Source organism: Paenibacillus tyrphae, assembly GCF_024158745.1.
GTDB lineage: Bacteria > Bacillota > Bacilli > Paenibacillales > NBRC-103111 > Paenibacillus_G > Paenibacillus_G tyrfis_A.
In genome coordinates this window covers 1-115,343 of the sequence record NZ_JAMZAW010000018.1, presented here as the reverse complement: position 1 = coordinate 115,343, position 115,343 = coordinate 1, and the positions used below count along the sequence as shown (strand labels likewise).

Annotated in this window: 95 protein-coding genes; 75 read left to right on the top strand and 20 right to left on the bottom strand. The window is 52.2% G+C overall.

Annotated features, from left to right (window positions below):
* Positions 1-15: 15 nt before the first annotated feature.
* The 13 genes from NI000_RS24925 to NI000_RS24865 all read left to right on the top strand — a co-directional run bounded on the left by NI000_RS24925 (position 16) and on the right by NI000_RS24865 (position 18,376).
* A complete protein-coding gene (locus tag NI000_RS24925) occupies positions 16-909 on the top strand; it encodes a flagellar hook-basal body protein (RefSeq protein ID WP_253414088.1) in 894 nt (297 codons plus the stop codon).
* A 57-nt stretch (positions 910-966) separates the two neighbouring features.
* The gene (locus tag NI000_RS24920) at positions 967-1,842 is read left to right on the top strand and encodes a flagellar hook-basal body protein (protein WP_253414087.1); all 876 of its coding nucleotides are present in this window, start codon (positions 967-969) and stop codon (positions 1,840-1,842) included.
* Between the two features lie 28 nt (positions 1,843-1,870).
* The gene (locus NI000_RS24915; RefSeq protein ID WP_253414086.1) at positions 1,871-2,089 is read left to right on the top strand and encodes a DNA-directed RNA polymerase subunit beta; all 219 of its coding nucleotides are present in this window, start codon (positions 1,871-1,873) and stop codon (positions 2,087-2,089) included.
* 129 nt (positions 2,090-2,218) lie between these two features.
* Entirely contained in the window at positions 2,219-2,740 is a 522-nt protein-coding gene (locus NI000_RS24910) for a CDP-alcohol phosphatidyltransferase family protein (RefSeq protein WP_025847708.1), read from the top strand.
* A 167-nt stretch (positions 2,741-2,907) separates the two neighbouring features.
* Positions 2,908-3,330, top strand: a complete 423-nt coding sequence (fabZ, locus tag NI000_RS24905; RefSeq protein ID WP_253414085.1) for a 3-hydroxyacyl-ACP dehydratase FabZ — start codon at positions 2,908-2,910, stop codon at positions 3,328-3,330.
* Between the two features lie 56 nt (positions 3,331-3,386).
* Complete coding sequence (locus NI000_RS24900; protein ID WP_375541000.1) at positions 3,387-5,099, top strand: phospho-sugar mutase; 1,713 nt, start codon at positions 3,387-3,389, stop codon at positions 5,097-5,099.
* A 33-nt stretch (positions 5,100-5,132) separates the two neighbouring features.
* On the top strand, positions 5,133-7,178 hold the full coding sequence (locus NI000_RS24895) for a DUF5693 family protein (protein WP_253414083.1): 2,046 nt from the start codon (positions 5,133-5,135) through the stop codon (positions 7,176-7,178).
* The gene (gene csaB, locus NI000_RS24890; protein WP_253414081.1) at positions 7,154-8,278 is read left to right on the top strand and encodes a polysaccharide pyruvyl transferase CsaB; all 1,125 of its coding nucleotides are present in this window, start codon (positions 7,154-7,156) and stop codon (positions 8,276-8,278) included. Before NI000_RS24895 ends, csaB begins: the two co-directional genes overlap by 25 nt.
* 220 nt (positions 8,279-8,498) lie before the next feature.
* Positions 8,499-9,617, top strand: a complete 1,119-nt coding sequence (locus tag NI000_RS24885; RefSeq protein WP_253414080.1) for a glycosyltransferase family 4 protein — start codon at positions 8,499-8,501, stop codon at positions 9,615-9,617.
* Between the two features lie 264 nt (positions 9,618-9,881).
* A complete protein-coding gene (locus tag NI000_RS24880; protein WP_253414079.1) occupies positions 9,882-13,664 on the top strand; it encodes an S-layer homology domain-containing protein in 3,783 nt (1,260 codons plus the stop codon).
* A gap of 546 nt (positions 13,665-14,210) precedes the next feature.
* A complete protein-coding gene (locus NI000_RS24875) occupies positions 14,211-17,321 on the top strand; it encodes an S-layer homology domain-containing protein (RefSeq protein WP_253414078.1) in 3,111 nt (1,036 codons plus the stop codon).
* Between the two features lie 88 nt (positions 17,322-17,409).
* Positions 17,410-18,015 carry a hypothetical protein gene (locus NI000_RS24870; RefSeq protein ID WP_253414077.1) on the top strand — a complete coding sequence of 202 codons (606 nt, stop codon included), beginning with the start codon at positions 17,410-17,412 and terminating at the stop codon, positions 18,013-18,015.
* A gap of 88 nt (positions 18,016-18,103) precedes the next feature.
* Positions 18,104-18,376: an alpha/beta-type small acid-soluble spore protein gene (locus NI000_RS24865; RefSeq protein ID WP_253414076.1), complete on the top strand. Its 273-nt coding sequence runs from the start codon at positions 18,104-18,106 to the stop codon at positions 18,374-18,376.
* Positions 18,377-18,810: 434 nt separating this feature from the next.
* Here NI000_RS24865 and NI000_RS24860 read toward each other — a convergent pair whose 3' ends face one another.
* Positions 18,811-19,242, bottom strand: coding sequence for a hypothetical protein (locus NI000_RS24860; RefSeq protein WP_253414075.1), 432 nt, complete (start codon positions 19,240-19,242; stop codon positions 18,811-18,813).
* A gap of 269 nt (positions 19,243-19,511) precedes the next feature.
* On the opposite strand from NI000_RS24860, the gene metK reads away from it, so the two are divergent.
* The 21 genes from metK (at position 19,512) to NI000_RS24755 (ending at position 39,116) form a co-directional block, all read left to right on the top strand.
* Positions 19,512-20,717 carry a methionine adenosyltransferase gene (gene metK / locus NI000_RS24855; RefSeq protein ID WP_301292667.1) on the top strand — a complete coding sequence of 402 codons (1,206 nt, stop codon included), beginning with the start codon at positions 19,512-19,514 and terminating at the stop codon, positions 20,715-20,717.
* 158 nt (positions 20,718-20,875) lie between these two features.
* Positions 20,876-23,494: a stalk domain-containing protein gene (locus tag NI000_RS24850; protein WP_253414074.1), complete on the top strand. Its 2,619-nt coding sequence runs from the start codon at positions 20,876-20,878 to the stop codon at positions 23,492-23,494.
* Positions 23,495-23,582: 88 nt separating this feature from the next.
* Complete coding sequence (locus NI000_RS24845; protein ID WP_253414073.1) at positions 23,583-24,737, top strand: sensor histidine kinase; 1,155 nt, start codon at positions 23,583-23,585, stop codon at positions 24,735-24,737.
* A 5-nt stretch (positions 24,738-24,742) separates the two neighbouring features.
* A complete protein-coding gene (locus NI000_RS24840) occupies positions 24,743-25,468 on the top strand; it encodes a response regulator (protein ID WP_253414072.1) in 726 nt (241 codons plus the stop codon).
* A gap of 90 nt (positions 25,469-25,558) precedes the next feature.
* The gene (locus tag NI000_RS24835; RefSeq protein WP_253414071.1) at positions 25,559-25,957 is read left to right on the top strand and encodes a hypothetical protein; all 399 of its coding nucleotides are present in this window, start codon (positions 25,559-25,561) and stop codon (positions 25,955-25,957) included.
* A gap of 53 nt (positions 25,958-26,010) precedes the next feature.
* Complete coding sequence (locus NI000_RS24830; RefSeq protein ID WP_253414070.1) at positions 26,011-27,849, top strand: DEAD/DEAH box helicase; 1,839 nt, start codon at positions 26,011-26,013, stop codon at positions 27,847-27,849.
* Between the two features lie 17 nt (positions 27,850-27,866).
* Complete coding sequence (locus NI000_RS24825) at positions 27,867-28,646, top strand: ComF family protein (protein WP_253414069.1); 780 nt, start codon at positions 27,867-27,869, stop codon at positions 28,644-28,646.
* Between the two features lie 110 nt (positions 28,647-28,756).
* Positions 28,757-29,182: a flagellar protein gene (locus NI000_RS24820; protein WP_253414068.1), complete on the top strand. Its 426-nt coding sequence runs from the start codon at positions 28,757-28,759 to the stop codon at positions 29,180-29,182.
* 92 nt (positions 29,183-29,274) lie between these two features.
* Positions 29,275-29,538 carry a flagellar biosynthesis anti-sigma factor FlgM gene (gene flgM / locus NI000_RS24815; RefSeq protein ID WP_253414067.1) on the top strand — a complete coding sequence of 88 codons (264 nt, stop codon included), beginning with the start codon at positions 29,275-29,277 and terminating at the stop codon, positions 29,536-29,538.
* 19 nt (positions 29,539-29,557) lie between these two features.
* Entirely contained in the window at positions 29,558-30,058 is a 501-nt protein-coding gene (locus NI000_RS24810; RefSeq protein ID WP_253414066.1) for a flagellar protein FlgN, read from the top strand.
* A 28-nt stretch (positions 30,059-30,086) separates the two neighbouring features.
* Positions 30,087-31,700, top strand: coding sequence for a flagellar hook-associated protein FlgK (flgK, locus tag NI000_RS24805; RefSeq protein WP_253414065.1), 1,614 nt, complete (start codon positions 30,087-30,089; stop codon positions 31,698-31,700).
* A gap of 19 nt (positions 31,701-31,719) precedes the next feature.
* Positions 31,720-32,616: a flagellar hook-associated protein FlgL gene (gene flgL / locus NI000_RS24800; protein ID WP_253414063.1), complete on the top strand. Its 897-nt coding sequence runs from the start codon at positions 31,720-31,722 to the stop codon at positions 32,614-32,616.
* Between the two features lie 17 nt (positions 32,617-32,633).
* Positions 32,634-33,200, top strand: coding sequence for a DUF6470 family protein (locus NI000_RS24795; RefSeq protein ID WP_253414062.1), 567 nt, complete (start codon positions 32,634-32,636; stop codon positions 33,198-33,200).
* 57 nt (positions 33,201-33,257) lie between these two features.
* Positions 33,258-33,686: a flagellar assembly protein FliW gene (gene fliW, locus NI000_RS24790; protein WP_253414061.1), complete on the top strand. Its 429-nt coding sequence runs from the start codon at positions 33,258-33,260 to the stop codon at positions 33,684-33,686.
* Positions 33,687-33,715: 29 nt separating this feature from the next.
* Positions 33,716-33,913 carry a carbon storage regulator gene (locus NI000_RS24785; protein ID WP_309247927.1) on the top strand — a complete coding sequence of 66 codons (198 nt, stop codon included), beginning with the start codon at positions 33,716-33,718 and terminating at the stop codon, positions 33,911-33,913.
* A gap of 104 nt (positions 33,914-34,017) precedes the next feature.
* On the top strand, positions 34,018-34,833 hold the full coding sequence (locus NI000_RS24780) for a flagellin N-terminal helical domain-containing protein (protein ID WP_253414060.1): 816 nt from the start codon (positions 34,018-34,020) through the stop codon (positions 34,831-34,833).
* A 179-nt stretch (positions 34,834-35,012) separates the two neighbouring features.
* On the top strand, positions 35,013-36,062 hold the full coding sequence (locus tag NI000_RS24775; protein ID WP_253414059.1) for a glycosyltransferase: 1,050 nt from the start codon (positions 35,013-35,015) through the stop codon (positions 36,060-36,062).
* Between the two features lie 72 nt (positions 36,063-36,134).
* Positions 36,135-37,979, top strand: a complete 1,845-nt coding sequence (gene fliD, locus NI000_RS24770) for a flagellar filament capping protein FliD (RefSeq protein ID WP_253414058.1) — start codon at positions 36,135-36,137, stop codon at positions 37,977-37,979.
* 23 nt (positions 37,980-38,002) lie between these two features.
* A complete protein-coding gene (locus NI000_RS24765; RefSeq protein WP_253414057.1) occupies positions 38,003-38,365 on the top strand; it encodes a flagellar protein FlaG in 363 nt (120 codons plus the stop codon).
* A gap of 6 nt (positions 38,366-38,371) precedes the next feature.
* A complete protein-coding gene (fliS, locus tag NI000_RS24760; RefSeq protein ID WP_253414056.1) occupies positions 38,372-38,761 on the top strand; it encodes a flagellar export chaperone FliS in 390 nt (129 codons plus the stop codon).
* Position 38,762: 1 nt separating this feature from the next.
* On the top strand, positions 38,763-39,116 hold the full coding sequence (locus NI000_RS24755) for a hypothetical protein (RefSeq protein WP_253414055.1): 354 nt from the start codon (positions 38,763-38,765) through the stop codon (positions 39,114-39,116).
* Between the two features lie 128 nt (positions 39,117-39,244).
* Here the strand turns inward: NI000_RS24755 and NI000_RS24750 are convergent, their stop codons facing one another.
* Complete coding sequence (locus tag NI000_RS24750; RefSeq protein WP_253414054.1) at positions 39,245-41,182, bottom strand: TPR domain-containing glycosyltransferase; 1,938 nt, start codon at positions 41,180-41,182, stop codon at positions 39,245-39,247.
* 168 nt (positions 41,183-41,350) lie between these two features.
* On the opposite strand from NI000_RS24750, the gene NI000_RS24745 reads away from it, so the two are divergent.
* The 8 genes from NI000_RS24745 (at position 41,351) to NI000_RS24710 (ending at position 52,245) form a co-directional block, all read left to right on the top strand.
* On the top strand, positions 41,351-43,477 hold the full coding sequence (locus NI000_RS24745; protein ID WP_253414053.1) for a glycosyltransferase: 2,127 nt from the start codon (positions 41,351-41,353) through the stop codon (positions 43,475-43,477).
* A complete protein-coding gene (locus tag NI000_RS24740; protein ID WP_253414052.1) occupies positions 43,474-44,289 on the top strand; it encodes a glycosyltransferase family protein in 816 nt (271 codons plus the stop codon). The genes NI000_RS24745 and NI000_RS24740 overlap by 4 nt, the downstream gene beginning before the upstream one ends.
* A 98-nt stretch (positions 44,290-44,387) precedes the next feature.
* On the top strand, positions 44,388-45,875 hold the full coding sequence (locus tag NI000_RS24735; protein WP_253414051.1) for a glycosyltransferase: 1,488 nt from the start codon (positions 44,388-44,390) through the stop codon (positions 45,873-45,875).
* Between the two features lie 346 nt (positions 45,876-46,221).
* Entirely contained in the window at positions 46,222-46,419 is a 198-nt protein-coding gene (locus NI000_RS24730) for a cold shock domain-containing protein (RefSeq protein WP_010496818.1), read from the top strand.
* A 257-nt stretch (positions 46,420-46,676) separates the two neighbouring features.
* Positions 46,677-47,228: a ribosome hibernation-promoting factor, HPF/YfiA family gene (gene hpf, locus NI000_RS24725; RefSeq protein ID WP_054973334.1), complete on the top strand. Its 552-nt coding sequence runs from the start codon at positions 46,677-46,679 to the stop codon at positions 47,226-47,228.
* Between the two features lie 193 nt (positions 47,229-47,421).
* Positions 47,422-49,923 (top strand): preprotein translocase subunit SecA, encoded by a 2,502-nt coding sequence (gene secA, locus NI000_RS24720; protein ID WP_253414050.1) that lies wholly within the window; start codon positions 47,422-47,424, stop codon positions 49,921-49,923.
* 124 nt (positions 49,924-50,047) lie between these two features.
* Positions 50,048-51,176, top strand: a protein-coding gene (prfB, locus tag NI000_RS24715; protein ID WP_253414141.1) for a peptide chain release factor 2 whose coding sequence is annotated in 2 segments (ribosomal slippage) — positions 50,048-50,119 and positions 50,121-51,176 — 1,128 coding nt in all. Because the reading frame shifts where the segments join, the coding sequence is not laid out codon by codon here.
* Positions 51,177-51,357: 181 nt separating this feature from the next.
* Positions 51,358-52,245: a YitT family protein gene (locus tag NI000_RS24710; protein ID WP_253414140.1), complete on the top strand. Its 888-nt coding sequence runs from the start codon at positions 51,358-51,360 to the stop codon at positions 52,243-52,245.
* Positions 52,246-52,402: 157 nt separating this feature from the next.
* Here NI000_RS24710 and fdhD read toward each other — a convergent pair whose 3' ends face one another.
* The 3 genes from fdhD to NI000_RS24695 form a co-directional block, all read right to left on the bottom strand.
* Positions 52,403-53,206, bottom strand: coding sequence for a formate dehydrogenase accessory sulfurtransferase FdhD (gene fdhD / locus NI000_RS24705; RefSeq protein ID WP_253414139.1), 804 nt, complete (start codon positions 53,204-53,206; stop codon positions 52,403-52,405).
* A 5-nt stretch (positions 53,207-53,211) separates the two neighbouring features.
* Positions 53,212-55,563 carry an FdhF/YdeP family oxidoreductase gene (locus tag NI000_RS24700; RefSeq protein ID WP_253414049.1) on the bottom strand — a complete coding sequence of 784 codons (2,352 nt, stop codon included), beginning with the start codon at positions 55,561-55,563 and terminating at the stop codon, positions 53,212-53,214.
* A 195-nt stretch (positions 55,564-55,758) separates the two neighbouring features.
* Positions 55,759-56,118 carry a DUF2294 domain-containing protein gene (locus tag NI000_RS24695; RefSeq protein ID WP_253414048.1) on the bottom strand — a complete coding sequence of 120 codons (360 nt, stop codon included), beginning with the start codon at positions 56,116-56,118 and terminating at the stop codon, positions 55,759-55,761.
* Between the two features lie 406 nt (positions 56,119-56,524).
* On the opposite strand from NI000_RS24695, the gene argC reads away from it, so the two are divergent.
* The 7 genes from argC to argH all read left to right on the top strand — a co-directional run bounded on the left by argC (position 56,525) and on the right by argH (position 64,777).
* Positions 56,525-57,574 carry an N-acetyl-gamma-glutamyl-phosphate reductase gene (gene argC / locus NI000_RS24690; protein ID WP_253414047.1) on the top strand — a complete coding sequence of 350 codons (1,050 nt, stop codon included), beginning with the start codon at positions 56,525-56,527 and terminating at the stop codon, positions 57,572-57,574.
* Between the two features lie 25 nt (positions 57,575-57,599).
* Entirely contained in the window at positions 57,600-58,832 is a 1,233-nt protein-coding gene (argJ, locus tag NI000_RS24685) for a bifunctional glutamate N-acetyltransferase/amino-acid acetyltransferase ArgJ (protein WP_253414046.1), read from the top strand.
* 86 nt (positions 58,833-58,918) lie between these two features.
* Complete coding sequence (argB, locus tag NI000_RS24680) at positions 58,919-59,710, top strand: acetylglutamate kinase (protein WP_253414045.1); 792 nt, start codon at positions 58,919-58,921, stop codon at positions 59,708-59,710.
* 46 nt (positions 59,711-59,756) lie between these two features.
* Entirely contained in the window at positions 59,757-60,947 is a 1,191-nt protein-coding gene (locus tag NI000_RS24675; RefSeq protein ID WP_253414044.1) for an acetylornithine transaminase, read from the top strand.
* A gap of 37 nt (positions 60,948-60,984) precedes the next feature.
* A complete protein-coding gene (gene argF, locus NI000_RS24670) occupies positions 60,985-61,941 on the top strand; it encodes an ornithine carbamoyltransferase (RefSeq protein ID WP_054973343.1) in 957 nt (318 codons plus the stop codon).
* Positions 61,942-61,980: 39 nt separating this feature from the next.
* Positions 61,981-63,219 (top strand): argininosuccinate synthase, encoded by a 1,239-nt coding sequence (locus NI000_RS24665; protein ID WP_253414043.1) that lies wholly within the window; start codon positions 61,981-61,983, stop codon positions 63,217-63,219.
* A 142-nt stretch (positions 63,220-63,361) separates the two neighbouring features.
* The gene (argH, locus tag NI000_RS24660; protein WP_253414042.1) at positions 63,362-64,777 is read left to right on the top strand and encodes an argininosuccinate lyase; all 1,416 of its coding nucleotides are present in this window, start codon (positions 63,362-63,364) and stop codon (positions 64,775-64,777) included.
* A 93-nt stretch (positions 64,778-64,870) separates the two neighbouring features.
* Here argH and NI000_RS24655 read toward each other — a convergent pair whose 3' ends face one another.
* Entirely contained in the window at positions 64,871-66,367 is a 1,497-nt protein-coding gene (locus tag NI000_RS24655; RefSeq protein ID WP_253414041.1) for a VanW family protein, read from the bottom strand.
* A 322-nt stretch (positions 66,368-66,689) separates the two neighbouring features.
* Between NI000_RS24655 and ftsE the strand changes: the two genes are divergently transcribed.
* The 5 genes from ftsE to NI000_RS24630 all read left to right on the top strand — a co-directional run bounded on the left by ftsE (position 66,690) and on the right by NI000_RS24630 (position 72,706).
* Positions 66,690-67,376: a cell division ATP-binding protein FtsE gene (ftsE, locus tag NI000_RS24650; protein ID WP_010496838.1), complete on the top strand. Its 687-nt coding sequence runs from the start codon at positions 66,690-66,692 to the stop codon at positions 67,374-67,376.
* Entirely contained in the window at positions 67,366-68,280 is a 915-nt protein-coding gene (ftsX, locus tag NI000_RS24645; protein WP_253414040.1) for a permease-like cell division protein FtsX, read from the top strand. Before ftsE ends, ftsX begins: the two co-directional genes overlap by 11 nt.
* A 43-nt stretch (positions 68,281-68,323) precedes the next feature.
* Positions 68,324-69,550, top strand: coding sequence for a murein hydrolase activator EnvC family protein (locus NI000_RS24640; protein WP_253414039.1), 1,227 nt, complete (start codon positions 68,324-68,326; stop codon positions 69,548-69,550).
* 93 nt (positions 69,551-69,643) lie between these two features.
* Positions 69,644-71,095, top strand: a complete 1,452-nt coding sequence (locus NI000_RS24635) for a S41 family peptidase (RefSeq protein WP_253414038.1) — start codon at positions 69,644-69,646, stop codon at positions 71,093-71,095.
* A 318-nt stretch (positions 71,096-71,413) separates the two neighbouring features.
* On the top strand, positions 71,414-72,706 hold the full coding sequence (locus tag NI000_RS24630) for a PDZ domain-containing protein (protein WP_253414037.1): 1,293 nt from the start codon (positions 71,414-71,416) through the stop codon (positions 72,704-72,706).
* Between the two features lie 95 nt (positions 72,707-72,801).
* Here NI000_RS24630 and NI000_RS24625 read toward each other — a convergent pair whose 3' ends face one another.
* The gene (locus tag NI000_RS24625) at positions 72,802-73,596 is read right to left on the bottom strand and encodes a flagellar motor protein MotB (protein ID WP_253414036.1); all 795 of its coding nucleotides are present in this window, start codon (positions 73,594-73,596) and stop codon (positions 72,802-72,804) included.
* On the bottom strand, positions 73,580-74,371 hold the full coding sequence (locus NI000_RS24620; protein ID WP_253414035.1) for a flagellar motor protein: 792 nt from the start codon (positions 74,369-74,371) through the stop codon (positions 73,580-73,582). The genes NI000_RS24625 and NI000_RS24620 overlap by 17 nt, the downstream gene beginning before the upstream one ends.
* A 278-nt stretch (positions 74,372-74,649) precedes the next feature.
* Here NI000_RS24620 and uvrB point away from each other — a divergent pair, with 278 nt between their 5' ends.
* Positions 74,650-76,647 (top strand): excinuclease ABC subunit UvrB, encoded by a 1,998-nt coding sequence (gene uvrB, locus NI000_RS24615; RefSeq protein WP_253414138.1) that lies wholly within the window; start codon positions 74,650-74,652, stop codon positions 76,645-76,647.
* Between the two features lie 20 nt (positions 76,648-76,667).
* Positions 76,668-79,550: an excinuclease ABC subunit UvrA gene (uvrA, locus tag NI000_RS24610; RefSeq protein WP_253414034.1), complete on the top strand. Its 2,883-nt coding sequence runs from the start codon at positions 76,668-76,670 to the stop codon at positions 79,548-79,550.
* Between the two features lie 154 nt (positions 79,551-79,704).
* Here uvrA and NI000_RS24605 read toward each other — a convergent pair whose 3' ends face one another.
* Positions 79,705-81,315: a nitrite/sulfite reductase gene (locus NI000_RS24605; RefSeq protein WP_253414033.1), complete on the bottom strand. Its 1,611-nt coding sequence runs from the start codon at positions 81,313-81,315 to the stop codon at positions 79,705-79,707.
* Between the two features lie 336 nt (positions 81,316-81,651).
* On the opposite strand from NI000_RS24605, the gene NI000_RS24600 reads away from it, so the two are divergent.
* Complete coding sequence (locus tag NI000_RS24600) at positions 81,652-81,867, top strand: hypothetical protein (protein WP_253414032.1); 216 nt, start codon at positions 81,652-81,654, stop codon at positions 81,865-81,867.
* Positions 81,868-82,015: 148 nt separating this feature from the next.
* Here the strand turns inward: NI000_RS24600 and NI000_RS24595 are convergent, their stop codons facing one another.
* The 3 genes from NI000_RS24595 to NI000_RS24585 all read right to left on the bottom strand — a co-directional run bounded on the left by NI000_RS24595 (position 82,016) and on the right by NI000_RS24585 (position 83,674).
* Entirely contained in the window at positions 82,016-82,984 is a 969-nt protein-coding gene (locus NI000_RS24595) for a sugar phosphate isomerase/epimerase family protein (RefSeq protein WP_253414031.1), read from the bottom strand.
* Between the two features lie 143 nt (positions 82,985-83,127).
* Positions 83,128-83,436 (bottom strand): hypothetical protein, encoded by a 309-nt coding sequence (locus tag NI000_RS24590; protein WP_253414030.1) that lies wholly within the window; start codon positions 83,434-83,436, stop codon positions 83,128-83,130.
* A gap of 16 nt (positions 83,437-83,452) precedes the next feature.
* On the bottom strand, positions 83,453-83,674 hold the full coding sequence (locus NI000_RS24585; RefSeq protein WP_253414029.1) for a hypothetical protein: 222 nt from the start codon (positions 83,672-83,674) through the stop codon (positions 83,453-83,455).
* Positions 83,675-83,896: 222 nt separating this feature from the next.
* Here NI000_RS24585 and NI000_RS24580 point away from each other — a divergent pair, with 222 nt between their 5' ends.
* Positions 83,897-84,187 carry a hypothetical protein gene (locus NI000_RS24580; RefSeq protein WP_253414028.1) on the top strand — a complete coding sequence of 97 codons (291 nt, stop codon included), beginning with the start codon at positions 83,897-83,899 and terminating at the stop codon, positions 84,185-84,187.
* Positions 84,188-84,253: 66 nt separating this feature from the next.
* Here NI000_RS24580 and NI000_RS24575 read toward each other — a convergent pair whose 3' ends face one another.
* From NI000_RS24575 to NI000_RS24555, 5 genes are all read right to left on the bottom strand, one after another.
* Entirely contained in the window at positions 84,254-85,405 is a 1,152-nt protein-coding gene (locus NI000_RS24575) for an MBOAT family O-acyltransferase (RefSeq protein ID WP_253414027.1), read from the bottom strand.
* A 175-nt stretch (positions 85,406-85,580) separates the two neighbouring features.
* The gene (locus NI000_RS24570; protein ID WP_253414026.1) at positions 85,581-86,549 is read right to left on the bottom strand and encodes a hypothetical protein; all 969 of its coding nucleotides are present in this window, start codon (positions 86,547-86,549) and stop codon (positions 85,581-85,583) included.
* Positions 86,550-86,619: 70 nt separating this feature from the next.
* On the bottom strand, positions 86,620-87,816 hold the full coding sequence (locus tag NI000_RS24565; RefSeq protein WP_253414025.1) for a hypothetical protein: 1,197 nt from the start codon (positions 87,814-87,816) through the stop codon (positions 86,620-86,622).
* A 4-nt stretch (positions 87,817-87,820) separates the two neighbouring features.
* Positions 87,821-88,072 carry an acyl carrier protein gene (locus NI000_RS24560; RefSeq protein ID WP_025847831.1) on the bottom strand — a complete coding sequence of 84 codons (252 nt, stop codon included), beginning with the start codon at positions 88,070-88,072 and terminating at the stop codon, positions 87,821-87,823.
* 135 nt (positions 88,073-88,207) lie between these two features.
* Positions 88,208-91,459, bottom strand: coding sequence for an FG-GAP repeat domain-containing protein (locus NI000_RS24555; protein WP_253414024.1), 3,252 nt, complete (start codon positions 91,457-91,459; stop codon positions 88,208-88,210).
* Positions 91,460-91,725: 266 nt separating this feature from the next.
* On the opposite strand from NI000_RS24555, the gene NI000_RS24550 reads away from it, so the two are divergent.
* Both NI000_RS24550 and NI000_RS24545 read left to right on the top strand, forming a co-directional pair.
* The gene (locus NI000_RS24550) at positions 91,726-91,938 is read left to right on the top strand and encodes a hypothetical protein (protein WP_025847835.1); all 213 of its coding nucleotides are present in this window, start codon (positions 91,726-91,728) and stop codon (positions 91,936-91,938) included.
* A 64-nt stretch (positions 91,939-92,002) separates the two neighbouring features.
* Entirely contained in the window at positions 92,003-93,406 is a 1,404-nt protein-coding gene (locus tag NI000_RS24545) for an aminotransferase-like domain-containing protein (RefSeq protein WP_309247926.1), read from the top strand.
* Between the two features lie 33 nt (positions 93,407-93,439).
* On the opposite strand, the gene NI000_RS24540 is transcribed toward NI000_RS24545, so the two are convergent.
* The gene (locus tag NI000_RS24540) at positions 93,440-94,954 is read right to left on the bottom strand and encodes a sensor domain-containing diguanylate cyclase (protein ID WP_253414022.1); all 1,515 of its coding nucleotides are present in this window, start codon (positions 94,952-94,954) and stop codon (positions 93,440-93,442) included.
* Positions 94,955-95,150: 196 nt separating this feature from the next.
* Between NI000_RS24540 and NI000_RS24535 the strand changes: the two genes are divergently transcribed.
* From NI000_RS24535 to NI000_RS24505, 7 genes are all read left to right on the top strand, one after another.
* Complete coding sequence (locus tag NI000_RS24535) at positions 95,151-97,655, top strand: U32 family peptidase (RefSeq protein ID WP_253414021.1); 2,505 nt, start codon at positions 95,151-95,153, stop codon at positions 97,653-97,655.
* A 289-nt stretch (positions 97,656-97,944) separates the two neighbouring features.
* Positions 97,945-99,030 (top strand): ABC transporter ATP-binding protein, encoded by a 1,086-nt coding sequence (locus NI000_RS24530; RefSeq protein WP_253414020.1) that lies wholly within the window; start codon positions 97,945-97,947, stop codon positions 99,028-99,030.
* Positions 99,023-99,736 carry an ABC transporter permease subunit gene (locus NI000_RS24525; RefSeq protein ID WP_253414019.1) on the top strand — a complete coding sequence of 238 codons (714 nt, stop codon included), beginning with the start codon at positions 99,023-99,025 and terminating at the stop codon, positions 99,734-99,736. Before NI000_RS24530 ends, NI000_RS24525 begins: the two co-directional genes overlap by 8 nt.
* A 61-nt stretch (positions 99,737-99,797) precedes the next feature.
* A complete protein-coding gene (locus tag NI000_RS24520) occupies positions 99,798-101,189 on the top strand; it encodes a GldG family protein (protein ID WP_253414018.1) in 1,392 nt (463 codons plus the stop codon).
* The gene (locus tag NI000_RS24515) at positions 101,186-102,175 is read left to right on the top strand and encodes a DUF4340 domain-containing protein (RefSeq protein WP_253414017.1); all 990 of its coding nucleotides are present in this window, start codon (positions 101,186-101,188) and stop codon (positions 102,173-102,175) included. The genes NI000_RS24520 and NI000_RS24515 overlap by 4 nt, the downstream gene beginning before the upstream one ends.
* 135 nt (positions 102,176-102,310) lie before the next feature.
* Entirely contained in the window at positions 102,311-102,535 is a 225-nt protein-coding gene (locus NI000_RS24510) for a hypothetical protein (protein ID WP_253414016.1), read from the top strand.
* Between the two features lie 26 nt (positions 102,536-102,561).
* Positions 102,562-103,623 carry a spore coat protein gene (locus NI000_RS24505; RefSeq protein WP_253414015.1) on the top strand — a complete coding sequence of 354 codons (1,062 nt, stop codon included), beginning with the start codon at positions 102,562-102,564 and terminating at the stop codon, positions 103,621-103,623.
* A 91-nt stretch (positions 103,624-103,714) separates the two neighbouring features.
* Here the strand turns inward: NI000_RS24505 and NI000_RS24500 are convergent, their stop codons facing one another.
* Entirely contained in the window at positions 103,715-104,089 is a 375-nt protein-coding gene (locus NI000_RS24500; protein WP_253414137.1) for a VOC family protein, read from the bottom strand.
* Positions 104,090-104,274: 185 nt separating this feature from the next.
* Here NI000_RS24500 and NI000_RS24495 point away from each other — a divergent pair, with 185 nt between their 5' ends.
* The 8 genes from NI000_RS24495 (at position 104,275) to ligA (ending at position 114,987) form a co-directional block, all read left to right on the top strand.
* Positions 104,275-104,979, top strand: coding sequence for a response regulator transcription factor (locus NI000_RS24495; protein WP_253414014.1), 705 nt, complete (start codon positions 104,275-104,277; stop codon positions 104,977-104,979).
* On the top strand, positions 104,976-106,085 hold the full coding sequence (locus NI000_RS24490) for a sensor histidine kinase (protein WP_253414013.1): 1,110 nt from the start codon (positions 104,976-104,978) through the stop codon (positions 106,083-106,085). The genes NI000_RS24495 and NI000_RS24490 overlap by 4 nt, the downstream gene beginning before the upstream one ends.
* A 108-nt stretch (positions 106,086-106,193) precedes the next feature.
* On the top strand, positions 106,194-106,976 hold the full coding sequence (locus tag NI000_RS24485) for an ABC transporter ATP-binding protein (RefSeq protein WP_253414012.1): 783 nt from the start codon (positions 106,194-106,196) through the stop codon (positions 106,974-106,976).
* On the top strand, positions 106,951-108,879 hold the full coding sequence (locus NI000_RS24480; protein WP_253414011.1) for an ABC transporter permease: 1,929 nt from the start codon (positions 106,951-106,953) through the stop codon (positions 108,877-108,879). The genes NI000_RS24485 and NI000_RS24480 overlap by 26 nt, the downstream gene beginning before the upstream one ends.
* A 129-nt stretch (positions 108,880-109,008) precedes the next feature.
* Entirely contained in the window at positions 109,009-109,593 is a 585-nt protein-coding gene (locus NI000_RS24475; protein WP_253414010.1) for a hypothetical protein, read from the top strand.
* Between the two features lie 305 nt (positions 109,594-109,898).
* Entirely contained in the window at positions 109,899-110,582 is a 684-nt protein-coding gene (locus NI000_RS24470) for a heptaprenylglyceryl phosphate synthase (RefSeq protein WP_253414136.1), read from the top strand.
* A 16-nt stretch (positions 110,583-110,598) separates the two neighbouring features.
* Positions 110,599-112,914, top strand: a complete 2,316-nt coding sequence (gene pcrA, locus NI000_RS24465) for a DNA helicase PcrA (RefSeq protein WP_253414009.1) — start codon at positions 110,599-110,601, stop codon at positions 112,912-112,914.
* A gap of 54 nt (positions 112,915-112,968) precedes the next feature.
* Positions 112,969-114,987 (top strand): NAD-dependent DNA ligase LigA, encoded by a 2,019-nt coding sequence (gene ligA / locus NI000_RS24460; protein ID WP_253414008.1) that lies wholly within the window; start codon positions 112,969-112,971, stop codon positions 114,985-114,987.
* Here ligA and NI000_RS24455 read toward each other — a convergent pair.
* Positions 114,984-115,343 (bottom strand): hypothetical protein (locus NI000_RS24455; protein WP_253414007.1); only part of this gene is annotated, 360 nt, incomplete at its 5' end. The two genes, ligA and NI000_RS24455, sit on opposite strands and share 4 nt — an antisense overlap.

Genomic DNA, 115,343 nt, shown 5'->3' with positions numbered 1-115,343 from the left:
GAGGGTAACCATTCGATGTTAAGAGGCCTGTATACCGCCGCTTCCGGCATGATCGCACAGCAGCGCAAGCACGATATCGTTACCAATAATATTGCCAACCTCAACACCCCCGGCTTTAAAGGCGGCAACGGAATCAACCGGTCGTTCCCGGAAATTCTGATTTCCCGGGTACGCAGCGGCAAGAACGAACCGGGTTCGGTGCCTGTCGGCCGGATTAATACGGGGGTTATGGCAGAGGAGAACGTTTCTCTGCATGCGCAAGGCGATATTCAGGAAACGAAGAACCCTTTTGACTTCGCCTTGATTTCGGATATTCAGGTACCGGGCGCCCGCTTTGACAGCTCAGGCAAGTACGTGGATCAGAACGGACAACGGGTGATTCAGCCCCAAGCTTTCTTTACGATCTTGAATGCGGCCGGCGAACAGCGCTATTCCCTGAACGGCAAGTTTTCGCTGGATGCCAACGGACGGTTGATCGATTCCGAAGGCCATTCGGTGTTAGGGCGCGATGGACAACCTATCGTGTTGATGGATGCGGGTACGCCGGTCACGAATTTCCGTATGACCCGGGCGGGACAGTTCACCAATGCAGAAGGCCAACCGATATTGGGGGCGAACGGACAACCGTTGTCGCTGCTTATTACCCGGGTGGAAGATCCGAACCAGTTGGTCCGCGAGGGCAACGGACTGTACCGCTTAAATGCTCAGGATCAAGGCGCGTTCCGACCGATTGACGCTCAAGATCAGGTTGAAGTGCGGCAAGGCTATGTCGAGCGCTCCAACGTTGATTCCAGCCAGTCCATGGTCGATATGATGTCGGCTTTACGGGCTTATGAAGCTAACCAAAAGATGATTCAGTATTACGATAAAAGCATGGAGAAAGCAGCCAACGAAATCGGCCGCGTCTAATCCGCCATTATATATAGCTCGTCCAGCTGAGAAACACCCCTTACAGGAGGAGTTCACGTGAATCATTCGATGATCAATTCATCCGTTTCGATGCATGCGCTTCAGCAAAAGCTCGATATGCTTGCGAATAATATGGCCAACGTTAACAATACGGGCTATAAGCGCCGGGAAGCTTCGTTTCAAGACGTGTTGACCAATGTGAAGCAGCAGCCCCGCGGTTTTCAAAAAGAAGGCCGGCTTACGCCGCTTGGATACAACCAAGGGTGGGGGGCCAAGCTTGCGGCATCTCAATTGAATATGAGTCAAGGCTCGCTGAAACCAACGAGCAACCCGCTTGACGTGGCGATTGAAGGGACGGGACTGTTTGAAATATCCACCGCTTCCGTGGATGCAGCGGGCAATCCGGTTAGAGAAACCCGTTGGACGCGAGACGGTTCCTTCGAGCTTTCGCCTTCGGGCGATCCGCAAAACCCTGACGGCTTGATTTTGACTACGAAGGATGGTCATTACGTGATGGGGGCCGACAACAATCCGCTTCGCGTGCCGAATAACCACCAGATACAAATTCAAGCGGATGGAACGATTCTGGCCCATAATGAAGCGGATCCTAATGCGGAGGCGGTTCCGGTCGGGCAAATCAAAATGGTGCGCGTAGTTCGTCCTCAGCTTTTGCAGCAGCTCGGCGATAATGTGTTCGGATTGCCTTCTGATATTACCGCACAGCAGCGGGACGACATCTTGGAGCCTGTAACGGCGGGGAACAACACGGTTGACCCGATTACGGTGCGCCAGGGCTTTTTGGAACAGTCGAACGTCAGTCTTGCAGACGAAATGACCGAGCTCATCACGGTTCAGCGGGCGTTTCAGTTGAATTCCCGCGCAGTATCTTCGTCCGATCAAATGATGAACTTGGCCAACAACTTGCGTGGCTAACGGCATTACGCAAAGCGAGGTAGGGAACTTGAGCGATAACCGAAAGAAGGCGCCTGCGGAACCGAAAAGATGGAAAAAAGCGGTTTTTACGTTCCTGAAGTGGACGTGGATTCCGTTCACTGGCATAGTGGCGCTTTTAGTAGGGCTTGCGGTCGGGTACGTTTATATAGGAAAACAAGATTTTCAAGAGGTTTTCAATTTAAATACGTGGCGTCATGTGTTTGATTTGATCTTTGCCGATACGTAATGGTAAACTCCCGGGTAAGGGAGTTTTATTTTTTTCCTCATAAAGGTATAATGTATGGATGGGAAGCGTTATAGAGAGAGAATCGAGCTGCGCCGATAACCTAAGCGGCTCAGAGGGGGACGCTATTTCGTGTGGAACTTGCCCAATGTACTGACCGTATGCCGCTTTGTTCTGATTCCCGTCTACCTCGTGGTATTTGGAGCAGGATATATCAAAAGCGCCTTTTTCGTCCTGCTTATCGCAGGGCTTACCGACGTACTGGACGGCTACATCGCACGGAAACGAAATTTGGTCACCGAGCTTGGCAGCATGTTGGACCCGCTCGCGGACAAGCTGATGATGATCACCGTCATCTTGTCGCTGGTTTTCTCCCAGATGATTTCGTGGCAAGCTGCAGGAGCCATGTTTTTACGGGACGCGGGCATGATCGTGGGATCAGCGATTTTTCACTTTCGGGGCAAAAAGACCGTTCCGGCGAATGCGATGGGTAAATTGACGACCGTCTTGTATTATGTTGCCATTCTGCTGATCGTTTTCGAGCTTCCATACGCTCATGCGTATTTATGGTTTGTCATCGCCGTATCGTTCGTCACCTCTATTATTTATATTCTCCAGTTTAAGCTGCTGAACAAACGCGGCTTGCATTCATAAGGGGACCCTTTTCGAAATAAAAAGAGCTCATGCCCGGATTCACCTTACCGGCAAATCCGCACATAAGCTCCCTTATATCAACCTTCACTGCTGCAGCCCATGAAGGGACATTTGTATTGTAAGTTGAACCAGACGTTTTTATACTCACCCAGAAAGGAGCATCTGCTATGTTAGATGCCGCGCAAATTCAGAAGATTATTCCGCACCGTTACCCGTTTTTGTTGGTAGACCGTATATTGGAAACAGAGGTTGGTGTGAGAGCCGTCGGTATTAAAAACGTTACGATCAACGAACCGTTTTTCCAGGGACATTTTCCGGAGTATCCTGTTATGCCGGGGGTCTTAATTATTGAAGCTCTTGCGCAGGTTGGCGGCGTAGCTTTATTGCAAGTGGAAGGCAACCAGGGGAAAATTGGAATGCTTACAGGGGTGGACAATTTCCGATTCCGGGGCCAAGTGAAGCCGGGGGATACGTTGACGTTGGAAGTCGCGATTACCCGGATGAAAGGCATTATTGGCAAGGGGCAAGCGACAGCTAAAGTCGAGGGTAAGGTTGTAGCCGAAGGCGAAATCATGTTCGCTCTTCAATAGTCAAGATACAGATCATACTTAACATAATAGAAAAAATTCCGGGTAGAGGAGATGGAATGATGAATACGGGGAAGCATGTGCAGGAGCAATACGAGCTTTGGTTGAAGGATCCGGCAATTGACGAGAGCACCAAAGAGGAGCTTCGACAAATTGCAGGAGATGCCAAAGAAATCGAAGATCGCTTTTACCGCGATCTGGAATTTGGAACCGGGGGCCTGCGCGGCGTCATTGGGGCCGGTACGAACCGGATCAATGCGTATACGGTAGCCCGTGCCACCCAAGGGCTCGCGCAGTTCATGCTTTCTTCCGGCAAAGCATCGCTTTCCGCGGTGATCGCCTACGACTCCCGGAACCAGTCGCCCGAATTTGCGCTTGAAGCGGCTAAGGTGCTGGCAGGCAACGGAATCAAAGCGTATGTGTTCGAATCGCTTCGTCCGACGCCGGAGCTTTCATTTGCCGTCCGGTATTTGAAGGCCGACGCCGGCATCGTTATTACGGCAAGCCACAATCCGCCCGAATATAATGGATACAAAGTATACGGAAACGATGGCGGACAGCTTGTTCCGGAGCAAGCCGAGCAAGTCATTGCTGAGATCCGTAAGGTACAGTCGTTTGCCGACGTGAAAAGAAAATCGCGCGCCGATGCCGAAAGCGCTGGTTTACTGCAATGGATCGGCGAGGCGGTGGATGCCGAGTATATTCGTGCCGTCACGGCCATCAGCCGCAACGCGGAGCTGGTGAAGCAGACGAGCGATAACTTCCGCATTGTGTTCACACCGCTGCATGGAGCAGGCAATTTATCCGTGCGTGCGGCATTGGCCGGCATCGGCTTCGATCAAGTGCAGGTGGTTGCCGAGCAGGAACAGCCGGACGCCAACTTCTCCACAGTCAAGTCGCCGAATCCGGAGGAACGGGAAGCGTTCGCTTTGGCCATTAACGAAGCCCAAAAAACGGACGCGGACATCATTATCGGAACGGACCCGGATTGCGACCGGATGGGCGCGGTCGTGAAGGATGCGAACGGAGAATACTTCGTGCTGACGGGCAATCAGTCCGGCGCGATTATGGTCCATTATCTGCTCAGCAGCCGCAAAGAGCGTGGGGAGCTTCCGGCTAACGGAGTCGTGATCAAAACGATCGTCACCAGTGAGATGGGAGCGGTCATTGCCGAGCATTATGGGGCTAAAGTATTGAACACGCTGACGGGCTTCAAATATATCGGCGAAAAAATGACACAGTTCGAGCGGACCGGAGAAGCCGAATTTTTGTTCGGCTACGAAGAAAGCTACGGTTATCTCGCCGGCAACTATGCGCGCGACAAGGATGCGGTAATCGCGTCGATGCTGATCTGCGAAGCCGCAGCTTATTACAAAAGCCAAGGCAAAACCTTGTACGATGTTCTGCAGGAGCTATATGCGCGTCACGGCTACTTCTTGGAAAAGCTCGAATCGCGCACGCTTAAAGGCAAGGATGGCGTCGAGAAGATTCAAAGCATCATGAGCGATTGGCGCAGCGCCCCGCCGGAAGTGCTTAACGGATTGCGGGTCGTTAAGGTGGAGGACTTCTCTCAAGGATTGTACGGACTTCCGTCGGAAAACGTCCTTAAATATACGCTTGAAGACGATTCTTGGTTCTGCCTCCGCCCATCGGGCACGGAGCCGAAGATCAAAGTATACTTTGCCGTTCGAGGCACCTCCGCGCAGGCCGCTTCCGAAGCGATCGAACAACTGGTACAGACTGTTATGTCCCGCGTGGACAATCACAACTAACTTTGGGAGTGGGCAGTGTTGAAGGGAACGTACATGAAATGGAACCAACGGGCGCTTAAATGGTTATGGTGGTTGGTTATCCTTGGGATGCTGGCTGCCATCCCCGTAGCGTTCGAGCGGAATGAGACGGAGCAGAAAACGGGACGAAAGGTAGAGTTCGTCTTCGATTACCGCAATTTGCTGGAAATATCCGATTTGCAAACGGACCCCCGCAAATTCGTATTGGAGCAGTTGGACGAGATGAAGCAGCATGGCATTCAATCCATGGCTGTCTATGAAGCGACTCTCAACGAGCTGAAGCTGAGCCGTCGCATTGAGCTGTTTACATCGCATGAAGCGTCCGCTTTGACTCAGACGCCCATTTCGCCGAATGAAAACTTTACGTATCTGTTGTTTGCGGAGAAAGAATCCGAGCAGCAGCTTCAGCCGATGATTCAAAAGGCGTTTGCCGAGTTGAATGTAAACACGAGAGCATGGAGCTACAAAAATCAGCCGGGCCTGATCATCGAGATGGCGATGGAAGATGCGTTGTTGAAAACGATGGACCCGGATCCGATCACTTTGCAGCTGCTTAAGGAAAAAGGGTACACGATTGTCATCCGGCTATCCAACCGCCGGGCTTTCGATGAGGCCCGCATGGATGAGCTGCTTGGAAGACTGCAGGCTCTCGGGGTGAAACGAATGATTATCGATGGCGAGACCGTGCCCGGTTTCGTTAGCGATAAAGATTTGCATAATATCGATTTGATGGCCGAGCTTATGAAAAAGCATCAGATCGGCTTGGCCTCGACCGAAGCCTTGTACCAAAAAACGCCGCCGCGCGGCTTCAACAGCATCGCGAAGAAGATCGATTACAACGTGGCCCGTCTTCACCCTCTAACGGAATCCGACTCCCAGAAGCTCACGGAGAATATTACTCCGGAAGAGCTGAAGGGCCGCATTCAAGATTATGCGGACCGGTTTTTGCTGGCGGTGAAGGACCGCAACATCCGGATGATCTTCCTGCATGCCAAAGCGGTAAAGAGTACGGACAAAGGGAAAATCGTTCATCCGCTCGATTCGATTTATTTGACGTTAAAGGGACCGGACGGGGCCATACCTCAGATTCATAAGGTAGGTTATCAGACCGGGCCGGCTACGGCGTTTGTGCCGGTGCATTCAGGCTGGCAGCCGGTCGCCAAGGCACTGTTATCGATTGGAGCCGTCGCCTTAATTGCGCTGACGATCTCTTACTTCGTCCCAGAGCTTGCGTTAGCTGTCTTTTTGCTCGGATTGGTGGGCTCTGCAGGGATGTATGTGTGGAACAACAGTTTATTTTCACAAGCGCTGGCGCTTGGCGCAGGAACCTGCGCGCCGACTCTTGCTATCATGGTTGCGATCCGGGCGGCACGGAATAAGCTAGACCGCAGGGACGGTAACAAGTGGTTGTTCACAATCGTACTGCTTCTGCGGACAACCCTTCTTTCCCTAATCGGCGCTCTATTTATCGTAGGGCTGCTGAATCAAATCACGTATTCTTTGGTACTGGAACAATTCCGAGGCGTCGGCATCCTGCATGCGGCTCCGATCGCACTAACGGTTCTGTACTGGCTGGTGTTCAGCGATGGGACTTCTTACCGGGATAAAGTGCGGCGAATTCAAGGCTTCCTTCACGCGAATATCCGTGTTTTATGGGTCATTGTCGCTGTAGTCGTTGCGGCAGCCGGCTATTACTACATTTCGCGTACCGGCAACGAGGGGCAGGCATCATCGTTCGAACGATATTTCCGATCTTTCCTGGAAAATACGCTCGGCGTACGGCCGCGCACGAAGGAGTTTATGATCTCCCATCCTTTGTTCCTGCTGGGAGCCTACTTGTGCTATAAGTACCGGAGCGCGCTTCTGCTGGTTCTGATCGGCGTGATTGGACAAGCTTCGGTCGTAGATACGTTCGCGCATCTGCATACACCGCTCGTCATTTCGTCGATTCGCGTCGTATATGGTTTGGCTTTCGGCCTATTGATCGGAGCCGTTTTGATTGTGGTCTGGGAAATTATTGCAAGGAGTTGGCAGCGTTGGGTACCCCGGTTAAGCGAATAGTATTGTCCGGTTACTACGGATTCCACAACAGTGGCGACGAGGCCGTGCTGCAATCGATTCTGCTGGCTTTGAAGGAACAAGGAGAACGACAGGGCGTAACATTCGTCCCTGTCGTTCTGTCCATAAACCCGGAGGAGACGGCTCGAACCTACGGCGTCGAAGCCGCTCACCGGATGCGCCCTGCGGAGGTATGGCGGACGCTGCGCGGAGCCGACGGGCTTATAAGCGGTGGAGGCAGTCTGCTGCAGGATGAAACGGGAACGAAAACGATCCCGTACTACATTGCCATTATCCGGCTTGCTCAATGGCTTCGAAAGCCCGTATTTATTTATTCTCAAGGCATCGGTCCGGTGCATCGGCCGTTTTTCTACGGATGGATTCGTTCGGCTTTCAATCGGTGCGCGTTTATTTCTGTTAGAGACGACGAATCGAAAGCATTGTTGGGGCGAATGGGGGTTCCTGCGGACCGGGTTGAAGTGGTACCGGATCCGGTGATGGGGCTATCGCTTCGCGAACAACGCTCTCCAAAAGGCGACACGCCTAAGAAGCCTGTTATTGGGGTATCCGTCCGATTCTGGAACGAAGACCGCTCGGAGCTCCAGGCTGTTGCCGATGCGCTTAGGCTTGTATTGGAACAATCGGACGCGCACATTCGTTTCCTGCCGTTTCATTTGCCATCCGACGAGCAAGCTTCCTTGTATGTGATGGAACATATGGGGGAACTCTACAAAGAGCGGATGAGCATAACCCCTCCGATCACCCATCCGCAGGATATGCTGGCGGAGGTTGCTTCCTGCCAGGTGTTGGTCGGAATGCGTCTTCACTCCTTGATTTATGCGGCCGGTCAATTCGTCCCTATGGTCGGTGTGTCATACGATCCGAAGATCGATCAATTTTTGAATCGTCTCGGAATCAAAACTGCTTGCAGTACCCAGAAGCCCGATGCGAACGCGCTGGCCGAAGAAACCTTGCAGCTGTGGAACGGTGTGGAAGCATGGAAACAGGAGAAACAGCAGGCCATTGAGCGGCTGATAGTCGAAGCCGGGCGCCCGGCGGAACGAATCGCTTCTTATTTTACCAGTCCACATAAAGAAAATTAATAAAGCTGCGCTATGCAATAAAAGTGTGCTTGTTTTGCCGTAATTCGCAGTGAGAGTGAATCGTAGAGAGGAAAATGTGCGGAAACCTGATAATACCTATGAAAACAACCTGAAAACCGCCCAAATTGCCTAAATTCATGATGGTATTTCAGAAGCCGTCAAGGTATAATTTGAAGTGTTTGGGGTTTTGTCATAGAAAAAAGGGGCTGTGAAAACACACATGAACTTGTTATACGGTATCGGCTTTGTTGCTGCTTTACTGATCGCATTGCTGATGACACCGCTGGTAAAACGCTTTGCTTTTTGGGTAGGTGCCGTGGATGCGCCGAATCATCGCAAAGTACATAGCCGGATCATGCCGCGACTCGGCGGATTAGCTATTTTTATTGCATTCATCGCAGCTTATTTCGTTGTTTCTCCTGCTATAAATACATTAAAAACGGACGTTGTTTTCGGTCTGCTGGTCGGTGGGGCGATTGTCGTATTGATAGGCGCGCTGGACGATCGGTTCGACCTGTCACCCAAAATCAAATTGCTCGGTCAAATTTTGGCTGCTAGCGTAGTAGTCTATTCCGGGGCTGTGATCGATCTGGTCAACCTGCCCTTTGGCGACGGGGCCGTTTCTTTAACGTGGCTTGCCGTTCCACTGACGATCTTCTGGATCGTCGGAGTGACCAACGCGATTAACCTGATCGACGGATTGGACGGTTTGTCCGCCGGTGTATCGGGGATTGCAACGACGACGATTCTGGTGTTGGCCCTGATGATGGGGAACGTTACCGTCGCATTACTGTGTGTCGTACTGCTCGGTTCTATCGGCGGATTTCTGTTTTACAATTTTCATCCGGCCAAAATTTTTATGGGCGACTCGGGAGCTCTGTTCCTCGGCTTTTGTCTGGCTACGTTGTCCGTGCTTGGATTTAAGCAGGCGACTGTTGTATCCTTGCTGGTACCTATCATGATTTTAGGGGTTCCGTTGTCTGATACGTTCTTCGCCATTATGCGCCGGTGGGTCAATAACTTGCCGATCTCGGCCGCGGATAAAAGTCACCTGCATCACTGCTTGCTTCAACTTGGGTTCAGCCACCGGACAACGGTGCTCATTATTTACGGTATTGCCGTGTTTTTCGGTTCTTCCGCCGTGCTGCTTTCCTTCATGTCGGAGCAGGATGCGCTATGGGGTGCCGTGATTTTGATTGCCATTCTGCTCTTTGTGCTGGTACTTGGCGCGGAAGCGATCGGCATCATCAGCAAAACCAAAAAACCGGTGCTTCATTTTTTAAACAAAATCCGTGTTAAAACGATGCAGCTTAGCACCCGTTCACGGATGTCCAAATGATGATTTAGCATCAAATGCAACATATTTAATACAACAACAAACACTGATAATCCCAGACCTTGATCGGTTTGGGATTTTTTGTTGCGCTTCTTGCAAATTTCCCTAAAAAAACGATGACTTTCGGCCGATATGTAAAGTACAACTATTTTTTTGGCGAATGATGTCAAATCTTTGCCGGTTTTAGGCGGGGGAGGTTGTTTTTTAACCGGATTGCTTTGAATCGTTAATTTGCCTACATTTTCATTACATAAGGAGGTACTTCTCTTGAAACGACTTACCAATCGTGCCGTCAGCTTTGCGGTCATCGTTGCCCTGCTGGTGTCGATGATCGTACCGTTTTCCGCGATGGCCGCCGGCGGTTCGCTGATGAAAGTCAAAGGATACAGTACGGCAGCGGCAACCCCGACTCCGGTCACCAGCGAGACGGTCAATATTTCCGTCGAAATCGATAATATCGACGATGCTCAGATCTCTTCTATTTATTATGAGATTGAGAACGTGACAACCAGCCCAGGAAGCCCGGTGGCAAACAAATCGAACAAGGGTATGAAGACGGGCCCGTATGAAGTGACTTTCAACAGCGTCAAGCTGTCCGCAGGTACGAACAAAATTACGTTTACGATGGGAGACGTCTCCAAGATTTCTTCCCAGCCTGCCTACCTGACGTTTACGCCGACAACGAACATTACGGACCTGAAGTTTAACGACGTGCCGATCGATGATGGCAAGATGTATCCGAAGGATCCGACACAAACGGCGTATGTGATTACCGGTAAATCGCCGAACGCGACGACGGTTCAAGGTTACTTGCTCGGCCAAGCCAATCCGATCACGGCGTTCCGCAGCAATAATGGCGACTTTACGTTCATTCCGAACCGGAACACGGATTTCAACATGCAAGCCGGGGACAACATTTTTAAAATTGTCGCCAGCAACAACACGAATACGTACAACACGACTAAAAAGTTCATTTTCAACAATGGCAAGCCGTTTTTGTTTGACGGCGCTTTGGATACTGGTTCTGGAAAACAGAAACTGGTGAACGATCCGTTTCCGCAATTGAATCAAACGACGGCTACTCTGACGGGTAAAATGAAGGTTGATCTGGCCCCGGGCTCTTCTACGGTTACGCAGTATGTGTATGCAGATATCACCGTAGTAGGCGGGAGCCCGGCAACCCAACGGGTATACTTCTCGGGAACCACACCGGCGCCGCTGACGGAAATCCCAGCAGAGTCGACCTCGACTTATAAAGTATTTGACTTGGGTTCTGTTCCGTTGACTCTTCCGACGAATCGGAATCAGACCCTCATCGTGACGTTCTATACGGGCAGCGGCTTGGTAGGCCAAGCGCCGCAGCAGACGTTTACGTTCAATTATTTTGATCCGGCTGCACCTTATGTAACGAAAGTAACCAAGGATCTTGGCACGGACCCGGTAACGAATCAACCAGTAGAAGTCGCCCTAAATCAAAATGGCGATAACGAAATCAGTGAGCTCCCATCTACGTTCTATATTTATACGACCGGTGTAGCTCCGGCGGGTAGCGTTAAGGCTCATATCGGTGGGGATGCTACTGGGATTGCTGCCAATTATGTTGGACCTGATGGCACCCAACAAAAATGGAAAGTGCAAGTTAACGGCATTCGTGATGGAAGAGCCGTGATGTCCGTAATACCGAGCGGTGTGACTAACGGAAAGCTGGACTTCCCGTTAGTTATCACGAGTACGCCGTATATCATTCCGGTTAACTTCTATAACAATATGGTCATCAAAAACGCCGCATTGGAGACGCCTTATTGTACTCCAGGTACAGGCGGTACTCCTTGCTTGCAGGCGAAAATCATGAACTTGCCTGAAGTGGAGTATGCCAATGTCGAGGTGTCCGTTAACGGTTATACGACCAAGCTGGTTGCAGGAGATTTCCGCGATACCAATGCCAAATCGACTTTTATGTTGGATGTGAGCAAAGCCGACACCCGTTGGCTGCCTAACGACAACAAAGATTTGCTCAACGAAGGGCGTAACACGGTAAAAATCAACCTGCGCTTGAACGGTGCTGTTGTAACGACAGTACAGTATGAGATCTTTAAGTTTACGCTTCCGACTCCTGCATTTGTAGGAGATATCTTGCCGAGCCCGCTGGAGAAATTCACAAAGGCGCAAACGCCGGATAAATATGCGACGAATGCAAACAGCGTATCTTTCGTAGGCAACTTCGTGAATGCAGACAGCATCAAAATGACCGTCCGCAAAAAAGACGCTCTGGGCAACCCGGTTGTTACTTTCGATGCCCGGGATAGCGCGACTGGATGGAATTATCCTGCTGCTCCGGCCAATGGCCAGCAAAACTATCTGAATAGCGTCGGGACAGGAGCCATTAATACGGCAAGCATTCCTCTTCCTTTTACAGGGGATGTCGTCTTCGAATTTATGATTTCCAACAAAACGGGAATCACCGAAACACGGAGCATCACGATTTCCCGGGAACCGGTGCCTTACCGTATTATCGAGCCGATTCTTGTGAAGAGCGGCAAAGATGAAGTCGCTACGATCAACGGAAACTTCGTGGACATCAAATTGGAAGCTGAGAACGCAGATAGCGTGAGCTTCGGTAAAGACGCCAATGTGCTCAGCAAGATTGACCCGTCCGACAACAAGCCTTACTTCTACTACCGTTACGAGAACCTGAAGGCAGGCCGTAACACGATTAGCTTTACCGTTAACCGCGGCAAAGAAAGCTCTAAAGCCAGCTTTGTGGTGAATAACGTGAATACGGCGGTAGAAGGCGCACAAATGCTGATGCCGCTTCAAAACAAATATAAGCTGTTCGAGGGAGAGCTGGAGCTCAGTTTCCCGGCTAACACGAAGCTTATGCGTAACGAACCGACTGCGACGAATCAGTACTTGACGGGAGACCGCAAGCTGTTGTTCGGACTTGCCAATGTGAAGGATGGCCGTGTCAACAAAGCCTATAATACAGATTACAGCGCATCGTTCTTCCTGCAAGAGCCTACGGGCAAATTCCGTCCGGTCAGCAAGCTGTTCTGGATCAACGGCGGTGCTGTTGGCCAAGACGATTATTTGGACAAGGACAAGTTGAAAGAAGCTCTCACAGGCTCCGGACGCGATCCGTACAACATTGACGTAAACAATGCGAACGTAAGATTTTATCAGAAGAATAACGAGAATGACCTGAAAAATTCGTTTGTACCGACCAAACGCGGCGAACTGACGCTGAAGTATGACGATTCGATCAGACAGGATTCCTGGAAGTATGTCACCGTGTATCAAATGGATATCTATGAAGATTATCGGGGCATGACGACCTTGGCTTGGAAAAACATCGGCGGCGAAGTCGATCCGAAGAAAAACACGATCACGGTTCCGATCGATCATTTCGGTTATTTCCAAGTCATGTACATGTACGACAGCTTTAACGATATTACGAGCCACGAGTGGGGCCGTGATACCCTCGATACGCTCTATTCCAAAGGGTTTATGCTCAATAAACTACAGTCGCTGTTTGTACCGAACGAATCGATTACGCGCGGCGAGTTTGCTACGCTGCTCGTAAAAGCTTTCGATCTTCCGCTTCAGTACTCCGGCAACCTGACGTTCAGCGACGTGCAGAAGTTTGCAAGCACCAATCCGCTGTACGATTATAAGTACATTGAGACAGCGGCACGGGTCGGCATCGCACGCGGTAATGCCGGAGGCCGGTTCAAGCCGGACGAGGCCATTACGCGCCAGGATGCGGCCGTCATGATTGCGAGAGCGGCAGAGCTGAAAGTGAATTCGGACAGCAATAAGTCTCTTGCTACGCTTCAAAAGCAATTTACCGATGCGAAAGATATCGACATCTATGCTTTGCCGGCGGTTGAAGCCGTGTCCAAGGCCGGATTCATCGAAGGCATCGAGAACGTTCTTCTTTCCGGTCAAAAGAAGAAGACGTATCGTTTCGATCCGCTTCAAAACTTCACGCGTGTTCAAGCTGCTGCCGTCATGGAGCGCATCCTGAAGCAGCAAAAGAAATTCCCGAAGTAAGATGACTGACAAACCGTCAACCGTAGGTTGGCGGTTTGTTCTCTAATTTTAGGTGGTTTCCGCTCAATATTGGAAAATTATTAATGATGACGTAGGTGAATAGATCGTTGTATACTACCTTTTGTGGGCGCTCGATACAATACATAATTGATAGACGCTCTTGATGTGCTTGTTTCAAAGTTGTCTCAAAAAAAACCAAAAAAAGTTTTTTCAAAGAGCGCAACTTTTCGAAACAACATGCGTTTAATACATTGAAACAAACAGAAAGCAAGACAAAGAGCTGTGAACTTGGATAAATTTCACAAAATATACTCTTTACCTTGCTGGCATGTCAGTGTATAATGTTAGGTGGCATGCGATTCTATCCTTAATCTTCCTATTGTTTACTAGTTTCTGCAATTTATACATTGCAGACATCTTCAATAAAAACTCATTTTGCTCAACTCTGGGAAGGGGGTGAATCGGCTAATGAGGGAATCGAGCTATAATTTTTCTACACAGAACTCTCAACAACCGAAAGATATTCGAGGAGGAGAAAAAAAGGTTATGAAGAAAAGTTTATCTGCAATCCTGTCCCTGGCTATGGCATTCTCCATGTTTTCTTCCGTAGCGCTGGGTGCAGACGCTAAGAAATCTTCCGCTGATTTCACAGATCTGAAAGATCTGGATGCAGCTACGAAAGCAAAGTTTGACGAAATGATCGGCGCTGGCATTTTCGACGGCGTTAAAGAAGGTACATTTGGTCTGAAAGACAAAATGAACCGTGCGCAATTCGCGAAAGTAGCAGCTTTGGTCTTCAACTTGAAAGTTGACACTTCCCTGAAAACTTCCAGCTTCTCCGATGTGAAATCCGACGATCCGGCTAACGGATACGCTCTGCCTTACATTGAAGCTGTTAAAGCAGCTGGTATCACGGACGGTTACGCTCCTGGCCAATTCAACCCGGCTGGCGACGTAACGAAAGAGCAACTCGCTACTTTCTTGATCCGCGGTCTGGGCAAAGACTCCGAAGGTAAAAACAAAACCGGCGTGAGCGACAAAACTGTTTCCGACTGGGCTAAAAGTTATGTTGCACTGGCACTCGAACTGAAATTGCTGGGTAACGGCACTGACGGTACATTCGGCGGCACTTCGGCAGCAACTCGCGACCTGTTGGTAACGAGCTCCTACGAAGCTAAGAAACAATACGTTGACAACAACAAACCGGCTAAAGCTTCCATCAAAGAAGCTAAAGCAGCTGACTACAACAAAGTCCAAGTTACTATGGACAGAGATGTAGATACAGCAAAAGCTACTGTATCCTTGAAAAAAGGTACAGCTGACGTTGCAACTGACCTCAAATGGTCCGAAGACAAAAAGGTTGCTACGCTGACGCTGAAAGACGGCTCCAAAATTACGGAAGGCACGTACAGCGTAACGCTTGGCGGTTTGGATGCTTCCACAGTTGACAAAACTACGGCTGAATTCAAAGCTGAGAACGAAAGACTTGAAAAAATCGAGTTCGTAACAGCTAACGATACTGTTGCAAAATCGAAAAAAGTTCGCGTTCAATTCAAACCAACCAACCAATATGGTCAAAACGTTTCGTTCCCTGCCGGTAACTTCACAGTTAATGCGACAGTACCGAACAACTCCGCATCTTTGACTAAAGATGTTGACACTGGCAAGTTCTATGTTGTTATGAATACGGATGACAGCGGCTTGATCTCCAACAATAGCCAAATTTCCGTTAACATTTGGGACAACGACACCAAAAAGTCTGCTGTTAAAGTATTCAAAGTAGGTGACTTCCCTTACCTGGCCAAAGTGGAATTGGGTGACGTAAAATACCCGACTGGTAAAAGCGCACTCCAAAGCTCTGGCGACAAAGCTGTTGTTAAATTGACTCAATACGATCAATACGGCGGCGAACTCACAATTGATTCCGGTACAGCAAACAACAAAATTGCTGACCCAAGCGCCTATATTACTCCAAAAGGAAATGTTCCTTATGAGTCTAAACTGAAACATGAGTTCCTTGATGAAACCGGCGACGGTGTCAAAGACCTCGTTGTTAAACTTGACGGTAAAGTAACGAGCACCGGAATCTTCACGGTATCCGTGTTCGGTGGCGGTTCTACTGCAACTGCTGACATTAAACTCAGCGCAAGCAAAATTGCAGCAAAAGTAGAACTGGGTGAATTTAGCGGTTCTCTTGCAGTAGGTGATAAAGACAAGTACATCGAATTGATCGCATACGATGCTGAAGGCAATAAGTTGTCTGCTGATGATGTTGTAGATAACGTGAAAGACAAACGCTTCAACATTTCCGTATCGGGACCGGTTAACCTCGGTAAATCTGACAACGTACCTGCTTCTATGCTTGATGCAGATGGTAAAGTTGTTATCACCGGCGACCAAAAAGGTAAAATTCACATCAGTGAAGTAACAGCAAAAGGTAGCGGTCAAATTTACGTGAACGTATTTACAAACGGCGTAAACAGCCAAGCTAGCAAAAGCTTCAGCACAGTTGATGCCCGTTATCCGTCCACGATCAAAACGCTCACAGACGCTGCTACTAAGGCAGTTGCTGGCGGTGAAACGAAGCCTAAATTCCAACTCATTGATAACTACAATGAACTTATTAAGGAATTTGATAAACCTATCAACGAAAACAACAGCAATGGCACTGTAACTTATGATGTTTATGCTACAGTAGTTGCTGGTGACACTAACTTTAAAGTGAGCGTTGATGGCTTTGGACAATTGCCTACAAATGGTGGTGCAAGCCTTACTGTTAAGCAATTCTCCGATAAAGAGGTCAAAATTGAAACTGCAAATGTAGCAACAGGAAAAGAAGTTGAGGTTAAATTCGCTCTGCGTAAGAAGAAAACCGATGGAACTATCATCGACAGCAGCGTAGCTTCTGTTACGAAGAAAGTTCAAGTTGTTGACGGTTCTAGCGAGAACCTCAAATACAACCTGAAAGATCTGGGCAGCATCTTCAATACGTTGGATGACGGTATGTACAAAGACGCTCCATACACGGATCTTCAAGGTAACCCTGTGAAGAGTAAGCTTGCTAAAGAACTCGTTGTTGAAGCTACAGACAGCGCTGGAAATAAAGTTGCATTCCCGAAACAAATTAAGAGCGTTACTTCCGAGGTATATGAATACGTTCGTTACGGCGTAGACGGCGGTAAAGCTTACGTTATCGGTAAGAAAACAGGTACTTCCAATGTAACTGTACGCTTTAAAGATGGTAAAGGTAACGACAACACAGTAACTGGCCAAGTTACTGTTAAGAACGAGCCTAACAAAGTTGAGAGCATCGAAGCTGGAAAATCGAGCAAAACGTTCTCCAGATCGGGTGCAAATACAAGCGCCGATAAGCTCTCCGACGCTTTGGTAAATGGCAACTATAAAGTTTACAAGTTGATGGGCGACCTCACTGTTAAGAACCAATATCAAAACGAGTTCAAAAACGAACACATTGCAGATTACAATGGTAAGTTGCTGCAACTTGACTACATCGTTTCTGATGTTGCCATGAACAATAACGGCACTGTGAGCTTGGATGGTGAGAACGTAACTATCAACGGTACTGGTTCCTTCACGTTGAAAGTAACTGCACCTAACGGCAAATCTGCCACAACTACAATTGTTATCACTGACTAATCCTAACGGATAAAAAAAGAAGACCCCTACGGGTCTTCTTTTTTTATCAAGACCCAACCACTTACATATATCCAAAGCAGGTGAACTCATGAAATCAAAAATTACTCTTGTCACTGTTATTCTCATTCTTCTTTTCACAACTATCGTCTACGCAGATTCTAACAATACCTCTACTCTACCAGGTTCTGTAGACGATCCCATCATTACCAAAAGCTACTTCGAGCAAAACATTGCCAAGCAAGTTGCAGACGAATTTGCTAAGCAAAGCGTAAACGAAGAAAAAATCAAACAAATCATCAAGGCTGAGCTGGCCAAGCAAGGAGCTGGAAGTGGTACTTATCCTTCCACAGGCTCCGGAACTAACGGTAACGCACAGCAACCGGCTGTCCCCAATACTGGCCTCACTGTCGTGAAGCTCCAGCAAGGACAAACGCTTTACGGCGGGGCGGGCACGGAATTCATTGTCCGAACCGGTAAAGTCATAGCGGTGAGCTCTGACGAGAACGGAATTCCCGACGTTACCTCTGGTAAAGATATTACTGCGGGAGCAACGGTCGAACTGAACCATTTGCTGATTGTTCCACGGGAGGGTCGGGGCGTTAAACCTGACGCCAAGAACAAGCAGGAAATTTTCGTTATGGTTCGCGGTAACTACTTGATTATTAATGCGGATGGAACGAAAGCTGCATCATAATTTTACCCATATCACCAATCATTCATACGTTTGGGGTTCGCCTCAGGGGGGATAATAGCACTACATCCTACTTGAGGAGGTATCCTTTATGGCAAGAAATAATAATAAGAAAGTTGTACCGGAAAGTAAAAAAGCATTGGATGTTTTAAAATACGAAATTGCCGCAGAGCTAGGGCTTCCGGTTGGCAAGCAGCTAGCGAACGCTAATGTTGAATTTGCCACCGAGCTTGGTTCAATCCCTTCCGGTTCTGTAAAAGAAGATTACTGGGGGCATATTGCTTCCCGGGATGCCGGTGCCGTAGGCGGGACGATTACGGCAAGATTAATCAAAAAAGCTGAAGAAATGATGTTGAGCTTGTAAAAAAAGAAAACAATTATCAAAAGATGGACTGTTTTTTACCGCAATGAACCCCGAGCTTTTAGGATTGATAGCAATGTGGGAGCACCATGGTGATAGTTGGCGTGCAAAACATGATGAGGTAGATGTTTATCATAAGTTGCAGGATGACCCACCATTTATGATAAAGACGGAAATGTAATAGAACAAGAGTAATAAAAGCTAAGTCGAGTTCGCAGATAAGAAAAAATTTGGTGGCTATACTTGTAATAAATTTATATCTACATCAAAAATCGCGAGTTTGAAGGCAGTATAACCTCAAACTCGCGATTTTTTGTATTAAAGTTAGGGGAATCTATCTCCTAGAACATTCAATTTAAGGCTCTAGCAGGGGATCAAATGCAAATAAGCATTTAGTTTTTAATTCTGCCGAGCTTGTTTTTACATGATCAAATAACTCAAGCTCCTTCAGCATTATAAAACTGGACCTCAAGACGGAGATCAGCAGGACTTGGATAATTTGTTAGATTAGTTACTACAAGTTTATACACTCCTACTCCACCATTTGTGTAGATCATACCACGAACAGTTGAATTTCCGGCACGATAATACTCTTCAACTAACCTCCAATCCCCATCTTGATAATGGAAAATTTGATATTTTGCATTAACGAAACTGCTACTACTTTGTTTAATTTCGTATTCTATTGGGAAATTTCCCACAGGATATAACGGGTTAAAACTTTGGTAATCACCTGGTCTCACATTGTAAGTAGATGATAAACTATTTACTTCCTTTTTGGTAGAAGACACTTTCAGAGATTCCGCCGAGACAGGTGCAACAGAGACGAGAACAGTTAATGCGGCGAGTAGAGCAACAAATTTTTTCATGATAACCTCCTTGTTTCTATTAATTTGAATTACATTGAAATAATATCATATGATACCTTATATTGTAAATTGGTTTATTTTTTTCAATTATCAACAGGAATGTTAATTTTACGCGATCTCATCATAATTTATTGACAGCCTTCTGCAAATCCAGTAACATACAATAAGAAGGTAGCAGCTAAAGAAACCTTTTCCACCCGGAAAAGGTTGATTTTTTGTATGTGGACTTAAGCCTTTATCCATAATAAAAGCAGTAGGAGGTTGTTTTCATGTCCAATCCTGTGGGCCGCCGTTTGTTTACCTCGGAGTCTGTAACTGAGGGGCATCCGGATAAAATTTGTGACCAAATTTCCGACTCCGTACTTGACGCATTTTTGGCAAATGACCCGAATGCTCGTGTAGCTTGCGAAGTTTCCGTAGCTACCGGTTTGGTTCTTGTCATCGGTGAAATTACAAGCCAATCGGAATATGTTGATATTCAATCCATTGCACGTCAAACCATCAAAGATATCGGCTACACTCGCGCGAAATACGGTTTTGACTCTCAAACTTGCGCAGTGCTTGTTTCCTTGAACGAGCAGTCGCCTGATATCGCCCAAGGCGTTAACAAAGCGCTTGAAGCCCGTGAAGGCCAAATGACGGACGATCAAATCGAAGCGATCGGTGCCGGTGACCAAGGCATGATGTTTGGCTTTGCGGTTAATGAGACGCCTGAACTGATGCCGCTGCCAATTTCGCTGTCCCACCAACTGGCACGCCGCTTATCGGAAGTTCGTAAGAACGGTACGCTTGCTTATCTCCGTCCGGATGGCAAAACGCAAGTGACCGTAGAGTACGAAGGAGCTAAACCGGTTCGCGTCGATACGATCGTTGTTTCTACCCAGCATGCTGAAGAAGTATCGTTGGAGCAGATCCAAGCGGACATTAAAGAACACGTTATCAAGCCGATCGTTCCGGCAGCCTTGATCGACGACAATACCAAATACTTTATCAATCCGACAGGCCGTTTCGTTATCGGCGGACCGCAAGGTGATGCTGGTTTGACCGGCCGTAAAATCATCGTCGATACGTACGGCGGATACGCCCGTCATGGCGGAGGTGCGTTCTCCGGTAAAGATCCGACGAAAGTCGACCGTTCCGGCGCTTACGCAGCTCGTTACGTTGCCAAAAACATCGTAGCTGCAGGTCTTGCCGACAAATGTGAAGTCCAACTTGCTTATGCGATTGGCGTAGCGAAGCCGGTTTCGATTTCTGTCGATACGTTCGGCACAGGCAAAGTAAGCGAAGAGAAGCTGGTCGAAATCGTTCGTAAAAACTTTGACCTGCGTCCAGCCGGTATTATCAAAATGCTCGACCTGCGTCGTCCGATCTACAAGCAAACGGCAGCTTACGGTCATTTTGGCCGTACCGACATCGATTTGCCTTGGGAGCGTACGGATAAAGCGGAGCAGCTGAAAGCTGACGCCCAAGCTTAATATTTTTTCCAGATCTGTCTAAGCAAGACGGTCCGTTCTTTTCGCGGATCGTCTTTTTGCATTTTTGTCGATTTTTATCACCTGTGATTATCGTAACTTTTTGGATAGTCATTGAGTCTATATAAAAGGAGAGTGGAAAACGAGAGGAGAACAGAAACGTGATTGTGCAGAAGAAATGGCGAAAGTTGTCGGGTGCCGTTTTGGCAGTGTCGCTGCTGCTGTCCACATGGTCGGTACCGTTTAGCGCAGAAGCGGCGGATTCGGCTCCGACAGTGGTAAGCCAAGAAATTTTGACGACCGGTGCCGTGTTGAAAAAATATGTATGGCAGTTTACTCGAAGCAAAAAAGACGTCAAAGTCAATGCGAATGTCGTGGAAGTGGATTTGACGAACCCATATGTCAAGCTGGATGTCATGTCAGGGACCGAGAACCAGTTTACGCGCAAGCAAAGCGTGCTGGGCATGGCCAAGGAAACGAAAGCTGTCGCAGGGGTAAACGGCGACTTCTATAACACCCAGGCGGAAGGTGTTCCGATGGGTCCGGAGATTGCCAACGGGCAGTTAATGGCAACGCCGCCGTATTTGCCTGGCTTCTACTCGTTTGCGCTGGACAAGGACAACAAGCCTATTGTGGACCTATTTACGTTTAAAGGCTCCATTATTGCGAAAGACGGGCAAAGCTACGCGCTTGGCGGGATTAACAAAACATACTACTGGTTCGAGCCCGGCGGTGAGCACAGTCATATTGACGGTTTGTTCATGTATACGAACGCTTGGGGGCAAGTGGACCGTTCCAATGACGGCGTGACCGTTCCAACGGAAATTTTGGTACAGAACGGTATCGTTAAAGAAATTGCAGATAACGGCGTTATTAAAATGATTGCGCCGAAAGACGGGTATATTTTGCGCGCATCGGGCAAAGCTGCCGATTTTATCCGAGCACATGTAAAAGTGGGCGATCCGCTGAAGGCAGACTACCAAATCCTGCCGCAGGACCCGAACAAGAAGTATGATGCCAGTACGTTCAAAATGATGATCGGCGGTCATACGATTTTGGTGGATGAAGGCAAGCCATCGGAATTTTCGCGCCCGGTGGACGATCTTTGCTGCACGCGTTCGCGGACGGCGCTGGGCTATTCCAAGGACCAGAAGACAGCCTACATCATTACGGCGGACTACAGCGGCGAAAGCAAAGGCTTATCGATGAAAGAGCTGCAACAGTTCATGATTCAAGTTGGCGTATGGAAAGGGCTTAACCTTGACGGAGGCGGTTCGACGCAGATGGTAGCCCGGCCGCTTGGTGAAATGACGCCTGTGCTTGTGAATAAAACCGAAACCGGAATTCAGCGGAAAGTCGTGAACGGGGTAGGGGTATTCTCGACCGCGCCTCAGGGCGAAGTGAAGGAACTGTTTATTCAGGCGCCAAGCGTGCTGTTTGTTGGCGAGCAGGCTCCGCTTCGTTTTAAAGCCTACGACGTCTTTTACAACCCGGTGGTCGACACCGATAAAATTACGGCACAATGGAGCGTAGCCGGCAATAAGGGTACGTTCAAAGATAACGTATTTACTCCGAACCAACCGGGGATAAGCAAGGTAACGGCGGTATCTGGGCAGGGCACCTCGACGGCGGATGTCGAAGTCGTGGGCCGGAATCAGCTGACCAGCATGAAAATTACGTCTGATAATCTTGCGCTGTCCGAAGGCGAAACGTACAAGCTGCCGGTCGTTGCGACAACGTCGTCTGGCAAGACGAGAGAAATTCCGCCGGAGCTCATTCAGTGGGAAGTGCTTGGCATCCAAGGCGAAGTTACGAATGGTATGCTGAAGGTTACAAGCCTGGCAGGAAGCACGGGCGCGCAGCTGATCGCACGATATGACGGCTTCAGCACGACGACGACGATTCCTGTCGGAATTGATAAGGTATGGTATGATCTGGACAAAGAGTCCGTGATGACGCTCTCGGATAAGAAGCCGCAGGAAGTGGTTTCTTCCGTCTACACCGTTCCTGACGAGAAAGGCAACAAATATTTGGAGCTTAACTACGACTTCACGCAAGGAAAAGGCACCAAATGGGCTTATGCGACGATGGATACCCGCATTCTCATTGAGGGCGAGCCACAATATATGAAAATGAGAGTCAACGGCGACGAGAGCCTGAACTGGCTGCGTGCGGAGCTGCTTGACAATGCCGGTAAAATTCATTATGTTGATTTCGCAAGAAATATTAACTGGAAAGGTTGGAAGCAAATTACTGCCGATCTGACGGATTTGAAGCTGAGCTATCCGATTCGCGTCAAGAGCGTCTATGTTGTAAATGAGGAAATCGGACAGGACGAACGGGCAGCCAAAGGGAAAATCGGCATCGACGATATTACGTTTACGTACCGCGGCGCGGTGCAGCAGCCATCGAATAATTCCGTCCAGCTGACAGTCAACAAAAAGGCTGTGACCGTTAACGGCAAAGCGATGACACTGGAACAAGCTCCGGTCATCACAGAGGGGAATACACTCATTCCGATCCGTTTTGTGACTGATGCTCTAGGCGGAAAGGTGAGCTGGGACCCGAACGAGCGTAAAGTGACGGTCCTTCGCGGCGGTAAAATGATTGATCTGTGGATCGATAACAAAGACCTGATTGTGAACGGGCAGCGGATTACGGCCGAAGTTCCGCCGGTCATTATGAAAGATTTGACGATGGTGCCTCTGCGCATTTTGTCTGAGAACCTGGGTTGGAAAGTGACTTGGGATGGAAAAACCCAGCAAATCACCCTGCAATAATTAGTACTATAAGCTCTCACAATCTTCCGAAAATATGGTACTATATTGCTAGTACGTCCGAGAAAAATGGCGAAGGAGCTTTGTCCGGATGCAAGTCGACGTTTTTGACCGCGTCATCAGAAATGCCATTGATGTCATGGAAAACAGCAAGTACCAAATTTTTGAGATCTGTGAGAGCGTCCGGGCTGAGCGCGAAGCGCTGAACAAGGAATTGCAGTCGGTGATTGAAGAAACGAGCCGCACGATCGATACGGTGGACCGATTCGAGGTGGAGTATCGACGCTCCCGTGTTCGTTTGACCGAAGTGAGCCGCGATTTCAAGCGCTTCAATGAGGAAGATATTCGGGCGGCTTACGAGGCGGCCACCCAACTGCAAGCCCAATTGGCCATTCACCGGGAAAAAGAACTACATTTGAAAGCAAGACGGGACGACCTGCAGAAACGGTTGAAAAATGTCGACAAACAGCTGGAACGGGCAGAGTCTTTAGTCTCTCAATTCAATGTAGTGCTTGAGTACTTATCCGGGGATCTCAATCAAGTGACACGTCTTCTGGAATCGGCCAAAAACCGGCAGCTGCTGGGTCTTAAGATCATTTTGGCACAGGAAGAGGAACGAAAGAGAATTGCCCGGGAAATTCACGACGGCCTTGCGCAAAATATGGCAAACATGGTCCTTCGCACCGAAATTACCGAGCGCATGTTGGCCAAGCAGGCCTATAATGCCGTAAAAGATGAACTGAATGATTTGAAAACGGGTGTCCGGGGCGGGATTGAAGAGGTTCGCAAGATCATTTTCAATCTTCGTCCCATGGCGCTTGACGACCTCGGATTAGTCCCCACCTTGCGTAAGTTTGTGCAGGATTACGAGGAGAGAACGAAGATTCGCACCAAAATCGAGCTGGTCGGAAAAGAAGTCCGCCTGCCATCCGGTATGGAAGTAGCGGTGTACCGCTTGGTACAGGAAGCGTTCTCTAACGTCCTCAAGCACGCGGAAGCCTCCCATGTCTCACTGGAGCTTACGTTCCAGCAGCAGATGATGAAAATAACCGTATCCGATAATGGCGTTGGTTTTATCACCGACAATATCGACAAGAAGATTGCACGCGGCAGTCATTACGGCTTAATGGGCATGCGTGAGCGCGTAGAGCTGCTCGAGGGGCGAATGGACATCGAATCGGCGCCAGGGGCGGGAACAAAACTATCCATGGTCATCCCGATCAAGTCAGAATCCAAGGAGGAGTAATCAATATGGACATTATGGGCAGCGCCAAACGCCCGATTAAGCTGGTTTTAGCAGATGATCACCAGCTGTTTCGCGAGGGGGTCAAACGAATTTTAAATATGGAGAGCGACTTGGAAGTCGTCGGCGAATGCGGCGATGGCATTCAGGTACTGGAGCTCTGTAATACCTTGAACCCAGACATCGTCTTGATGGACATTAACATGCCTATAGAGAACGGTGTCGTAGCGACGGAGAAATTAAAGGATATTTTTCCGGACATTAAAGTGATTATTCTTTCGATTCATGACGATGAGAGCTACGTCTTCGAGACGCTCCGCAAAGGCGCTTCCGGTTACCTGTTGAAAGACATGGAAGCGGAATCTTTGATCAACGCGATTCGTTCGGTCGTGGCCGGACATGCCTATATTCATCCGAAAGTGACCGGGAAGCTCATCAACCAGCTTCGGCGTATGACGTATTTGGACGAGCAGGGTGTAGCCGGTTCCGGCACGACGTCGAAAGAAGCAGGCGTGAAGTACGTGCATATGGACAATAGCCCGCTGACCCGTCGGGAAGCGGAAGTGCTTCGCTTGATGGCCGAAGGCAAAAGCAACAAGATGATCGGCGAGTTTCTGTATATCAGCGAGAAAACGGTTAAAAATCATGTCAGCAGCATTTTGCAGAAAATGGAAGTCGACGACCGGACACAGGCGGTTATTATCGCGATTAAAAATGGCTGGGTGACGCTGTAAGCGGGTTTGCAATAGCAGTCCTTTCTTCAAGCTTGGCAGGAACCATCTCCCTTCTATCGGCATATACTGCTCTTAAGGGAGGGAGCCGCTATGATGTTAGGCTTGGCTTGGATTATCGGTTGCTACGCCGCAGGGGTCGCCATCATCCATTGGCTCCATTGGCAGTGGAGGCGATACGGAAAGCCCAGAACGACGCATTACGTGCTGCAAACCTACAATAATCAGCTTCAGGTAGAGTGGTATCTTCGCTCGCTGTATTTTTTTTCATGGATGAAGGGCAAGGCGATATCAGTGACGCTGGCGGATGAAGGTTCGACGGACGACACGTTGGACATTGCCCGAAGGTTAAGTCTGGAGCATCAGTTGAGCATCTGTACAATTGCGGAACGGAACTTGGAGGAATGGGTCCTGAAGCATGCAGATGAACAGGTGGTTGTGGTCCGGCTTAACCAAAACGAAGGTTTAGAAACCGCTTTCAAGTACATGTAAGCATAAAAATAATTCGAACCAGGTGATTCATGAAAGCTTTCGTATATGCCGCAATGACAGCAGGAGGTTGTTCCTGGCACGTTTCCTTGGATATGCGGGCCGACCGGGATTACTGGACGGATCAAGCCGGAGGCCGCTTCAAGCTGCGTGTGCTGGAACCCGCCTTATCGTTCGGACAAGCCTGTGAAATCAAGCGCAAGCTGAAAGCATCTTCGTCCTCGTCAGACATGCTGCAAAGCTTGCGAACAGCAGCACGTGAGATTGGCCTTCATCCGGAGGCCGTAGCAGATTGGAAGCTTTGGGAATGGACCGGGACGGCGGAGGGACTATCCGATGAAGCCAGACACTTCGCGAATAGGACAATGGATGCCATATGCCTATCCTTGAAAGGCCGATACCTGCTTATGGAAGAGTTTATGAGCTTGATGCAGCATGAAGGAAATCAAGCCGTGGCCGAATCGCCGGCATACTTTCTACAGCTCGCTTGGATTCAGGGCAGAGTTGAACTGGAAGCCGGGGTGGAATTAGATCGAAGCGAAGGCAGGCGGTGGTCTTTGCTGCCCCAGGCATTGAAAGGAAAGTGCAAGCGCTGCGGAAGCCAAGGAGTGTTTGGAGGACAGGCAGGCATCGAGGCATCGCCGGTTCGTTGGACGCATTGTGCGGATTGCGGCGGCCCGTGCGCTTACTGTGAAGCTTGTTTGACCATGGGAAGATCGCGGTACTGTACTCCGATTGTTCGGGTGAACGGTGGTCCCGATATGAACACTGTGCCACCGGCGGATGAAGACATGGAAGTTTACTTGCAATCGTGGGGACTTAGCGACGTCCAGGCGGAAGCGTCGGGTTCGGCGTTGCAATTTTTGAAAGCAAATAAGTCCCTTTCAAGGGAAAAAGCACAGGACCCTCATGCGCCGCGTTTTCTTATTTGGGCTGTAACGGGAGCCGGGAAGACGGAAATGATTTTTCCGATGGTTCAATATACGTTAGCCAAGGGAGGCCGGGTCGCCATTGCTACTCCGCGTCGCGATGTTGTCTTGGAACTGAAGCCAAGACTGGAGAAAGCTTTTCCGCATACGAAGGTTGTCACGTTATATGGCGGTAGCGAGCAACGGTGGGAGCAGGGTGAGTTAACCTTAGCGACGACGCATCAGCTGATGAGGTTTCGGCAAGCGTTTGATCTGGTCATTGTAGACGAAATCGACGCATATCCGTACCATAATAATCCGATGCTGCTCTATGCCGCCGAGCAGGTATGCGTTTCGGGCGGAGCGTACATTTTGTTGTCGGCGACGCCGCCGGAGGAGCTGCAGCGGGCTGTAAAGCGCAACCGGCTGCCGCATGCCCGAGTAGCGGCGAGGTACCATCGCCACCCGCTGCCCGAGCCATCGCTTCTCGCGTGCCCGCCTTTGCGGCAAATGCTGGCCCAGAACGGTCTGAACGGCAAGCTTAAGGGGCACTTGGCTTCCTCATTGGAGAGAGGAGCGCAAGTCTTCGTCTTCGTCCCGAAAATCGCCATGGTCGAGCCGTTCGTCGCTTTGCTTCGACAATCGTTTCCTTCCGTCAATGTTCAAGGTACTTCTTCCAAAGACGCCGACCGCTCGCAAAAGGTCACCGATTTTCGCACAACCTCGATTCGGATGCTGGTCACCACGACCATCTTGGAGCGGGGAGTGACGATTCCAAAGTCGGATGTATTCATTCTAGATGCCGATTCCCCGGTGTTCGATTCGGCGGCGCTTGTTCAAATGGCGGGACGGGTGGGAAGATCCGCTCAAGATCCCCGGGGACGCGTGTATTTTGCGGCCAAAGAAAAAACACGCTCTCAAGCGCATGCCAGACGACAGATTGCCGAAATGAACGTTATCGCGCGGAAGAAAGGATATATCGACTGAGAAAAGGGGTACGAACGATGAGTTGGACCGAACAGGCCGGAAGATGGATGCGCCGGCTTCTGAGCGGGGCAGAATCACTGTTGGCCTCCAGGATGGAGCCTTGCGTCGCCTGCGGCGCGGCGAACGACGGTACCCGCAAGCTGCCGGTTTGCAGGCGCTGCTGGGAAGCCATCCCGTGGATCCATGAAGTTCGCTGTGCCAAGTGCGGACGTTACGAAGCTTGTCCCGACTGCCCCCGGCGAACCGATACATACTACGACCAGAACCGCAGCGCTGTTCGTTATGACGAACGAATGAAGGAATGGCTCGGACAGTATAAATACCGGGGTCAAGAGTCGCTGCGCAGCGTACTCGGCCCGATGCTGCTGCACGCCTATCATCTGCATCGGCAAGGACCGTCCGACGGCGTGGACTTCGGGAAGCCTGCCTCCGAGTTCATCTCTTACGTGCCCCTGAGTGAGCAGCGATATGCGGAACGCGGTTTCAACCAGGCTGAGCAGTTGGCCTCCGAGCTGGGAAGGCTAACGGGCTTGCCTGTTTTTCCGCTGCTGCTGCGAACGAGACATACGGACAAACAAAGCTTCAAAGGAAGAATGGAACGTTTGGACGATCTCCAAGGCGTGTTTGCTCTGGAACCGGGAGCTGCTTCCCAAGTAGCGGCAGCATGCAGACAAGGGCGGGTACGGGTTTATTTGATCGACGACGTGTATACGACCGGAAGCACGCTAAACGAATGCTCAAGAGCAATAAAGACGATCCTTCCTCTGGAGGTGTGCGGCATTAGCTGGGCCAGATAAAACTGTTTGCGGCAAACGTCCAATTTCCGACAAAAAATGAAGTGCAAACTTCGATAATTTCAGCTATATTAGGAGTAATAGGCCTTGCTCTTGAGAGGAGTAGAATTAATATGAGTCTGAATGTAGCAAACTGCGACCGCTGCGGAAAAATATACATGAAAAACAATTACGGTTTATGTCCGAACTGCCTTCGGGAAATGGAGAAGCAGTACGAGACGTGCTTAAAATATTTGCGCGAGAACCGCGCTTGCTCGATACAAGAATTAAGCGATGCGACCGAAGTGCCGGTCAAACAAATCGTAAAGTTTATCCGTGAAGGACGTATTTCGATTAAAAATAATCCGAATATGACTTACGAATGCGACGTTTGCGGAGCGCAGATTCGCGAGCATAACATGTGCGATGCCTGTCGGTCGCGGTTGACGAAGGAAGCGCGAAACATGGCCGAAGACGAACAGCGCAAAAAGCAGCAGACCGAGCAAGAGAAGCATGCCTCGTTTCTTATTAAAGACCGCTTGCAGGATCGAACAAAATAACGAATACATCTAAACTTTTAAAATCCGCCCACCGATAAAAGTAATAACGCTGAATCGGTGGGTTTATTATGTAGTTAATCGAGGTGAGTTTGATGAAAATTAATGGAACGAACCAGGTAGGTGCCGTGAATCAATATAAGAAGAATCAGGAAGCGCAGCAGGCATTTGCCGCAGGGAAGAAGCAAAAGCAAAAAGACCAGGTTGAGATATCCAGCGAAGCCAAAGAACTTCTAGGAACCGAGGCAGCAGGAGCTAGCCGCGAGAAACTGGAAGAGCTCAAGCAATCTGTAAGATCCGGGACGTACGCAGTCGATGCGCGCAAGCTGGCCGAAAAGATTTTCCCGTTTTTGAAATAATTTTTGAAGGTGGAGAGCCATGTCTTTTGAAGCCGTGTTGCAGACCATGTCCGAACTGAACGATGTACATCTCACCTTATTGGAGCTAGCGGAGCAGAAAAAGCATGCGCTTATCCACAATCAAGTGGAGCAGTTGACGCAAATCGTAACGAAAGAAAACAAGCTGCTCAAGCGAATCGGGGAACTGGACCAGCAGCGGGTGGATGCGATCGGTAATTTCTTAGTCGAAAAAGGATACAAACCGAATCCGCGGGTGACGGTCAGCGACTTGACCAAGATTATTTTTAACGCCGAGGAGAAGCGAATCTTGGTCGATTCCCAGAAGCAGTTGCTGGCTACCATCCGCAAGCTGCGGGAGCACAATGAGTTAAATCAACAGATGATCGAGCAGTCGCTCGCGTTTATTAATTATTCGATAGATATCATGTCCGGCTCTGACGGAGATGAGCTGATCTATTCTAATCCTAATCAGACTACTCCAGGATCGAATCGAAGAGGATTATTTGACGCCAAGGCATAATCTGATGCTGCGAAGGAGATGAGAGTCCATGCGTTCCACCTTTACCGGTATTGAAATATCTAAACGAGCTTTATTCACGCAGCAAGCTGCTCTTACCACGACAGGACATAACATATCGAATGCAAATACAGCGGGCTATTCCCGCCAAGTAGTTAATATGGTCGCTTCCAGACCCCTCGAATATCCGGGGATGATGCGTAGCAACGTTCCGGGGCAGATGGGACAAGGTGTAGAGTTTACATCGATTACGCGAATCCGTGAGAAGTTCTTGGACGATCAGTTTCGCAATGAAAATAAGCAGCTAGGAAACTATTCTATTCAGAATGATACGCTAGATAAGCTTCAGGCAATTGTTAACGAGCCGACGGATACGGGGATACGTTCCGTATTGGACAAGTTTTGGAAGTCGTGGACCGATCTTGCCAAGGACCCGGAGAACGTATCGGGACGAAAGCTTGTCCGGGAGAATGCAAATGCGCTGGCAGATGCTTTTAACGCGACCAGCAAGCAGTTGAGCGATTTAAGTAATGATTTGACTAGTAATATTGATGTCAAAGCAAATCAAATCAATTCATTGACAACCACCATTTCGTCTTTGAATAACGAAATCTTCCGAATTGAAGGACTTGGAGATAATGCTAACGATTTGCGGGACCAGCGCGACTTATTGACGGATCAATTGTCCAAAATCGTAAATATCTCTGTTGTTGAAACTCCGCAAGGATATACCATTAACATGGGGAATACCAACTTGGTTACAGGCCAAACCACAACCGCTGTTACCGCGGCTACGCTTGCGACTGCTATGAACAGTGGAGATTTAAACAGCGGTGAGGTCTATGGCATGATCGTCTCCAGAGATCGCTACGTTGCCGATTATCAGCAACAGTTGGATACGCTTGCGAATTCCATCGCTAACGGCCAAGTTCAAATCACAATTCCAGCCGGCTCTGTGATTCCTGACGGTTCCGTATTGATGGTCCCCACCAATACCCCGACCGGCCCGACTCTTACACCGGTAACTTATTCTGGTCCCGTAGCTAGCCGTACATTGGCTTCCGATTTGACGGTTGTGGTCCAAGGGATTAACGGGTTACACAAGCTGGGTTATACTTTTGCCACACCTGCTGCTAAGGGAGTAGATTTCTTTACGGCTAAGACGGGAACTACGGTTACGGCAGCTACTTTCCAACTCAATCCGGTCATTGCTAACGATCCAAATTATATTGCCACTTCCATGCGAACGACGGGGACAGCCCCGAACGAGACGGCAGTCAAAGGCAACAATACGTTAGCCCTCTTGATTTCACAGCTGAAAGATTCAAAGTTTACTTTTAACAATGGAGGAACCACAAATGGCGCGCCATCGATTATGAATGGCACCCTCGATGATTACTTCCGCTCCATTGTCGGTCAACTGGGCGTTCAAGCGCAAACCACTTCCCGCCAAACGGATAATCAAAAGGCGATGGTTGATCAAATTGAGGATAGACGGCAGTCCGTGAGCGGGGTCTCGCTTGATGAGGAAATGTCCAACATGATCAAATTCCAACATGCGTATGGCGCAGCCTCCCGATTTATGACGACCTTTGATCAGGTTCTCGATAAATTGATTAACAGCACCGGAGTAGTCGGTAGATAATAAGTAGGAGGTCAAGTCTATGCCATTGCGTGTTACACAAAGCATGATGCATTCTCAGGTTCTTGGGAATATTACGAATAATTTAAGAGGAATGAGTAAGAATCAAGATATTTTGTCCACCGGCAGAAAAATTAATCAACCCTCTGATGATCCGGTAGGCATTACTTACGCATTGCGTTACCGCAGCGAATTGTCGATGAATGAGCAATATCAGAAAAATGTGGATATGGCTAAATCTTTTTTAGATCATACGGATACCGTAATGGGCCAAATCGGAGAGTTACTGCAAAGAGCGAAGGAGCTGACAACCCGGGGGGTGAACGGTACCAATCCGCAATCTGCGTTGGATGCTATCGCTCAAGAGATTGGGCAGATCTATGAACATGCGATTACGCTTGGAAACGATAAAATGAACGGGAAGTATATTTTTAACGGACAATTTACTGACAAACAACCGTACACCTTGGCAAATGCGGCGACAGACCAAACCGATACGAAACTTATTAATTTTCAATTCGGAGCAGGGATCACGCTTCCTATTAATGTCACTGGGGAACAGGCGTTCGGATCTCCTTCAGATGGGGATAATATGTTCGCTGTCTTGAAAGGAATCCAAAATGCATTTGCTTCAGGGAACACGGCGCAAGCCGGGGTATTGATGGATAAGCTGGATACACGCCTTACCAAGTTTTTGGATATGAGAGCAGAGGTTGGGGCGAGGGTGAATCGTGTTGATTTAGTTGAAAATCGCTTGGAAGATTTAACCCAAAACTTGACTTCGTTGGACAGCAAGGTAGAGGATGCGGACATTGCAAAGACAATTACCGATTTGAAACAGTATGAAAATATTTACCAGGCGTCTCTTTCCGTTGGTGCCAAAATTGTCCAACCAAGCTTGTTGGATTATTTGAGATAAGATAGGAGTGATGTTCTATGAACTTGCTCCGCCTATCTATTCAGCAAACCTTGGGCCAGATTGGTATGCAAACTCAGAATGCTTCTACTGATATGAGATCTCCCAGAGGGCAATTATCCATTGAACAGCATCCGGCACAAATAGATTTTCATTCTGAGTCAGGCGAATTGCGAATCGATTCGTCGGCAGCTTGGGCTGCTTTAGGATCTGGTCCACATATGGAGTGGATGAATTCGATTTATAGCCAAGCTCCCGGTATTGCGTTGCAGGGAATAGCTAGAATTGTTGAAAACGGCAATCGCATGGCTCAAATTCATAATCCGCGCAACGCCTTTGCGGAACTTGCTCAGAATGCTTTTTCAAATGAGAGTTCCGTACAATACGTCGGTCCGGCTTCGAATATGAATGTAAAAATTCAATATGAAGCAAAACCGGCTGTAACCAATATCGAAGCTCGTAAAGCGGACATTCAGTATACCCCGATGAAACCCGAGATTCGCTACAATCCGGGACGGGTCAATATCTATATGAGACAAATGAATTCGATCGATATACAAGTAACGACCTATGATTGGTATAAATAATTATTCTAAGGCTATAGCTAATGCTATAGCCTTCAATACTTGAAAGGGGCCCACATTATGCTCGAACATTTGAATGGGAAAATAATTAACTTTCATGGGAGTATCCTCGCTTTTGAAGGGTTAAATGAATTTGTTTTTAATTATATTGAAGGAAGCGACTTGGGATACTTAAGCAGTGTTCAGGACGAAAAAATTGGTTTCGTTATCGCTGTTCCATTTGAATATTTTAAAGAATATACGTTTGAATTGAACGAAGATGACGTGGCTAGGTTGGAGTTGCATTCTGAACAGGATGTTCTCATCTTATCTATTGTTACCCTTAGGGAACCTTTCCAGGAATCCACAATGAATTTGCTTGCTCCGCTTGTTATCAATGTTCGAAATCTCAAAGGGTACCAAATCATTCTGCCTCCTAGCTATGAATATGAAATAAAAACTCCACTTTACCCAAAAGAGAGACAAGAAAGTGGTGAGAAAAAATGCTAGTTCTATCCCGAAAAAAGGGACAGTCCATCATGATTAACGGAAATATTGAAATTTACGTTGTTTCCATTGAGGGTGAACAGATCAAATTAGGAATTAAGGCGCCGAGTGATATTAAAGTTTACAGAAAGGAACTACTAGAAGCGATTGAAGCGAGTAATAAGGAAGCCATTTCAGTGAAGTTTGATATCAACGAAATAAAAAAAATAGTAAAAAACTTAGAAAAATAAAAAAAGCTCTAAACATCTATAACTAAACAGCCGATATAGAAAATGTAGGAGCAAAGCCCTACTCCACAAGGAAGTGGAACAAACATTCAGGGAGGAAATTACCAATGATTATCAACCACAATCTTAATGCAATGAACGCACACCGCAACATGACTATGAACAACATCTCGCAAGGTAAATCCAGCGAGAAGCTTTCTTCCGGTTACCGCATTAACCGTGCAGCTGACGATGCAGCAGGCTTGTCGATCTCCGAAAAAATGCGTACGCAAATCCGCGGCTTGAACCAAGCAGGAGCAAACGCTCAAGACGGCGTTTCTCTCGTACAAACAGCAGAGGGCGCAATGAACGAAGTTTCCGACATGCTGACTCGTATGAAAGAACTCGCAGTAAAAGCAAGCAACGGAACGTACAATACTTCCGACTTGAAAGCAATGGATGAAGAGTTCAAAGCTCTGAGCAATGCGATCGACGACATTGCGAACAAAACGACGTTCAACGGTATCACCATGTTGAACCAATCTACTCCTTCGGCTATCAGCATTCAAATTGGTAATAACCTCGGAGATTCTGTTGCGATCACGTCCCAGAACATCACTAAAGCGGGTCTGGGCATTGATACGGCAGACGTTACAACAAGTGTTAATGCAGGTGCCGCTCTGAAAAAAATCGACGATGCAATCGGCAAAGTCAACACTTCACGTTCTGAATTCGGTGCCGTACAAAACCGTCTGGAGCATGTATATAACAACTTGTCGACAACATCCGAGAACCTGCAAGCTGCCGAATCCCGTATCCGTGACACCGATATGGCAAAAGAAATGATGAACTATACGAAGCTGAACATCCTGCAACAAGCATCCAACTCGATGCTGGCTCAAGCAAACCAAGCTCCTCAAGGCGTTCTCCAACTGCTTCGTTAATCCTTAATCAGGAAAAAAGCACCTATTCCAGTTCGTTTATTACGAATCGGAGTAGGTGTTTTTTTACCATACGTTTTTTTAACCCTTCAATATAATTGAGCGACATTATAACAATATCCCGCCAGCATACCGATAATAAGTATAAATAGCTTTCAGAAGACTTGCGGCAGGAGGAATTTATGAACATCAGCGTCTGCCTTATTGTAAAAGATGAGGAGCTTAACATAGAAAGGGTGCTAAAAAGCATCCCGTCGCCGTTCGAAGTTATTATTTACGATACAGGATCAAGAGATCGTACGGTAGAAATCGCAGAAAAATATGATGCGGTTATAAAACAAGGGGAATGGAACGATGATTTTGCCCAGGCCAGAAACCAATCCGTTTCTTGGGCAACAGGCGAGTATATTCTTATCTTAGACGCGGATGAAGAGCTTCCACCTGATGCTGAGGCGAAGCTGAGTCAATTTATCACAGAACATCCTGGGCAAGCGGGGACCGTAGTTCTAGAAAATATTATGGAAACTGATTCGGCCCGGCATAGGATGATTCGTTTTTTTCCTAACAGACCTTCGTTTCGCTTCAAAGGGATCGTTCATGAACAGTTGTACGAGAACGATCAACCGGCAAGTTTTAAAGATACCGGGCTTTTAGTTAAACACTATGGATATACAAAAAAAGAATATCATGAAAAAGATAAGTTTAACCGGTATCTAAAGCTTTATCAAAAAGCGCTGGATGAACGGCAGGACGAAGGGTATATGCTGTACCAGATAGGGAAGCTTTACAATTCCGTCGAGCAATATAAGGAAGCGGAGCATTATTTGAGGAGAAGCTTAACTTATAAGGAAGAAAATAAGCTTTACTATCCTCCAATGCTCGTATTGCTGGGTTATACGCTCAAGGAGCTGGGCCGTAGCAAGGAAGCTGCTGACCTTCTTACGAAATATGGAGACATCTATAAGGACTTTCCCGATCTATTTTTTCTGCTGGGTCTGCTTGCTATGGATACGGGAGAAATTCACATGATAGAACCAAGTTTTAAAGAAGCTTTAAGAATTGGCGAAACCACCAAATATACTTCGGTGCTGGGGACAGGGTCTTTTAAAGCAGCATACAATCTGGGGGTCTACTACGAAATTCTTGGCTTTAAAGATAAGGCTAAGGAATACTATATGCTTGCAGCTTCGTGGGGTTACGATCCTGCTCTCATACGTTTGAAAAATATATAAATTTCCGTCTAAATAAATCGCAGAAATTTTTCGATAAATATAATAAGGAATATGATCAGAGGAGAGTGGAACATGCCAGTACGTATTGGTGGAATGGCGTCGGGATTAGATATCGATAAATTGGTAAGCGACTTAATGAAAGCGGAAAGAATGCCTTTAGAAAAAATCAAAAAAACAAAAACAAAAACAAACTGGAGCATGGATCTGTACCGTGAGGTTAACTCAAAGCTTGCTGGACTACGCTCGACGGTGGGCGATTTGAGGTTCGCAGGCGACTGGAAGCAATCTGCCGCGACATCTTCGAATGAAAGTTATATTTCCGTAACGACAAGCAGTACAGCAAATCCAGCGACTCATGTCATAACAGTCAGCCAATTGGCAACAGGGGCTACTAAATCAAGTACGGGTGCGATGACAAAACAACCACCTGCCCCGGTTACAGCAAATACAGCTCCTACGACTACCACAATCGATGCTACGAATAATCAGTTCGATGTAACGTTAAATGGGGTAAGAAAAACAATAACTTTAGATCAAAAAAATTATGCATCAACTACCGATTTAGCTCAGCAGATCCAAACCAAATTAAATGATGCATTTGGATACAACAAAATTACAGTCAGCGATTCAGGGGGCAAAATCTCTTTCAACCCCGTATCGGCTGTGGTAGACGGCAGTACGTCTTATCAGCCGCAGCTCGTGTTGGAAGCTACTTCTCCAACGAATAGCGGGTACTCCAATCTGGGCTTTTCAGGAAGCAGGGTTGCGTTCAAAGTAGACGCTAATTCGAAGTTAAGTGATATTGCCTCAAAGTTCGATACACCACTAAATGTATCGGGCGCTAGTTACAGCTTTACCATAAACGGGCAGCAAATTACTTACAATGGTGATGACAGCATTTCCACAATAATGGGCAAAGTTAATGCTTCTGCTGCCGGGGTATATATGTCCTATGACGAGACTACCGACAAGGTATCTTTTCTTACTAAGGATACTGGCGGGACGGCGCAAGTTAATATTTCCGGAGATACTGGCGGGCTGTTAGCTTCTCTTAAATTGGATTCGCAAGTCGTAACCGGTCAAGATGCAAAAGTTACAATCGATGGAAATACAACTTATAGGAGCAGCAATTCCTTTACAATCGATGGGGTTACCTATAATCTAAAACAACCGACGGGCGCAACGCCTGTTACGGTATCTGTTAGTAATGATATAAACGGAATTGTCGATAAGATTAAGAACTTTGTTTCCAAGTATAACGAAACGATCGAGTTTATGAACAAAAGAACGTCCGAAAACAGGTATCGTGGCTACGATCCATTAACCGATGACCAGAAGAAAGATATGAAAGAGGCAGACATCAAGGCCTGGGAAGACAAAGCAAAAAGCGGGTTATTGAAAAGTGATCCTACTGTTGAAAGAGCGTTAAGTAGATTAAGGGAATTAACGGGGATTACATCGGTAAGTGGGATCCAAGAAGCCTATAACTCCTTCGCCAAAATCGGAATTACTACGATGCCTTATGACGCCAAAAATACCCAAAATTCCGGTAAACTCGTTATAGATGAAAAAATGCTAAAAGAAGCATTGTCCAAAGATCCCGATAATGTGATCGCTATGTTTACAAACACCCCTGCATCAAGTACCGATGAAAAGGGTAAGGGGATCATGCGTAGAGTTTATGACCAATTGTCTTCGAGTATTGATGATTTGGTTAAAAGAGCGGGTACCGTTGGCGGCATCACAAACGATATTAACACGGATCTTGGGTCCGTTATGAAGAAAATGGAAGAACAAATAAGCCGTTTTGATGTGAAACTAAAGAAAAAAGAAGACTTCTACTATGCAAAGTTCTCGGCAATGGAGAAAGCAATCCAAAAAAGTAATACAACATTGGGATACTTGTCTCGTTTATAATGGCAAGGAGGTAGATAGAGTATATGGATATAAAAAACATACCTTCTCTAGGATTGCCCAATAGTACTACAACTTCTTATGATAATCAACCGTCGGAACAACTAGGGAATTTGATTTCTTCCATTGAATTACTAACGAAAAAGCCATTTCAACTATCCATTTCGGAAGAAGCTTTAGTTAAAGCGATTGAAAAAGCAAATAAAGCGATGGAAGGCTTTCAGACACGCTTGGAGTTTAGTATTCATGAAAAGAGTAAGCAAATTATCGTTAAAGTGTATAACAAAGAAACGAATGAAGTGATTAGGGAAGTTCCTTCTGAAAAGATCGTAGATTTAATTACAAATTTGCAGGAAATAAACGGAGTTATTATTGATGAAAAGAGGTAAGACAAAATGAACCAGCAAGCGCAACAGCTTTATTTAAGAACTCAAGTCAGTACAGCCGCTCCTGGTGAATTAACTCTCCTATTGTATAACGGATGCATTAAATTTATGAAGCAAGCTCAGGAAGCTCTGGTAACAAAAAATTATAACGAAAAAAATGTCAACATCAAAAAAGCCCAAGACATTATTGACGAATTAATGATTACTCTTAATATGGACTACGAAATATCGAAGAACCTCAAAATGCTGTATGTCTTTATTAAAGAACAGCTTTTTGAAGCGAACTTCAAGTTAAACATGGAATGTTTGGAAACAAGCATATCCTTGGTTACGGAGTTAAGGGATACATGGGTTGAGGCGCTAAAAATTCTTAAAAATAAAGCTACCGTGGTCGGTTAACATGAATAGGGACGCAATGGAAGACTTATTTCTGCAACTCATCCGGATCTCCAACGAAATTTTGGCACTCGAGTTAGACACTTTTGAAGACTTGGCTCAATTGGAATATTTGCAAAACCAGCAGACAGAGCTTATGGAGCAAATTGAGCAGGTAGATCATTCATCATCTGTTGTCAAACCATATATAGGGGAACTTAAAAGCTTGGAGTCCCAGATTCAAGAGAAGCTTTACTTAAACCGACATGATTCAGAAAACCAGATTAAGAAAATGCAAAATGCAGTAAAGCTTCGCGGCAGGTATCAATCGAATCAGGCGATTCAAGCGGAAGGCTATTTTGTAGATAATCAAAATTAAGCTCGATAGATACGTATAATGATAGGCGCCCGGTTCCGTTTTCAGGACCCGGGCTTTTTGTTTTTCATTGAACCGAAAAGACTATCAACCGTTTGACAGCCTTTTTAAGGGGAATTTAACCGAACGTGCTACATGCTTTTAATAAAGGGCAAGCCTTTGTATTGCGGAAACGCATTAAATAATAGTTCTTTATAACGTGCTCTTTTTTCGCCATCGGCATGCAGACAGTAAGTGGTATATAGGGTTACTTTTGTGGGGAGAAGCTCTATTGCTTTCTCAATAAATTCAAGTCCCTCTTGGATATCGCCTTGAGCTATATAAAGTATTCCAAGGTGTTCATATCCCTGTGCTTCCAACTCATTATTAGCTAAAACCATAGAGTAGTAATCTAAAGCCAGCTCAATTTGATTTTGTTTAAAGAAGTAATCGCCCATAAGGTTAGCTAGTTTATTGAAATGAGCCGGGAAAAGATTAATTAACCAATCGTATACGTCGTATTGGCCAACCTTAAAGATTTCCGACAAAAGTATAGCCATGGAATCGTAAGGAAAATCAACAGATTCGTCAAGAGTGGTATCCACAATAATTTTTTTGAGTAAAGGTTCTACAGGCTTCAATAAATTGTTGGAGATTGTAAAACGGTCCATATAGTCCGTTGTTTTCCACACGCAGGAAGCGGTATAAACTGCCCTGGCGGCTAATTCATTATTACAATCTTCCTCTGATAGTTGACTAAAATGTTTATTAAACCAGGCCTGATTGTTTTGTATAATACCGTACAGCATCATATATACAGGTGACAACTCGATATTAAATTTTTGGTATAGTGAATAGTAGTATTGAGATAATTCGTAATGTCCAACGGTTATGGCAATTTGCAATAACATTCTAAGTTGTATAGGGTCCGTATGGGAAAATAGCCGTTCTAAAAACTTAACGATTTCGGAAACAGGCTCCGTAAGAGTCAACAAATGTACAAGCTTATATAAATGTTTTATATCCTTCGGATTACTTTGAACTAATTTCGTGAAATAATATACGGTTTTGGAAATATCTTTATATCGCTCAAAATATATATCAGCCAATTTGGAATAAGGAAGCGTTGTCCCGTTATTCGGGCTCAGGATCCAATATTGTCGGCCGTTAGATGATTCTGCAATCTCTATGCTTTGGCTTAACTCGGAAACGGCTTCTTTATAGAAGCCCAACTTATCCAATAGAAGACCTTTAAAACAATGCAAGTCCGAATAGCCGGGCCACAGCTTCACGGATTCCTCAATTAAAGCATATGCCTCTTTATATCGGTCCAGCTCAGTATAGGCCGTAATCATCCGTTCGACGCAATGAGGGTACCAATCTTGTCTTTTTTCAGCTTTTTTGTACACCTTTTCGTAGTAGTAAATCGCTTTTTTATAATCCCGCATGATCATGTATTCGTTAGCTAAAGTAAACGTTTCGTATGTATCCAACGTCTTCTTCTTCAACAGGTCGTTAAATATAGACATATTCCGGGTAGATTTGTTTTTTTCCAGCTTTGTTTCTTCCAGATAACCCGTATGATAAATAATCAAAGGATATTCGAGAAAACGCAGTTCGCCGTGTTTCCAGTAAAGCTGTTCATGAATCGGACTTCTGAATTCGATATCGGGATGATTGGGGAACAATCGGGCGCCGCTCGAATTCAGAACTTTCCCGCTATTTATCGTTCCAGTAAAGTTATAGATGGGAAGAATAAAGGCAGTTGATTCCGATTCAGGAAGGTTGTCTAACTCATGTCGGATTTTTTTTATGTCGACATCTTGCAGGTACTCATCTGCATCCAGGTTTAATATCCATCTGGAGGTGGCATGGCGAATGCTAAAGTTTTTGGCTGCTGCGAAATCGTTGATCCATTCAAAGAAATAAACATGAGAAGTAAATTCGCGTGCAATTTCAACGGTTCTGTCTGTAGATCCGGTATCCACGACAACAATCTCATCTACCAAGCCCTGGACACTTTCTAAACATCTTTTTAGGACTTTTTCTTCATTTTTTACAATCATACAAAGAGATAATAGTTTTGTCATAGTAGAACTCCTGTAATATAGTCTTAAGTCAAACACAGTCAATAATTATATAAACTATTTATCGTCAGAATCTCATAAATTGTAAAGGAATTCAGTATCACTTTTTATCTAAAATTGTCGATATATATAGTATAACAGATTCCACGTGACGAAAGCGGAGGAAATAACGTGAAGACCAGCATTGTTATTGCGACTTACAATAAACTGGAATATACACAATTATGTATTGAAAGTATTCGGCAATTTACGTCCCATCATGATTATGAAATTATTGTGGTCGATAATCATTCAACTGACGAAACGGTGCCATGGTTGCGTAGCCAATCTGACATTAAAGCCATTTTCAACAACGAGAATTTGGGCTTTCCAAAAGCGTGCAATCAGGGGATCGAAGTTTCTAGTGGTGATAACATTTTATTATTAAATAACGATACGATCGTAACAAGCAACTGGCTAACCAATTTATTGACCTGTCTTTATAGCAGAGAAGAAGTCGGTGCCGTGGGATCAGTTACCAATAGTTGTTCCTACGGGCAAAGTATTCAAGTCCCGTATAATTCGATTGAGGAAATGCATACATTTGCCACACAGTATAATCAAAGCTCCAATCCAGCACTGTGGGAAGATCGGCTGAAACTCGTAGGTTATTGTATGTTAATAAAGAAAAATGTGCTGGATAAGGTAGGTCTGCTAGACGAAAGATTTACGCCGGGGAATTTTGAAGATGACGATCTTTCCCTACGCATAAAGTTGGCAGGATATAGGTTGGTTTTGTGTCGGGACACTTTTATCCATCATTTTGGAAGTGTTTCTTTCAGAAACAACGTAGATTCCTATAATAAATTACTTTTCACCAACCAAGAAAAGTTTGTTAAAAAGTGGGGATTTAGTCCGGAAGATACGATAATTCGTCCTGGGCTTGTTAAACAGATTGATGCTGTGTCTACCGATCCTATTCGTGTACTTGAAATAGGAAGCGGTTGTGGCGGTACCCTTCTTTATATAAAAAATCAATTTCCTTATGCTGAAATCTATGGCGTTGAGACCAATCCTTCTGCTATAAAAGTGGCTACCGAGGTAACCAGGCATATTTATTCGTCTCTCGAGGAAATTTCTGACCAATACTCCGAAGATTTTTTTGAAATCATTATTGTTGGTAATTTGGGGCAGTTCAATGAAAACAACATAAATAATACCAAAAGATTACAAAAATTATTAACTGAAGATGGGCAACTAATTACAATTGCTCCCAACTTGCTTCACTATCGGATAATAAAGAAAATGCTTGAAGGGACGGTTAATTCTTCAGAACTTCAAAATTGGAAACTGTCGGATATTGAAGAAGCTTTCAATGCAGCAGACTACTCGGACTTAGAGATTGTTGGCCTCGTAGAAGAAATTTCTTCAAGTGATCAAGCCTTTATCCGTAGTCTGGCTGAAACAGCAAGACTCAGTACTACAAAGCCATATGAAATACAAAGTTACATGATCAAGGCATATAAAAAAAGCAGTAAAGTACATAATGTTAAGGAGCTTATTAATAATCTTTTGATCCAAAATAACGTGCTCGCTAGTTTGAAGAATCTTGCAAAAATTGACATAGAAGTTGTTTTGAACATCATTGACGAGGCAGGCTACGAACAGAAAATCGATTTGCTTAACTTTATTGCAGTTCAATTTATGGAGCATCAGAAAATAGAGCTGGCGTTGCCTTATTTAAACAGGGCTTTTGAACTTGATATAAACTATGATCCAACTTTATTGAATTTAGGATTGGCAATGTATACACAAGGCCATGATCAGTTGGCGTTGGATTGGCTAAGTTTAATTTCTAATAAAGATAGTAAGGTCGAACAATGGATCAGACAAATCGAAACGGATCTCTACACGAAAAATTACGAAAAGCATAAATTAAAATTTTTGCTTCGAAGATTAGAAAATGATGTTGATGGGGAGACCAGTTTGGTAGAGTTACTTCAAATGCTGGGTAATGGAGAACTCACAATCGAACAGATTTATCAAGTCGTTGATAATGATATGATTGAAAAATCTCAACTATTCACCCAATTGGCAGTTTCTTGTTTTGAAAATAATATGCTAGAGTTAGTCTTTCCCTTCTTTGAGAAGGCGTTAGAATTCGATATGGATAATCAAGATGCATTGTATTTGTTATCACGTATCTTATATGAACTTGGTGAATTTGAAAGCGCCAAAATACATCTTCACCGTGTACACGTTAAAAATAGTGATGTAGAGGATCTTATGCGAAAGTTAAGTGAGGTAAACGTGGTATGAATGCAAATAAGGTTTGTTTTATTACCTGTTACAATGATGAGGTGCTTTACCACGAGTGTTTGAAATATATTCATTCTTTAAATGTTCCCGAAGGGATTGAAGTTGAAACCCTGGGGGTTTTCGAAGCAGAGAGTATGGCTGCTGGATATAACAAAGCAATGCAAAGCTCGGATGCCAAGTATAAAGTGTATTTACATCAAGATACATTTATTATAAACAAGAATTTCATATTTGACGTCACAGAACTATTCTTACGTAACCCTATTATAGGCATAATGGGAGTAGTAGGAGCAGAATACCTGCCGCTCAATGGTATTTGGTGGGAAGCTAGAAGCAAGTATGGGGTAGTGCATGAGAGTTCTACAGGAGTTCTAAAGAAGCTCGAATTTAATAATCAAATCAAAGATTATAGGTCGGTAGCAGTTGTAGATGGGTTAATCCTAATAACACAGTATGACTTGCCTTGGAGAGAAGACTTGTTTGAGGGTTGGCATTGTTATGACTTGTCTCAATGCTTGGAATTTATCAAAAATGGTTACGAGGTAGCAGTACCTAGACAAGATAAATGCTGGTGTATTCATGATTGTGGTATTGTTAATGTCAGCAATGGTTTTAAGGAGAGTATAAATATAGTTTCGCAGAGCTACGGAGACATAATTACTGATCGATATAAACTTTTTTTAGACCAAAGCATAAATCGTTTAGCGGATGAATTACAACGAAGGAAGAATGCAGATGAAATAAATCATGAATATGAAAAAATTCTATTATATAAAGAACTGCTGCAAGTGGAGTTCGAGATATACGCTTAGTAATATGCTTTGATTTTTTCTAAACTCAAAGAAAATAATGTTATTTATCAAAAAACAGAATCGATTGTTAGGTCAAGATCAAGGCTTATTGAATATATATGGACGAGAGAGTGATCTTCTTGCAACTTCTTCTAAACCAGCAAAGATTTGAAAGGGTTTCAGCACAATTTTTTCATCATTTTAATAAAAAGAATTATGAAGATGCATTAAGATGGGCAGAAATCGCAGGTTCATGCGCTTGGTTCACACATCCTGGGTTTTATATGCATCAAGAAATTGAAGAAGGACTTCATAATATAGGGTACAATCTGGATTCAGTTGATGTTAATTTCTCATGGTGTTTGCCTAGAAATATAGGGCAAGGACGAAAATGGTTGCACGTATTAACCGCCGCTTATACAACAGGAGGGCATACCCGATTAGCGGAAAGATGGATGACATCATCCTCTGATGATGATATTCACTCATTTATTTTACTGGACCAAGATGCTGAAATACCAAATTGGCTTATTGCCGCTTCCCAAAAAACCGGAGGATCATACATTGTTCTTCCTTCTGAAATGGGATTTATGGAAAAGGCCAAAGTTTTAAGAAATATATCAAGAGACTGGGCTGATATTATAGTTCTGCATATACATCCTAATAACGCGCTTTGTTCTGTTGCTTTTAGTGAAAATGAAGGGCCGCCGGTAATGTTTGTAAATCATGCTTCATTATGCTTCTGGTATGGGGTGGGGGTATCTGATGTTGTATTAGATATGGGATTACAAGATCAAAAACTAACCATATCACAGCGGCGAAGTAAAAATAATAAGTTATTGCCACTCCCTTTAAATATTCCCGATTTAAAGCAACCTTTAAGATTTTACAAGGAAAAATTAGGTTTAGACCCCGGCTCTGTAGTCATGCTTACTTCTGCACCAGGATATAAATACCGGCCATATGAACACCTCAATTTTCAAAATACTATGATCGACATTTTGAATCGTTCCCAAAATAAAAATGTTATCCTCGTTGTGCTTGGCGTTGATTCACATGATATAAATTGGAGAGAAGCAATCGAAAAGACTGGTGGAAGGATAAAAGTGATGGGGTTGCAAAAAGATGTTTTTCCATATTACGGAGCAGCGGATTTTTATTTAGAAAGTTTTCCATTCGGCTCGTTTACAGCGTCGCTTGAAGCTGCGGCCATGGGTAAGCCAATTGTTTCGGCTCCTATGCCTATTTCTCCATATTTGGTATTGGGGCCCATTGATGGAAAGGCTGAAAATGCCGAAAGTATGGAAAATTATATAGCTTTAGTGGAGGCTTATATTCATGATGTGAAGTTCAGAATTGATTCCGCTGAATTACAGCGGAAATCGGTAACAGCAACACATTTAGGTACAGCATGGAGAGAGAAAATAAAAAATATAGTAGAAGACATGCCTAAGAATCATCGAGTAGGTTTTTTAATAGAAAAACAAAATGACAACAACCAAGATGTGAATAAACTGAATCATGTTTTATCATGTCTCCAACCAATACAAGGTAACTTTAATTTATTATCTGGTACGTTAAATAAGTGGTTAAATAGACACTTATAAAAAACTATCGAATTAGTTTAACAATAACTGCAATTGAATCCGGCATTAATATATGGATCAAGTCTCAAACTGTCGTGGAGTCGAATGTTATTTTATATCGGTGTGTGTACCACACCCCTGTGGACAATGTGCATAACTCTGTTGATAACTTTGCGAAAAATGTCGATAAACCGCGACACAACAGGCTTTTGGGCTGTGAGTATTTTATTAACGTCATGTTAATACTCGAATTTTCGAAATATTTCAGCAACACGGCCAAGTTCGATTGACAGCGAGGAGCGGGGGATGATATATTCGAATTGTGAGCGATGCTTGCAGTTATTTGATAATGAAGGGAATGTTTTACATGCAAGGTAAAGTTAAATGGTTTAACGCAGAAAAAGGTTACGGTTTTATCGAGCGTGAAGACGGTGGCGACGTATTCGTACACTTCTCCGCAATCCAAACCGATGGCTTCAAAACTTTGGAAGAAGGCCAATCCGTTGAGTTCGATATCGTAGAGGGCGCACGCGGTCCTCAAGCGGCTAACGTCGTCAAGTTGTAATCATCCGGCCGGTTTCGGCCGCTCGTAATAGATGGTTATTGTTTGAACAAAATTAGCGCGAACTTGATCACACCCTTGGGGATCCAAGGGTGTTTTTCGTGCGTCCGGACCGTGACAGAAAAAGACCCGAGGAGAGCGCTTACACGGCTGCCATAAATTGTCCAAATATTTTGTAAATTTTCCTCGAATTTTATGAAGGATTTTTGAAGGCGGGGGGTGAATATAGTATAATGTAAGTATGAAAGGAGGAGTCGCACATGAAATTCAACATTCGCGGTGAAAACATCGAGGTAACGGAAGCGTTGAAAGACCATGTCGAGAAAAAATTAGGCAGACTGGAACGCTACTTTGAAGCTCCCCCTACATCTGAAGTTAATGTCACCCTGAGCGTTGTGAAAGGCATGCAAACCGTTGAGGTGACGATTCCGCTTACGGGCCTTATGCTGCGGGCGGAGGAGAAGCACGCCGATATGTACGCAGCCGCCGATCTGGTTGTGGACAAGTTGGAACGCCAAATCCGCAAGGCTAAAACAAAAGCCAATCGCAAAATTCGCCTGGATGGCGGCATTAAAGATCTGTTCCGGATGGAACTGCCGGACGCTTCCTATTCCCTGGACGATGAAGAGGATTACGAATTGGTGCGGACGAAGCGTTTTACGCTGAAGCCGATGGATGTGGAAGAGGCGATTTTGCAAATGAACATGGTAGGCCATAATTTCTTCGTGTTCTCCAATTCCGATACTGCGCAAGTCAACGTGGTCTACAAACGCAATGATGGAAAGTACGGCCTCATCGAGCCGGCCAGATAAACCGTCCGATTACTTAAGAAAAGAACCGAGCTTGTTCGAGCGTTTCAGCGGTGCGTCTAGCGATGCCTGCGGCGTTCGGGCAGGCTCTTTTTTAGTAGATTCGGGAAATCGGGGTCGGTTTGTTGCGGCGAAAGGCGCAAACTGTTACAATTTAGGATAGGCTACTGTTTTATAAAGGAAGGGGATTAGCAAAATGCTAGGACTCGTTAAAAAAATATTTGGCGATTCGAATGAGCGTGAACTAAAGCGCATGTGGAAAGCCGTGGAATACATTAATTCTCTCGAACCATCCATTGAGCCGCTTTCCGATGAACAATTGCGTGGCAAAACTGTTGAATTCCGCGAGCGTCTGGAGAAAGGCGAGGATCTGGACGATCTGCTGCCGGAAGCATTCGCTGTTGTACGCGAAGCGTCCAAGCGCGTTTTGGGCAAGCGTCACTATGACGTGCAGTTGATTGGCGGCATGACGCTACACGAAGGCAAAATCGCAGAGATGCGTACAGGGGAAGGGAAGACGCTGGTCGGTACGCTCCCGGTGTATTTGAATGCCCTCCTCGGCAAGGGCGTGCACGTCGTTACGGTCAACGATTACTTGGCCCAACGGGACAGCGGCGAGATGGGCAAGATCTACGAATTCCTCGGGATGACCGTCGGGGTCAACCTGCCGAACCTGTCGCACGATGCGAAGCAGCAGGCCTATGCTTGCGACATCACCTACGGAACGAACAACGAGTTCGGTTTCGACTATTTGCGCGACAACATGGTCGTGTACAAAGAACAAATGGTACAGCGTCCGCTTTATTATTCGGTCATTGACGAAGTGGACTCGATCTTGGTCGACGAAGCCCGTACGCCGTTGATTATTTCCGGACAGGCTGCCAAATCGACGGATCTGTATTATATTGCAGATCAGGTCGTTAGCCGGTTGGAAGAGGAAGACTTCACGGTTGACGAGAAGCTCCGGTCCGTTGCTTTGACCGAACCGGGAGTGGCGAAGGTGGAACGTGCCTTCGGTATCGAAAACCTGTTCGATCACGACCACGTACAGATCAATCACCATGTTCAGCAAGCGTTGAAGGCTCACATCATCATGCGCCGCGATGTTGACTATGTCGTACATGAGGGCGAGATCGTAATCGTAGACGAATTTACCGGCCGTTTGATGACGGGCCGCCGTTACAGCGAAGGGCTCCATCAGGCGATTGAAGCCAAGGAGAAGCTGCAGGTGCAGAACGAGTCGATGACGCTCGCGACGATCACGCTGCAGAACTACTTCCGGATGTACCGCAAGCTGTCCGGGATGACCGGTACGGCGAAGACGGAAGAAGAAGAATTGAAGAAGATTTACAACCTGGACGTTATTGTCGTTCCGACAAACAGACCGATGATCCGGAAAGACATACCGGATGTTGTGTACAAGTCGGTGGCCAGCAAATTCCGTGCGGTCGTAAACGAGATCGTGGAGCGGCATAAGAATAACCAACCGGTGCTCGTCGGTACCGTATCGATTGAGAACTCCGAGCGGCTATCCGAGATGCTGAAGAAGAAAGGCATTCCGCATAAAGTCTTGAACGCGAAGTACCATGCGGAGGAAGCAGAAATCGTCGCACGCGCGGGTCAACCGGGCAGCGTGACGATAGCGACCAACATGGCGGGACGCGGTACGGACATTATGCTTGGGGACGGAGTAGCTGAAGTCGGCGGGCTGCATATTATAGGTACGGAGCGGCACGAAAGCCGCCGGATCGACAACCAGCTCCGCGGTCGTGCAGGCCGTCAGGGCGACCCGGGGTCGTCTCAGTTTTACTTGTCGCTGGAAGATGAACTCATGCGCCGTTTCGGAGCGGAGAACATCATGGGCATGATGGACCGCCTTGGGTTCGAGGAAGATCAACCGATCGAGAGCAAGCTGATCTCCAGAGCGATCGAATCGGCTCAGAAGCGGGTCGAGGGCAACAATTTCGACGTGCGGAAAATCGTCCTCCAATACGACGATGTCATGAACCAGCAGCGGGAAATTATCTACAAGCAGCGCCGCGAAGTGATCGAGTCCGAGAACATTCGCGACATCGTGCTTGGCATGATGATGCCGGTGATCGATCGGGTTGTCGAAGCGCATTGTCCACCAGATCTCGTTCCGGAAGAATGGGATTTGCAGGCGATCGTCGACTACGCGAACGGCACGTTCCTGCATGAAGGCCAACTGAGCAAAGACGAGCTGTGGGGCAAAGAAAAAGAAGAGATCGTCGAATATATGAAAGATCTCTTGATGCGTCTCTACGAAGAGCGCGAGCAGCAGATCGGTCCGGAATTCATGCGCGAGTTCGAGAAGGTTGTCGTACTTCGAGCCGTCGATAGCAAATGGATGGACCACATCGATGCGATGGATCAGCTGCGTCAAGGGATTCATCTCCGGGCGTACGGCGGTACGGACCCGCTGCGCGAATACCAGTTTGAAGGCTTCGAGATGTTCAATGAGATGATTCAAAGCATCCAGGAAGAAGTTTCGACCTACATCATGAAAGCTCATGTGGAGACGAACCTAGTGCGCGAAGCGGTGGTCGATGAGCACGAGATGGCCACGAACGGTGAACCGGCGCCGAAGAAGCCTGCAGTAAGCGAAGACCGGATCGGACGAAATGATCTGTGTCCTTGCGGCAGCGGGAAGAAATACAAACAGTGCCACGGCGTGTAGCTTAAATTAAATGTCTGGCGAGTCAATGGTGCGGTAAATGTATAGGAAGCGGGAGGTCGGGGCGTCGCTCCGGTCTCCCTTTTCGGTAACAGGGTACAAAATTAACGGATAGAGGTGCTGAATGATGTTAGAAGCGGATGTAAAGCGGGATTTGCAAGAAACGGCCAAGCGATTGGCTGAGCTCAGGGGGTCTCTTTGACTTAGATCTGAAGCTTGAGCAGATCGCGGATTATGAAGAGAAGATGTCGGCGCCGGATTTTTGGGACGATAACGAACGGGCGCAGAAGCTGATTGGAGAAGCGAACGGGGTCAAAAGCGTAGTCGACGAGTTCCAGGCGTTAGCGTCGGAATACGACGATCTCGAGGTTATGGCTCAGCTCATACAGGAGGAGCAGGACGATAGCATGGCGGGCGAGATTGAGGCCGGGATCGCTTCCCTCGTCAAGAAGCTGGAAAACTTTGAGCTGCAGCTGCTGCTCAGCCAGCCGTACGATCGTCTGAATGCGATTCTGGAGCTGCATCCGGGCGCGGGCGGTACGGAATCGCAGGACTGGGCGGAGATGCTGCTGCGCATGTACCGTCGCTGGGCCGAGCAGCGCGACTTCAAGGTCGAGGTGCTCGACTATCTGCCGGGCGATGAGGCCGGTGTGAAAAGCGTGACGCTGCTTATTAAAGGGTATAACGCTTACGGCTATTTGAAGGCGGAAAAAGGGGTGCACCGCTTGGTGCGCATCTCTCCGTTCGACGCGTCGGGGCGCCGCCATACGTCGTTCGTCTCGTGCGACGTCATGCCAGAAATTGACGACGACGTGGAAATCGAGATCCGTACGGAGGATCTCAAGGTCGATACGTACCGCTCCAGCGGAGCGGGCGGCCAGCACATCAATACGACGGACTCGGCGGTACGGATTACCCACCTTCCGACGGGCGTCGTCGTCAGCTGCCAGACGGAGCGTTCGCAGATTAAGAACCGCGAGCGCGCAATGAAAATGCTCCGGTCCAAGCTGTACGAGAAAAAAATCGAGGAACAGCAAAAGCAGCTCGCGGAAATCCGCGGCGAAGTATCCGACATCGCTTGGGGTAGCCAGATCCGCTCGTACGTATTCCATCCTTACAGCATGGTCAAGGATCATCGGACCCAAGAGGAAACAGGCAATGTCGGCGCAGTGATGGACGGCGATTTGGATGCATTTATCGACGCCTATTTGCGCCAGCAAATCAATAAGCCGGATAAAGAAAACGGCGCATCATAAAATTAAACAGGCAAGCTCATCCTACACGTTAGTAGCGGCTTCGTATTCCGCTGGCATCGCCAACTCCCGAAGGAGTTTTGGCTCGGCCAGGGAAGAAGCCGAAACTGGCGTGTAGTTTTTTTTATATGCAGGGGGAGAGCGGATGTCGGTAATCGAAGGCACCGGAAGATCGGGCAGACGAATGGGATGGAAGGGGCAGGAAGCAGCTGCCCTGCCCCGCTGGCAGGGATTGCTTAAGGAATACGGTCTTCTGCTCCTCGGTTCGCTCCTGATTGCAGTCAGCTTTAATGTATTTTTGAGCCCGAATCAGGTTGCATCGGGCGGGGTGACGGGCATCAGCATCATTGTGCAAACGCTATTCGGCTTCGAGCCGGCCTATACCCAATGGGCCCTGAACATCCCGTTGTTTTTTGCCGGTACTTTGCTGCTGGGAAGGCAGTTCGGCGTCAAAACGGCGGTCGGGTCAGTGGTGCTCCCCTTGATGGTTCTGCTGATGCGCGGGCTCCCTTCCTTGACGAGCAATTTATTGCTTGCCAGTATTTACGGCGGCATCCTCATCGGGATGGGATTGGGGCTTGTGTTTCGCGGCAGGGGGTCGACAGGGGGCTTGGATTTGGCCGCGCAGCTTGTCCACCGATACACCGGCATTAGCCTCGGACTGTGCGTTGCGATGCTGGACGGGCTGGTTATTTTATCGGCGGGGATCGTGCTGTCCCCGGAAAAAGCAATGTACGCACTCATCGGGTTGTTTGTGACAAGCAAAACAATCAGTGTCGTGCAAATCGGATTAAATTACTCTAAAGTAGCGTTTATCGTCTCGTCAGTATCGGACGCAATAAGAGAAGCGATTTTGTATGAGTTGGACCGGGGGCTGACGGAGCTGGAAGCCAAAGGCGGGTATACCGGCCAAAGCCGTACGGTATTGATGGTTGTGGTCGGGCAAACGGAAGTGACCCGGTTGAAAACGCTGGTCCGGAAGCTGGACCCGGAGGCTTTTGTGATCCTGAGCGATACGAACGAAGTGTTAGGGGAAGGGTTCAAGCTGATGGGTTCCGGAGCAGGGCCCTAGGAAAGGGAGAAGAGGGCTGCGGGCGGGTTGGCCGCGCGCAGCCGCTCCATAGGTGACTGTTACAAACAAGGTACGGTGAGAGGCTGGGGGGCGAATGGAAGGCGGCAGTGCCTGGCACCCCGCAGCATAATGCCTAATGGGAGAGACGCTTGAGCGGCTAACTGCCGGATGACTCTGAAATTCTCTCCGGGTGTGAATAGACATTGAACGAGCTGCCGCGGATAAAGCCGACAACGGTAATGCCCAACTCGTCGGCAAGCTCGAGCGCGAGATCGGTCGGCGCAGACTTGGAAAGCAGCGTGCCGACGCCCATTTTGGATGTTTTGATCAGTACCTCCGAGCTGACGCGCCCGCTGAATGCGACGACTTTGTCTTTCATCGATAAGCGCTCGCGCAAGCAGTGGCCGAACACCTTGTCGAGCGCGTTGTGTCGGCCGATGTCCGTGCGGCAGACGAGCAGGCGATCCGGGGAGCAGAGGGCGGCGTTATGCACCCCGCCCGTTTCGCGAAACAGCTCTGAGCCGTCCTGCAGCTGCCGGATCAAGACGATACATTGAGCCGGAGTAATCGTCCGCCGCGACATGATGGTCTTGGCTGTCCGGACATCGCTGCGAAAATAAAACTGGCGGCCTTTGCCGCAGCATGAGCCGATGAACCGCTTGGAATGGTCCAGGCTGCGGCCTCGCTCCGGATGGAGCAGGCGGACTTGGGCCAAGCCGCGGCGAGGATCGACGGCGAGACCGATCACCTCGGCAGCCGTTCGGATGACGCCTTCGGAGGCGAGAAAGCCGAACGTCAAATCTTCCAGATCGGTCGGAGTGCAGACGATGGTAGCAAACTCCTTTCCGTCGAGCTCCAAAGTAAAAGGCCTTTCCGAAGCGATCCGATCGTTCTGGGCTTGAAGCTTTTCCCCGTCATAATGCCAGACGGTCCGGCTCTCCACCGGACGATCCTCATCCATCGACCTCACCCGCTTTCCGTCTCCAGCTCTTCAATGCGCCGTTCCACGTACTTCGTATCCTTGAAGGCGTGATAGGTCTCCGCTTTCTCCACGATGACTGTCGTATTGTATTCCGGAATGCCTGCGAACGGTTCATATACCCCTTTCGGGATCAGCACGTTCCCCTCCGGCCAATGGACTTCGATATTGCCTTCCTTGATACGTTCCCATTTTACCCGGCCGTGAAACGCTCCGTACCGGTTGTAGACGACGATGGCGTCGCCTTCCCGAAGCTGAATCGTCCGCCCATCCAGCTCGTTCATCAGTACATCGTACCGGTCTGCACCGTTGAACGGATCAGTCTCGCTGTAGACCATGGAATTGAACTGCTTGCCCCGGCGGGTCGTCACGTAAAAATGCCCCTCGGGCTTACGCAGCTCGGGCAGCTCAATCGGCAGCAGCGTCCCCCGGCCATCCGGTGTCGGACAGATGCCGCCCTCGCAGAGCCAGGCGCCGCCCCACTGAAACACGTCGCCGCGATGGCGCAAATGCTGAATGCCGTCGTAATTTGGCGCGGCCAGAGCAATTTCCTCGCGGATCGCGAAGGCGTCTTCGCAGCCGACCAAGTGCTTCGCTTCCGGTTTGACGCGGGCGGCGAGATCGACGTAGATGGCCCATTCCGCGCGGGCTTCCGGCATTCGGGGCCCTTCGATCTCCGGCGAGAAATACACCATTCGCTCCGTTGAGGTGGACGTCCCTCCGCCAGGCTGCTCATAGCGGGTCATGGCAGGGAGGACGATGACCGTTTCTTTCGCATCGACCAGAGTCGACGTGTTCAGAATAATATCCTGATGCACGCGGAGCTCGACATGGGCGAGGCAGCGCTCCACAAATTCCGGGTCCGGCATTGTTTCGAGAAAGTTGCCACCGGACGTGTAAAATACCTTCAGTTTCCGCTCGTGATCTTCCGGCAGCAGCGCATTTTCCAGCGATACGCCGACGATGTCCCCCTGCCATTTCGGCAGGGGAAAGTTCCACAGCCGCTCGATGCGCTCGATATCGCCACCTTTGAACTCGCCGCCCGGCAGGCTGAACGGATCGGCTCCCATCTCGCCCGAGCCCTGCACGCCGCTGTGGCCGCGGATCGGCATCAGGCCGCAATGCTCGCGGCCCAAAAACCCGCGCAGCAAGGCCAGATTAGCCACCTGCGAAATATTGTCGGTGCCGAAGCGGTGCTGCGTCAGCCCCATGCTCCATATGAACACGGCCGATTTGGCGGCAGCGAGCATCCGGGCGAATTCTCCCATGCGCTCGCGGGACAGGCCCGACGACGATTCGAGCAGCGTCCAGTCCTGGCGCATCACGTGGGTCCGCAGCTCTTCATAGCCGTTCGTATGCGCCTGTACGAACTCGTGATCGACGGCGGAGCCTGGATCGGCATATTCCATCTCGAACCAATGCTTCATGACGCCGTTCATAAAAGCGATATCCCCGCCGATATGAACTTGATAGAAGTCGTCGGTCAGCTTTGTGCCGAACAAAGCCGATTCCGCTATCGACGGAATCCAGTATTGATCCATGGACGGCTCATAATACGGGTTGATGACGATGATTTTCGTCCCTTTCCGCTTGGCCGCGTACATGTACTTCGTTGACACCGGCTGGTTGTTCGCCGCCACGCTGCCCCAGAAGACGAGCACGTCCGTGCCGATCCAGTCTTTGTAGCTGCAGCTCGAAGCTCCGATCCCGACGGACCGTTTCAACGCCGTTTTAGATGGAGAATGGCAGATGCGGGATGCGTTGTCGATATGATTCGTCCCAAGAAACCGCGCTACCTTGGCCGCGGTGTAATACGATTCGTTCGTGATGCCGCGCGCCGTCAAATAGAAGGCGAGCTGCTTGGGATCGATGCTGCGGATTTTGGCGGCAATTTCGTTCAGGGCTTCATCCCACGTGATCCGGCTGAACCGGCGCTCGCCTTTGCGGCGGATAAGCGGATACGGCAGCCGGCCGAGCTTGCGCAGCGCGGTGCTGTCCAGCCGGCGCAGCTCGTCGATATCCGCATGCAGCACTTCTTCCCGGATCGCCGGCATCGTGTTCAGCCGCAGCACGTTGAGCCGGGTGGTGCATAGGTGCGGGCCGTTCAGCGTCTGATCGTATAGCCCGGAGACGCCAAGCGCGCAGCCGTCGCACACGCCCTGAGTCAAGATGCGGGCCGCGTAGGGGAGTTGGTCGCGGTTGTCCCAGAATGCTTTGAACGTATCGCGGATATGCCGCGGCTTGATCCGGTTCAGGCCGAACGGCACCTTGCTGACCCACAGCGACGGATCGGGGCGGGAAGGGAGCGAGATGCGCCCGGTATGTTTCGTAGTACCCATAGAGAGAAGACCACCTTTTCGTGAAAATGGGATAAAAAAAGCCGCAAAGATACAGCTCCCGATTTCCGAACGGTTGCGGAAGACGAGAGCGGATCTGTTGCGGCGGTTAGTCTTGAGCAGGTTCGCTGCCAAGTGCCAACGGCACATATGCAATTGGTAGTGCGGGGGAAATCGTGCGCTTGCTGTGCAAATTGGCTAAGTGCTGAATTTCTTTTCAATATTTTCGTCAAATACGAATATACTCATGCCGATATCTTTATCGAGGTCGATATCTACGAACAGATCAACGAAGTTCGCGCCGAGCAGCTCTTCCATTTCTACCGGCCGGTGCAAACGGTACATTTCCTTAACCATCTCGGTGCGTGCCGAACGCAGCGCCTGCTTCCCGTCGGCGGCGGAAGCGATGAATTTCTCGACGGGGGACAGGTTGCCCTCCATCTCGCAGATGGCCCAATGCTTGCAGAACGTCGTGCGTATCTCTCGAGGGCCTTTGCCCATATGGCGTTTGCGAAACGCTTTCACCAGATTGCCGAATTCGGCCTCTACTTTATTCATTCGGAACAACTCCGTTTACGGCGACGTTTTTGCTTTATAGATATAGAATTTATAAGTTATCAGCGGAGCTGATTGAATTCTATATCGCAAGAAAAGCTTCCACTAAAACACGAATGTATCTTCCTCGAAAAGACTTCGATAAGTAGCTTTTCTTATAAATTTTATCATGGGGGAAGCTTCAGTTCAAGGGTCCGGTCCGGGGTAATATATACGCTTGCCTGCGTGTACAGAGTAAGATACGATGGGGGGGAAAGTTAGGCTCCGATGCAATGATAAACGCTTGGCGGCAGCGAGCTTTCACCCGGGCGGACAGCGGGGCCGGGCAACGAATAAGGGAAAAATTTCGTTGAATTATTATGCTTCAGAATGTATAATAATACATAGTTTGCAAGTGGAGGGACGGAACATGACTACAAAATTAAGAGCGGCGATCGTCGGATCAACCGGCTACGGCGGGGTAGAGCTAATCCGGCTTTTGCTGGCGCATCCGAATGTGGAGATTACCTCGGTAATTTCCTCCTCGAGCGCCGGAGCCCCAATTGCGGACGGCTATCCGCATTTGAATCAAATTTTGACGGACCGGCTGGATGCGGTCGATGTCGAGCTGATCCGAAGCAAAGCGGACGTCGTCTTCCTGGCAACGCCGCACGGGGTCAGCACCGAGCTGTCGCCGAAGCTGCTGGATGCCGGACTGAAGGTCATCGATATTTCGGGCGATTTCCGCCTGCAATCGGGTGACGTATACGAGACGTGGTATAAGCATAAGCCGGCCGATCCGGAATATTTGAAGAGAGCCGTTTACGGGCTGTGCGAGGTGTTCGGAGAAGAAGTGCGAGGGAAGGATTTCGTTTCCAACCCGGGCTGCTATCCGACGGCAACGCTGCTTGGTCTGGCGCCGCTTGCCGCAAGCGGCTGGATCGATCCGAAATCGATCATTGCGGACGCGAAGTCGGGCGTATCGGGTGCGGGACGCGGTCTCAGCCTGCTCGTGCACTATTCGGAGATCAACGAAAACTTCTTGGCTTATAAAGTGAACAAGCACCAGCATACGCCGGAGATCGAGCAGGCGCTGAGCCGGCTTGCCGGGGAAGAAGTCGTGATGACGTTCACGACGCATTTGGTGCCGATGACGCGCGGCATACTTTCTACGATTTATGTGAATCTCAAAAGCCCGCGGAGCGAGGATGATATTCGCGAGCTGTACCGTCAATATTATGAGGGACGCAAGTTCGTGCGCATCCGGGACAAGGGGAAATACCCGGCGACGAAGGAAGTTTGGGGCTCGAACTACTGCGATATCGGGCTGTCGCTCGATTCGCGCACGGGGCGCCTGACGATCGTGTCGGTTATTGATAATGTAGTCAAAGGGGCGGCCGGGCAAGCCGTTCAAAACTTGAATTTGATGATGGGCTGGGATGAAGCGACGGGTCTCGCTTTCACTCCGGTATATCCATAACGTAAGGGAACAGGTGAGGAAAGTGATGGCGACAAAAGTTAACGATGCGTTTACGATAGTGCCGGACGGCTCCGTGACGACGCCCAAAGGATTTCGTGCGGGTGGGCTGCACTGCGGATTGAAAAAAACGGAGCGCCACGATCTCGGCGTCATTGTGTGCGAGGTGCCCGCAGAAGCGGCAGGCGTCTATACGCTGAACCAGTTTCAGGCGGCTCCCCTGAAGGTGACGCAAGAGAGCATTGCGCAGGGCGGCAAGCTGCAGGCGATGCTGGTGAACAGCGGCAACGCCAATGCCTGCACGGGCCAGAAGGGCGAAGACGATGCGCGCGCGATGCGTGCGGCAGGCGCCCAAGCGTTCGGCGTAGCCGAGCATTTGGTCGGCGTGACGTCCACAGGCGTGATCGGCGAGCTGCTGCCGATGCCGAAGGTGCTCGGAGGCATCGAGAAGCTTCCGGCGGCGGTCAGCGCGGACGGCGGGGACGACTTCTGCCAGGCGATTTTAACGACCGATCTGGTCAAAAAAGAAATTTGCGTCCGCGTAACGGTGGGCGGACGTACCGTGCACATTGCCGGGGCGGCGAAGGGATCGGGTATGATCCATCCGAACATGGCGACGATGCTCGGGTTTATGACGACCGACGCGAACATCGAAAGCGCCGAGCTGCAAAAGCTGCTGAACGACGTCACCGATTCGACGTTCAACATGATTACGGTCGACGGCGACACGAGCACGAACGACATGGTCGTCGTCATGGCCAGCGGACTGGCGGAGAACGAGCGCTTGACGCCGGAGCATGCGGACTGGGCGGCATTCAAGGCTGCGTTCAACCATGTCGGTGAGTACTTGGCCAAGGCGATTGCGCGGGACGGTGAAGGCGCGACGAAACTAATCGAGGTCACTGTGGCGAATGCGGATTCGCGTGAAGCGGCACGGGCGATTGCGAAGACGGTCATCGGCTCGAGCTTGGTGAAATCCGCTTGCTTCGGCGCCGATGCCAACTGGGGACGCATCATTGCGGCGGTCGGCCGAGCGGGGTATCCGGTGAAGACGGAAACCGTCGACATCCGCCTCGGCGATATTGTCGTGCTGAAGCAATCGCGTCCGGTGAAGTTCGACGAGGAGCGGGCTGCGGAATACTTGAAGGGCGATTTCGTGCTCATCCATGTCGACCTGCATATGGGCGAAGCGTCAGCGACGGCGTGGGGCTGCGATTTGACCTATGATTACGTGCGAATCAACGCGGCGTACCGGACGTAGTTTGAAGCGCGGCAAATAAGGCGAAAACAAACCACCCGCAACCCCCGTGTTGCAGACCGGTGAAACGATAAAGGGGAACGGTTCGGATGAGCAATTGTTTTGTGATGAAATGCGGCGGCAGTACGCTTGCGGCGCTGCCGAAGCTTTTTTTCGACGATTTGAAGCGGCTGCAGTCGGAAGGCATCATTCCCGTCATCGTGCACGGCGGCGGTCCGGCGATCTCGGACACGCTTGGCAAGTTGGGCATTGAGTCCGAATTCGTGAACGGCCTTCGCAAAACGAACGAAGCCGTCCTCGATGTGGTCGAAATGGTGCTGGCTGGACAAATTAACAAAGAAATCGTCCGCAAAATCCAGCTTTCCGGGGCGAAAGCGCTTGGCTTATCCGGCGTCGACGGTCATCTGATTGAGGCGTCGCCGGTGGCGAACGCGCACGAGATCGGACTTGTCGGCGATGTAACGCAGGTGAATGCGGAGCTCGTGCAGGGCATCGTGGCGATGGGCTACATCCCTGTTATCGCGCCGGTCGGCATCGGGGCCGACGGCGGCCAACGCTACAACATCAACGCGGATACGGCGGCCGGCGCGGTCGCTTCGCATCTGGGCGTGGAGCGGATGATCGTCGTGACGGACGTGCCCGGCATTATGAAGACCGTGGACGGCGAGAAGCGTGTTTTGCCTTCGGTCACCGTCCGTGAGATCGACGAAATGATCGCCAGCGGCGAAATTTACGGCGGCATGATCCCGAAAGTACGCGCGGCGGTACAGTGTATTCAAGGCAAGGTGCGCGAAGTCGTCATCGTCAACGGCGCAGAGCCGGAAGTGCTCAGCCGGGCGCTGAAGGACGGCGGAATCGGCACCCGCATTGTGAAGGAATAATTGGGGGCATTATCCAAAAACGATCCGAGACAAAGGAGTGAACGACATGGGAGAGGCTCAAAGCGCATTGTTTCCGAACTACGCACGGTATCCTTTTACGTTTGTGAAGGGGGATGGCAGCCGTCTGTGGGATGAGCAGGGCAAGGAGTATCTGGATTTGATGTGCGGGCTGGCGGTGACGAACCTCGGGCATGCGCCGAAGCAGGTGACTCAGCGGCTCAAGGAGCAGGTCGATACGCTCTGGCATACGAGCAATTTGTTCCACATTCCGAACCAGGAGAAGCTCGCTCAGCTTCTCGTGGAAAACAGCTGCGCCGATGCGGTGTTTTTCTGCAACAGCGGCGCGGAGGCGAACGAAGCGGCGATCAAGCTGGCGCGGCGCTATTTCAACAAGGTGCTCGGCCAGCCGCAGCGCTACGAGATTATTACCTTCGACATGTCGTTCCACGGCCGGACGCTGGCTACGCTGACGGCAACGGGACAGGATAAAGTGAAAGAGGGCTTCGCGCCGCTGCCGGAAGGCTTTGTCTACGCGCCGTACAACGACGCGGATGCTTTGGAGAAGCTGATCGGCGACCGGACGTGCGCGATTATGCTCGAGCTGGTGCAAGGCGAAGGCGGCGTCAATCCGGCGGACCCTGCGTTCGTGAAGCGGGTGGCGGAGCTGTGCAAGCAGTACGGGCTGCTGTTCATCCTGGACGAGATCCAGACCGGAATGGGACGCACGGGCAAGCTGTTTGCTTATGAGCATTACGGCATCGAGCCGGATTTGTTCACACTGGCCAAAGGGCTGGGCAGCGGCATGCCGATCGGCGCGCTGCTCGGCAAAGCGAAGCTGCGCGAAGCGTTCACGGCAGGAAGTCACGGCTCCACCTTCGGCGGGAACTACTTGTCCACCGCGGCGGGTATTGCGACCGTGGAGACGATGCTGGCGGAGAAGCTGCCGGAGCGGGCGGCGGAGCTGGGCAATTACATTATGAACGAGCTGAAAACGAAGCTGGCAGACAATCCGCTTGTAGGACAGATCCGCGGGCTCGGGCTGCTGATCGGCATCGGTTTGACCGTGCCGGCGGCGGAGCTGATCTCGGAAATTCACGGGCAGGGCGTGCTCGTCGTATCGGCAGGACCGAACGTGATCCGTTTGGCGCCGAGCTTGTTGATCTCGAAGGAAGATTTGGATCGCGGACTGGAGACGATCTGCAGCGTACTGGCGAAGAAAGCCGCAGCCGCTGTCTAGGCTGACAAAGAAACGCATACCGAAAGGAGAGACATCCATGGCGGGAACGGTACAACAAGATTTGGCGGTTCAGCTCAGAGGGCGCGATTTTATCGGCTTGGTCGACTACGCGCCGGAAGAGATTCAATATTTGATCGAGCTCGCGGTCGAGCTCAAGAGAAAGCACAAAGCGGGGGAAGCGTACCAGCCGCTCAAAGGCAAAACGCTCGGCATGATTTTCGAAAAATCGTCCACGCGGACACGGGTATCGTTTGAGGTAGGGATGTATCAGCTTGGGGGCCATGCGCTGTTCCTTAGCAAGAACGACCTGCAAATCGGGCGCGGCGAATCGATTCACGATACGGCGCAGACGCTGTCGCGTTATTTGGACGGCATCATGATCCGTACCTTCGCGCACCGCACGGTCATCGAGCTGGCACGGGCGGCAACGGTACCGGTGATCAATGGATTGACGGACTTGTCCCATCCGTGCCAGGCGCTGGCGGATTACCAGACGATTTATGAGAAAAAAGGCCGTCTGCAAGGGCTCAAAGTGGCCTATATCGGTGACGGGAATAATATGGTACACTCCTTATTGATGGGCGCGGCCAAGCTTGGCGTCAATTTCGCAGTAGCGACGCCGGAAGGCTACGAGCCGGACGAAGAAGTGCTCCGTCAATGCAATGAAAGTGCCGCTAAAACGGGGGCATCCATATACGTGGGAGCCGACCCGAAAGAAGCGGTGGCGGACGCGGACGTCATTTATACGGACGTATGGGCCAGCATGGGCTTCGAGGCGGAGCAGAAAGAACGGGAAATCGCGTTCAAAAACTATCAGGTCAACGACGAGCTCGTGAAATATGCGAAAAAAGACTTCCTGTTCATGCACTGCTTGCCGGCGCACCGCGGGGAAGAAGTGTCCGAAGGGGTCATCGACGGACCCAACTCCGTCATCTTCGACCAGGCGGAAAACCGGCTGCATGCGCAAAAAGCAGTCATGGCAGCGATCTTGTAATATTCGGAAAGCTTACAATTAAAGGAGAGCGGGAACTACATGGCAAAGCAAAAAATCGTATTGGCCTACTCGGGCGGCCTCGATACGTCGATCATTCTGAAATGGCTGAAAGAAACGTACGATGCCGAGATCATCGCGTTTACCGCGGATATCGGACAAAAGGAAGAGCTGGACGGCTTGGAGGAGAAAGCGCTGAACACCGGTGCCTCCAAAGTATACATCGACGACCTGCGTGAAGAATTCGCCCGCGATTTCATTTATCCGATGTTCCAGTCGGGTGCGCTCTATGAAGGGCAGTATCTGCTCGGCACCAGCATCGCGCGGCCGCTGATCGCGAAGCGCATGGTCGAAATCGCGCGCGCGGAAGGCGCTACGGCGATCGCTCACGGCGCTACGGGCAAGGGCAACGACCAAATCCGCTTCGAGCTGACGGCTGCGGCCTTAACGCCGGAGATCGAGGTCATCGCGCCTTGGCGTCTGGAGCAGTTCCGCGAGCAGTTCCCGGGCCGGGCCGAGATGATTGCTTACGCCGAGAAGCACGGCATTCCGGTCACCGCTTCGGCGGCCAAGCCGTACTCGATGGACCGCAATCTGCTGCACATCAGCTATGAGAGCGGCGTACTCGAAGATCCGTGGTTCGACGCGAGCGCACCGGAGAACAAAGACATGTACCTGCTGAGCGTGGACCCGGAGGATGCTCCGGACCAAGCAGAATATGTCGAGCTGGAGTTTGAGCAGGGGAATTGCGTGGCCGTAAACGGCGAGCGTATGATTCCGCTGCAGGTCATGGAGAAGCTGAACGAGCTGGGCGGCAAGCACGGGATCGGCCGCGTCGATATGGTGGAGAACCGCTTCGTCGGCATGAAGAGCCGCGGTGTGTACGAAACCCCGGGCGGCGCCATTCTGTTCTCCGCTCACCGCAAGATGGAATCGCTCACGATGGACCGCGAAGTCATGCATCTGCGCGACTCGCTCATCTCGCGTTACAGCTCGCTTGTGTACAACGGCTTCTGGTTCGCTCCGGAGCGGCTTGCGCTGCAGGCGCTCGTCACCGAGAGCCAGAAAAACGTGAGCGGCACGGTCCGCCTCAAGCTGTACAAAGGCAACGTGATCGCCGCCGGCGTGAAAAGCCCGGTCAGCTTGTACAACCCGCACATTGCAACGATGGAAGCCGATCCGACGCAAGCGTACAACCAAGGCGATGCGACAGGCTTCATCCGTTTGAACGCGCTGCGTTTGCGCGTCGCTTCCGGTGTCGAGCAGAACGCGGCAAAATAAATGGCGGCAGGCGGGAAGCCGGCCATCATCAGCCTGTAACACTTCGAGCCTTAGGGTTTTCCGTCAGCGGGAAGCCCTAAGACTTTGTATACCGAGCAGTACTCATTCGATGCATATGATATAGGAAAAGGGGGACGCTGATATGTCCAAGCTGTGGGGCGGACGGTTTACGAAAAAGACGGACCAACTGGTCGAAGAATATACGGCGTCGATCCTGTTCGACAAGGAGCTGGCCGAGGAGGACATCCAGGGCAGTCTGGCGCATGTGACCATGCTGGGCAAATGCGGCATTCTTCCGGCAGACGACGTGGAGAAAATCAAGGACGGTTTGCTGAAGGTGCAGAACGTCATTCGCCGGGGCGAAATGGAATTTTCCATTAGCGACGAAGACATTCATATGAACATCGAGAAGGCGCTGATCGACGAGGTGGGCCCGGTCGGAGGCAAGCTGCACACCGGCCGCAGCCGCAACGATCAGGTAGCTACGGATATGCATCTATGGCTTCGCAAGCGGGTCGTGGAGTTTGTCGGTCTGCTGAACAAGGTGCAGGAAGCGCTGATCGGACAAGCGAAAGCCAATCTTGACACGATCGTTCCGGGCTACACGCATTTGCAGCGGGCGCAGCCGATTTTGTTCGCTCATCATCTGATGGCGTACGTGTCGATGTTCCAGCGCGACATCGAGCGTCTGCAGGACAGCTACAAGCGCGTGAACGTGCTGCCGCTGGGTGCTGGGGCGCTGGCGGGGACGACGTTCCCCATCGACCGTCACTTCGTGGCGGAGCAGCTCGGCTTCGACGGTGTGTACGAGAACTCGCTCGACGCGGTGAGCGACCGCGATTTTATTCTGGAGTTCCTGTCGAACGCGGCGACGATTATGATGCACCTCTCGCGCCTTAGTGAGGAGTTCGTGCTGTGGTCCAGTACAGAGTTCCGGTTCATCGAGCTGGATGACGCCTTCTGTACCGGCAGCAGCATTATGCCGCAGAAGAAAAATCCCGATGTCGCCGAGCTTGTGCGCGGCAAAACGGGCCGTGTCTATGGCAATCTGTTCGGCCTCCTGACCGTGCTGAAGTCGCTGCCGCTCGCCTACAACAAGGATATGCAGGAAGACAAAGAAGGCATGTTCGATACGGTCCGCACGCTGCAGGGCGCACTGCAATTGTTCGCACCGATGATCAGCACGATGAAGGTGAACAAGGACCGGATGCGACAAGCCGTCAACCAGGACTTCTCCAATGCGACGGATATTGCAGACTACTTGGTGAACAAAGGAATGCCGTTCCGTCAAGCGCACGAAGTCATCGGCAAAACCGTACTTTACTGTATCCAAAACCAAAAGTATTTGCTCGATCTGAAGCTGGAAGAATTCCACCAATTTTCCAAGCAGTTCGATCAGGACATCTACGACGTGCTCCAGCCGGAGAGTGTCGTAAACGCCCGCAACGTCTACGGCGGTACCGCCGCTGCGCAGGTAAGTCAAGCGATCGAACGGGCGGAAGCTGTTCTGGCCGGCTCGTCGGCTTGGTTCGAGGAATTTTTCGCAAAAAGCAGGTAAGTAAGGTAAGTCCAAAACCCCCACCTGCTGAAGGGCGGCTACATCAGCCGCATGCCTTCAGACGGGATGGGGGTTTCTCGCGTCTGCGCATGGTCACCGGAAGGTCGGCCCCCGGACGCCGTCCTCGATCAGCGGTGCAGGCGACTCTCCGGGCGGAGGCGCCGTACGGTCAAGCGTTCCCGAGCCGCCGCCGGAAGCGATCACGGTCGGTTGGGCATGGTAGGTGTCACGCGATACTTTTTCCTGCGAAATGACGCCGCCGTTCTGCTTCTTATATCGGAACGTTTCGACGACATACCCGGGCTTTCCTTGCATGACAATCTCCTGTTTGCCGCTCGGCAGCGAAGGATTCAGCACGTACTTGACCGGCGGCGCCAACGTTTCGAGTGTCTTCGACTCGATTTCGTAAGTAATGTTCGGCGGCGTCTGGCCGAACAGCTTCACGGTGAGGCTGCGCTCGTCCGAGGAAGTACGGATCAGCAAATAATGATCCGTCGAGTTGCGGAATTTGAAATTGATGTGGCCGGTGGCGAACGTGGCGTCCTGCCCCAGCGGGACATAGCTCACGGGGAGCGAATGATTCCGCCGCTCGACGACGGCCAGACCGGCCCGCAGGACGGCGTTGTACAGCGTAGACGACACCTGGCAGATGCCGCCGCCGATGCCGGGAACGAGCTTGCCGTTCACGATGACTGGCGCTTCCTTGAAGCCGAAGCGCTTCTCCGTCCGCTCGATGAACGGGGCATAGTCGAACACTTCGCCCGGCTTCAGCAGCACATCCTGCAGGGAAGCGGCCGTCGAACGGACGTTGTGCACGCGTCCTTCGATGCTGACGGCGGCGGAAGGGGCCGGTGGCGACACCGTCGTGAACTCGCCGATTTTGCGTATAATGCCTTGCGCGCGCAGCGCTTGCTCCGTAATGGCTGGCTCTTGTGTCCGCAGCGGAACGTCCAACGGGATGGCGGCCGACGCCTGCTGGCGGCTTTCTCCCGCGGATTCGGGCACTGCGGCCAAGGTTCCCCAGTCCGGCAGCGCCGCTTGGAGCCGGCTTAGCAGCTGCGCTTCGTCGACTCGTTCGACACGGGTCTCGGGCACGTAACGGATGGCATCGTTGTCATCGATCAGCCGCTGCGCATCGGTAGGCTTGCGGGCGTACACCTGCGGGAACGCTTCGCTCAGCACGGCCCGCAGCTTGTCTGCCGACAGCGCGGGCGTCAGCGCAAGCGAGGCTCCCCGCAGCCGCCAACGGGCCGCTGCCCGCCGGTACGGCGGCCCTTCCCGAACGGGCTGAAGCTGCGCCAGCAGCTCCTGGCCGTTGACTTCAAGCCCGAGCTGCCGGAGCGTCCGCTCGGCGCTGCCGCCTCCCGGCACGTTCAGCCGGACCTTTTGCTCCAGCAGCGCCGACGTTTTCGAAGCAAGCTGACGCTCGAGCTCGGGCCAGGACAGGCCCCCGATCGGCCAGTCCACGACATGGACGCCGGCAGGAACCCGGGCGAGCGACCCGTAGGCGATAACCAACAAGAAAATGGCCAGCATCAGCGTCAGCGTGCCGATCCAGAACCAGTGAAAACGCAGATTCCAACGTGGCATGACGGGCTCTCCTTTTGTTCCTCGATACACTCGTACCTCTCCATCTATATGCGGCCAAGCCCCGAAACTTTCCATTCGTCGTCATTCGCCAACCGTCCGCGCAAGGCCGCGCGGGCTGTACGATCCGGTCGAAGAAGAGCGAATCGGCGAACCGCACTGCCTTATACTCCGACCCGAACCGGTGTTCCGAAATGTGAAGAAACTGTAGAAATTCATTGTCGGATAAAGGATTTTGCGCTTTTATGTCGAACTTGTAAAGGCTGGCATCAAGTCCGCCCTCGAGGCGGTCTACAGACTCGCAAATTTTTCAGGATGTGATATCGTGATCGAAATGCAGGACGTTTGGAAAACGTATCCTGACGGCAGCCATGCCTTGAAAGGCATTAGCGTCAAGGTCGACCAAAGCGATTTCCTTTATGTCGTTGGCCCTTCCGGCGCCGGCAAATCGACCTTTATGAAATTGATTTACAGAGAAGAGCGACCGACCAAAGGCACGATATTCGTCAACGGCTTCAATCTGGAAAAGCTCAAACAGCGCAAAATTCCGTTTGTCCGGCGCAATATCGGGGTCATTTTCCAAGACTTCCGGCTGCTCCCGAAGCTTACCGTATATGAGAACGTCGCCTTCGCCATGGAAGTGATCGAGGCGCCGAAGAAGCTCATCAAGAAACGCACGCTCGAAGTGCTGGAGCTCGTACGGCTCAAGGACAAAATCAATTCTCTGCCGACCCAGCTTTCCGGGGGCGAGCAGCAGCGGGTCGCCATTGCCCGGGCGATCGTGAACAGCCCTTCCGTCATCGTCGCGGACGAGCCGACGGGGAACCTTGATCCCGATACGTCTTGGGGCATTATGAAGCTGATGGAAGAAATTAACTTCCGCGGTACGACCATCATTATGGCAACGCACAACAAAGAAATCGTCAACACGATGCGCAAGCGGGTACTGGCCATCGAATCGGGCAGGCTTGTCCGGGATGAGGTAAGGGGTGACTACGGCTATGAGGATTAACACGGCCGTGCGGCATCTTCGCGAAGGCGGTAAAAACGTCGTTCGAAACGGCTGGATGTCCTTTGCCTCCATTAGTGCGATTGCGATTTCTTTGTTTATTTTGGGTGTCTTTTTGCTTCTGACGCTGAATGTCAATTACTTGACCCAGCAGATCGAACAGCAGGTCGAGATCCGGGTGTATCTTGAGGTGAAGACGCCGCAGGATCAGGTAACTTCATTGCAAAACGAAATTTCGGCCATCTCTAACGTTTCGAAGGTCAAGTTTGTTTCCAAAGAGGAAGGGCTTGAATACTTGCGCGGAAAGCTGGGAGAAGGGAAACAGCTGCTCGAAGGGTTCGAGGGCGAGAACAATCCGCTGAACGATTCCTTCACCGTCGAAGTGACCGAGCCTCGCGAGGTCGCGGCAGTCGCCAAGCAGATCGAGGGCTTGAACAACGGCAAGCCGACGAAGCCGATTTACCGGGTCAGCTACGGACAAGGCACGGTTGAGACGATGTTCAAAGTGACGTCGATCGTCCGCAACGTCGGGCTGGTCATCGTGGCCGGATTGGCGCTGACCGCCATGTTCCTGATTTCCAATACGATTAAAATTACGATCGTGGCGCGCCGCCGCGAGATTTCGATCATGAAGCTCGTCGGGGCGACCAACTCGTTTATCCGCTGGCCGTTCTTTATCGAAGGGGCGCTGCTCGGCATTATCGGTTCGGCAATTCCCGTCGGCCTGCTGCTGTACGGGTATTGGGAAATGATGCGGGCGATCCAGCTTGACTTGAACCTGCTGCTCGTTCAATTGCTGCCCTTTGAAGCGATCAGCCTTAAAACGGCAGGGCTTCTGCTGGGTATCGGCATTATGATCGGCATCTGGGGAAGCACGCTGTCGGTCCGCAAATTTTTGAAAGTTTAATAACCAACGATCAAGCTCGGATGAATAGTCGGGGGAGGAACGGATGTTGAAGAAGTCTTGGGTGCCTCTTGTTGTCACGGCCGGTTTGGTAGGAACGCTTATCGCTCCGCAATACGGCTTTGCGCTGTCGGAGTCGCAGCGGATTCAGCAGGAAATCAATGAGCTTAAAAAAACGAAATCCGCAACGCAGCAAAAAGTGAACGAGACGGAAAAGCAAATCAATCAGGTGCAGCAGGAAAAGCAGCAGACGTCGAACGATATTACCGCCATCCTCGGCCAAATCGACGCGACGAACAAGAAGCTCAACGTGCTGAACGACCAAGTGTCGACCGTCACGACCTCTCTGAAGGAGAACGCTCAGCAGCTGGAGGAAGCGGAAGCGAGAATCGTCTCCCGCGACCAGATGCTTAGATCCAGGCTGCGTCTGATGTATATGAACGGCGTCGTTTCCTACGCCGACGTGCTGCTCAGCTCCACCAGCTTCAGCGATTTCTTGGACCGGCTGCAGGCGCTTAAATCGATTGTCGGGCAGGACAAAGAAATTTTGGAAGCGAACAAGCGGGACAAGGCCGTGATCGCCGACAAGCGCGTGGTGATTGAAAAGCAGCTGGCGGAGGTAAAAACTTTATACGCCCAAGCGTCGGCCATCAAAGCCGATCTTGTCGTGAAGGAAAAAGAAAAGGAAGTCAAAATCGCAAGCCTTTCCCAAAAGGAAAAGGAATTGGAAGATATCAGCGAAGAAGTGCAGCAGCAGCTCGTTCAAGTGGCGAAGCAGGAAGCGGATAAACAGCGCGCGTTTCAGCAGGCCAAAGCGGCGGAGAACGCCAAGAAGAGCAAGGCAACTCCCGCTGCGCCGGCATATACTTATGGTGGCGGCAAGTTTGGCTATCCGCTGCCGCGCGTCGTACAGATGTCTTCGGACTTCGGCACCCGAACCGACCCGATTACCGGACGGAAAGCAACGCACACCGGGCTCGATCTGCCCTCGCCGGGCGGAACCGACATTTTTGCCGCGGAGGACGGCGTCGTCATCGTCGCGTCCTGGTGGAGCGGGTACGGCAACTGCGTGGTCATCGATCACGGCAAAGGCGTATGGACGCTGTACGGGCATATCCGCAACGACGGCATCGTTGTAGAGAAGGGGGATACCGTCAAGCGTGGCCAAAAGATTGCAGAGGTCGGTTCCACCGGACGTTCGACCGGAAACCATCTGCATTTTGAAGTCCGCATCGACGGAGATCCGGTTGATCCGAAGCCGTATTTGAGATAATGCTGCTGTTCATATTTTTTCTTGGCTTGTCATAAACTAGAAAGACAAGTTAGTCAAGTAGCGGGAACAGCAAAGGCGGTGTGGGATCATAAAATGACATTTAAAGGACGTACCGTATTGGCGTTTGTCCTGTTGTCCATGTTTGCAAGCAGCATTATGACGCTGACGATCGTACATCCGTCGATTTTCGCCGCCGTCGGCTTGGAGGGCTCGGCATCCGCCGACGTGAAATCGGGGCTGACCAGCAAGGACTACAAAAAATTGGCAACGACGTACCAATTGATCGAAGGCAAGTTTTTGAACGATGTCGATCACGACAAGATCGTGAACGGCGCGATTAACGGGATGCTGTCCACGCTTGACGATCCGTTTACGGTGTATATGGATCAGAAGGAGGCGCAGCAGTTCGACGAGAACATTTCCTCGTCGTTCCAAGGCATCGGCGCGGAGGTGACCTCCGAAGACGGCAAAGTGACCATCGTCGCTCCGATCAAAGGGTCGCCGGCCGAGAAGGCCGGACTTCACGCGCACGACATCATCGTCTCGATCAACGGAGAGAAGCTGGAAGGGCTGTCGCTCAACCAGGCGATTATGAAGATCCGTGGTCCCAAGGGCACGCAGGCCAAGATCGAAGTGCTGCGGGCCGGGGCGCCGGAGCCGATCCAGATGATCGTCGTCCGCGATGACATCGATGTCGAGACCGTATACAGCGAGATGCTGTCCGGACAGATTGGCAAAATCGAAATCCGGCAGTTCTCGAGCAACACCTCCAAACGGTTCAAGGAAGAGCTGAAAGCGTTGGAGGATAAAGGGATGAAGGGACTCATCATCGACGTGCGCAACGATCCGGGCGGTCTGCTTACCGCGGTCGTGGAAATTGTCGAGCCGTTCATACCGAAAGGCAAGGGAATCGTTCAGATCGAAGACCGCAAAGGCAAGCGCGAGGAGACGGCATCGCAGGGAGCCGGCAAGCCGTACCCGGTGTCGGTGCTCATCAATAAGGGCAGTGCGAGCGCATCCGAGATACTGGCCGGCGCGCTGCACGACTCCGCAGGCAGCCAGCTGATCGGAGAAAACACGTTCGGCAAAGGTACGGTTCAGGTGACGTTCGAGAAAGAAATGGGCGACGGCAGCAACATCAAGATGACCGTTTACAAGTGGCTCACGCCGAACGGCACTTGGATTCACAAGAAAGGCATTGCGCCGACGAAGCCTGTGGAGCAACCGGCTTATTTCAAAGTGGCGCCTCTGAGCAAAAAAGCGACGCTTAAGCCGGATACGAACAACGAGGACGTCAAAAATCTGCAGATCATGCTGCAGGGCTTGGGGCTCGGTCCGGACCGGCAGGACGGCTACTACAGCGAAAAAACCGCGCTGGCCGTCAAGGCGTTCCAGCGGTTGAACGGTCTGCCGATCACCGGCGAGGTGGATACCGAGACGGCGAACAAGCTGGAGAAGGCGATCCTGGCCGAGATCCGCGATCCAAAGAACGACCTGCAGCTTAAGGCGGCTGTCGAGTACATGCAAGGTGCCGTTAAGAAGTAACGGCTTCCGGGATTTAGGGAAATTCAGCCGACGGCAGGAAAACGAAGCATCCGCGTCGAAATAACAACCTCTATCGGGGCCGCCTGACTTAACGGCCTCGCTGGAGGTTTTCTTTTTAATTTAGAAACTTCGAAGTCTGGTGAATAACGTGCGGAGCAGCGGAAAGCGTTCTGTAGAAACGAAGTGTTCGCCTTTGTTTCCGGACTTCAACCTATAGAACGTATTGATAATCCAGAAGTCCGGGAACAACAGCGGTCGGAAGAACGCTTTGGCTGCACAGCGGCTTGTTATTCACGGGACTTCGAAAAGGAGCCGGCCATGGACTTTGGTTTGGAGCTGGCGTACCGGGGACTCCGGGCGCTGTTGCAGCTGTTGACGCATCCTTTTTACTATGTAGGCATTCTATTCATCGTGCTGCAGTACCGCCGGCAGATTGCGTTCGAACGGAAGCTGTTCGCGACCAAGCTGCATTCGCTACTGTCCGAAACGTGGCGAACTGTGCTGTGGGGCTGGGTGGGTGGTCTCGCCGCTTCTGTCCTGATGGCGGGAATCGGGGCGTCCGTTCAGCCGGAGGCGGTTGTTCTGATGTGGCTTGTTTCTCTGCTGCTCATTTTCGCGCGGGTGCGCTTTTTATGCTGGGCTTATGCCGTCGGCGTCATCGGTTTGGTGCAGGCGGTCCTGCGGGCTTTTCCCGCATTATACGAAGGGGAGGCTGCGGCTTCCTGGGCATGGGTGACGGGACCGCTGCTGTCGTTGAATATGCCGTCCATGCTGGCGCTTGTGGCGGTTTTGCATCTGGCGGAAGCGCTGTTCGTGCGCTTTCAAGGCACGCGGCTTGGCACGCCGATGTTTTACGAGAGCAAGCGGGGCAAAATTGTCGGCGGATATCAGCTGCAAGGCTACTGGCCGATGACGCTGTTTCTTCTGGTGCCGATGGCCGGGGGGACGGCACTGCCTTGGACGCCGCTGCTTGGCGGCGATTTGTGGCAGCACGGCTGGACGATCGTCGGCTTCCCCGTGATGATCGGCTTTACCGAGATGACGATGTCGCGGCTGCCCCAGGAGAAAGTGAAGCTCAGCTCGAACCTGCTGCTGCTCTATGCCGCTGCCCTGCTGCTGTTTGCAGCCGTAGCCGCTTGGTGGCCGCCGTTTATGGCCGTGGCATCCGTACTGTGCATTCTGATGCACGAAGCGATGATCGTCTACAGCCGGTGGGATGAAGCGAGGCGCAGTCCATTGTATGTACACGGGAGCCGCGGGCTGAAAATTTTGGGCATTCTGCCCGGCAGTCCGGCGGACGAGCTAGGTCTTGCCGTCGGCGAAATCGTTCACAAAGTCAACGGGATCCCTGTCCGTACGAAGCAGGAGCTGCACCAGGCAATGCAGCAGAACTCGGCGTTCTGCAAGCTGGAAATCTTGAATTTGGCGGGCGAAAGCAAATTTTTGAAGCGCGCAATTTTTTCGGGAGAGCACCATCAGCTTGGCATCGTGCTTGCGCCCGATCAAGAGGCGCTTCACTATGCAGAGATAAGGCAGCGGCCGATCTGGGCGTACTTCAGCCGCAAGCCGGTCGGACTGCTCAGCAATCGTTCGGGCTCCAAATCGGTATAAGCACAAAAACAAGCCGCTGGCGTGAGAGACATTGTCACGCCAAGCGGCTTGTTTCAAATAAGAGGTTAGTGCGGTAATAAGCAATGGAACGGGTTTTAATTACCGGATGGTTGAAGTGCGGACGCGGGCTTCTCCCGCAGCACGACAATTTCGACCCGGCGGTTTTTGGCGCGGTTCTCTGCGCTGTTGTTTTCCGCCACGGGTCTCGTATCCGCGTAAGCCGTCGAAACGAGTTTTTTCGGATCGAGCTGTGTTTCGTAGAGGAAGTACCGCAGTACCGAAAGCGAACGAGCCTGCGACAACCCCCAGTTGTCTTTGTAGAAAGAGCCTGTCACTAGCGGCAGGTCGTCCGTATGCCCTTCGATGCTGACCGTCGCGTCGAGCGTTGGGAACAAGCTCGCCAGCTTGGTTAAGACCGGAATCGCGGGCGGCTTCAAATCCGCTTTGCCGAGATCGAACAAGAACAGATCGTCCAGCGTGACGGCTACCCCTCGCGGCGTATTCGCTGCAGACACTTGGGTTTGCAAGTTGTTTTCTTCGATATAGACCTGCACTTTTTTGAGCAGATCTTCGAGCTGGCGTTCCTTTTTCTCCTGCTCTTCCCTTTCTTTCATTTCCCTGAGCTGCTGCTCGGTTTTCGTGCTGTCGTCTCCGCCCTTCGCCGGGTTGGCGGAACCGGAGATGCCCATGCCCTTCGGCATAATGGTATCGGCCTTCATGAATTCGAACTTCAGCGCTTGCGACAGTACCTCATATTTTTGCACGTCCACCTTGCTCATCGCATACATGATGACAAAAAAGATGAGCAGCAGCGTAATCAGGTCCGCATAGGTAACCATCCATCGCTCGTGGTTTTCGGGGGCTTCCTGCTTTTTATTCTTCCGCGCCACCGGCCTCACCTGCGCCTTCGACTTTTTTATGTTCCTGATGGAGGAACGAGTTCAGTTTCTTTTTGATGAGCTGCGGGTTTTCCCCGGCTTGAAGCGCGAGGATGCCTTCCAGCATCAATTCCATCTCGGAAATTTGCTCTTTGCTGCGGATTTTGATTTTGCTTGCGATTGGCAAGTAAAGAACGTTGGCGGACGATACGCCGTACAGCGTTGCAGTAAACGCAACGGCAATGGCCGGCCCCAGACTTCCCGGATCGGACAGGTTGCCAAGCACGTGGATCAAGCCCATAACGGTACCGATGATCCCCATCGTCGGAGCATAGGCGCCGGCCGCCTCGAACATTTTGGCGTAGCCTTCGTGATGGTGCTCGATCGCATCCATCTCCAGCTCCAGAATTTGCCGGGTAAGCTCCGGATCGGTGCCGTCGACAACCATCATGAGACCGTCTCGCAGGAACGGATTGCTATGCTCTTGCGCGCGCTGCTCCAAGGCAAGCACGCCTTCGCGTCTGGCGATCGTGGCCATATCGACCAGTTCGTCGATGATCGCGGCGTGGTCGCGCTTCGGCTCTTTGAATGCCATCCCCAAAGCTTTGCCGATTTGCTTAAGCTGGGACATCGGGAAGCTGATCATGACCGCTCCGAACGTTCCGCCGAAAATAATGAGCATGGCACTGGGAACCACCAGCGCAGAAAGGTGACCGCCGTCCATCAGATAGCCGCCGATCAGACCGCCAAGGCCTACGATAATACCTATTAATGTAGTCAAGTCCACTGTCGTTCCACCCCTAGATATCTAAAGTTAATGTGGTGCTGCATCCTTTTTCTTTTTTCTGCACAAGCGAAGCTTTGGAAAAACAGGAAATGGGATTCGTTTGCAACAGAAAGAGAAAAAGGGTATAATGTATGGGAACAAATATTCCTATCAAAGGAAATCGTCGAACGGAGTCGAACGCGCGTCAACCGATGCTTAGTTATTTATCGGAATATGGTAGATAAAAGTTTAGAAGGAAAACAAAGTCTTTTTAATGAACGGGTGATCAGATGAGCAAAATGAACGAAGTCGTCTACAGCGACAAGAAATTCCAGCTCGTAGCGGAGTTTCAGCCGCAAGGGGATCAGCCGGCCGCAATCGAGCAGCTGGTGAACGGTGTGCGTGAAGGGAAAAGACATCAGACGCTGCTTGGCGCAACGGGAACGGGGAAGACGTTTACGGCTGCCCATGTGATCGCCCAGTTGAACCGGCCGACGCTGCTGATTGCGCACAACAAGACGCTAGCCGCGCAGCTGTGCAGCGAGCTGCAGGAGTTTTTCCCGAACAACGCCGTTTCCTATTTCGTCAGCTATTACGATTACTATCAGCCGGAGGCGTACATTCCGTCGTCGGATACGTATATTGAGAAGGACTCAAGCATTAACGAAGAAATCGACAAGCTCCGGCACTCGGCGACCAGCTCGCTCTTCGAACGCCGTGACGTCATTATCGTCGCGAGCGTATCGTGCATCTACGGCCTCGGTTCTCCGATGGAGTACCGGGATCTCGTGCTATCGCTGCGGGTCGGTATGGAGCGTTCCCGCAACGACATTTTGCATCGGCTCATCGACATTCAGTACCAGCGCAACGACATGAACTTCGTGCGGGGCACGTTCCGCGTGCGCGGCGACGTTATCGAGATTTTCCCGGCTTCACGCGGCGAGCAAGCGGTCCGTGTGGAGCTGTTTGGCGATGAAATCGAGCGGATCACGGAGATTAACGTGCTCACCGGCGAGATTATCGGCGAACGCGATCATATCGCCATCTTCCCGGCGTCCCACTTCGTGACGCACGAGGAAACGATGAAGCGGGCGCTCGTGAATATCGAACGGGAGCTGGAGGAACGGCTCGAGCAGCTGCGCGGAGAGGGCAAGCTGCTGGAGGCGCAGCGGCTGGAGCAGCGGACGCGCTACGACATCGAGATGATGCAGGAGATGGGTTTCTGCTCCGGGATCGAGAACTATTCGGGACCTCTGACGTTCCGCGAGCGCGGAGCGACGCCGTACACGCTGTTCGATTATTTCCCGGACGACATGCTCGTGATCGTGGATGAATCGCACGTGACGCTGCCGCAGGTCCGCGCGATGTACAACGGCGACCGGGCGCGTAAGGAAGTGCTCGTCGATCACGGCTTCCGGCTTCCTTCGGCACTGGATAACCGGCCGCTCCGTTTCGAGGAGTTCGAAGAGAAAGTGAATCAGATTATTTACGTCTCGGCGACGCCGGGACCGTACGAGCTGGAGCATTGTCCCGAGATGGTGCAGCAGATTATTCGTCCGACCGGACTCGTCGATCCGGTGATCGAAGTTCGCCCGACCAAAGGGCAGATCGACGATCTACTGGAAGAAATTCAAGACCGGATCAAAAAAGACGAACGGGTGCTCGTCACGACGCTAACGAAGAAGATGGCCGAGGATTTGACCGATTACTTCAAGGAAATCGGCATCAAAGTGCGGTATTTGCACTCGGACATCAAGACGCTCGAGCGGATGCAGATTTTGCGCGAATTGCGGCTCGGCACGTTCCACGTTCTCGTCGGCATCAACCTGCTGCGGGAAGGGCTGGACTTGCCCGAGGTATCGCTTGTGGCGATTCTCGACGCCGACAAAGAAGGCTTTCTGCGCGCGGAGCGCTCCTTGATCCAGACGATCGGGCGGGCGGCGCGCAATGCCAACGGGCATGTTATCATGTATGGGGATAAAGTAACCGATTCGATGGACAAGGCGATTCAGGAAACGAGCCGCCGCCGGACGATTCAGATCGCTTATAACGAGAAACACGGCATTACGCCGCAAACGATACAGAAGAAAGTGCGCGATGTGATTGAAGCCACCAAGGTGGCCGAACAGAAGGCCGACTATTTGTCGGAAGTGAAGCAGGCGAAGATGTCCAAGAAAGACCGCATCTCGCTGATCGAACGGTTGGAGCAGGAAATGAAGGAAGCAGCCAAAAACCTGCAGTTTGAGCGTGCCGCGGAGCTCCGCGATGCCGTGCTCGAATTGAAGGCCGAGCTGTAGTCAAGGGAGGCTTTCGAAACGTGGCCAGAGACAACATTGTAATTAAAGGCGCCAGGGCGCATAACCTGAAAAATATCGACGTCGTCATTCCGCGGGATAAATTTGTCGTCCTGACCGGCCTGAGCGGCTCCGGGAAGTCGTCCTTGGCGTTCGATACGATCTATGCCGAAGGGCAAAGAAGATATGTTGAGTCGCTGTCCGCCTACGCGCGGCAGTTTCTCGGCCAGATGGACAAACCGGACGTCGACTCGATCGACGGATTGTCTCCGGCCATCTCCATCGACCAGAAGACGACGAGCCGCAACCCGCGTTCCACCGTGGGTACGGTGACGGAAATTTACGACTATCTGCGTCTGCTGTTCGCCCGGATCGGGCGCCCGCACTGTCCGGAGCATAAAATCGAGATTACCTCGCAGACCGTCGAGCAGATGGTCGACCGGATCATGGAATATCCGGAGCGCACCAAGCTGCAAATTTTGGCGCCGATCGTCTCAGGGCGCAAGGGCGAGCATTCGAAGCTGCTGGCGGATATCCAGAAGCAAGGCTTCGTCCGCGTGCGCGTCAACGGCGAGCTTCGCGAGCTGTCGGAAACGATCGAGCTGGAAAAAAACAAAAAGCATACGATCGAAGTGGTCGTGGACCGGATCGTCGTGAAGGACGATGTCCAAACGCGTCTGGCCGACTCGCTGGAGACGGCTTTGAAGCTGGCGGAAGGGCGCGTCATCGTGGACGTGATCGATCAGGAAGAACTGCTGTTCAGCCAAAATCTGGCTTGTCCCGAGTGCGGTTTCAGTATCGAAGAGCTCGCGCCGCGGATGTTCTCGTTCAACAGCCCGTTCGGCGCATGTCCGGAATGCGACGGCTTGGGTCAAAAGATGATCGTGGACCCGGACCTGCTCGTTCCGAATCCGAAGCTTTCCATCGAAGAGGGAGCATTCGAAGCATGGGCCGGCAGTACGTCGAATTACTACCCGCAGTTCCTTGCGGCGGTGTGCGAGCACTACAGTATCCCGAAAAATGTGCCCGTCGGCGAGCTGACGAAAGAGCAAATGCAGAAGCTGCTGAACGGTACCGGCGGGGAGAAGGTGCGCTTCCGCTACGAGAATGACTTCGGACATAAGAAGGAAGCGATGGTTCCTTTTGAAGGCATCGTGAACAATCTGGAGCGCCGTTACCGGGAGACATTCTCCGACGGCATCCGTGAGCATATCGAGACGTACATGAGCGCCAAGCCTTGCGGCAAGTGCAAGGGCGCCCGTTTGAAGCCGGAAACGCTGGCGGTAACCGTAGCGGATAAAAATATCGCGCATGTCACCTCGCTGTCCATCGGGGAAGCGCAGCAATGGTTCGACTCGCTGAAGCTGACCGACCGTGAGACGCAGATCGCACATCTGATCTTGAAGGAGATCAAAGAGCGTCTGGGCTTCCTCGTCAATGTCGGGCTCGACTATTTGACGATGCACCGCGCGGCGGGCACGCTCTCCGGCGGCGAGGCGCAGCGGATTCGTCTGGCGACGCAAATCGGGTCCAGTCTGATGGGCGTTCTGTACATCTTGGACGAGCCGAGCATCGGCCTGCACCAGCGGGATAACGACCGGCTGATCCAAACGCTGGAGCATATGCGGGATCTGGGCAATACGCTGATTGTGGTCGAGCACGACGAAGATACGATGCTAGCAGCCGACTACATCATCGACATCGGGCCGGGCGCGGGCATTCACGGCGGCAAGGTGATCGCCCAAGGCACGCCTGAGGAAGTTATGCAGGACGAGGAATCGTTGACCGGGCAGTATCTCAGCGGCCGCAAGTTTATTCCCGTTCCTGCCGAGCGGCGGAAGCCGAACGGCAAATGGCTGGAAATCCGCGGGGCTAAAGAAAACAACCTGCGCGGCGTCAATGTGAAGTTTCCGCTCGGAGTATTCGGCTGTGTGACCGGAGTTTCCGGCTCCGGCAAGAGTACGCTGATTAACGAAATTTTGTACAAAACGTTGGCGAAAGAGCTAAACGGCGCCAAGGTTCGCCCAGGCGAGTACAAGGAGTTCAAAGGACTGGAGCATGTCGACAAAGTAATCGACATCGATCAATCGCCGATCGGGCGGACGCCCCGCTCGAACCCGGCTACGTACACCGGCGTATTTGACGATATCCGCGACGTCTTCTCGGCGACCAACGAAGCGAAGGTGCGCGGCTACAAAAAAGGCCGGTTCAGCTTCAACGTGAAGGGCGGACGCTGCGAGGCGTGCAAAGGCGACGGCATTATCAAGATCGAGATGCACTTCCTGCCGGACGTTTACGTGCCGTGTGAGGTATGTAAAGGCAAACGGTATAATCGCGAAACGTTGGAAGTGAAATATAAAGGCAAGAACATTTCCGAGGTATTGGAAATGACGATCGAGGATGCGTGCGAGTTTTTCAAAAACATTCCGCGTATTCACCGGAAAATGCAAACCTTGATGGACGTCGGGCTCGGGTACATGAATTTGGGTCAGCCGGCGACGACGCTCTCCGGGGGAGAGGCGCAGCGCGTGAAGCTCGCGGCCGAACTCTATCGCCGTAGCACGGGCAAGACGATCTATATTCTGGACGAGCCGACGACCGGATTGCATATCCATGATATCGACCGGCTGCTTAAGGTGCTGCACCGCTTGGTCGAGAACGGCGATTCGGTTCTCGTCATCGAGCACAACCTAGATGTGATCAAGACGGCCGATTATATCATCGATCTTGGGCCGGAAGGCGGCATCAGGGGCGGTACCATCGTCGCTTCCGGAACGCCGGAGGAAGTCGTGAAGGTAGACGGTTCATACACCGGCAAATACCTGAAGCCGATCTTGGAACGCGACAAAGTGCGCTCCGAGGATTATTATAAGCGGCTTAAAGAAATGGAAGACGCGGCCGTTTAACTTCGGTGACCCATAAGAAAAAACGCTGCTCCAAGCCGGGAAATGAATTGGCTTGAGGGCAGCGTTTTTTACGGATAGCGAACTTGGTGCAGCAGCAAAAGGCCGACCGACGTGGCGGTCCCGTTCAGTCGGCTTTTGTAAGGCAGCGAATGTGTTACGAGGCTAGAATTGCCGTCAGCTTCTCTTGGAATGCAGGAATGCCGACACGACCCGCGAATTGATGGAACGTTTCTTCCGGTCCGCGGTTATCCTTGTAATACAGGATCAACTGCTCCAGCACCGGACCGACCTGATCGCCTCTTACCGGGCCTTTCAGCGCTTGGTTGAATTGAGCGCCCGGTCCGAGAATGCCGCCTACGGCGATATCGAAGGCGTCGACCATCCCATCCGGCATTTTTACGAGTGCGCCTTGCAGGCCGATATCGGCGATGTGCTTCTGGCCACAGGCGTTCGGACAGCCGATGAAGTGGATGCGGATGTCCTCGTCGAGCTCAATCTTGGAATCGAGGTACTCGGCGACCCGTATTGCTCTTTCCTTCGTCTCGACGACGGCCAGGTTGCAGAACTCGTTCCCGGTACAGGATACGGTCCGGCTCACGAAATGGTTCGGATTCGGGGTCAGACGCTCCAGCACGCCTTCGGCAAGTACTTTATCTACGTTTTCGTCCTGGATACCCGAGAGAATGATATTCTGCGATACGGTGGTGCGAATGTGCCCATCACCGTACGCATCTGCGATGCGTGCCAGCTCTGAAAATTCGTCTCCGCTCAAACGGCCGACCGGAACGCTGAGCCCGATGTAGTTCAAGCCCTCCTGCTTCTGCGGGTGTACGCCGTCGAAGTAAGCGGCTTTCCAGCCGACGGTTTTGTCTTCGCCGCGGGCCGGCATCTCGCCGATCAGCTCGATTAGCTTTCCCTTGAACTTCTCCGGGCCCCAATCGGCTACGAGGAATTTCAGGCGGGCGTGATGACGCTTCTCGCGATAGCCGTAGTCACGATAGATGGTGGTTACGCCGATCGCGACTTTCAGCACTTCCTCCGGGGAGACGAACAGATCAAGCTGCTTCGCGAGATGCGGTTTCGCCGACAAGCCGCCGCCGACCCAGACGTGGAAGCCGAGTACTTCCTCTCCGTCGATCGTTTTCGTCGCAGGCGTGAAGGCCAGGCACTGAATTTCCGCATGGCCGTAGTTATAAATATTAGAAGAAATGGACATTTTATATTTGCGCGGAAGATTCGAGAAGTCCCGGTTCATCAGGAAGTAATCGTTCACCTGATTGACCAGCGCGGTCGTATCCATCAGCTCGTCCGGGTCGATGCCGGCAAGCGGATTGCCGACGACCGTACGAGGACAGTCGCCGCAGGCTTCGTAGGAGTATAAGCCGACCTTCTCCAAACGGTTGAAAATATCAGGCAAATTCTCGACGCGCAGCCAATGGAACTGAATAGCCTGACGGGTAGTCACGTCCATCAGATTGCGTCCGTAGTCTTTGGCGATTCCTGCAATGGTACGGGCTTGATCGCTTGTCATAACGCCGGAGTTGATGCGGACGCGCATCATGAAATGGCCGTCCTTCGGCTTCTGTTCGTAAACGCCGGCCCATTTGAAACGGTTCATATCGTCTTCCGTAATGGAATCGTACCCTTCGTGCGCATACTGCTCAATAATGGTGCGAATCACGTCAAGACCGTCTTTCTCGAGCTTGACGAGCTCCATTTTATTCAGCTTGGATGGGTCCGCCGTCCAAACGGGTTCATAGGCCATGAAGTCGTGTTCCTCCTTGATTTTGTATAATTCCGATGTTTTTAGTGTGAAAACTACAGTTATAGTAACATGTTTAGGACGGGGCGTAAATCGCTTACATTGTTCCATTTTATAACGATTGATGATAAACAGGGGATTTGGGTTCTAGATGAAAAGGCTGCCAATTTCTTAAGTGAAGTTCCGCACAAGGGGGACTACGGTGAGTAAGTCAAGCCCTGCCGCTTCCCGGCGAAAATGTTGACAAAGTTGTTACATCTAGATAAATCGCTTGCACTTCCATGCTAGTCAAGATAAGATAGAAATTAAGTATTTTCGCATATTGAAGGAGGTCCCTCCATGTTTTTGGCTGAAGAAGCGGCAAAGAGCACGAGCACCTTTTCCGGTTTCGATATCTTCGTGATCTTGTTCACGGTAGTTATTGCCATCGGCCTTATCCGGTTGCTCGGCGCTAAAAAGAAAAATCCGTTCGCCATTGGCTTCGGTCTGGTTAGCTTGGCCGTATTCGTAACCTTGAGCGCAGTTATGGTTATGGGCTGGATGGGCAAGCTGTAAGCTGCTGCTGCAGAGACGCGAATAAGATTATACATGATGCACGGACAAGGACAGGTCTCCCGGGACGCTGTCCTTTTGGCGTTTCAAAAGGTGATTTCCTGAAAATAAAAAGGAGCGCCCGCCTCAAGCAGAGGGACGCTCCGTTGAATTACACCCACCACATTTCGCCAAGCGGCTCTTTGATGAGAATTTGCTGCAGGTTTTGCACCGCTTTCGTAAAGCCTTCGTCCACCGACATCAAGCCGTCTTCGTGCTCGATGCTGACGACATAGTCGTAACCGACCAAGCGAAGCGCGCTGATGATGTCTGCCCACGTCTTGAGATCATGCCCGTAGCCGACGGTGCGGAACTGCCAAGCGCGGTCCAGCATGTTCGCGTAGGACTGCATATCCGTGATGCCGTAACGGTTGACGTTGATCGGATCGATGGACGTATCTTTGGCATGGAAGTGGTGAATGGCGCCTGCGCGGCCGAGAATGTTCACCGCCTGCACCGGATCGATGCCCTGCCACCACATATGGCTCGGGTCCAGGTTCGCGCCGATGGCGTCGCCGGCCGCTTCGCGCAGACGCAGCAGCGTAGCCGGAGTATGGACGGAGAAGCCGCCGTGCAGCTCGAGACCGAATTTCACGCCGCGCTCGGAAGCGTATTTGCCGGTTTCCGTCCAGTACGGAATCACTTTGTTGGCCCACTGCCAATCGAGAATCTCTTGGAAATCGGGCGGCCAAGGAGCCACCGGCCAGTTCGGATATTTTGCGTTATCGGAGTCTCCCGGGCAGCCGGAGAACGCATTGACGACTGGCACCTCGAGCTTCTGGGCAAGGTCAACCGTTTTGAGCAGCGCTTCGTGATCGGCTTGGGCGAGTGCTTTTTGCGGATGGAGCGGGTTGCCGTGGCAGCTGAGCGCGCTGATCGTCAATCCGCGGGATTCGATCGCTTGCTTGAATGCTTTCAGCTTGCCGTTATCGCTGAGCAGCACATCCGGGTCACAATGTGCTTTGCCCGGGTAGCCGCCGGTGCCGATTTCAACGGCGTCCAGTCCTTTGGATGCAATGTAGTCAAGCGCTTCTTCGAAAGGCTTCTGCTGGAATAATACCGTGAAAACGCCTAATTTCATGGGACACCTCCGAAAATGATCAAAATGAACGCGCGTACAATAGAACGCTCATCCAAATTATATCACTAATTGCGTACGGCTCAAAGTAGGAGTTTCGGACATAACGCATCGGGGTGTCGCTTTTTCGTAAAAAGTTCACGACTTCAATCTAAAACGTTCATCGTTTGAACATGTTTTTTCGTTTCGTCGGTACCCAGACTGTACAGCGTTTGATAGACGTTTTTCAAATAGATGTCGTATACATCGTTTTCCTCGTCATGATGGTAGGGAATGCCCGGAACAAGGGTCCTGGGGAACGTTTGTTCCTCTGCATACTCCATGTCTTCGAATAATTCCTTAAGCTTTATGATTTCCTCCGGTGTGGCTTCGATTTCCAACTCGTAAGCCGCATCGCCCTGATGCTGCATGATCGTCTTTGACTGAACGGAAACATAGTAGTTTCTTTTATCCACGGAAGTAACCTCCGACTTATTTGAAATAGTAAGACCAGATAACTGCACCGGCAACCAGGACGATCGGAAAAAGCACATAAAGGATAAGCATCGGATTGGCCATGACGGGATGCTTGACTGTGTTCGGGTCTGTGTTCTTGTCAAATTCCTTATTTTGCTGCCTTCGGGCCAGCATAAATGACGCAGCGGCAGAGATCACACATACGACAGCCGCAAGTGCGATAAGAGTGGTCAGCATTCGGAATCACGTTCTCCTTCCAAGGGGTTACCCTTATTTTCTGGCAATTTTCTTAAAATATACGGCGCAGCGAATGCTTGTTCGCTAGGCAAAGTTTAGCTTTCGACAAAGCACCCGACAACGTTCCCGTTTCTTTTCCTTTTGATTGGGTTACAATGGAAATAATTCTCTTCGGACCGGGGAGGGAAGGGGCAACTTTTTAAAGAAAGGGCGGATCGTAAGATGAGCAAAGATACGCAAATTGTTGAAACGGTATCAGGCACCTGGCTGCGTTTTCCAAACAACTTTAAAAAGTTTCAATGCTTGGTGGAGCTGCCCGATCAGCTCTCGCTCAACATTAATACGAAATCCGGCTGCGTGCATGTACATAAGAAGGACTGTGACGATGTGTTTCAATATGTGGGGGAATTGTATATAACGGCAAACGGCAATCAGCTGCAATGCACCGTTCAAGCTGCTCCGGCCAAAGAAGAAGTGATGGAGACGCCCGGGAAGCAATCCGATGCCAGTTGAAGTATATTCGCGAGTTCGCGTGAAAAAAACAAGCAGCGCCTGCAAAGGACGCTGCTTTTATCATGTTTAGAACGGCCAGTTCAGGAGACCGCGATAGATGTGGAGTACCGTTTCGCTTTTGCCGCTGTAGACGATAACGGCCGCTGTCACGATTAGCTGGGTTAACGCGCAGCGGGCGTAGAAGTACGTCCGGGATACTTTTTTCTTGTTGACCGTCGTTTTCCCGAGCAGGTTCTCCAGCGCGATCAGCACGCCGTGGTAAACGCCCCACAGCAGATAGAGCCAGCTAAAGCCGTGCCATAGCCCGATCAGCACCATAATAAGGATGGACAGGCCGGCGGCGGTCCATTTGGTCGGCGTTTGGCGCGAGAAAAATATAAAAATATGATCGCGGAACCAGTCGCCGAGCGTGGCGTGCCAATTGCGCCAGTACTGCGTCAGCGTCGGGGATTGGAACGGTTTCTTGAAGTTTTCCGGAATGTTGTACCCCATCAGCCGTCCGAAGCCGATCGCAATATCGGAATAGCCGGAGAAGTCGAAGTAGATCAGGGCATAGAACCAGACCATCAAAAATAGCGATTGATGCGTATAAAGCTCCTGCCCGGACATGGCATTAAACACGTCGGTCATCCATGTGACGAGCACGATCTTCTTGAACATACCGAGAATAATACGTTTGATGCTGCTTTCCGCCTGTGCGGCATCCACCCGATACGGCTGCTTCGTATCCGCCATAAAATCGCGGAATTTGAGAATCGGTCCGGACGTGAACGTCGGGATGAACAAAATATAGTTAAAGTAATCGACGACCTTCGCGCGGGCGTCTTTGCCGAAGAAGTAGGCGAAATACAGGGCATCGATCACCTTGAGTACGTTGTAAATCAAGCCGAGTACAATCACAACGTCGAACAGCGGGTGAGTGAATACCTCCATGCCGAACAGCCGCAGCGAGCAGACAGCGGCCACATTGGCGGCGATCAGCAGAATGAACCAGCCCTTGCGAAAGCGCGACGTGTGGCTCAGAAATAAAAAGGCCAAATAGTTGAGCGCCGTATAGGCCAAGTAAAAAGCGAGCAGCTTTTTACTGAACAGCAGCAAAAAGCATAGGTTGAACGCGAGCAGCAGCAGACGCTTGTTATCCGCCCACCGCCGGGTTAGGGCAAGCACGAGCACCATGCCGGTCATGGCCATAACCGCGTTCATATTTAAATACCACATCGAAGATTCCTCCAACATATGCATCCGCCGTGCGGGTCGGGAACCGGCCCGGAGCGGGACGGAAGGACCGATCGGGGCCCGCGCCGATCAAGACAAGATCAGAACCCTTCGTAGATGAACAATCCTTTGCCGGTAAAGTAGATCAGCACCATGATGAGCATGGCGAGATAAACGATCACTTCGACGATTTTGCGAGCGAAGCGAGCCATGCGTCCACCTCCTTCGTAAACACTGGAGCGCCTTCCTGACGGCTCAGATGAACGAGATCGTGAAAATATTTTGGATCGTAGGCCGTCAGCAGATCCAGCATCGGAACACCGGCCGCCTGAAGTCGCCGGTTGACTTCTTCCTGCAACGCAGGCATATAGCCCGGCAGCTTGTAGCCGCGGTTCCAAGGCATCCAGACGACGCGCAGCGGCAAGCCTTGCTGCTTGCTGTAAGCGATGATGAAGTCCAAGGCGTCCAGATTGTTCTTGAAATCCCGGTTAGTCATCCAGCCGAAGCGCTGCTCGTATTCGTCCCATTTTTTACGGAGATCCTCATCGGATTTTCGGCCGAAATAAAGCTCCTTATCAATCCAGCGCGGCTGGTAAGCCAGCGGGTCGGACGCGCTCAGCTTCAGCGTCTCCGGGAAGCGGGCGCATGCTTCAAACTTGGTAGCATCCTGCTTCAGCAGCCCTTGGTACAAGCCACAGGCAACCTCCGTCCCGGTATCGCGGAAATAGTCGCGGTACGCGTAGACGTAAGGCTGGTACCAAGGCTTGAACCACTGGTAGGTCGGGTCCGTGTCCAGGCTGTCGATCATTGTATGAACGTCGATGCCGACAACAAGCTGTCCCTCCACCTGGAAACGCTGCTGCTCCAGAATCGCTTTCAGATCGGTCAGCTTCCCGTAGGAAAGCCCGAGTTCCACCAGCTTGGCGGCCGAGTCCGCCTCGATATACGCCCCCGTCACCGCGGAGTTGCCGTAGAAGGCCGGCCCCCGATTCTGCCAATCGTGATGGAAGAGCGTCTTCGTAAAATCGTTCTTATAAAAACGCCGCGACGTCACCATCGGGTCCCACCAGGAGATGAGCACGTCCGATAGCACGAAAGCGGCCAACAGCAGCAGCACGAAGCTGTTTTTGCGAAGAAAAGCGATCATAACGGGAAAACCCACTCTTTCTAATGAAGGCGATCATTAGTTATCAATCACAGAATTACGGGTTACGGTGCTAGAGCGATTTTTGCTGCCACGCGTGGTACTGCTCGCGGAACGCTGCAGGCCAGTTCGCTTCGTCCAATCCGTATTGCGCGAGGAAGGCGAACGCCCAGCGCTCGATGCCGAACCCGACGCACCCGGTAACTGCGTTGCGCTTGCCCATTTTAATATTGAACGCATTGCCGAACGTGTTGCTGTGGAAGTTGATGGAGCTGCAGGCGATCGACTTGTTGATGTTCGGAATCGTCAGCCGGAGCTCGTACTTCATTTCTTGGTTCCGCTGGAAGGACGCTTTGACTTGGAAGTCGTTCGTGAAAAACGGATCGTTCGCGATTTCCAGCACGCTGTCCACATTCCATTCGACGGCCAGCTCTTTCAAATATTCAATGGCCTGCAGCCGGTTCTCTTTCACGTAATCCGGCTTGCCGACGAAGATGATCTCCCGCATGCTGAAATCGAGCAGGCGTCCGAAGTCCGTATGATTGCGCGATTCGAAGCGGTGACACTTGGAGATGGCCGTCACGGTCACGCCGTCGCCTTCGAGCGTCTCATTCTGCAGCCCTTCGTAGCAGTGGTAACAGGTCGAAGGGTTCATCGTGAATTTCGGCTTCGCCAGGTTGGCGTTCAGATCGAGCGGCTGCTCCTGCTTCCAGCCACCAGCGTCGCGGATCGATTGAGAGAACGCTTCGATGATGTCGAGGTCCTCGCGCAGGTGCGACAGGAAGTGAATGTGCTCCGGAAACGAAGTGAAGTGATTCGTCTTGTTCAGCGTATCGCAATGAATGACGGCAGGGTACTGCTCCTCCGTAATTCCTGCAAAACGGTTCGCAATTTTCGTAACGAAGCTGTAGTCGAGAAAACGCATCAGACTGGAGAACGGCTCGCGGAAAATGAACAGGCCCGGCTCCAACACTTTGATGATTTTGCGCTCGACGAGCTCGGCGATAATATCGCCTTCGTAGGGGGTATCGACCTTATGCTCGAACAGGATGTTTTCCTTGAAGCCGAAATCCCCTTGCGAGAAACGGTCGATCAGCTTGCGTACCCGCTCTTCGATGGCGGCGTTGCCTTTCGGAGAGTCGTGAACGATATGAATGTGCCCGGATTCAAGCCGGATGTCGCGGATGGTCTCGTCAATAAACGCCGCGGCGTATTTGAGCTGTCCGTGCTGGCTGGAGGCGAGCCCCTCCAAAGATACGACGCATTCCATGGGCTTACCTCTCTTTCTTGTTGTGGATGAACGTCGCGATTTCGCGGACGGTGTTGAGCGGGTACAGCATTAAATCCTGATTCGTCACCTGGATGCCGTACGTCTTCTCGATATGCGCGATCAGCGCCGTCGCTCCGATAGAATCAATGTATCCATAATCGAACAAGTGTACGTCTACGGAAAAATCGTCGTCATCGTCTTCGATTTCGTAACGGCTCTTGATGTGCGCCTCAAGCTGTTCCAGCAATTCCTGCATGGGGAAGCCTCCTCGGATAAAGTAAAATCAAGCGATATGAGCCGGACTCGCAGCGAGTGCCGGCATAAAAGCGGGACGGCGATGCGGGACCTTAGGGGCCCCGCCGCAACCGTCCGCGTGAAGAGTGAATGCAAGCTAACGGGCCGCTTTGGCTACAGTCAGCGTCACCGGATCGCCGTAATGCGTGACCGTATAGGTCGTTTTCGCTTCGTCACGGTCGACGGTCAGCCCCGCTCCTTCGATGGTCAGCGGTTCGGCGCTGTAAATCTGCACCTGTTGCATGCCGGGCGCGTTCAGCTTCAGCGTCCAGCGGTCCGCCGATTTTTGCAGCTCGTACGGAACGTTCGAGCGCATCAGATGCGGCTCGCTGCCGAGCGACTCCGCCCGTTCAGACGAGGTGAACCGGATGGCGGCCGTTTGCGGGACGCCGAGGTACAGCTTGCCGCCGCGCGTATCGCGCACCTCGGCATCGGTGACGGCCTGCTTGGCCGCGTAAGGCTGCCCGCGGTCGACGACGAGGCCGAGTGTGCCGCGGTATTCGGCGGCCTGCGCAGGAACATCGGCGGTGATCGCCTTGACGCGGAAGCCGGGCTCGACCGTCATGCCGAGCATTTTCTTGACGCGGTCCGCGATGACCTCGCGCCATGGCCGGTACAGCTCGACGCGGGTCGTCATTGCATTCAGGAACGAGCGCGCCATTTGGGGCTCGGTCATAAAGTTGTAGCTATAGTCGTCCCGGAGCTTGTCCAAATACCGGACGAATTCCAGCAGCTCCGGTACGCGGGTCGGGAAATGGTACTCGATATGCTCGAAATAATCGATCGGCAGGTCGAGCGCCGCGTACGCTTCGAAAATATCTTTGGTCGAATAATGCTTGTCCGTACGCAGCACCGGCGCCGGAGTATTCAGCATCATCGGCTTGCTCAAGTCGGGCTCGCCCGCCGCATCGGTCATAAGAAACGGCAGACCCCAGTTATACTCGACGCCGAGGCGCGGATCGGTCTTGATATGCGACGGCTTGAAGCCGAAGTTGAACCAGATGCCGGACTCCCGCTCGTTGCGCAGCGTCTGGCTGCGGTCCGGATTGTTGATCCGCCACGTATGCTGGTTCGTGCCGGTCATCCCCCACGGAATGCCGAGATTCTCGAACGCTTTCTGATGGAGCGCTATTTCCTGCTTCTCCTGCGCGTCGCTCGTAAAGTTATGGACAAAAATGTGCGGGTACAGCTCCAGACGGTTGTCTTTCGTGTACCGGATAAATTCGTTCAGCTGGTCCGCATATGGGAACTTCGGATCGTCGACGGTCGACGGGATGCCGAATTCGAGCTGCCCGACGATCAGATCGTCCTTGCCATCCCCGTTCAGGTCGTACCAGAGCGGGACGGCGTTGTGCCCGCCGACGAGCGCATGGTTGCCGAGCTGGTTGACGGTCGCCGCTTCGATGACGCCTTTGTTCACCCAAGCGGTACGCCCGGTGCCCGAGTTCTCCTGAACGTAAACGCGCAGGTCGCCTTCCCCGGTGCCGACGACGAGGTCGGCTTTGCCGTCCCCGTTCATGTCGCGGACGGACGGCGCCGCAAACCGCGCGGACAGCTTGAACAGCGCTTCGCCCGCATGCCAGGCGACCGCGCCGTTTGCCCCGCGCGAGCCGCGGTACAGCGTCACCTGCCCGTCGGCATCCCCAATCACGAGATCCGGGGTGCCGTCTCCGGTGACGTCGCCCACGGCCGGCGCGATCGGCGCCGCGCCGCGGATCGGCTTCCCGTCCGCCAGCAGCGGGACGGGCGCTTTGAACGCGCCGCCGGCTTCGCCATAGGCGACCGCGAGCGTGCCGCCCGGCTGGCCGATCAGCAGATCCGGCCGGCCGTCGCCGTTCAGATCATACGCCGCCACGCTGGCGTACGATCCTGTCTTCAGCGGCTCCCCGCTTGGGAGCCGCAAGGGCTCGCGCCGCGCGAACGCCGCCGGCGCTTTCAGTTCCGCCGGGAGCTGCTGCCCGGCGTAGGCCCCTTCCATTTCACCGGCGTTCCGGTAAACGTACAATGCGCCGTCGGCCGACCCGACGATCAGGTCGGGCCGGCCGTCGCCGGTAAGGTCGGCCAGCGCGGGGTACGCGCGGTAGGGTAGCGTGATCGGATCGCCGAGCGAACGGTAATCCGGGTAGTTGGCCAGCCGAATCGCCTCGCCGTCGGCGGACAGGCGCGTGCCGCTCGAATAGAACGAATTCGGCGTCTCGCCGGCGAAGGCGGGCTTGTCGTTCGTTCCGGTATTCAAGTGGACGACGACCGATTCCTGCCAACGCCCCCACGTGAACGACGAGCGGACCAGCGAGAACGAAGGGATCTGCTTGTACTTTTTGAGCAGCTCCGCCCACTGGATGCCTTCGCCGTCGCGGATCGCCTCCAGCGCTTCGAAATGGTTCTGGTACGCCATCGCCGGACGGCCGTAAGGCCCGTACGACTTTTTGACGCTGTAGCCGAGCTTCGTCTTGGAGACGAACGCGGCGTATTCGCTGCGCAGCAGGGCGTTCCCGGCTGCGAACGTAAAATGGAAGTACGGCGCCAGCGGCAGCTGGCTGCGGTCGAAATACAGGGCGTCCGGGGTCGGCTTCTTGGCCGCGTTCGTGTCCGCCGCCAGCTTCTCGAAGCCGAGCTTCGGGTCCATACCGCTGCTTAGATCGTAGCCCGTCACAAAATACCGGTTCGGCAGCAGTGTGCCGCTAAAAAACACCGTGCCTTCCCCGTACCGGTTCAACGTATAAAGCGAGATGCCGTTCATGGAAGCGAGCGTCTGCGCCGTGGAAGGGACGAGCCCTTTTCCCCAGGAGAACCGGCTCAAGCTTCCTTCGGTGTCGTGCCGGAAGAAGCTGTCCGCGAACGACCGAAGCAGCTGCTGGACGCTTTGCAGGTCGGCATCGACATCCGGGTAAGACCAGAGGGACGGACTTCCGCCTCCGGCTCCGAGCGCGCTGCGGGCCGGCGCGGGGACGTCGACGATTTGTCCCGCTCCGAGAAAGCCGGGGTCAAAATCGTCCGCAAACGTATTTTCAAGAAACAAATGCCCGCCTTCCCGGACGTAAGCTTGAAGCAGCTCCCGCTCGGAGTCTGTCATGCTCCCGTGCAGCGACGGGTCCAAATAAATCGAATCGTAAGACCGGAGCTCGCGCGCGCTCAGTCGGCTCAGCTCCTGCCGTTCCAGCTCCAGACCGACGACCGGCGATTGCCGCAGCTGCGCGTAGGCGGTCGGATCGGAAGCGCCGCCAGCGGTGGCGTACAGCAGGCGCACCTTCAGCTCTTTGTTCGCTGTCAGCAGGAAGACGAGAACGACGGCAGCAATTGCAACAATCGCAATCGCCGCCGCCTTGCGATAAGCTCGTTGTCGAATCAAAAAAATCTCCTCATTGCTCGTTAGGCTAGATTACCTTGCCATTATAGCACGGATGGCGGGCTTTGTTAACTTTTGCGCGGTCTGGCCGAGACTGGCGTGCCCCCGTAAATAGACCCATCCAATAGCCGCAAGAATGAAAAATTGGATGGGTAGAAAAGCGTCTGATTGGGGGGTTACGCCATATTCGTTCTCCTGTAAAGTAAGAGTAGGACGCATACTTTTCGAGAAGATTATCCTTTATTATAGAAGAAAGGACGGAAGCTCTTATGAACGAATGGATGCTGTATCTGCTTATTTTCGTTATCGTCCTGTTTGCACTGATCGCTACCATTGTGGTGGGCGTATCGGCCAAAAACAAAGAAGGCAACCCGACCTACGACCAGCGGACAGGAAAAAATCTGCTGCGGCTGACATGGATTTATGCCGTCGTTCTATTCGGCGGTTATTTGGTCTTCGCATTATATATGTACTACATGTAATCCAGACCGCGGCAGAAGAAAGGGACCGACCATGTGGAAACCGGACCGCTTGGGCCCCGTGCCCATGTACCGACAAATCGCCGATTATTTCGAACGGCGCATCGTTCTCGGGGAACTGCCGCCGGGCTCGATCTTGCCTCCGGAGCGCAAGCTGGCCGGGCAGTGGCAGCTCAACCGCAGCACGATTATTCAAGCCTACGAAGAGCTGCGATCCCGGGGGTTGATCGACCGCAGGAAAGGGAGCGGGACCCGGGTCAGCCTGCGAAAGTGGGAGGAATCGCCGAAGCCGGCCGTCGATTGGCAGGCCTACACCGAGCAAAGTCCCCCGCCGGGCTCTCCTCTGCTTCGCAAAGTCCGGGAGGAAGCCCGGAAAGGCGCGGAGGTCGTCGATATGGCTGGCAGCGAGCTGTCGGAGGACCTGATCCCGATGGAGGCGTTTCGCCAGCTGATGCGGGAGCAACCGCTTACGGAGCCGCTGGGATACACGGACCCGCAAGGGTTTTACCCGCTTCGGGAAGCGCTCTCCGTCTACTTGCGAACCTACCGCCAGGTGGATGCGACCGCTTCGTCCATCTTCGTCACGTCGGGCATTCAGCAGGCGCTGTATCTCATTGCGCGCTGTCTGCTGCGTCCGGGGGATGCGGTGGGCATCGAGGTTCCTTCGTATCATTATTCGTCCCATGTCTTGCCCAGCGCCGGACTGCGGATGGTCGCGCTGCCTGCGGATGAGGCGGGAATACGGCCCGACGAGCTGGCTGCGCGCATCCGCAAGGAGAAGCTGCGCATGCTCATTTTGAATCCCGCGTTTCAAAATCCGACGGGCCGCACCCTTCGTCCGGATCGCCGAAAACGGCTGCTTGAAATCGCAGCGGACCTGGGCATCCCGATTGTCGAAGACGACCCGTACGGCTTAGCCGCGTTTCGGGACGAGCCTCCGGTGCCGCTGAAAGCGATGGATACGAGAGGCGTCGTGCTGTATGTCGGCTCGCTGTCCAAAATTGCGGCGCCCGGACTAAGAACAGGGTGGCTGGTTGGCCCCGACACCGTCATTCGTCAGCTGACGGCAGCCAGACAGCAGATGGATATGGGGCCGAGCGTTCTTCCGGAATGGCTGTCCGCGCGGTTTTTGGCTTCCGACTTTTTTCACAGGCATCTGCTGCGGGTCCGGCGAGCGCTGAAGCTGAAGAGCGAGCTGCTGATGAAGGAGCTGGATGTGCATCTGCAAGGGGAAATGACGTTTGAGCGGCCGGACGGCGGACTGTACTTGTGGGGAAAGCTTGCAGGGGGAGTTTCGGCGGCAAGGCTGCTGGATGAGGGAATCAAACGCGGCGTGCTGTTCGTGCCGGGAAGCGTATTTGGGCCGGACAGCGGCCATGTGCGGTTAACGTTCGCGCGTCCTTCCAAGAAGGATATCGCTGTCGGGGCGGCGCGTTTTGCCGAGGCTTTCCGGGCGGCTTCCAAACGATGACGTACTAACAGGGCAAACGCCCTGTTTTTTTTGTTAATCGGCCGCTTCGTCGGTGCTGCCATAGCATACCGTCCGGTTGCGGCCTTCGGCCTTGGCTTGATACAGCGCCTTATCCGCCAGATCGATCAATTGCTCGGGGGGAGCCGATGCGTCTGGCACGAGAGAAGCAAGCCCCAGACTGACCGTAACATAGGGGTGTGCGTCGGACGGGTTGTACGGCAAGGCGAGCCGTTCTACGGCCATCCGGATCGACTCCGCCCATTCGTAAGCTTCCTCCGCCCCGACCTCCGTTAGAACACAGGCAAATTCCTCGCCTCCGTACCTCGCGATGAAATGACATTTTTGCAGCAGCACGGCGTTGGCCGTCATGGCAATTGTGCGCAGCACCTCATCCCCGCCCAAATGCCCGTGCGAATCGTTGTAGGCCTTGAAATGGTCCACATCAAACATAATGACGGATAACGGATATCGGTTCGCCGCGCAGTCCGACCAGGCTTTGGCCAAATGCTCATCCAGCTTTCGGCGGTTGGGGATACCCGTCAGACCGTCGAGGTTCGACAGCTTTTGCAGAAGGCTCAGCGCTTCCTGCAGCTGGCGCTCGGTCGTTTTGCGGCCCGTAATGTCTCTTAGCGTGACGAGCAGGGCGGCCTTACCTTTATACACCGTAGGCGACACGGACAGTTCCACGATGATTTCGGTGTCGTCCAGGCATACAAGCTTTTGCTCGATCAGCTCGGGCTGCGCTTTGCCGGACCGGATGTCCTGACAGTGCGTCCACGCCGTATTGCGGTTGTCTGGATGAAAGAAATCGTAAATCGACCGGCCGAGCAGTTCTTTTCTTGCGGCGGCCCGCAGCAGCCGGACCCCTTTATCGTTGATAAAGACAATCAGATCCTGGCTCAGCACAAGAGTGGCGTCCGGCGAAGCCGTAATGAGCCGCTTGTAGCGCGCTTCGCTTTGCTGCAATTTCCTGGTTGATTCATGGGCCTGAACGATGTAAAGAAAGGCATAAACGGACAGCAGCCCGACAACGGTGGATATGACCCAATGATAAGCCAGAACGCTCGTGAGCTGCTGCAGCAAACCGTGAATGTGGAGGTTAAGGGAAATCGCGGCGGACACGTAAATCATCGCGACGGTATTGAGCAGCAGAAACCGCCGCAAGGACATGTCTTGGCGCCGCGCCAACGTCCCGCAGGTGATGCCGATCAGCAGCATGAGGATCGCGGCGACGATGGCAGAATAGGACGGACCGAACAAGCCGATTCTTCCGGAAGTGATGATGATCGCGCTGACGACGGCGGAAACCGGCCCGCCCTGCATCGCTGCGACGACCGTCGGGATATGACGCAGATCGACGATGACGGCCTCGTTCAAGTGCACGCTGTAGATCATAAGCAGGATTCCCTGCAGCCCGAAGCAAACGCCTAACGCCGCCTTCATCTTCCACGAAGAAGCAGGTCCGAGCCGGTAATCTTTGAACAGTTGGCCGATGATGAAAAACGAAGCTACCAGCAGCGCCGCATTCGTTATGAAATCTTGGAACATCGAGTCCTCCGAATCGGATCGTTTCGAACTAAATAAAGTACCTACAATATTCGTCATAATCTGACAAATTTCCTCTTTATTCGTCATTTCCATTTTTTGATGTTTCGTGCACGTTGGCAAGGGCTTGCCATGGTTTGTCGCCCCCGTTTCTGGTACACTAGGAGGAAAAGCGTTTTTTCGGAGGAATGAATTCAACATGCGTGAACTTCGCAAATCAGATATCGAGCTGCTGGCGCCTGCGGGAGATTGGGATTGCTTGCGGGCTGCCGTGGCGAACGGGGCGGACGCGGTCTTTTTCGGGGTCGAAAAATTCAATGCGCGGGCCCGGGCCAACAATTTTCATACGGACGAGCTGCCGGATATTATGTCGTTCCTGCACCGCTATGGGGTGAAGGGCTTTTTGACGTTTAATATTTTAGTATTTGAAGAAGAGCTGGAGGATGCGAAATCCTTGATCGAGGCCTGTATCGATGCGGGCGTCGATGCGGTGATCGTGCAGGACCTGGGTCAGGTGAAAATGATCCGCGAGCTTTCGCCGGATTTCCCGATTCACGGTTCGACACAGATGACGATTACGTCGCCCGAAGCCGTCGAGTTCACGAAGCCGTTCGATATGGAGCGGGTCGTGCTCGGGCGGGAGAACAATCTGAAGCAAATCAAGCAGATCGGCGATCAGGCGAAGCTGCCGATGGAGGTGTTCGTGCACGGGGCGCTGTGCGTTTCGTATTCCGGGCAGTGTCTGACCTCGGAGATGTGGGGCGGCCGTTCGGCGAACCGCGGCGAGTGCGCGCAGGCGTGCCGGCTGCCGTACGATCTGATGGTCGACGGGGAGCAGAAGCCGATGGGCGATGTGGCCTACCTGCTGTCGCCCAAGGACTTGGCGGCGCTGGAGCTTGTTCCGGAGCTGATCGAAGCGGGCGTCACCTCCTTCAAGATCGAAGGACGGTTGAAAAGCCCGGAGTATGTGGCGAACGTCGTGGCGAAGTACCGGCGCGCGATCGACCGCTATTTTGACGGCGACAATCCGAAACCGACGAAGGAAGAGCTGCGGGAGCTGGAGCAGAGCTTCTCCCGCGGGTTTACGCACGGCTTTTTGAAGGGCACGAACAACAAGCAGCTTGTGGAAGGCACGTATCCCAAGAGCCGCGGCGTGTATGTGGGGCGCGTGAAGCAGGTGCTGCGCGACGGCGTGCTGTGCGAGCTAGAGGCGCCGCTGAAGCGCGGCGACGGCATTTGCTTCGACGCGGGCGACCCGACGAAGAAGGAAGAAGGGGGCCGCGTCTACGATCTGCGCCGCAAAGGCGTGAAGCTGGAAGGCGAAGCGCCGGGCGGGCTGATCGAGATCGTGCCCGGGCGCAGCGACGTCGATCTGAGCCGGGTGCATGTCGGCGACCGGATCTGGAAAACGAACGATCCGCACCTAGACAAGCGGCTGCGCCAGACGTTCGAGACGGACAAGCCGTACCGCGTCTTTCCGGTAAAGGTTAAGGTGACGGGAGCGGCGGGTCAACCGCTGAAGAGCGTCTGGACCGACGTGGCGGCCGGGCATACCGTGACGGTCGAATCGGAGCTGCCGCTGGTGCCCGCGGAGAAGCGGCCGATGGATGCGGCGCTGTTCGAGGAGCAGTTCGGACGGCTCGGCGGAACGATTTTTGCGCTGGAGGCCGTCGACGTGCATTTGAGCGGCGACTTGATCGTGCCGATGCGCGAGCTGAATCAAATGCGCCGTCAGGCGGCGGAGCTGCTGCTTGCGGAGCGGGAGCGCCCGCGAGCTTACATCAAGCGGCACGCGGACGTCTATGGCGACGCTCCTGCGGCGCCCGCAGCCCCATCGAAGGCGCGGCCGTCGCTGACCGCGCTGTGCCGAAGCCTCGAGCAGGTGCAGGAGGCCTGTAAGCTGAACGTCGATCTCGTCTATGCCGATTTCGAGTTCATCAAGCAGTTTCCGGCTGCCGTGGAAGCCGCCCGCGCCGCAGGGAAACGCATCGCGCTGGCGACGCCGCGGATTCACATGCCTGGCGAAACCGGCTATTTCAAAAACATCTTGAACCTCGGTCCGGATGCCGTGCTTGTGCGCAATACGGGCGCCGTTTACTGGTTCATGCGGTACTTCGCGGAGCATCCGGCAGAAGCGCGCCCTGAGCTGATCGGCGATTTCTCGCTGAATATCGCCAACCACAAGGCGGCGGGGCTGTTCCTGGAAGCGGGACTTCAACGCGTGACGCCGTCCTACGACCTGAACATTCAGCAGATGATCGATCTGCTGCGCCGGACCGACACGTCGAAGCTGGAGATCGTCATCCATCAGCATCTGCCGATGTTCCACACGGAACATTGCGTTTACTGCACGTTCATGAGTCCGGGTACGAACTACACAAACTGCGGCCGCCCGTGCGAGGAGCAGCGGGCGTCGCTGCGCGACCGGGTCGGCTTCTCGCATCCGGTGCGGGTCGACGAAGGCTGCCGCAACACGGTATACAACGCCATCGATCAATCGGGGGCGGAGTATCTCGCCAACTTTATGGAGCTTGGTGTCTCTTCGTACCGCGTCGAATTTCTGGAAGAGACGGCGGAGAAGGTGCGCGAGGTGCTTGGCCTCTATGACCGTGCTTTGCGCGGAGAGATCGGCGGTACGCAGGTATGGAAGACGCTGAAAGCGACCAATCAGCTTGGCGTTACCCGCGGTCAGCTTGTGAAATAAGCTTTTCTTTTCTTTTATGGATATAGCATCATCGCAAAATAAGCCTCGTCGTTATCCCGGAACTTAGTCATTCCGGGATCGCGGCGGGGCTTTTCGTTTAAATGCAGGGGCTGCGAGATATCTTTGTTCACAATTTGGACACAAATTTTTAATCCAATTTTCAGCTTCGGTTAAGCTCCTATTATTGTTTCGTTTGTATATTGTTGTTGGTCTGTAAGCAGGTTAAGCGGCACGCAAGATGGAAATGGATGTTAGTAAGGAAACCATTTGTCAGATGGGAGGGTATGACGTGCTTGAGGTGAAACAGGTTAGTAAATTATACGAGAACCAAAGAGGGGTCCGGCACATCGACTTCTCGATGAGCCGCGGCGAAATCGTCGGTTTCCTTGGGCCGAACGGCGCCGGAAAAACGACGACGATGCGGATGATCACGGGCTACTTGAATCCGACGCACGGCACGATCACGATTGACGGATTGTCCATGGCGGACCATCCGAAGAAGGCGCGGCAGAAGATCGGGTATTTGCCCGAGACGCCGCCGCTGTACCCTGAAATGAGCGTGAGGGCGTACTTGCAGTTTATCGCGGATCTGCGCGGCATTCCGGTGAGGGAGCAGAAGCAGCGCATCGGCGGGGTGATCGAGCGGCTTGGTCTGGAAGGGCGCGAGCGGCAAATTATCCGCAGCCTGTCCAAGGGCTACAAGCAGCGGATCGGTCTCGCGCAGGCGATTCTGCATAACCCGGATCTGCTCGTGCTTGACGAGCCGACGTCCGGCCTCGACCCGAAGCAGATTATCGAGATTCGTCAGCTTATTCGCGAGCTGGGCGAGAATCATACCGTGCTGCTGAGCACGCATATTTTGCCGGAGATCAACACGCTGTGCAACCGGGTGCTGATCATCAATCAAGGCAGCATCGTGCTGGACGGCCAGCCCGATCAGCTTGCCAACACGATGGGCGAGACGTTCGAGGTCTCGCTTGAAGTGAAAGGCCCGCGCGAAGCGGTGCTGGCGGAGCTGCGCGGCACCCCCGGCGTCGGCAGCGTGCGGGAGCTTGCCGGCGAACCGGCGGCAGCGTCCGCTCTTGCGGCCGAGCCGACAGTTTCGGCCGACGCCGAAGCTGCGGAGCCGGCTGCAGCCGTCTCTGCCGAAGGCGAAACCGTGAAAGTCGTTGTCGCCTCGGCGGACAAGACGGACATTCGTGAAGCGTTGTTTTACCGGATGGCCAATAAACGTTATCCGATTGTGTCGATGAAGAAGGAAAGCCTCAGCCTGGAGGACATCTTCCTGAAGCTGACGACGAACGAGTCGCTGGATTCGGCGGCCGCGGACGGCGGCCCGGCTCCGGAAGCAGAGGAGGCGGTTCCTCATGCGTAGAACGCTGGCTTTAGCCAAGAAAGAGCTGCAGATGTATTTTTACTCGCCGATCGCTTATGCGGCGTTTGCGTTCTTTTTCGTCATTGCGGGGTACTTCTTCAGCGCGAATTTCCTGTACCCGCCCTATGTTGTCGACGTGCGGCCGATTTTCGGTACGATTACGTTCATTTTCCTGTTTATCATCCCGCTGCTTACGATGCGTCTCGTATCCGACGAGCTGCGGATGGGCACGGACGAGCTGCTGTTAACGTCGCCTGCAAGCATCTCGGAGATCGTGATCGGCAAATATTTGGCGGCACTCGTCGTCCAGCTGCTGCTGGTCGTCGGAAGCCTGATCTATCCGCTGATTCTGAGCGCTTACGGCACTTTGGACCAGCCTGTGCTGTGGATGTCTTATCTTGCGATGTTCCTGCTTGGAGCGGCGATGATGGCCGTCGGCCTGTTCGCTTCTTCGCTGTCCGCGCACCAGATGGTTTCGGGGATCGCGTGCTTTGCGCTTCTGTTCGTATTCTGGACGATCGAATGGCTGGGCGACACCATCGGCGGCAAAGTCAAGGATTACCTTGGCACCTTCTCGATTGTTGGCCGGGCCACGAATTTCCAGAAAGGCGTGCTTGATTTCGCCGACGCCCTTTTCTATGTGACGTTCATTGCGGTGTTCGTCGTGCTCAGCATTCAAGTGCTCGAAAGAAAACGGTGGAGATAAGCGCAAGTCCGAGATTCCGCTTACCTGCGGAAGAAGTCCAAGCAGAAGGGGGAAAGGCAAAGTGAACAAGTGGATTCGCGGCACGAATGCGACCGTGCTGTCGCTGGCGGTCATCGGCATTTTCATCGTGCTGACCATTTTTCTGAGTTCGGTCAAGGGCCTTCAGGTTGACCTTACGCAAAATAAAAAATTTACGCTGTCCGATCAGACGACCCAGACACTTCAGGCGCTGGATAAAGACGTGCACATCATATCGCTGACAAGCGATCAAACCGATCCATACATCAAGCGGCAAGTCGTCGATCTGGTGCAGGAGTACAAGAAGCGGAACGGCAAGATTACGTTCGACGAATACGATATGATCAAACAGCCGGCTATCGCCAAGCAGTACGAGGTGGATCCGTCGGGGACACTCGTGGTCGAGAGCGGCACGCAGAAGAAAACGATCTATTATTACGATATGTTTTTACCCGGCCAGCAGCAGGGCCAATACAAGTTTAGCGGCGAAGAGAAGCTGACGCAGGCGCTGGTCAATCTGAACAGCAAGGAGAAGAGCAAGGTTTACTTCCTCTCCGGGCATAACGAAATTCCGCTTAGCTCGATGAACATGTGGAAGAGCGGCCTCGAAGGCGAGAACTACGAGGTGAAGGACCTCAACCTGCTGCGCGAGGGCAAAATTCCGGATGACGCCAGCATGCTGTTCGTCATCGGACCGGAGAACGATCTCAGCGACAAGGAAGCCGAGCTGATCAAGACGTATTTGAACGGCAAGGGCAAGCTGTATCTGGCGCTCGGCTTCAATAAAGATATGGCAACCAATTGGAAAAATATTGATGCGATCATGGCGGCTTACGGCATCAAAGACCAGCATGCGGTGGCAATCGAGCCGAAGCAGAGCATGATGTACGATCCGCTTACGATCATTCCGGAATACGGCAGCCATAACATTACGAGCAAGCTGCAGCAGTACAATCTGCTGACGATGATGACTTTGGCCGTCTCGCTGAATGCGGATCAGCCTGTAGCGGACTTCCCGGTAACGTCGATTCTTAAGACGACCGAACAAGCCTACGGCGAGACCGACCTGAAGACGCTCGCTAACAGCAGCCGCAGCGTCAAAGACGCGAATGACGTGAAGGGCCCGCTCAACCTCGGCTACGTTGTCGAAGATAAAGACAAGAAGCCGAAGGCCGTTGTGCTCGGCGGTTCGACGTTGTTCGACGACCGCGTCATCGCGCAGCAGGGCAACCGCGACTTTGCGCTGAATACGGTCGGTTGGCTGCAGGAGCAGCAAAATCAAGTAACGATTCGTCCGCGCGAAGGCGACGCTATCCAGACGGCGATGCTGACCGCAGGGCAGGGGAATATGATTTTCTACGGCACGGTGCTGGTCTTCCCATTCCTCTTCCTGATCGCGGGCGGCGTGATTTGGTGGAGGAGGAGAAAAGGATGAAGCGGTTAATCCCGACGCTCGTTCTGGTTCTAGTCTGCATCGGAGGTTTCTGGTATGCATCGAGTCAGGACTTCTTCAAAGAGAAGAAGCCGGAAGCGCCGGCGCTTGTCACGGTGAAAAAGGAAGATGTGGCGGGCTATACGATCAAAAACGGCGATACCGTCATTGAAATGCAGCAAAAGGACGGCAAATGGGCGATGACCAAGCCGTCCCCGCTTCCGCTTAACGACTACGCCCCCGGAGCCTGGGTCGATTCGTTCAACGGGGCCAAGAAAGAAAAAACCGTCGACACCAATCCGACCGACCTGGGTCAATTCGGGCTCGACAAGCCGAAGCAGGAATTTACGGTGAACCTCGCCGGAGGTACGGCGAATACGCTATCCGTAGGCGACAAGACCGCCGTTCAAGGATTTTATTACGCGAAGTTTAATTCTTCGCCGGAGGTGTTCCAGCTTAGCGAATCTACGGTGAATGCGCTGGTGAAGCAGCAGACTGATTTTATGGAAAAAAGTCCGGTCAAGCTGAACTACGAGCAGGTCCGCTCGCTGGCCGTCGATTGGAAAGGCCAAGCCTGGACGATCGTCAAGACTGAGCCGGACAAGAAATCGTACGAGGCGGTCTGGAAGCTCGGCGACAAGGAGTTCAAGGGCGCTGATGCGAGCCAGTTTTTGGATAAAACGGCGTTCCTGACTTCGGATCAGCCGGCCAAGCGGATCACCGAGATCAAGGGGCTGGATAAGCCGGAGCTGCGCATGGAGATTAAGGAAGCCGATGCGTCCATCGGAGGCAAGGAAGGTTCTTCCATCTACGTTGGAGCCGTCGAGGGCGATAACGTCTGGATCGCGAAGCAGGGCGGAGAATGGGCCTTCGCCGTTCCGTCCGCGAGCATTCAGGAGCTGGCCGATTTGAGCAAGAAGGAGCCGGCCAAGCCGGAGACCCCCCAAGGAGAGGCGCCGAAGCAAGAAGCGCCGAAGGAGCAGAAATAAAGCAATAGGACGTCTGTCGGGATGCAGTCCCGGCATGGCGTCCTTTTTTGTGGAGAACTGAAAAATAAATTGGACAGCCATACATATTTTCCCACCATGCGGGAAATCTAAGGCCAACAAGGAAGGAGGATTTGGATGATTACAGGTCAACAGCAAGGAACGGTCAGCACGAAGGAGCTCGCCTATATTACGGACTGCCTCAAAAACGAGGAGCTGCTCGCCAAAATTGCAGCTCAAGGCGTAGCCGAAAGCCAGAATCCGCAGCTTAAACAGAAGCTGGCGCAAATCGCGCAGGACCGTCTGCAAAATACGGACCAACTGCTCCGTACGCTGCAGCAGCAAACGCAAACCACCCACTAGGGCAACCATAAGGAGGTGCGGTAAACATGTATCAGCAAAACTTCTCCAATCTCCAGCCGGCACAGACCCAGCCGGTTCACTTTCATTTGAACGAGCAGGATGTCGCAAACCTCGTCTTGTCCGAGCTTAAGCGCACGGCCCGCGAGTATACGACCGCCGCCTTGGAGGCGACGCATCCGGCGGTTCGCCAAACCTTTGTGTCGTTGACGCAAAAGACGCTGCAGGATCAGGCCGAGCTGTACAACGTGTTGTCTCAATCGGGCGGATACGGCTCCATAAGCATGGCTTCCCAGCAAGAAGTGCAGCAGGAGCTCCAGCAGCAGCTTCGCAAGACCGAGCAGCTCCATTCGGTCGTTCAACAGGCGGTGCAGGCCGCCTATACAGGCGGAAACCTGTATGCACAAAGCGCCCATCAGCAGACGCAGGCTTTCCCGCAAGCCCAGCAGCCGGTTTACCAAGCGCCGGTGTATCCGACGGGCTATCCGTCCGGCGGCTCGACCACGACTTCCTCGACCGCATCGCCTTACGGCAGTAGCAGCTTTACTGCATTCCCGAGCGGCACTTACGGCCAGACGTCCGGCTCCGGCTTCAGTCATACGACGACCGGTTCGAGCGCTTACGGTTCAAGCGCCGGCACAACGGCCGGTTCAAGCTTAACCGGCACGGGGGCGGGTCAAACGAGCGGGGCAAGCGCCTATAATCCGGGCCTCAGTCAAGCAGTCGGTTCGAGCTTCGGGAGCTCGTTTTCCTCCTCTGCCGGGGCGCATAACAACGAATATGGCGTGAAATCCTCCGTCACCGGGACGGACAACCAAGACTACTTCTCGTCCCGGTCGGTTCAAGATTATAACAGTAACAAATACAGCAGCGGGCAGGAGACTTACACCGGGACTACATCCACGCAAGATACGAGCTATGCTCCGTCGTCTTCCGTCCGCCCAGCCGGTAGCAGCTCCAGCTTCGGCAGCGGCTCCTCAGGAGCCGAAGCGTCAACGTCGGGTCAAGCTTCCGTATCCGGCTCGTACCGCAATAAACCGCAGTCGCATTCCCAACAAGGCACGACCCATAGCAGCAAATATATGATGTAAGGCGCTCTAGCCCGGCCAGGACCTTTCAGGTACCGCCGGGCTTTTTTCTGCGTACGGTTTTATTTCCGGGAGCGGCCGCCCGGGCCGCATTTCATGTCAGCCGCTGGACGAACTCAAGCCGGTTGCCGAATGGGTCCAGGCAGTGAAAGCGGAGCATGCCTTCCAGCGGCACGTCCTCCCGGATGACGATTCCCTTTTCCGATAACGCTTGTTTAAGCTTTCCGATATCCTTGACCTGAAAAGCCGGATGTGCTTTTGACGCAGGAGCGAAGTCGGTCTGCACACCGATATGCACCTCATGGGGGCCGCAGGCGAACCATACGCCGCCGCGCGCCCGGAGCGGTTCGGGCTTCGGAATTTCCCGCATTCCCAGCAGTTCTCCGTAAAAAGCCCGCACTTCTTTTTCACATCCGGCCGGCGCGGCGAGTTGGACATGGTCGATCCCTGCATATTCGTGAGCTTCCATCATGACTAATCCTCCCTCATTGAAGTTTCATGTATTGAAACTAAATTTCATTAAATGGTACAAATCTATCATATGCGATTTTGATTTTCATGTAAATAGAGCCGCACCGAGCACCACTACTAACCGAGCCTTGCCAAAAAAGGGTATAATATTTCCATAGCGACATGGAGAGGGGACTTGGGATAATGTATCGTATTCTGATCGTGGAGGATGACGATAAGATTGCCGGTATCCTTCAGGAATACTTGGAAAAGTACGGGTACGAAGCGGTTCGGACGACCGACTATAAACATATCAAGGACGCGTTCCTTCAGCATAAGCCCGAGCTGGTGCTGCTCGATATCAATTTGCCTAGTTTCGACGGCTTTTATTGGTGCCGTCAGATTCGCACCGTCTCCAGCGTGCCGATCTTGTTCATGTCCGCGCGGGTCGGGGAAATGGACCAGATCATGGCCATTGAGAACGGCGGCGACGATTACATAACGAAGCCGTTTCATTCGGAAGTCGTCATGGCGAAGGTCAAAAGCGCTCTGCGCCGCGCCTATGGGGAATATGCGCAGGCGCAGTCCGGACGCGAGCTGACGGAGCTGAACGGCCTGTTCGTCGACCGGACCCGGAGCTCTGCCGAATGGTTTGGGCGGAAAGTGGACCTCAGCCGCAACGAGCTGCTGCTGCTGGATCTTCTGCTGAAGCAGGCGGGAGAAGTCGTATCCCGCGAACGGTTGCTTGAAGCGCTGTGGGACGATATCGATTTCGTCGACGACAATACGCTGACGGTGAATGTGACGAGGGTGCGCAAAAAATTGGAAGATCTCGGCATCACGCGCGCCATCGAGACGGTCCGCGGCCAGGGCTACCGGCTTCAATCTTCATGGGAGGGCGAAGGATGAGCTTTCGCGACTTTTTGGCCGACCGCATCAGATTTATCGTCATTTATTCAATCAATGTGATCTTGATCGCGGCAGTCGTGCAGTTGGACCTGCTGGGCAAAAACGTTTCGCTCGACGGAGACAATATCGCCTACATGGCGTTACTATCGGCAGCGGGGCTCGCCGCTTTCTTGATCTTGGACTACATCAGGCAGCGAGGGTATTTCCAAGGCCTCCGCATACTGAAGCAAAGCGGGCTCAACGGCCGCAAGCCTGAGGCGATGGAGGGCGTTATAAGCCTGCCTACGGGCGTCACCCGGGAACAGCGGATTGCTGTAGAGCTGCTGCTGGAATTATACGGCGCTTATACCGACCGGCTCGAGAAGCACCGGATTTCACAAGATCAGCACCAAACGTTCGTTCGGTTGTGGGTGCATCAAATGAAAACACCGGTGTCCGTCATCGGACTGCTGACCGAGCAGCCGCACGCCGCGCCGAAGGAAGCGCCCCAACGTCCGGTTGGGGCTGTGTTGGAGAGCATCCAGGAAGAAAACGAGAAGCTGCGTCAAGGCCTCGACATGATGCTGCACACGGCACGGCTTGAGAAGTTCGAAGCGGATCTTCGCATGCAGAAAGTCGACCTGCTGCAAGCGGTGCGCCATGTCATTAACGAGCATAAGAAGGCATGCATCCGCTACCGGATATATCCGAAGCTGATTGCCAGCCACGAAGCGTGCTATATCGATACGGACGATAAATGGCTGGGCATCATTTTGCATCAAATCGTCTCGAATGCGATTAAATATTCCAAAAGCAAGCACGACGGCAGCAAATCGCTGATCATGACGATCACGAAGGACGGCAGCGGCTGCCATGCCGTATTTCAGGACGAAGGGATCGGCATCGCCGAGCAGGATCTTCCGCGGGTGTGCGATCCTTTTTTTACCGGCGAGAACGGCAGGCTGGTCGCCGAATCGACCGGCATGGGGCTGTTTGTCGCCAAGGAAGCGTGCCGGAGGCTCGGACACCGGCTTGAGATCGAATCGAAGCTCGGGGAAGGAACGACCGTCCGCCTTCATTTCCCGCGCAGCGGAGCGCTGCACGAGGGGCTGCTGCCCCTTAAGTGACGATGTTGTAAGAAAACGGGTTTGCCATGTAAGGTGAATCGATGGCTTGGCCGGCGGAACCTTCGTATACTACAGGCAGAGTGAAGTGATCAAAGGAGGACCCGCATCGTGACTACTGTACTGAAGACGGACGCCTTGTCCAAAATATACGGCAGCGCCGGCAAAGGCGTCGTTTATAAAGCGCTGGAGCATATCTCGCTGGAAATCGAACGGGGCGAATTCACCGGCATTATGGGGCCGTCGGGCAGCGGCAAGACGACGCTGCTCAATCTGCTCGCCACGATCGACAAACCGACCTCGGGACATATTGAAATCAACGGCACCGACCCGGCGAGGCTGAACAACAAGCAGCTTGCTTTATTCCGCCGCCGCGAGCTCGGCTTCGTGTTTCAAGATTTCAATCTGCTGGAGACGCTCTCGATCAAAGAAAACATCATTTTGCCACTTGTGCTGGAAGGGACGAAGCCGTCCGAGATCGAGCGGCGCGTGGCGGAAATCGCCGATGTTCTCGGCATTACCCCGATTTTATCTAAGCGGACGTACGAGGTATCCGGGGGGCAGCAGCAGCGCACGGCTATTGCACGGGCGATCATTCACCGTCCGTCGATGCTGCTGGCCGACGAACTGACGGGCAATCTGGATTCGAAGGCGGCCAAAGACGTGATGGAGTCGCTGCGCAGCCTTAACGAGGAGCGGGAAGTGACCATCCTGATGGTGACGCATGATCCGTTCGCCGCCAGCTACTGCAAGCGGGTCGTGTTCATCAAGGACGGCAAGCTGTTTTCGGAAATTCGCCGCGGCGCGAACCGGCAGGCTTTTTTTCAGCAAATTTTGGACAGCTTAAGCGTGCTGGGAGGGAACTTCGATGAACTTCCGACAGCTCGCCCTTAAAAATATTCAAGGCAATTGGCACCGGTATGTCGCCTTTTTTCTGAGCAGCGCTTTTTCCGTCATGGTCTTCTATATGTTCGGATCGTTCATCTACCATCCCGAAGTCGTAAACGGGAACATCAAAGCCGCGAGCATGGTGAAACAAGTGCTCTTCGCCTGTCAGATTCTGATCGTCGTGTTCTCGTTTTTTTTCGTGCTGTACGCCAGCTTTGCTTTTCTCAAGACGCGCAAGAAAGAATTCGGCTTGCTTACCTTGTTCGGAATGACCCGTTCGCAGATTTGCCGCCTGATGTTCTACGAGCAGATGATAATCGGACTGCTGTCGATCGGCGTCGGGATCGGTGCCGGCATGCTGTTCTCGAAGCTGTTCTTCTTGGCTATTGCGCGGTTGCTTCAAACGGATAGTCCGATCCGCTTCGCCGTACCGCCCCAGGCGCTGCTTCAGACGGTCATCGGTTTCCTGGCCTTGTTTCTCGCGATGACCCTGTTTGCGATGTTCAACGTTGGCCGCAGCCAGATCATTGCGCTATTGCGGGCGGGCAAGCAGCCGAAAAAGCCTCCCGTGGCTTCCCTGTGGCTGACCGTCTTGGCGGTCGTCTGCCTTGGAGGCGGCTATTATTTGGCGTTCACGACTTCGGTGAAGCTCATTATGTACCTTATGCTTCCGATCATTTTTTTAACCGTGATCGGCACCTATTTCCTGTTCACGCAGGCGAGCGTGGCGATTATCGGCAGACTGCAGCGAATGACGGGTTTGTATTATAACCGTACGAATCTGATTGCGATCTCGCAGCTTGCGTTCAAAATCAAAGACAACGCGCGTACGCTGTTTGTCGTTTCGGTTTTAAGCGCGGTCATTTTGACGGCGTCGGGCACGATTTACGTATTTTATAAGAGCATCGATCAGCAGCTGATGGAGCAGTTTCCGAATACGATAAGCTTTACCGAACAAGGGCCCGGTGACCGTCACGCGATCGATGCGGACAAGCTCAAGGCCATACTGGCCGCCGAAGGGGCGAGCTTGGCAAAGGAATTGAAAATCGTAGGCGTACAGGTCCCGCTTAAGCTAGACGGCTCCCGTGTCTCCGATACGACAGCGCTGCTGATCTCGGAATCCGATTACAATCGGGCGGTGGAAGGAATCGAGTACGCAGCTCCGCTTCAGATCGCGCCGGGGCATGCCGTATTCAGCTATCCTTACCGAATGGGCGACGTTATACTAATGGAAAAAGGCTCGCGGCGGACCGTTCAATTAAACGGGCAAGCCTGGCCGCTGGAGATGGACGGGCAGGTGACGGGAGGCGTGATTAACCTGATGGGGGCGGCGACCGGGATGCTCGTAGTCAATGACGGGGAGTATTCCCGGATGATGAAAGAGACGCCCGACGACCAGAGGCTTGTCTATTACGGATTTGAGTTGAACCGCTGGCAGGAGCATGCCGCTGCCGTAGAGAAAGTGAAGCAATCCGTTCCCAAAGAGCATAGGAAGCGCTTGTCCGACCGCACGTCCTTCTATGCCGCGGTCCAGCAAAGCTGGTCATTAACGATGCTTATCGGTTTATTCGTCAGCTTCCTGTTCTTTGTCGCTTCGGCGAGCATGCTGTATTTCAAGCTGTTCACCGAGCTGCAGGAAGACGACCATCAATATCGCGCTCTCATGCGGATCGGGATGTCTGTGCCTGAAGTCCGGCGGATCATTAACGTACAGATCGGTCTGTTGTTTCTGCTCCCGGTTGTCGTAGGCGCGGCTCACGCGGCTTTCGCTTACAAGACGCTGGCTAATTTACTCTCGATGAACGTATGGTTTTACGGGGCGCTTGTCATTTCCGTTTTTGCCGTGTTGCAATTTGGTTATTTCCTGCTCACCCGCCGCGCTTACATGGCCCAGATGAAGAGCTTGTAAGCGATGAGATGATACGGGCAACTCTCATGAGCAGGGCATGGGCTGGACCTCCTCCGCAAGCTTGGTATATTTTTTCGTCTTTGAACCATAATACGAAAAAAGAGCCAACACGGAAGGGGCATCATCCGGGTGAAAATCATCGTCACACTGCTTCTGGCCGCGGCGCTTCTGTGCGGCTGTACAAGGGAGCCCGATCGCCACGCCACCGATATGAAGACGCTGCAAAAAACGGTAGGCCGCGAGAGGCTGCTGCAGACGTTCAGCCAAATCGAGCCGCCGCCGATGGGAAAAGAAATCATGAACAAGTCCGATCAAGAGATCATCGCTTGGATTAAGCAATTGGACGACTGGACGCATAAAGTGCTGTCTTCGCCGGTTACCGGGGAGATGGACGAACACGCCATGCGCGAGATGCAGACACAACTGGGGAAAGTATATACGCCAGACATGGCGCGGCGGATGATCGATTACTTTTACCGCCGGGACCCCCGGATCGGAACGTACCAAGCGAACAGCACCAAGGCGATGCTGGGCCTGCGCAGCGAATGGGGACAGTATCAACTGCACAAATCGCAGCCGGCCGAGGGGCAGTACAAGCTCAGCCTGACCGGCAGGTCGAAGCAGGAATACAGCGAATCCGTCATGCATCACGAGTCCGCCTACAGCGTGCAAGGCGACCGCTTGATCGTCAGCGAATTCAAGACCCGCTCTTGAACAGCCCAAACAGCTTTATTTACAGCAGACTGGTGTCTATTACGCGCCAGTCTGTTTTTTGTATGTCGACTATGGAAAAAGGTTCCGGTCCATCTTCCGATGCAGACGAACAAGCATTCCTATTCCTTGCTTGTTTTATGGTATAATAGGAAGAAGAGCGGTTCCCCGCAGGCTTCATTGACACCGGGCGCGGGCTCGCATAGACTTGACTTGAGACAGAATGAATCAGCTCCGTACGTTCCTTTTCCGGGGGCGGCGGGCTTGCCGCGTTTAACGGACAGGAGGCATTTTCTTTGCATTTGCGTATGGAAGAGTGGAAGCATGTGTTTAAACTTGACCCGGACCGGGAGATCGGCGACGAAGCGCTTGAGCGCATCTGCCTCTCCGGCACCGATGCGGTGATGGTCGGCGGCTCGTCCGGCGTCACTTTCGACAACACCGTCGACCTTCTGGCGCGCATCCGTCGGTATGAAGTGCCGTGCGTCTTGGAAGTGTCGGACACGGAGGCGATCGTGCCGGGGTTTGACTTGTTTATGATCCCCATCGTGCTGAACGCTGGGGACACGCAGTGGATCGTCGGACGACATCAGCAGGCGCTAAAGGAATACGGCGCGATTTTGGATTGGGACGAGCTCGTCCCAGAAGGCTACATTATATTGAACGGCGAATCCACGGCGGCCAAGCTGACCGAAGCCGACGCGCAGCTCGACGCGAAAGATGTGGAGGCCTATGCCCGCATCGCCGACCGTTTATTCCGCTGTCCGATCGTTTATTTGGAATACAGCGGCGTATTCGGCGATATGGAGCTGGTCGGCCGGGTGAAGCGGCTGCTTTCCCAGTCGCGATTGTTTTACGGCGGCGGCATCGACAGCCCGGAGAAAGCGCGTGAGGCGGCCAAGGCGGCGCATACCGTCGTTGTAGGCAACGCGGTATACGATGATCTTGAACGGGCGCTTGCTACGGTCCCGGCGGTAATGGAAATGCGTTAGAAAGGAAATAAAAATAATGATCAACGAACCTATCGATATACTCAAAGCGATTCAAAAGCTCAACCCGCAGCAAAGACGCGCCGTCGAAGCGACGGACGGACCGCTGCTGATCATGGCCGGGGCGGGCAGCGGCAAAACCCGCGTGCTGACGCACCGGATCGCTTATTTGATCGCGACGCGCAAAGCGGCGCCGTGGAGCATTCTGGCCATTACGTTCACGAACAAAGCGGCGAGGGAGATGCAGGAGCGCGTCAGCGCCCTTGTCGGCCCACAGGGGGGAGATATTTGGGTATCCACCTTCCACTCGATGTGCGTGCGTATTTTGCGCCGCGACATTTCACGGATCGGCTTCACGTCGAATTTTACGATTCTCGATTCGGGCGACCAGCTGTCCGTGATCAAAAATTGCATGAAAGAGATGAACATCGACTCGAAAAAATTCGAGCCCAAAGCGGTCCAGGCCGCGATCAGCAACGCCAAGAACGAGCTGCTGACGCCGGAGAAATTCGAGCGCAAAATCGGCGACTACTTCGACGGTATCGTCGCCAAAGTATATTCGTCCTACCAGCGCAAGCTGAAGGCCAACAACTCGCTTGATTTCGACGATCTGATCATGACCACGATCGAGCTGTTCCAGCAAGTGCCCGAGGTGCTCGATTTTTACCAGAACAAGTTTCAGTACCTTCATGTGGACGAATACCAGGATACGAACCGCGCCCAGTATATGCTGTGCCGGATGCTGGCCGATAAATACAAGCGCATTTGCGTCGTCGGCGACAGCGACCAGTCGATTTACCGCTGGCGCGGGGCCGACATCAGCAATATTCTCGATTTCGAAAAAGATTACCCGAACGCCACCACCATTTTGCTCGAGCAAAATTACCGCTCGACCTCGAACATCCTGAACGCCGCGAACAAAGTGATCGCCAACAACACCGGACGCAAGCCGAAGAACCTGTGGACCGACAAGGGTGAAGGGCAGAAAATCCGGCTTTATCAAGCCGATTCCGAGCATGAGGAAGGCTATTTCATCACCGGCGAAATCCGCAAAAATGTGGATAAAGGGCGGCTGTTCCGAGACCATGCCATATTGTACCGCACGAATGCGCAGTCCCGGGTGATCGAGGAAATTTTGATCAAATCGGATATTCCTTACCAGATCGTCGGGGGCATCAAGTTCTACGACCGCAAAGAGATCAAGGACATTCTCGCCTACCTGCGGCTTATCTCGAACCCGGACGACGATATCAGCTTTGCGCGGATCGTCAATGTGCCAAAGCGGGGCATCGGGGATACGACGGTCGAGCGGCTTGGGGCAGCGGCGGGGCAATTCGGCGTATCAATGTTTGCGATGCTGGAGAACGTGGACAGCATGGAGATCGGTGCCAAAGCCCGCAACGCGCTGGCCGATTTCCGCGACATGATCGAGAACCTGTACCGGATGGTCGATTATTTGTCCGTTACCGAGCTGACGGAGAAAATGCTCGAGATGAGCGGCTACCGCGAGGAACTGAAGCGGGAGAACACGATCGAGTCGCAGGCGCGGCTGGAGAACATCGACGAGTTCCTGTCTGTGACCATGGACTTCGAGAAGCGCAACGAGGATAAATCCCTCGTCTCGTTCCTGACCGATCTGGCGCTGATCGCCGACATTGACTCGATGAATCAGGACCCGGAAGCGGGAAAACAAGGCGTTGTGCTCATGACGATGCACAGCGCCAAAGGACTCGAGTTCCCCGTCGTCTTCATCATGGGCCTTGAGGAAGGCGTATTCCCGCACAGCCGGGCCTTGATGGACAACGAGGAGCTGGAGGAGGAGCGGCGCCTCGCCTACGTCGGCATTACCCGTGCCGAGGAGGAGCTGTTCCTTACGTGCGCCCGGATGCGCACGTTGTTCGGACGGACGACGGCGAACGCGCCGTCCCGGTTTCTTCAGGAGCTGCCGCAGGAGCTCCTGGAGACCGTCCGCGCCGGCGGCGGCTTCGGCCGCGGCGGAGCGTCAACCCCGGCGTGGGCCGGCGGCGAACGCCGCTTCGGCAGCGCTGGAGGCTTCGGCGGCGCGCCCACGCAGGCGGGCCGCACGCCGGTGAGCTTCCGCAGCGGCAGCCCGTCCGCCGCAGCGGGAGGCGCAGCGCCCAAAGCCGCGGCCCCCGCGGCGCAGGCGACCGATTTTGCCATGGGCGACAAAGTGTCGCACGGCAAGTGGGGCACCGGTGTCGTCGTCGCCATCAAAGGCTCGGGCGACGACACCGAGCTGCAGATCGCTTTCCCGGCGCCCGTGGGCGTCAAGCGGCTGCTGGCCAAATTTGCACCGATTACCAAGCAGAGCTAAAACGCCAGGCGAGGCAACCCTTATATCCCGTAGCCATGAGAGGATGAATTTCCGATGCCGGACGCTTTGGAAACGATGAAGACGCTCATCGAAGAGATCAATAAACACAATTACGCTTACTACACGCTGGATCAGCCTTCTCTCACGGATGCCGAATACGATGCGCTCTATGATAAGCTGGTTCAACTGGAAGCCGAAACCGGCACCGTGCTGCCTTACTCGCCCACGCAGCGGGTAGGCGGCGAGCTGCTCAAAGGGTTCGAACCGCACCGGCATCTGGCCCGGCTCTGGAGCCTGGACAAGGCGCAAAACCACGACGATCTGATGGCGTGGCATACGCGCGCCCAAAAGCTCGTGAACGACTACAATACGCAGCATCCGGACGATCCGCTGCCGCCTTTATCCTTTGTCGTAGAATTGAAATTCGACGGCCTGACGCTGAATTTGACTTACGACCGCGGCGAGCTCGTGCAGGCGGCTACACGGGGCAACGGCGTCGTCGGCGAAGGGATTCTTGCCAATGTCAAAACGATCCGTTCCGTGCCGCTGCGCATTCCATATACCGATGGGATTATCGAGGTGCAGGGCGAGGGAATAATGAACCTGTCCGTGCTCGAAGCCTATAACGCGACCGCAGCCGAGCCGCTCAAAAATGCGCGCAATGCCGCTGCAGGCGCCCTCCGCAACCTGAATCCGAAGGTGACGGCGGAGCGCAAGCTCAACGCTTATTTTTACAACATCGGCTATGCCGATTCTCTGCAATTCCAGAATCATCAGGAAATGGTCGAGTTCCTGCGCGACAACCAGTTCAAAGTCAGCCCTTTCGTCAAATTCGTCGACAGCATCGATGCGGTGGAGGAAGAGCTGGAGAAACTGGTCGCCATGCGCAATACGCTTGATTTTCTGATCGACGGGCTGGTCGTAAAAATAACGGATATGCGCACCCGCGAAGTACTCGGATATACCGACAAATTCCCGCGCTGGGCGGTAGCCTATAAGTTTGAAGCCGAAGAAGCCGTGACGACGCTGCTCGACGTCAGCTGGAACGTGGGCCGGACCGGCAAAGTGACGCCGCTTGCCCGGGTGGAAGCCGTCGATATCGGCGGTGTGACCGTACAGAACTGTACGCTTAACAACATGGACGACATCGAACGCAAAAATTTAAAGTTCGGTTTAGGCAGTCTTGTCTATATCCGTCGCTCCAACGACGTCATTCCGGAGATTCTCGGCAAAGTGACCGAAGAAGCGGATGGCAGCGAAATCGTGCCTCCGGCGGTGTGTCCTTCCTGCGGACACGATCTGGAGAAAAAGGGTCCGCATTTATTCTGTACAAATAAGGTGGACTGCCGGCCGCAGCTTGTCGGGCGCATTGCTCATTTCGCCTCCCGCGATGCGATGGATATCGAGACATTCAGCGAGAAGACGGCCGAGCAACTCTACGATTCACTCGACGTGCGCGATCCGTCCGATCTGTACTATTTGACGTTCGACGATTTGATCAAGCTTGAACGCTTCGGGACGAAGAAGGCCGAGAATTTGATCGCCGCCTTCGAGAAAAGCAAGCAGCCCGATTTGGCATCGTTCTTGTTTGCTCTCGGCATTCCGAATACAGGCAAGACGACGACCAAGGAGCTTGCGGAGCATTACCGCAGTCTTGAGAAGCTGATGCAGGCGGAGCCCGAGGAGCTGATCACGCTGCCGGATATCGGCGGTATCGTTGCGGAGAGCATCGTCGGCTTCTTCCGCGATCCGGCGATGCAGCGGAGCATTGAGCGATTGCTGGCCGCCGGTATACAGCCGGTCAGCGAAGAAGCGCCTGCGGTCGTCGACGAAAGCAGTCCGTTCTTCGGCAAAACGGTCGTCTTAACGGGTACGCTCACTACCATGGGACGGGATGAAGCCGCCAAGAAGCTGGAGAAGCTGGGTGCCAAGGTGACCGGCAGCGTGTCGAAGAAGACCGACATCGTCATTGCCGGGGAGAACGCCGGCAGCAAGCTGACCAAAGCCCAAGAGCTGGGCATCCGTATTATTGATAACGAAGAGGAGCTGCAGCAACTGTTAGGAGACGTCTAGTCGCGCGTCACGCTGTGCAGCACGAGACCGCCGGTTCCGAAAAAGGAGCGCGGCGGTTTTTCGTTCTCGGCAAGAGCTATGAAATGCCCGCTAAAAAGTACGTCACATGTCGAGGAGTAGGCCCGATTTACAATTGCCAAAATTTGTGGTTGCATTCGACCCGGGATCTGTGATACATTATTGCTTGTCGCCGCGAGAGGCAGTAAGCCTTGAACGAGCGGCCAACGAAAAAAAAGTAGTTGCAAAGCTCGTCTTGATGTGATAAGATTAGATCTTGTCACGGCAGAACAGAATAGTGACGAAAGCTCTTTGAAAACTGAACAAATGAGAACGAAATGCCAAGCGTAACAAGCATT

Excerpts from the sequence above, each read along its gene's own strand:
- NI000_RS24925 (WP_253414088.1), top strand. The coding sequence starts at position 16 with ATGTTAAGAGGCCTGTATACCGCCGCTTCCGGCATGATCGCACAGCAG.
- fabZ (WP_253414085.1), top strand. The coding sequence starts at position 2,908 with ATGTTAGATGCCGCGCAAATTCAGAAGATTATTCCGCACCGTTACCCG.
- NI000_RS24900 (WP_375541000.1), top strand. The coding sequence starts at position 3,387 with ATGATGAATACGGGGAAGCATGTGCAGGAGCAATACGAGCTTTGGTTG.
- NI000_RS24895 (WP_253414083.1), top strand. The coding sequence starts at position 5,133 with ATGAAATGGAACCAACGGGCGCTTAAATGGTTATGGTGGTTGGTTATC.
- NI000_RS24885 (WP_253414080.1), top strand. The coding sequence starts at position 8,499 with ATGAACTTGTTATACGGTATCGGCTTTGTTGCTGCTTTACTGATCGCA.
- NI000_RS24875 (WP_253414078.1), top strand. The coding sequence starts at position 14,211 with ATGAAGAAAAGTTTATCTGCAATCCTGTCCCTGGCTATGGCATTCTCC.
- NI000_RS24870 (WP_253414077.1), top strand. The coding sequence starts at position 17,410 with ATGAAATCAAAAATTACTCTTGTCACTGTTATTCTCATTCTTCTTTTC.
- NI000_RS24865 (WP_253414076.1), top strand. The coding sequence starts at position 18,104 with ATGGCAAGAAATAATAATAAGAAAGTTGTACCGGAAAGTAAAAAAGCA.
- NI000_RS24860 (WP_253414075.1), bottom strand. The coding sequence starts at position 19,242 with ATGAAAAAATTTGTTGCTCTACTCGCCGCATTAACTGTTCTCGTCTCT.
- metK (WP_301292667.1), top strand. The coding sequence starts at position 19,512 with ATGTCCAATCCTGTGGGCCGCCGTTTGTTTACCTCGGAGTCTGTAACT.
- NI000_RS24845 (WP_253414073.1), top strand. The coding sequence starts at position 23,583 with ATGCAAGTCGACGTTTTTGACCGCGTCATCAGAAATGCCATTGATGTC.
- NI000_RS24840 (WP_253414072.1), top strand. The coding sequence starts at position 24,743 with ATGGACATTATGGGCAGCGCCAAACGCCCGATTAAGCTGGTTTTAGCA.
- NI000_RS24835 (WP_253414071.1), top strand. The coding sequence starts at position 25,559 with ATGATGTTAGGCTTGGCTTGGATTATCGGTTGCTACGCCGCAGGGGTC.
- NI000_RS24830 (WP_253414070.1), top strand. The coding sequence starts at position 26,011 with ATGACAGCAGGAGGTTGTTCCTGGCACGTTTCCTTGGATATGCGGGCC.
- NI000_RS24825 (WP_253414069.1), top strand. The coding sequence starts at position 27,867 with ATGAGTTGGACCGAACAGGCCGGAAGATGGATGCGCCGGCTTCTGAGC.
- NI000_RS24820 (WP_253414068.1), top strand. The coding sequence starts at position 28,757 with ATGAGTCTGAATGTAGCAAACTGCGACCGCTGCGGAAAAATATACATG.
- flgM (WP_253414067.1), top strand. The coding sequence starts at position 29,275 with ATGAAAATTAATGGAACGAACCAGGTAGGTGCCGTGAATCAATATAAG.
- NI000_RS24810 (WP_253414066.1), top strand. The coding sequence starts at position 29,558 with ATGTCTTTTGAAGCCGTGTTGCAGACCATGTCCGAACTGAACGATGTA.
- flgK (WP_253414065.1), top strand. The coding sequence starts at position 30,087 with ATGCGTTCCACCTTTACCGGTATTGAAATATCTAAACGAGCTTTATTC.
- flgL (WP_253414063.1), top strand. The coding sequence starts at position 31,720 with ATGCCATTGCGTGTTACACAAAGCATGATGCATTCTCAGGTTCTTGGG.
- NI000_RS24795 (WP_253414062.1), top strand. The coding sequence starts at position 32,634 with ATGAACTTGCTCCGCCTATCTATTCAGCAAACCTTGGGCCAGATTGGT.
- fliW (WP_253414061.1), top strand. The coding sequence starts at position 33,258 with ATGCTCGAACATTTGAATGGGAAAATAATTAACTTTCATGGGAGTATC.
- NI000_RS24785 (WP_309247927.1), top strand. The coding sequence starts at position 33,716 with ATGATTAACGGAAATATTGAAATTTACGTTGTTTCCATTGAGGGTGAA.
- NI000_RS24780 (WP_253414060.1), top strand. The coding sequence starts at position 34,018 with ATGATTATCAACCACAATCTTAATGCAATGAACGCACACCGCAACATG.
- NI000_RS24775 (WP_253414059.1), top strand. The coding sequence starts at position 35,013 with ATGAACATCAGCGTCTGCCTTATTGTAAAAGATGAGGAGCTTAACATA.
- fliD (WP_253414058.1), top strand. The coding sequence starts at position 36,135 with ATGCCAGTACGTATTGGTGGAATGGCGTCGGGATTAGATATCGATAAA.
- NI000_RS24765 (WP_253414057.1), top strand. The coding sequence starts at position 38,003 with ATGGATATAAAAAACATACCTTCTCTAGGATTGCCCAATAGTACTACA.
- fliS (WP_253414056.1), top strand. The coding sequence starts at position 38,372 with ATGAACCAGCAAGCGCAACAGCTTTATTTAAGAACTCAAGTCAGTACA.
- NI000_RS24755 (WP_253414055.1), top strand. The coding sequence starts at position 38,763 with ATGAATAGGGACGCAATGGAAGACTTATTTCTGCAACTCATCCGGATC.
- NI000_RS24750 (WP_253414054.1), bottom strand. The coding sequence starts at position 41,182 with ATGACAAAACTATTATCTCTTTGTATGATTGTAAAAAATGAAGAAAAA.
- NI000_RS24740 (WP_253414052.1), top strand. The coding sequence starts at position 43,474 with ATGAATGCAAATAAGGTTTGTTTTATTACCTGTTACAATGATGAGGTG.
- NI000_RS24735 (WP_253414051.1), top strand. The coding sequence starts at position 44,388 with ATGGACGAGAGAGTGATCTTCTTGCAACTTCTTCTAAACCAGCAAAGA.
- NI000_RS24730 (WP_010496818.1), top strand. The coding sequence starts at position 46,222 with ATGCAAGGTAAAGTTAAATGGTTTAACGCAGAAAAAGGTTACGGTTTT.
- hpf (WP_054973334.1), top strand. The coding sequence starts at position 46,677 with ATGAAATTCAACATTCGCGGTGAAAACATCGAGGTAACGGAAGCGTTG.
- secA (WP_253414050.1), top strand. The coding sequence starts at position 47,422 with ATGCTAGGACTCGTTAAAAAAATATTTGGCGATTCGAATGAGCGTGAA.
- NI000_RS24710 (WP_253414140.1), top strand. The coding sequence starts at position 51,358 with ATGGGATGGAAGGGGCAGGAAGCAGCTGCCCTGCCCCGCTGGCAGGGA.
- fdhD (WP_253414139.1), bottom strand. The coding sequence starts at position 53,206 with ATGGATGAGGATCGTCCGGTGGAGAGCCGGACCGTCTGGCATTATGAC.
- NI000_RS24700 (WP_253414049.1), bottom strand. The coding sequence starts at position 55,563 with ATGGGTACTACGAAACATACCGGGCGCATCTCGCTCCCTTCCCGCCCC.
- NI000_RS24695 (WP_253414048.1), bottom strand. The coding sequence starts at position 56,118 with ATGAATAAAGTAGAGGCCGAATTCGGCAATCTGGTGAAAGCGTTTCGC.
- argC (WP_253414047.1), top strand. The coding sequence starts at position 56,525 with ATGACTACAAAATTAAGAGCGGCGATCGTCGGATCAACCGGCTACGGC.
- argJ (WP_253414046.1), top strand. The coding sequence starts at position 57,600 with ATGGCGACAAAAGTTAACGATGCGTTTACGATAGTGCCGGACGGCTCC.
- argB (WP_253414045.1), top strand. The coding sequence starts at position 58,919 with ATGAGCAATTGTTTTGTGATGAAATGCGGCGGCAGTACGCTTGCGGCG.
- NI000_RS24675 (WP_253414044.1), top strand. The coding sequence starts at position 59,757 with ATGGGAGAGGCTCAAAGCGCATTGTTTCCGAACTACGCACGGTATCCT.
- argF (WP_054973343.1), top strand. The coding sequence starts at position 60,985 with ATGGCGGGAACGGTACAACAAGATTTGGCGGTTCAGCTCAGAGGGCGC.
- NI000_RS24665 (WP_253414043.1), top strand. The coding sequence starts at position 61,981 with ATGGCAAAGCAAAAAATCGTATTGGCCTACTCGGGCGGCCTCGATACG.
- argH (WP_253414042.1), top strand. The coding sequence starts at position 63,362 with ATGTCCAAGCTGTGGGGCGGACGGTTTACGAAAAAGACGGACCAACTG.
- NI000_RS24655 (WP_253414041.1), bottom strand. The coding sequence starts at position 66,367 with ATGCCACGTTGGAATCTGCGTTTTCACTGGTTCTGGATCGGCACGCTG.
- ftsX (WP_253414040.1), top strand. The coding sequence starts at position 67,366 with ATGAGGATTAACACGGCCGTGCGGCATCTTCGCGAAGGCGGTAAAAAC.
- NI000_RS24640 (WP_253414039.1), top strand. The coding sequence starts at position 68,324 with ATGTTGAAGAAGTCTTGGGTGCCTCTTGTTGTCACGGCCGGTTTGGTA.
- NI000_RS24635 (WP_253414038.1), top strand. The coding sequence starts at position 69,644 with ATGACATTTAAAGGACGTACCGTATTGGCGTTTGTCCTGTTGTCCATG.
- NI000_RS24630 (WP_253414037.1), top strand. The coding sequence starts at position 71,414 with ATGGACTTTGGTTTGGAGCTGGCGTACCGGGGACTCCGGGCGCTGTTG.
- uvrB (WP_253414138.1), top strand. The coding sequence starts at position 74,650 with ATGAACGAAGTCGTCTACAGCGACAAGAAATTCCAGCTCGTAGCGGAG.
- NI000_RS24605 (WP_253414033.1), bottom strand. The coding sequence starts at position 81,315 with ATGGCCTATGAACCCGTTTGGACGGCGGACCCATCCAAGCTGAATAAA.
- NI000_RS24600 (WP_253414032.1), top strand. The coding sequence starts at position 81,652 with ATGTTTTTGGCTGAAGAAGCGGCAAAGAGCACGAGCACCTTTTCCGGT.
- NI000_RS24595 (WP_253414031.1), bottom strand. The coding sequence starts at position 82,984 with ATGAAATTAGGCGTTTTCACGGTATTATTCCAGCAGAAGCCTTTCGAA.
- NI000_RS24585 (WP_253414029.1), bottom strand. The coding sequence starts at position 83,674 with ATGCTGACCACTCTTATCGCACTTGCGGCTGTCGTATGTGTGATCTCT.
- NI000_RS24580 (WP_253414028.1), top strand. The coding sequence starts at position 83,897 with ATGAGCAAAGATACGCAAATTGTTGAAACGGTATCAGGCACCTGGCTG.
- NI000_RS24575 (WP_253414027.1), bottom strand. The coding sequence starts at position 85,405 with ATGTGGTATTTAAATATGAACGCGGTTATGGCCATGACCGGCATGGTG.
- NI000_RS24570 (WP_253414026.1), bottom strand. The coding sequence starts at position 86,549 with ATGATCGCTTTTCTTCGCAAAAACAGCTTCGTGCTGCTGCTGTTGGCC.
- NI000_RS24565 (WP_253414025.1), bottom strand. The coding sequence starts at position 87,816 with ATGGAATGCGTCGTATCTTTGGAGGGGCTCGCCTCCAGCCAGCACGGA.
- NI000_RS24560 (WP_025847831.1), bottom strand. The coding sequence starts at position 88,072 with ATGCAGGAATTGCTGGAACAGCTTGAGGCGCACATCAAGAGCCGTTAC.
- NI000_RS24550 (WP_025847835.1), top strand. The coding sequence starts at position 91,726 with ATGAACGAATGGATGCTGTATCTGCTTATTTTCGTTATCGTCCTGTTT.
- NI000_RS24545 (WP_309247926.1), top strand. The coding sequence starts at position 92,003 with ATGTACCGACAAATCGCCGATTATTTCGAACGGCGCATCGTTCTCGGG.
- NI000_RS24540 (WP_253414022.1), bottom strand. The coding sequence starts at position 94,954 with ATGTTCCAAGATTTCATAACGAATGCGGCGCTGCTGGTAGCTTCGTTT.
- NI000_RS24535 (WP_253414021.1), top strand. The coding sequence starts at position 95,151 with ATGCGTGAACTTCGCAAATCAGATATCGAGCTGCTGGCGCCTGCGGGA.
- NI000_RS24525 (WP_253414019.1), top strand. The coding sequence starts at position 99,023 with ATGCGTAGAACGCTGGCTTTAGCCAAGAAAGAGCTGCAGATGTATTTT.
- NI000_RS24515 (WP_253414017.1), top strand. The coding sequence starts at position 101,186 with ATGAAGCGGTTAATCCCGACGCTCGTTCTGGTTCTAGTCTGCATCGGA.
- NI000_RS24510 (WP_253414016.1), top strand. The coding sequence starts at position 102,311 with ATGATTACAGGTCAACAGCAAGGAACGGTCAGCACGAAGGAGCTCGCC.
- NI000_RS24505 (WP_253414015.1), top strand. The coding sequence starts at position 102,562 with ATGTATCAGCAAAACTTCTCCAATCTCCAGCCGGCACAGACCCAGCCG.
- NI000_RS24500 (WP_253414137.1), bottom strand. The coding sequence starts at position 104,089 with ATGGAAGCTCACGAATATGCAGGGATCGACCATGTCCAACTCGCCGCG.
- NI000_RS24495 (WP_253414014.1), top strand. The coding sequence starts at position 104,275 with ATGTATCGTATTCTGATCGTGGAGGATGACGATAAGATTGCCGGTATC.
- NI000_RS24490 (WP_253414013.1), top strand. The coding sequence starts at position 104,976 with ATGAGCTTTCGCGACTTTTTGGCCGACCGCATCAGATTTATCGTCATT.
- NI000_RS24480 (WP_253414011.1), top strand. The coding sequence starts at position 106,951 with ATGAACTTCCGACAGCTCGCCCTTAAAAATATTCAAGGCAATTGGCAC.
- NI000_RS24470 (WP_253414136.1), top strand. The coding sequence starts at position 109,899 with ATGGAAGAGTGGAAGCATGTGTTTAAACTTGACCCGGACCGGGAGATC.
- pcrA (WP_253414009.1), top strand. The coding sequence starts at position 110,599 with ATGATCAACGAACCTATCGATATACTCAAAGCGATTCAAAAGCTCAAC.
- ligA (WP_253414008.1), top strand. The coding sequence starts at position 112,969 with ATGCCGGACGCTTTGGAAACGATGAAGACGCTCATCGAAGAGATCAAT.